Source organism: Halolamina pelagica (assembly GCF_900115675.1).
GTDB lineage: Archaea > Halobacteriota > Halobacteria > Halobacteriales > Haloferacaceae > Halolamina > Halolamina pelagica.
In genome coordinates this window covers 1-108,592 of sequence record NZ_FOXI01000004.1, presented here as the reverse complement: position 1 = coordinate 108,592, position 108,592 = coordinate 1, and the positions used below count along the sequence as shown (strand labels likewise).

The following is a 108,592-nucleotide window of genomic DNA, read 5'->3' as shown; positions in this document are numbered from 1 at the left end:
GCCGATCCCGGGGGCACCGGCGTCGTCTGGATGTTGCGGTGGACGTCGCTCCCGATGCCGCCCTGCGGGTGCACCTCGTCCCAGACCGAGCCGATGGGGTGGAGCGAACTGGAGAGGTTCGGCCCGCCGGAGACGTAGTAGACGCGGGCGCTCTCGCCGGTCTCGATCTGCATCTCGTTGTAGCCGTTGGGGCCGATGGCGTACTTCTCGCCGTTGATGAGGACGTACGTCGGCTCCTCGTCCTTCATCGCCTCGAAGTCGAAGTCGTGGTGGCCCTCCTCGCCGGCGTCGCCGGTCGTGTAGAGCTCGTGCTGGCCGAGGTAGAACTCGTGGTCGACCTCGGGCAGCCCCGCCTCTGGTTCGATCAGGATGGCGCCGAACATCCCGCTGGAGATGTGGTAGTCCAGGTTCGGGACGGCGCAGTGGTAGGTGAACAGGCCGGGGTAGGTCGCCTTGAACGTGAACGTCTTCGTCTCCCCGGGGGCGACCATCGACGCCTCGGCGCCGCCGCCCGGACCCCGCACTGCATGCAGGTCGATGTTGTGCGGCATCGAGTTCGACTCGTCGTTCGTGATCGTCATCTCGACGTGGTCGCCGACGCGGGCCCGGATCATCGGCCCGGGGATCCGGCCGTCGAAGCTCATGTACGTGTAGGTGACGCCGGGTTCGACCTCGGCGACCTGCTCGTGCGTGGTCATCTCCACGCTGACGGTCTTCGGGCTGTCGCGGTCGATCGGCTGCGGCACCGCGGTCGGGTTCCCGGCGATGCGCTGGGTGTCGAGCGAGGGAGATTCGTTCATGCTCGGGGGCTGCGGCGTGGATTCTGCTGCCTCCTCCTCAGCTGGCGGGGCGGAGATGCAGCCCGCGACTGCCGTCGCGCCGGCCGCACCCATGCTCTGCAACACGCGCCGTCGGGTCGTCGTGGGTACTGAGGTCATCACGTCTGGACCATGGCACCGAACGGGTATATGGGGGGATGCCGATTCTCAATTTCTTAGAAATTGCTACACAGAGGCGCTGTACCGCCCATCCGACTGATAAACTCCCCACGCTATACGGGGTCGGTAGTTCGGCGGTCGCGGATAGCCGACAGCCGTTCGACGAGGGTCACCGCGTGCGACATCCCTAAGTCCGGAGAGTGGCGAAGGCGATCGATGGGAGTCCACCGACGCGCGGCCGAACTCACGGACGCGGGCGAGACGGTCGCGATCGCCACGGTGACCGAGGTCGAGGGGAGCGCCCCGCGCGAGCCCGGGGCGACGATGCTCGTCCGGGAGAACGGCGACACCGAGGGCACCATCGGCGGCGGGACCGTCGAGGCGCTCACGCAGGAGGCGGCACTCGAGGCGATCGAGGAGCGCGAGCCCCGGACCGAGCGCTGGGAGCTCACGCGCGACGGGAACACGGGGATGGTCTGTGGCGGCGAGATGGCCGTGTTCATCAACGTGCTCGTCGGCGCGCCCGAACTCGTCGTCGCCGGCGCGGGCCACATCGCCGTCCCGCTCTCCCGGATGGCCGACGAGATGGGCTACGACGTGTTCGTCGTCGACGACCGCGAGGGGTACGCCGACCCCGAGCGCTTCCCCGAGGCCGAGGTGTACACCGGCGACTACGACGAGGGGATCGCCGAGTTCGGCGTCGGCTCGAACACCGCCGTCGCCGTCGCCAGCCGGTCCGGCACGTTCGACCGCATCGCCGCCGCGGCGGCGCTCCGGCGCGGCGCGTACTACGTGGGACTGGTCGCCTCGGAGACGAAGGCCGAACACGTCCGCGAGGGGCTCCGCGAGGAGGGCATCGACGACGAGGCGATGGAACGACTCCACGCGCCGGTGGGGATCGAGGTGGGCGGCGGCGCCCCCGAGGACGTGGCGCTCTCGATCCTCGCACAGCTCAACCGTGTCCGTCACGGGCTCCCCGAAACGGGACAGCACGGCGACGAGTAGCCCGAACTCAGGTGTATTTCTTGACTGCCTCCCAGTACGCCGCGGGCGTATCGACGTCGACGAAGATCCGCGCGTCGTCGACCGGTACCTCGCGGGTGTCAGTCTGGTCGGCGTAGACCACCGCCCGCGCGCCCTCCTCCTCGGTGGCGGGATCGTGCAACAGCGCGTCGAACGTCGACGCGGCGAACAGCGGCGGGTGCCCCCGCTCGCCGTCGGTCGTCGGCTGAATCACGTCGGCGGTCCGGTCGGCCGCGAACGCGCCGACCACCGTGCGGATCACGGCGGCAGGGATGACGGGGTAGTCAACCGGCGAGAGCAGTAGGCCGTCGGCGTCCAGCGCCTGCGCTTCGCGGACGCCCGCGCGCACGGAAGAGAGCATACCCTCCTCGTAGCGCTCGTTCTCGACGACCCTCGCCCCCGAGAGGTCGGCACGCGATCGCACCTCGTCGGCCTCGTAGCCGAGTACGACGACCACGTCGTCGACGCCGGCCTCGCGGTACTGCTCGATCAGTCGCTCAACGAACCGCTGGCGGTCGACGGTCAGCAGCGGCTTGGGGAACCCGCCCATCCGGGTGGACTTCCCCGCCGCAGTGATGAGGCCGAGCAGCGCGGGCTCGCTCATCGTCGCCGGCGGGCCCCATCTCCTTGGTCGCCCACCTGCGCCACTAGCGGTTCCATACTCCGTGGTGGGGAGGTACTGCGGTTAGTCCTCACGGTTCGACGGGCCGGGTCTGTCGTTAGGAAGCCTGTACGAAACGGGATCAGCGTGAACGAACGGACTCGTGTAGCCCAGCTAAGCACCGCTGTGAACCGTGGGTGAAAGGCCCATGGTACCAAACGACAGTTTTATCTGCTATATCTGATAACAGAAGTACCACATGTCTGACCCTCACGGACGACGTGGTGACGACAGCAACCCAGGAATCAACCGTCGTCGGTGGCTGCAGGCCATCGGCGTCGCCGGTGCAGCCGGGATGGCCGGCTGTACGGGCGGCGACGGCACCGACACGGCGACGGACTCACCGACCGACACCGAGGGCGACGCGATGGGCGAAGACACGCCCACGCCCGAGGGCGAGGTCGAGATCCCCGAGGTCGGCGGCACGTTCAACACCGTCACCTCCAGTCCGGTCGACACCCTCAACCCGCTCTACAACACCGAGGCCGGCGCCGGTACGCTGATCGGCTACGCCCTCGACATGGGGTACACGTTCGGTCCGGGTAACGAACAGATCCCGCAGCTCTACGAGCTGACCACCGACGACGGTGGGAAGGTGTGGACCGGGAAGGTTCGGGAGAACCTCCAGTTCGGCGGCGACTACGGACAGGTCACCGCCGAGGACTTCGTCTACCTGGTGCAGGAGGTCCACAAGTCCGACTGGGCAGCGACGTCGGCCTCCAGTTCCTGGCCCGAGACGACCACGATCACGCAGACGGGCGAGTTCGAGTTCCAGATCGAGCTCGAGAGCGCGAACCTGCTGTACCCGGCGACGTACGACCCGCTGATGTACCCGATCCCGAAGGATCTGCTTGAGCCCTACGTCGCCGAAGAGGACTCCCAGGGCCTCCAGGAGGACCAGGAACTGCTCGAACTCGAGTTCGCCGGGAACCTCGGCGCCTACACCCTCGATGAGTGGAACCGGTCCAGCGGCCAGACGTACAGCCGCAACGAGGACTACTACATGCAGGAGGCGACCGACATCAACCAGCTCTTCGAGAACGCGCCCTACTTCGAGACCCTCGAGAGTCGGGTCGTGCAGGAGCAGGCCTCCCGCCTCGGTGCGCTCGAGACCGGGGAGACCGACTACGCCTCGATCCCCCCCGAGCGCGTCGAAGAGTTCGACGGCCTGGACAACGTCAACGTGTACCTCCAGCCCCAGCCGTACAACGAGGTCTGCGTTTACAACATGCGTGAGAACGGATGGAACGCCGGCCCGGGCAACCTCTTCCGCGAGAAGAAGTTCCGCCAGGGGCTCGGCTGCGCCGTCGACAAGCAGACGCTCGTCGAGGGCGTGTTCCGTGGCTACGCCAACGTCGAGTACACGTGGCAGCCCCGCTGGTCCAAGTGGTACCCCAGCGACGCCGACGTGCCGGAGTACGGGACCGGCGACCTCTACGGCCAGGATGCCGCTCAGAGCCGGATCCAGGAGGCGATCGACAACGTCGAGTACGACTACAGCTACGACGGCCAGGGCCGCCTCCTGAACCCCGAGGGCGACCAGTGTACGATCACGCTCTACCACAGCGCCGGCCAGAACACCGAGCGCTCGATGGCGGAGTTCATCGCCCAGGAGTTCGAGCAGAACGCCGGGATCGTCGTCGAGGTCAACGCGATCCAGGGCTCGCAGTTCTCCAACCAGTACTGGCAGCAGGAGATCCCCGAGAACGCCGACGAGCTCGAGTGGTCCAACGGGTCCTACAACGCCGGTCCGCGTGACGTGGCCACGAGTAAGAACCCGTGGGACATGACCGTCGTCTACGGGCTCAACACCTACCCGCTCAACCCGCTCACGGCCGAGGTGTTCTTCGCCAAGGACTCCTTCTACAACCCGTACGGCTACTACCCGTCCTGGGACGCCCCGTCGCTGTGGGAGGAGGCCAACAGCGCCGAGTCCACCGAGGAACTGAACGAGACCCTCAGCGAGATCTTCGTCAAGATCGCCGAGGACCAGCCCATGGGGATGCTCGCGTTCCCGAGCAGCCGTGCCGGGTACGCGTCCGACATCGTCGGGCCGCAGGAGAACTTCTTCAGCGGCTGGGACTTCCCCGCCTGGTACCGAGAGGAGTAACGACACGGCGGGCCTTCGGCGTTTTTTGAGCGCCCGAGCGAGCTATCCATCGAAACACACATGTGGTAATCATGTCGTACCGGGACACACCGGTTCGACGGTTGCGACACGTACACACGCGGATGGGGATTATGGATATACAGCCGAAACGACGGTCGAAGCTTTCAGAGATACACACATGAGGTCGTTATAACCAATGGGAATGGAATGGTACATCGTCCGACGGGTCGCGTGGGCGGCCATCGTGACGTTCATCATCGTGACGATCACCTGGGGACTGATGACGGCGGCGCCGAACCCGCAGGTCCAGCAGGCTGTCACACAGGCAGCGATGGACGGGGAGAACCCCGCGGAGGCCGAGGAGCGAATGGAGGCACAGCTCCAGCTCGATCGCCCGCTCCACGTCCGGTTCATGGACTACGTCGTCGGCGTCTACACGCTCGAGTGGGGGTGGTCGAACACCCGCAACCAGCCGGTGACGGCCGCGCTGGTCAGCGCACTCTACTACACCGTCCAGTACTCGGTACCGTGGACGATACTGACCGTGTTGATCGGGCCGATCGTGGGGGTGTACTCCGCGGCTAACCAGTACAGCTGGCGGGACCACGCAGCGACCGGAGTGGCGTTCTTCGGTTACGCGATCCCGAACTTCTTCTTCGGGATCATACTGCTGTTGATATTCGGGGTCCAGTTGGAATGGATCCCCATCGTCTACCAGACGGGCGTCCCGGTGTTCAGCGTCCAGAACGTGATACAGCTCACGATACCGATATTCGTGCTCGTCACCGGCTCGATCGGCGCCATCATGCGCGTCTCGCGCAACGAGGCCGCGGAGTACGCGAACGCGGACTTCGTCAAGACGGCCAAGGCCAAGGGGGTCTCGACCTACCGGATCTACGCACGACACGTCATCCGGCCGACGATGGTCCCGCTGTCGACGACGATGGTGGGCTACCTCCTGGCCATCTTCACGGGCTCGTCGCTGCTGGTCGAGGTGGTGTTCGGCATCCCGGGACTGGGACGGACGCTCTACGACGCGGTGGTCGCACAGGACACGAACCTCGTGCTGGGTTCGACCCTGTTCTTCACCTTCGTGGCGACCATCGGGAACCTGCTCCAGGACCTGGTGTACACAGTGCTTGACCCGCGGATCAGCTTCGAGGACCGATAATGGCGACGGATAGACAATCCTTCGACGAGATCGACTGGGGCCAGATCGACGAGGAGTCCGAACGCGAGATTTCGCCGAACTTCATCATCGTCGCGATCGGAACGGCGCTGATGGGCGCGGTCTGGGCGTTCGACTACTTCTTCGTCACGGGAACGTGGGACGCCGCGATCGGGATGGACTTCGGGAACCAGTACACTCCGACGTTCGAGGTCATCGGCTGGGGGTACGACGTGACTCAGCTCGACTGGCTGTTCGCGTTCTCCCTCGTCCTGTTCGGGGCGTACATGATCCTCCCGCTCTACCAGAACCCGCGGATGACGAAGTACTACTGGCGGGACATGAAGCGCAACCGCCCGGCGATGGCGAGTCTCGGGTGGCTGCTGTTCATCTTCGTCATCGGCGTCATCGGCCCGGCGATCATCCAGGCGCCGACGGTCGACCTGATGACGAAGTACCAGCCCCCGATGTTCCTGGAGATCAACAACGTGTACCCGATCAACTGTGTCGGCGAGGTCGCCGGGGGCGACTGTCACGGGTCGCTCGAGCACCCGCTCGGGACGACCGGTGACGGGAAGGACATCTTCCGGATCATCGTCTACGGCATGCAGATCAGCATGAAGATCGGCTTCATCGCGACGCTGTTCGTCGTCACGATCGGGAGCATCGTCGGCACGGTCGCGGCGTACGCCGGCGGCCTCGTCGACGAGGTCCTGATGCGCTGGGTCGACATCCAGCAGTCGTTCCCGACGTTCATCCTCTACCTGCTGATCCTCTACATCTACGGGGCCAGCCTGTTCCTGTTCATCGTCCTCTTCTCGCTGTTCTCGTGGGAGGGGACCGCACGCTACGTGCGGAGCAACGCGCTGGCCAAAACGGAGGAGGAGTACATCAAGGCGGTCCAGCTCAGCGGCGCGAGCACGTATCGGGTGATCCGCTCGCACATCATGCCCAACAGCGCGAGCAGCATCGTCACCGACATCACGCTGCTGATCCCGTCGTTCATCCTCTTCGAGGCGCAGTTCGCGTTCCTCGGGCTGGGTGACTCGACGATCCCCTCCTGGGGTGTGCTGATCGCACAGGGGCGCTCGGACCTGGCGTTCGCGCCGTGGATCACGCTGATCCCCGGGCTGTTCCTGTTCTTCACCATCCTGGCGTTCAACTTCCTCGGGGACGCGCTCCTCGACGCACTGAACCCCGAAGCCGACGCGGAGGCAGAACAATGACTGACGAACCACTACTCTCGGTGGAAGGACTCACGACGGAGTTCGATACCGACAACGGCGTACTGACCGCGGTCGACGGCATCGACTTCGAGATACCCAGGGGCGAGACGGTCTGTCTCGTCGGCGAGTCCGGGTCGGGGAAGACCGTCGCCAGCGAGTCGATCACGCGGATCGTCCCCACGCCGCCCGGCGAGGTGACGGGCAGCGTCAGGTTCGACGGGCAGGAGATCACGTCCCTGAGCGAGTCCGAGCTCCGGGAGATCCGCGGGGGCCGGATCGCCCACGTGTTCCAGAACCCGCAGGACGCGCTCAACCACTGCTACACGGTGGGCTGGCAGATCGTCGAGGCGGTCCAGACCCACGAGCCGGACACGTCCGAGGAGGAGGCCCGCGAGCGGGCGATCGAACTCCTCAACGACGTGGGTGTCGCCAACGCCGCCGCGCGGCTGGACGACTACCCCCACGAGTTCTCCGGCGGGCAGAAACAGCGCGTCATGATCGCGATGGCGCTGGTCACCAACCCGGACCTCCTGATCGCCGACGAGCCCACGACGGCGCTGGACGTGACGGTGCAGGCCCAGATCCTGAACCTGCTCGAGGAGCTCCAGGAGGAGTACAGCATGAGCATCCTCTTCGTCACCCACGACCTCGGGGTCGTCGCCCAGATCGCCGACCACGTGGTCGTGATGTACGCCGGGAAGGTGATGGAGCGGGGCACCGTCGAGGAGATCTTCGACGACCCCTCCCACCCCTACACCCGCGCGCTGCTCGAGTGTCTGCCCGGACAGGCGCGCTCGGCCGAGGGGATCCCGGGAACGCTCCCGTCGCCGATCGACCCGCCGGACGGCTGCCGGTTCGCGCCGCGGTGTGACTACGCGGTCGAGGAGTGCACCGCCGGCGACCAGCCGCCCGAGGAGCCGCTGACGGACACCCACGCCGTCTCGTGTGTCCACTACCAGCAGGGGTACGACCCGTCCACGGTGAAAACCGAGTTCACGCAGGAGGACGGCACGGTAACCGGAGGTGTTTCCGGTGACTGAGGACCCCATCCTCTCGGTCCGGAACCTCAAGAAGCACTACCCGATCACCGAGGGGATCCTCTCCCGGCAGGTCGGCGCCGCAAAGGCCGTCGACGGCATCAGCTTCGACATCGCCGAGGGGGAGACGCTCGGCCTGGTCGGCGAGTCCGGCTGCGGGAAGTCAACCGCCGCCTCGTCGATCATCCGGCTCGAGGAGGCCACCGACGGCGAGGTCATCTTCAACGGCGGCGGCCGGGGCGGCCGTACCCGCAACGAGGACGGCACCCACCCCAACGACGTTACCAAGTTCGACGACGGGGAGCTGAAGGCGTTCCGGCGGGACGCCCAGATGATCTTCCAGGACCCCTCCTCCAGCCTGGACCCGCGGATGACCGTCGGGAGTTCGGTCGCCGAACTCCTGCTGGTCCACGGGATGACCGACAAGGAGCGCCGCCGCGAGATCGTCGAGGACCTGCTCGAACGGGTGGGGCTGGAGGCGGACTACTACGACCGCTACCCCCACGAGTTCTCCGGCGGGCAGAAACAGCGGATCGCGCTGGCCCGCGCGCTCGTGCTCAACCCCGAGTTCATCGTCGCCGACGAGCCGGTCTCCGCGCTCGACGTGTCGATCCGCGCGGAGATCCTCTCGCTGCTGAACGACATCCAGGAGGAGTTCGGCCTCTCGATGCTGTTCATCAGCCACGACATGAGCGTGGTTCGGGAGGTCTGTGACCGGGTCGCGGTGATGTACCTGGGCGAGATCGTCGAGATCGGCGACACCGACGAGGTGTTCCGGAACCCGCAGCACCCCTACACGGAGGCGCTGCTGTCGGCGATCCCCCGTCCCGACCCGTCGGCACAGCGGGAGAACATCGAGCTCAAGGGGACCGTTCCGAGCCCCACTAACCCCCCGTCGGGCTGCCGGTTCCACACGCGATGTCACATGGTGATCCAGTCCGACGAGTACGACCTCGAACAGGAGCGCTGGCGCGCAGTGCTGACGTTCCGTGACAGGGTCCGGAGCGGCGAGATCGACCCCGAGAGCGTCCGCGAGGCGCTCGCGTTCGATGCCGACGACCTGTCGAACGTCGACAACCAGACGGTCAAAGACGAGCTCAGAACGGAGTTCGACCTCGCCGAGGAGCTCTCCGACCCCGAGGCGGAGTCGGTCCTCCAGGACGCGCTCGACGCGCTCGCCGAGGGCCGGATCGAGGACGCGAACGACCGCCTCTCGGCGTTCACGACCCCCTGCGAGGAGGAGGAGCCACAGGAGACCGACCACGGCAACGGCCACCTCTCGGCCTGTCTGCGGAACAAGCCCGAGACCGAACACGGCGCGCCGCTGGCCGACGACTGAGCGTTTACGAGAGAGCGACGCTCTCTCGTTCGCCAACCAGAAATCTCCGATTTCTGGTGACGGCACGCTGTCAGCCGCGCAGTTCGACGACTGAGCCGCCCGCTCAGTCCTCGATCGCCGTTCGAACCCGTTCTGCGGTAACCGGCATGTCGAGGTGATCGACGCCGGGAACCGCGTCGACGACCGCGTTCACCAGCGCCGGCGGCGCCGCGACCGTGCCGCCCTCGCCGATCCCTTTCACGCCGAGTTCGTTGTCCGGGCTGGGCGTCTCCTGGGCCCGCGTCTCGATGTCCGGCAAGTCACTCGCCCGCGGCAGCGCGTAGTCGAGCATCGTCGACGCCGCCAGCGCGCCGTCAGCGCCGTAGGTCGCGCGCTCGGAGCGAGCCTGTCCGAGTCCCTGGGCGACGCCGCCGTGGACCTGCCCCTCGACGATCCGGGGGTTGACCCGGACCCCACAGTCGTCGACGGCGACGTAGCGCTCGACCTCGTACTCCCCGGTCTCGGGATCGACGGCCACCGCGACCGCGTGGGTACCGAACGTGTAGGCGGTGTTGTCGAGTTCGTAGAACGTCGTCGCCTCGAGCCCCGGCGAGAGCCCCTCAGGGAGCCCCCGGCCGTACGCCCGGTCCGCCACCTCGGCGAACGAGACACGCTGATCCCCCGCGTCGCTGCCCTCGCCCGCGCCGTCGGCGACCCGGAACCCCGAGTCGGTCGTCTCGACCGCGCCGGGGTCGGCGTCGAGTTCGTGGGCCGCGATCTCTCGAGCTTTCCCGAACACTTCCTGTGCACTTTCGGCGACGGCGTTGCCGCCGACGACGGTGCTCCGGGAGCCGAACGTCCCCGTCCCCGTGGGGATCTTGTCGGTGTCACCCTCCACGACCTCGATCTCCTCGGGGGCGACCGGGTGTTCGTCGGCGACGATCTGGGCGTAGATGGTCCCGTGACCCTGCCCGTGGTCGTGGGTGCCCGCCGAGACCGTCACGCCGCCGTCGGGATGGACCCGGACGACGCCGCTCTCGAAGCCGCCGCCGGTGCTCTCGACGTAGCTGGCGATCCCCACGCCGCGCAGGCGGCCGTCGTCGTCGCGCTCGCCGCCTCGCGGGAGCCCCGAGACGGCGTCGACGGCCGACTCGAGCGTGGGTTCGTAGTTCCCGCTGTCGTAGGTCGCGCCCACCGCCGTCTCGTGGGGGAACCCGTCCGGGTCGAGGAAGTTCCGCCGCCGGAGTTCCACCGGGTCGGCGCCGAGTTCCTCGGCGGCCACGTCGACCAGTCGCTCGGTGACGTAGATCGCCTCCGGCCGGCCCGCGCCGCGGTAGGAGTGGACCGGCGCCGTCGTGGTGAACACGCACCGCGAGCGGCAGTAGATCGCCGGGATCTCGTACTGGCTGGCGAGCAGGCGGCCGTACCAGCCGGGCATCGCGCCGCCGCCCCCGAGCGCGTAGCCGCCGATGCCGGCGTGCGTGTCGACCCGGAGGCCGCGGAACCGGCCGTCGGCGTCGAGTGCCAACTCGGCGGTCGTCCGGTGGTCCCGGCCGTGGGCGCCTTCCCGGTAGTTGGCCGAGCGCGTCGCGGTCCACTTCACCGACTCGCCCAGCTCACGGGCGGCCCACGCCGCCATCGCCTCGCCGGGGTGGTGGTGGCCCTTGTGTCCGAACCCGCCGCCGACGTCCGGCGAGATCACGCGGATCTGTCGCTCCGGCACGCCGAGGGTGTGCGAGAGCTTCCGTCGGTGGCCGTGGGGCGACTGGCTGGTCATCGTGACCGTGAACCCCTCCGTGCGGTCGTGCTCCGCAAGCGCCGCCCGGGGTTCGAGCGCGCTGGGGATCAGGCGGTTGTTCTCCAGTTCGACGCTGACGACCTCCTCGGCCGCCGCGAACGCGCGATCGGTCGCCTCCCGGTCGCCGAGCTCGCCCACGGCGGCGACGTTGTCCGGCGCGTCCTCGAACAGCGTCGGCGCGTCCTCGCTCGCGGCGGCCTCGGGGTCGGTCTCGACCGGGAGTGGGTCGTACTCGACTTCGACGGCCTCGACGCCGTCCGCGGCGACGTAGCGGTCCTTCGCGACCACCGCCGCGACCGGCTGGCCGTCGTAGCGCACGCGATCGGCGGCGAGCACGGGGTGGCCCGGCACCTCGCAGTCGAGCGGGCCCGTCCGGACCGGGAGCCGCATCGGTGCATCGCTCTCGGCCAGATCCCCCCACGTGTAGACGGCGACGACGCCGTCGATCGCTTCGGCGGCCTCGGTGTCGATGCCCGCTACCTCGGCGTGGGCGTGCGGGCTCCGGACGAACGCCAGCGCGGCGGCCTCCTGCCCGAAGTCGTCGGTGTAGGTTGTCTCGCCCCGGAGCGCGCGTGCGTCCTCGCGGCGGAGCGGGCTGTCGCCGACCGATTCGCCGCCCGCGGCCGCCCCCTCGTCGGCGGTCGTCGGCACCGCGCCCTCGGCCTCGATGACGCTCTCCTCGCCGCTCATGCGACCACCCCCTCGCGCCCGACGGCGCGAGCCAACGCCGCGGAGACTGCCCGCTCGGTGTACTCGGGCAGGACGGCGCAGCGCTGGCCGGCGGAGACGACGTGGTCCTCCCGGACGGCGCCGTCGATCCCCTCGGTCGCGCGCTCGGCCGCGCCAGCGACCGCGTCCACCGGCGAACCGGCGTCCACGCCCACGAGTGCGCCCTCGACCGCGGGCAGGCGCGTGGGAACGTCGAGCAGGCCGACCGCCGCGACCCGCGGGTCGGCGACTGCGCCGTCGACGACCCGCAGCCGCGCGGCGACGCCGACCGCGGCGTAGCCCGTGGAGGGGTGGGTCTTGCGCGCGTACGCGCCGCCGGCGTCAGGATCGAGCGGAACAGAGACGCGCGTCACCAGTTCGTCGTCGGTACAGACCGTCTCGTGATCGCCGGTCGCGAACTCGCCGGCCGGCACCGTCCGGTCGCCGTCGGGGCCGACGAGGTGGAGCGTCGCGCCGGCCGCGAGCGTCGCCGCCGGGATGTCGCTCGCGGGATGAGCGGCCGCGAGATTGCCGCCGACCGTGCCCCGGTTCCGTATCTGTGCGTCGCCGACCTCGCTCGTCGCGTCGAGCAGGGCGTCGACGCCCGCCGGGTCGGCGTCGAGGAGGGCGGCGTCGGTCGTGAGCGCGCCGATCGAGAGCCGTTCGGTCCCGTCCGCGACCACGCGCTCGACACCGCGGAGTGCCGCGAGCCCGCCGAGGTCGACCACCGTCCCGGGGGTCCGCTCGCGGGCTTTGAGCATCGGGACGAGGTCGTGCCCGCCCGCGAGCGGCACGGCGTCCTCGTCCGCGAGCGCGTCGAGCGCCGCGTCGAGGGAGTCCGGGCGCTCGTAGTCGAACTGCGGCGGGAACATCAGTCCGCACCCCCGTCGGCGGCGTCGACTGCGTCCTCCGGCGCGCCGCCGTCGGTCTCGATCGGTTCGAGCTTCCTCGCCGCGGCCTCGACGGCGTCGACGACGTTCTCGTACCCCGTGCAGCGACAGACGTTCCCCTTCAGCCCCTCCCGGATTTCCTCGCGGGAGGGGTCGGGGTTGGCCGCGAGCAGGTCCCGGCTCCGGAGGATCATCCCGGGCGTGCAGTAGCCACACTGGAGCCCGTGCTCCTCGTGGAAGCTGCGCTGGACCGGGCCGAACCCGTCGTCGTCGGCCGCGGCGACGTCGTCGCCGCCGACCTCGGCGAGCCCGTCGGGCGCGCCCTCGATCCCGCCCACGGTCGTGATCTCGCTCCCGTCGGCCTGCACCGCGAGCACGCAGCAGGACTTGACGACCTCGCCGTCCATCTCGACGGTGCAGGCGCCACACTTGCCGGACTCGCAGCCGACGGTGGGCTGGGTGTAGCCCCAGTTCTCCCGGAGCGCGTGGACCAGCAGCCGTCTGGCCTCGACCGTCGCCGTCTCGGTCGCGCCGTCGACGGTCGCCGCGATCTCGTGTTCGGACATACGTACCGGCTCGCGCCGTGGCCCCATATTGGTTGGTGCGGGCGACGACGATTGCCGGCGCCCGTTTCGCCCCGAGGCGACCGCATCGAGAGGCGTATCCTCCTCGAGTGCCAAGCGTCGATAATGAGCGGATTCGCGACCGGGAGCCTGCTCGCGGCCGGGGTCCACGGGGAGGATCCGGCGGTTTTCGTCCTGTTGAGTCTCGCAGCGATACTGACTGCCGTCGTCGCCGGCATCGCCGTCGCGGCGTTCGTCCGACGGCGCTCACGGCGCTACCTGCTGGTGGCGCTGGCGCTGTCGACGCTACTCGCCCGGAGCGCCGTCGGGCTGGCGGCCTACCTCGGCGCTGTCGGACCGGGGATCCACCACACGCTCGAGCACGGCCTCGACGTGGCGATGGCGGCGCTGGTGATCGCCGCCGTCTACCTGGTCGGCAGGCCGGCCGCCGGGGCGGCCCGAGCCGACGGCGGCGACTTCGACGACGGAGCGGAGTCCCGGGGTGATCGGGAGCGATGAGCGACACCCGTGAGCGCCTGCTGGCGCACGTCCGCGACCACCCCGGCCGCCACGCCAGCGCGCTCGGCCGGGAACTGGACCTCGCGACCGGCCAGCTCCAGTACCACCTGCGGCGGCTTCGCCGGGCGGGCCGGGTCGTCGCCGACGACCGGTACGGCCGCACCCACTACTTCCCGCCGGGCTACGACGAACACGAACGGGAGCGGATCGCGCTCGCGCGCCGGGAGACGGCCCGCGCCGTCCTCGTGGCGCTGCTGGGGGGCGAGACCTCGGCGGCCGACCTCGCCGACCGACTCGACGTGGCCCGGAGCACCCTCTCCTACCACGTCGACCGGCTCGTCGACGCCGGCCTCGTCGACGAGCGCCGGGACGACCGGGGCCGGGTCCACCTCTCGCTGTCGGACCCCGAGGCGACCCGGTCGCTCCTCTCGACGGTCGAACCCGAGATGGGCGACCGCCTCGTCGATCGGTTCACCCGACTGGTCGACGGGCTCCTCGAGGGGTAGCCCGTTTCGAGAGGCGCACCAGAACCCACTTTCCCGTCCCTGTGCTACCGCGCGTATGAGCGACCCCAACGGCATCGACCGCCGCGCGTTCGTGAAGTCCGCCGTCGCCATCGGCGGCGCGGCGGCGCTGTCGGCGTGCCTGAACCGCGGTGCCGATGTCGACGTGCCCCGTGGGCCCGAGACCCCGTCCGCCGAGTTTCCCGAGCGTCAACACGCCTGGAACGCCGCGCTCCCGACGACCGACGCCGGGAACAACCACCACCCGCGCCACCGCGTGCTGCTCGCGCTCGACTACGGCGACGGGACGCCGGCCGACGACGAGCGCGAGACCGTCGAGGCCGCCCTCGCGGGCGTCGAGCGCGCCTACGAGCGCTCGGCCGCGGGACTCCTACTGACAGTCAGCTACTCGCCGTCCTACTTCGACCGGTTCGACGACGACCTGCCCGGGAGCGTCGACCTGCCGGAACCGCGAGCGCTCTCCGCCTTCGAGGACCCCGACGCCGACGACGCCGACGCGATCGTCCACCTCGCCAGCGACCACGGCGAGGTGGTGATGGGCGCCGAGGAGGCGCTGAAGGGCGACCTCGACGAACTCAACGGCGTCGCCCAGCCCGACGCCGCGCTGACGGACGTGTTCTCGGTCCGCGAGCGCCGGACCGGCTTCATCGGCGACGGCCTCCCGGCCGAGAACCAGGACGTGTCGGGCGTGCCCGACGACGGCCCGGTGCCGGAGGACGCGCCGCTGTACATGGGCTTCGAGTCGGCGTTCAAAGGGAACCAGCCCACCGAGGACCGCGTGACGATCCGGGACGGGCCCTTCGCCGGCGGCACGACCCAGCAGCTCTCGACGCTGACGCTGAACCTGACCCAGTGGTACGAGCAGGACACCCGCGAGCAGCGCGTCTCCAAGATGTTCTGTCCCCACCACGCCGAGAACGAGCTCGTCGAGGACGCCGGCGAGAACCTCGGCACCGACCCGCGGATGGACGACTGCGGCGAGCCCATCGAGACCGCCCGCAACGAGGGCGTCGTCGGCCACAGCCAGAAGATGGTCGACGTGCGGGAAAACGACAAGCCGATCATCCTCCGGCGGGACTTCGACTCGACCGATGGGGACCGCGCCGGCGTCCACTTCCTGTCGCTCCAGCGGACGATCTCGGACTTCGTCACCACCCGGGAAGCGATGAACGGCGAGGAGATCGACAGCGACTCCGCGGTCGGCCAGCGCACGAACAACGGGATCCTGCAGTACATCAACACCGTCCGGCGGGGGAACTTCCTCGTGCCGCCGCGCTCGCTGCGGGCGCTCCCCCCCGCCAATCCCGACGCGGACGTCGCCGAAGTCGCCGAGAACGCGGAGGTGGTCGATGCGTAACCCCTCCCGTCGGGCGTTCCTCGCGGGCGTCGGCGCCACCGGCGTCGGCGGCCTCGCGGACTGTCTCGGCTTCGAACTCGAGTCGGGCAGCCGGGAGCCGCCGCTGGTGGCGAACCGCCCCGACGCCGTCTACCGCCCCACGCACACCGAGGGGATGGCGATGGCGGGGATGGTCAGCGACGGCGGCTACAGCTGTGCGCTGACGTACAGCTACCCCCATCGGTTCTGGACGGTCACCGGCGACGACACCACGCAGGTCGAGGTCGGCGGGAACGACGCGCTCCACCTGATGCCGATCGTCTGGCACAGCGAGTCGGGAGTCGTGCCCTCGGACGTGAACCCCAGCGTCGACGTGACCCGGGACGGCGAGTCGGTCGTCGACGGGCTGAACCCGTGGCCGATGCTCGCCCAGCGGATGGGGTTTCACTTCGGCGACAACGTCGAACTCCCCGAGCAGGGCGAGTACACCGTGACCGTCTCGGTGGGCGCGGGCGGCGATCGCCGCACCGGCTCGCTGACCGAGACAGCGGCCGCCGAGTTCGAGTTCACGCTCGACTACCAGCGCTCGGAGCTGCGCGACCTCCCGTTCGAGGACATCGCCGAGGCCCGGCAGGGGACGCTGGGCGCCGTGGAACCGATGCGGATGGAGATGGTCCCGACCACGCAGGCGCCGCCGGTCGACGACCTCCCGGGGACGGCCCACGGCACGACCGGGAGCGGCGACGCGGTGTTCGCGGTGCGGAGCCTCGACGACGCGACGCCGTTCGGCGGCGACGCGGATCAGGCGTACCTCGCCGTCTCGGCGCGCACGCCGTACAACCGCTACCCGCTGCCGCTGATGTCGCTGTCGGGGACGCTGTCACGGGACGGCGAGACGGCCTTCGACGGCTACCTGAACGAGTGGCTCGATCCCGACCTCGGCATCCACTACGGCGCAGTCGTCGACGGCGTCGGGAGCGGCGACGAACTCACGATCGCCGTCGACTCGCCGCCGCAGGTCTCCAGACACGAGGGGTACGAGACCGCGTTCCGGAACATGCCCGAGGCGACGCTCACGCTCTGAGCAGTTCGTCAGCCGTCGGTTACTACTCCACGCGCCGGACCGAGCGCTGGCCCTCGTGGAGTTTGATTTCGTCGATCTCGTCGGCGGGCTCGAAGCCGAACGTCTCGCCGTAGAACGCGAGTTCCAGCTCCAGGGCCCGGCGAGTCGCGTCGGCGGTCCGGAAGCCGTGGCGCTCGGCGGGGAACAGCGCGTAGGCGTAGGGCGTCTCGGTCGCGACCAGCGCGTCGACCATGTCCTCGGCCTGCTCCTGGGGGACGACGCGGTCCTCGCCGCCCTGGAGCAGGAGCAGCGGGGCGTCGATGGCCTCGGCGTGGAACGCGGGCGACCGCTCCTCGTAGGTCTCCCGGGCCTCGGGCAGCGGGCCGACGAGGCCGTCGAGGTACCGGGACTCGAACTTGTGGGTGCCCGTCGCGAGCGCCTCCAGGTCGGCGACGCCGTAGTGGCTCGCGCCGGCGTCGAACGTGCCGTGGAACGCCAGCGCACAGAGCACCGCGTAGCCGCCGGCGCTCCCGCCGGTGATCGCGAGCCGGTCCGGGTCCGCACGGCCGATCTCCGCGAGGTACTCCGCGGTGTCCACGCAGTCGGCCGTGTCGAGCACGCCCCACTCGCCCTGTAGCGCGTCGCGGTAGTCGCGGCCGTAACCCGTCGAGCCACGGTAGTTCACGTCGGCGACGGCGAACCCGCGGGTGGTGAAGAACTGGACCGCGAGCTTCGCGACCGGGAGCGTCTGACTCGTCGGGCCGCCGTGGACCATCGTCACCAGTGGCGGGTCCTCGCCCTCGGGCGCGCGCTCGTCGGCGTTCGTCGGCGGGTAGTAGTACGCGTGGGTGGTCCCGCCGTCGCGGGTCGGCACGTCGACGTGTTCCGGCTCCGAGACCATCCCGTCGGGCAGGTCGAGCGAGAAGGACTGCCGGAGGTGGGTCGGCTCGCCGCCCTCGTCCGGCGTCCAGCGAGCGACGGTCTCCGGCGTGGTCGGCCCGCCGCCGACGAACGCGAGCGTCTCGCCGTCGGTCGCCAGCCGCGCGTGGGGGTACGCCGAGAACGGGAGGTCGGTCTCTGTGAGTTCGTCCGCGTCGTCGAGCAGGCAGAGCGACCACTCGCCGTCGCGGTTCCGCAGGACTGCCACGCGGCCGTCGTCGAGGAACGCGTAGGTCGCGAGCCCGAACGACCACTGCGGGACGCCGAACTCCGCGTCCTCCGGCGTTCGGTTCCGCGGCTCGTCGTCGCCGTCGGCGTCGACTTCGTAGAGGTTCCACCAGCCGGTCCGGTCCGACACCGCGTGGAGTTCGCCGTCCGGGCTCCAGCCGGGCTGGAACACCGACTCCTCGGGCCCGCCCATCACCACGCGCTCCGCGGCGAGCGTGCCGCCGTCGCCGACGTCGGCGACGTGGAGTTCGGTGCCGTCCCAGGGCATCCGCGGGTGGTCCCACGTCGTCCACGCGAGCCGGTCGCCGTCGGGCGAGAGCCGCGGGAACGCGTAGAAGTCGTGGCCCGCGGCGACGACAGCGGGCGGCTCGCTCCCGTCGGCCGGGAGGGTGACGAGTTCGTTGACCGCCTCGTCCTCCGCGTCCTCGCCCTCGTGGCGCTCGCGAACCGCGTAGAGGCGCTCACCGTCCGGCGAGACCTCCATATCGGCGTAGCGCAGGCCGTGTTCGGTCTCGGGTTCGGGCGTGATCGGCGTCGGTTCCGCGCCGCGACCGCCGTCGACGCGATAGAGCCGCTGGTCGTCGAAGTCGGCGTAGAACACGGTCCCCGCCTGAACCGCGAAGTCGCCGCCGCCGTACTCGTGGACCAGCGTGCGCACGTCGGCGTCTTCGGGGGTGACCTCGACCGGCTCGTCGGGGGCGGCCCCGTCGGCGCGGACGACGACGCCGCGGCCCTCCTCGTCGGGGCGCCGTTCCAGCCAGTAGACGCTCCCGTCGTCCGCTTCGACGGGGCCGAAGCGGAGCGTGTCGGCGGCCACGTCGGCCGCGGAGACGGGGGACTCCCACTCGCCGTAGGGGGTGGTAGACATAGCCACGGCTTGGGGAGGCGGCGGCTTGTCAGTTCGGGTGGACGACGGTGTCGCCGATTCGGCGGGCTCAGTCGCCGTCGGTCCGGAGGTGGTGGAACACGTACGTCTGGGCGTAGCCCGCGTAGGCGTCGGCGCCGCTCTCGCCGAACACCTCCTCGCGCTCCGGCAGGTCGGCGCCGAGTCGCTCCCGGATCGCCCGCGAGGTCTCGGCGTAGTTGCCGCCGTCGCAGTCCGGGAAGTAGTCGCCGATGGCCGTTTGGATCCACGTATCCAGCGGGATCGCCTGCAGGTAGCCGAGCGAGAACAGCAGGACGCAGTCGGCCACCTTGTCGCCGACGCCGACGAACTGGGTCGCCGCATCGCGGGCCTCCTCGTAGGGCAGGCCGCGGGCGTCCTCCGGGCGTGCTTCGCCGTCGGCGACCATCTCGGCGGTGCGCTGGACGTAGGGCGCGCGGTAGCCCAGGCTCAGCTCGCGGAGTTCGTCCTCGGTCCGGGCGGCCAGCGCCTCGGGCGTCGGATAGGCGTACAGCGTCCGGCCGTCGAGATCGACGGGCGTACCGTAGTGCTCCCGGAGCGCGTGCTGCATCCCGAAGATCCGACTCACCCGCATCTGCGCCGAGCAGATGAAGGAGATCAGGCAGGGGAACGGCGGGTCGCGGATCAGGCGCATCCCGCGGTAGCGGTCGAACGCCCGCGAGAGCAGCGACAGGTCGTCGAGCGCGTCGTAGATCGCCGCGAGGTCGTCGTCGAGTCGGAGCAGGTGCGTGAGGATCGCCTCGCCGTCGACGGGTTCGGTGGGTGCCGCGGGAGCGTCGGCGGCGCCCGCGTCGGCGGGGACCGCGCCGGCCTCCCACTCGATCGTGCCGTCGTCGACGTGATCGGACTGCGTCCGATCGGCAGACGAGCGTCGCTCGTCGACGCCGCCGCGTTGGCGGGCGCGGACGACCGTCGGCCGGTCGGTGAGCTCCGGCGTCGGCGGCAGCACGGTCTCGTACCACGCGTCGCCGCCGTACGCGGCCGAATCCACGTAGTCGTCGCCGTCGGCGCGCTCCCAGAGGTACGTCTGTCCGCTCTCGAGCGTCGACTGCAGGTCGAACGGTCCGTCGAGCGAGGAGACGTCGATGCGACCCGACTCCATTACGCGGGAGTGGGCCGGGGGCGGGTTTCCGGGTTTCGGTCCGTACCAGTCACGGCACACGAGCGGTCGCGACCTCCGTGTCGCGACCACCGAGTCCATGCCGTGACTGGGCGAAGTCCGAACCGCTCAGACCCGCTTCGGGAGCGTGTCCGCGGCGGCAGCGGCGTCGCCGGCGGTGGCCGCCATCGCCTCGGCCATCTGTACGAACGCGGCAGTGTCGCGGGTGGAGGAGTTCATGCGACGTACTGACACGACCGACCCTTGAGTATCTTCGGGAGGTGTCACAACGGCTATGGGCGGCCCGACCGGAACGGAACCCATGACCACGAGCGACTGGGGCGACTGGCTCCCGCGGGCGATCGAGGCGGCCGACCCCGACGGCGTGGCGGTGTGGTACCTCGGCTGCAACGGGTTCGTACTGAAGGGCAGCGAGGGGACGACGCTGTTCGTCGACCCCTACCTCGGCACGGGCGACCCCCCTCGAACCGTCCGGATGATCCCGGTCCCCTTCGACCCGACCGACGTCGGCGACGCCGACGCGGTGTTCGCGACCCACGAGCACAGCGACCACGTCCACGGCGAGTCCCAGGCGCCGATCCTCGAGCGCACTGGCGCGCCGTTCGTCGCGCCCGACGCGTCGATGGCGGCCGCCCGCGAGGACCAGTCCTGGGAGGACCGCTGGGACCTGACCGACGATCAGTTCCAGGAGGTCGTCGAGGGCGACGTGGTGGAGGTCGGCGAGTTCACCGTCCACGTCGTCGAGGTGAACGACCCCGACGCCGAGCACCCCGTCGGCTACGTGTTCGAGCACGACGCCGGGACGGTGTTCCACCCCGGCGACTCCCGGCCGGCCGAGTGGTTCGTTGCGCTCGGGGAGGAGTTCGACATCGACCTCGGCATCGTCGCCTTCGGCACCGCGGGGATGATCCCGGACAAGCAGACGCGGGAGCCGACGTACACCAAGTGGTACAACGACGAGGGCGAGGCCGTCGAGGCCGCGAGCGCGCTGCAGGCCGACCGGCTGCTGCCGAGCCACTGGGACATGTGGAAGGGGCTCACCGCCGATCCGACCGCGCTCCAGGACCACGTCGACTCCTTCGAGCATCCGCGCCGGCTGGAGCTGGTCGAGATCGGCGACCGCGTCGACCTCTGAGTCCGGCCGGACGGTCGGCGGTTCTTCCGCCGATCAGTACGTCCAGCGACGCTGGACCCGCGAGTCGATCCCGGGGTGGGTCGCCCGCAGTCGGTCGGGATCGATCTCGCCGTCGACGTTGATCACGTGCACCTCGCCGCGCTTCCCGTCGTAGGCGTCCTGGAAGTCGTAGACGGCGCCGACGACCTGCACCGACTCGGGTACGTCGTCGCTGTCGAGGAGGAACTCGACCTGCCGGTCGACGTTGTACTCCACGAGATGGTTCACGGCGTCCTCGCGGGCCAGTCCGTCAGGCAGCAGCTCGACGCCCGGTTCCAGTCCCGGCGCGAGCAGGTCGAGGCAGTGTTCGATGCCCGGCGGCTCCGCGCTGCCGTCCGTGAGCTTGTCGTACGTCGCGGTGACGGCGCCACAGCCCGTGTGGCCGACGACGACGGCCACGTCGGTGTCGGTGTGGGCCAGCGGGTAGAGCACGTCGCCGGAGACGCGCGGGCCGGCGTCGGTGCGCTGGACGACGCGGTTGCCGATGTTGCCACAGGAGAACAGGTGGCCGGGCTCGTCGTTCCCCCAGATGTGGTCCTGTAGCACTCGGGAGTCCGAACAGCAGACCGTGACCGCGTCCGGGTGTTGTTCGTGCTGGAGCCCGTCGAACCGCGCGTCGAACGTCTCGGCGTGGTCGTCGTTCCGGTCCAGCATGTCGAGGAACGTCTCGTCCATGCCCGAGCACCCGTCCGGTCGGGCCATAGCTCCGACGATCCTGCGCGACGAAACAGTTAGGTCGTTGACCGGACAACTGGATAACGTGTTCCGGAGCGGACGGCTGCCGGCGCGGATCGGGGTCGCGCTCGCTGGGGCGACCGTGATCGTGGTCGCCGAGCTCCTCGCGCTCTCGCTCTCGGTCCGGCTCACGGCGGCCGGCGTCGACGGCGCCGTGCCGGCGTCGTCCCTCCCCGTCGTGGCCGTCAGCGTTGCCGCGACGGGGCTGGCAGTCGCCGTGTGGCGGCGAACGGAGGGCGGCGCCACGTTCGCGGTCTCGGGAGTGGCGCTGATCGTCGCCGCGCCGATCACCGCGTTCGGCGGCGGCTGCGGCGTCAGGACGGGGAACCCCGGGGTGTTTCGGAGCGGTGTCCGCATCGGGATCGCCGCCGACGGCTGTGTGACGTTCATCAACGGGGCGCTGCTGGTGCTCGGCTACGCGCTGCTTTCGGCCGGGCTGTGGCTCGTGGCCGACGAGTTATCCGTTTCGGGCCCGCGCCGCTTGCCGGGCTCCGGGCGCTCCGACTAGCCCCACTCGATGCGGAAAACCTCGACCTCGATGGTCCCCCGCTCGCGCTCGTGGTGGTCGTAGAGCCGCGGCACGTCGAACTCCGCGGCGAACGCGTGGGTGACCGTCCCGCCCTCGTCTGCGGCGAAGGACTCGACGAACTCCCGGCTGCCGGCGTTGTGGATCGAGTAGGAGACGCCGGCGACCGACACCGCCGTCGTCAGGAACGCGCGGTCGGCGCCCTCGTTGCCGGACTGCGCACCGAACGGCGGGTTCATAACCACCGTCTCGACCGAGTTCGGCGCCAGCGGCGCGCGCGTCGCGTCGCCGCGGATCCAGTCGACCGGCGTTTCCGGGACGACCGTCCGCTCGTTCTCGCGCGCGACTGTGAGTGCGTCGGCGTCGCGTTCGAGGCCGAGCACGCGGGCGGGGTCGCGACAGGCGGCCGCGAGCGCGAGCACGCCCGTGCCGGTGCCGAGGTCGAGGACTCGCTTGTCGGCGATGTCGCCCTGAAGATCGGCGAGGTGGAGAACGTGTGCCGCGAGATCCGGCGGTGTCAGGTACTGTTCGAGGCGGAGGTCCGGGTCCGGAAACCCAGCGAGCCCGTGGAGACGTTCGGCCAGCGCCCGTTTGCCCATTCAGGCCGTCACGTCGAGGCCGTCGACCGAAAGGGTGACGCCTTCGCGGCGGGCGCGTTCCTCGAGCGCTTCGAGCGCCGGTCGGACCTTCTCGGGGTCGCTGACGGCGTCGATCTCGACGCGGACGACGCCGACGCCCAGGAATGCGCCCGCGCGGACCACGTCCCGGAGGCGGTCGGCCTCCTGCTGGGTCGCGAGCGAACAGTCCTCCGAGAAGCTGGCGGCCACCGTGAGCTCGGCGGGCTGGTAGCCCTCGGCCGCGAGTTCGGCTTTCAGCTCCCGCAGGTACTCCGGCGCAGTCGTCGACAGCGACGACGCCGAGAGCTCGACCGGTTCGACGTTCGACGGGCGACAGGACGACACCGCGGACTCGATGCGCGTGGGGCTCGTGCTCATACACACGCATAGCTGCTGGTTATGCAAAAGTCTTTCTTAATTCGCAATAGTAATCACACGCCGACGACAACGGGGCGGCGCGGCCGTTGGTGGGATCTGACAGGAACCCCAGCGCCAAGACTCAGTCGGGCGATTAGTTCTGTGTCCCGACCGAGGACGGAAAAAGCCTTATCTGTCGGGGTCACCAGAAACCTTTTAATGGAACGTCCGAGCCGGGAGCGACAGCGGGAGTCCGAGGACGAGGACGAGTCGGCGGATGAAGTCCTCACCTGCCCGGAGTGTGGGTCAGACGAAGTCGTCACCGACGACGACCAGGGCGAACTCGTCTGTGACGACTGCGGACTGGTGCTCGACGAGCGCCAGATCGACCGCGGCCCGGAGTGGCGGGCGTTCAACCACTCCGAGCGCCAGAGCAAGTCTCGGGTCGGCGCGCCGATCACCGAGACGATGCACGATCGCGGGCTGACGACGACGATCGACTGGAAGGACAAGGACGCCTACGGTCGATCACTCTCCTCGGAGAAGCGCAGCCAGATGCACCGCCTGCGCAAGTGGCAGGAGCGCATCCGGACGAAGGACGCCGGCGAGCGGAACCTCCAGTTCGCGCTCTCGGAGGTCGACCGGATGGCCTCCGCGCTGGGCGTGCCGCGCTCGGTGCGCGAGGTCGCGTCGGTGATCTACCGGCGCGCGCTCAACGAGGACCTCATCCGCGGGCGCTCGATCGAGGGGGTCGCGACCGCCGCGCTCTACGCCGCCTGCCGACAGGAGGGGATCCCCCGGAGCCTCGACGAGGTCGCCGAGGTCTCACGCGTGCCCCAGAAGGAGATCGGTCGCACCTATCGGTACATCTCCCAGGAGCTCGGCCTCGAACTCAAGCCGGTCGACCCCAAGCAGTTCGTGCCGCGCTTCGCCTCCGAACTCGGCCTGAGCGAGGAGGTCCAGTCGAAGGCGACCGAGATCATCGACGTCTCCGCCGAGCAGGGCCTGCTCTCGGGGAAGTCGCCGACGGGCTTCGCGGCCGCCGCGATCTACGCGGCGTCGCTGCTCTGTAACGAGAAGAAGACCCAGCGCGAGGTCGCCGACGTGGCCCAGGTCACCGAGGTCACCATCCGGAACCGGTACCAGGAACAGATCGAAGCGATGGGCTTCCGGTAGTCCAGCGCCCGCGACCGACCCGCTTCCGTTCTCAGGACGCCACGAACACCACCAGCCGCCGGTTCGTCAGGCCCTGTTCGACCTCGTAGCGTTCGTAGCCCGACAGTCGGTCGCCCACCGCGCGTCTGTGTTCCGGCGTCGTAACGACGACTGACGGCGGCGACTCGCCCACCGCACTCGGTGCGTCGACGCTCGCGGTCTCGGCCCCGGTGCGCTCGACGTACCACGCGAGCGGCAACCGCGCCGAGAACGCGTCCCGCGCGGACTCGGGGACCGGCGGACGGTCGAGCGCCGACTCGTCCGCGACCGCGAGGTCGGCGCCGACGTAGAGCACGTCGATGCCCTCGCCGTCCGTGACTGCGCGTTCGATCGCCGCCACGGGCGCCCGGAACTCCGAGCCGGGCTGGGCGTACCCCGGCAGCGCGTCGCCGGCCTCGGGCGCGTCGTACACCTCCCCGGCGACGACCGCACCGGTGTGGACCCCAGCGGCCGAGAGCAGCAACAGCGCCGCGGCGAGTCGGGCGGCCCGGTCGTCGGCGAGACTCTCACGCGCGGCGTTCCAGAGCGCCCCGAGGCCGACGGCCGCGGGCACGGTCGCCGGCGCGAGCACGTGCACGGCGACCCACGGCTGGTTCACCTCCGTCGCCATCGGGAAGAGGAGCAGTCCGGCGCCGGCCCAGTAGGCGGCGAAGTTCACCAGCGGTCGCGACCGGCCGGCGTAGCGCGCCCGGAAGAACCCCCAGACGGCGAGGCCGACGACCGGGAGCGCCGCCGCCAGCAGCACGTCCGTGGTCCCGGCGACGAAGGGGAGCAGCGCGTGGTCGTTCGTGTACGTCGGCGGCGCGTGCCGGCCGAGCACGCGCACCGCGAGGAACCGCCGGCCGGCGCCGGTCGTGCCGGCTTCGAGGGCTGCCAACAGCGACGCGGGCTCGGCCAGGTCGACCCGCCCGCGCGGGAGGTAGAACGCGATCGCGACGGCGACGGTGACGACGACCGCGCGGAGCAGGGCGACGGACCGGTCGGCGACGGCGTCGAGGCCCGCGCGGACCCGCGCCCGGATGGCCGTCGGGTCCGCACCCCGAACGCGTCCCTCGTCAATGGTGAGGAGGCCGGCGACGAGCCAGCAGCCGACCACGGCGGGCGCGAACCCCGATGTGGCGAGCGCGAGGCCGAACGCGGCGGCGCCGGCGTACAGCGCGCGACGGCGCTCCCGGCGGCGTGCGCGCCACGCGAACCCGACGGCGACGAGCGAGAACGCGGCCAGCGGGAGGTCGCCGCGCAGCACCCGCGAGTAGTACAGCAGCGGCGGCGCGAGCGCGAGTAGGAGCGCGAGCGCGACGGTTTCGGTGTCCGAGAGCCCCGAACGGGACGCGCGGTCCCGGACTCGCCGGAACAGCAGCGCCGCTAGGGGGAGCAGCCCGCCGATCAGCGCGACGGGGAGACGCGCGGCGGCGTCGCCGGTCAGCCCGAGCGCGAACAGCCGGCGCCCGACGACGTAGAGGAACGGCCCGCCCGCGACCGGGCGGTACTCGTAGGCGCCGGTCTCGAGCGAGCGCAGCGTCCAGTAGCCGACGCGGGCCTCGTCCCAGTGGAACGGGCGCGCGCCGAGGCCGACAAGCCGGACCACGAGTGCGATCGCCGTGACTGCGACGACGGCTCGCTCGACCCGGTCGAGTCGGCGCATGGGCGTCCCTGTCGCGCCCTGTAGCAAGAAGGTTCGGAAGCGGCATCGCCGCGAGGGAACGTTCGGAAGCGCCTTTGGCGCGGCCGGCCGACCCCCGGCGTATGAGCGTACTCGACTCCCTCCCGGACCGCCCGATAACCGACGCCGAACTGGCCTCGTTCAACCGGTCGGACGCGATCGAGATCGCCGTCGAAGTCGACGAGTTCGACGACGGCGTCGGCGGCGTGATCATCGCCACCGAGGACTGGGTGAAGGGGCTGGCCCACGAGGACGCGGGATGGCGCGTCGTGGCGACGGTGTCCCTGGGCGACGGCGAGAACGAGCGCTACGAGGGTATGCGGGCGTGTGAGTCGGCCGTGCGGGAGGCGCTGGACTGAACCGGGGTTTCTAATCCCTGCCGGCCCACCTTACGGAACGAGATGTACGACGACATACTCGTACCCACCGACGGGAGCCCCGCTGCGACCGACGCCATCGAGCACGCTGTCTCGCTCGCCGATACCTACGACGCCACCGTGCACGCGCTGTACGTCGTCGACGCCAGCGCGTTCTCCTCGATCGAATCCGGCTCGGAGCTCGTGATCGACGCGCTCGAGGAGGAGGGCCAGCGCGCGGTCAGGGAGGTCGTCGACGCCGCCGAGGCCGCGGGCGTCGAGGTCGACACCCACGTCGTCTCCGGGACGGCCTACCGCCGCATCCTCGACTACGTCGACAGCGAGGGCATCGACCTCGTCGTGATGGGCACCCACGGCCGCAGCGGCGTCGAGCGGTTCCTGCTCGGGAGCGTCACCGAGCGCGTCGTCCGGACCGCCGACGTTCCCGTCCTCACGATCCGACACAAGGGCGAGGACGAGGAAGAGGAAGAGTAGGCCGTATCAGGAAACGCTTTTCTCGGCGCCCCACCCAGCCCCGGAGTATGACCGAGCACACCGTGGAGTTCGTCGGCACCGGCGAGACCATCGAGGTCCCGGAGACCCGCCCCATCCTGCAGGTCTGCATGGAGGAGGGGATCGCCCAGGAGTACTCCTGCCGCGTGGGGATGTGCCTGGCCTGTTCCGCGGAGATCGTCGAGGGCGAGGTCGAACAGACCGTCGTCGAGCAGCGCGCGCTCACCGAGGAGGAGGCCGAGAACTACGCGCTGACCTGTATGGCCCGCCCGAAGTCCGACCTCAAACTCGATCGCGGGAGCTACCCGCCGAGCATCGAGGACGCCGAGGCCGACGCCGCCGGCGCCGCGGCCGACGACGACTGAGCCGGCGGGGGGATGGACGGCGCCGCCTTCCGCGAGCGGGTGACCGAAGCGAAGCGGACGGAGCTGGCCCGGCTCGGCTCGGGCCCGCTCCTGCTCGCGCTGACCCACGGCGAACCCACGGCGCGGCGCGTGCTCGAAGCGGCCGCCGACTCCGAACACGCCGCGCACACGACGTTCTCCCGCTGGGCCGACGACGAGGACGACCAGCGCGCCCGCCGGGCGTTCGCGGCCGTGGCCGACCGGGAACGGGAGCACCGCGAGCGCGTGCTGGCGGCGCTGCCGGCAGCCGACGAAGCGTACGAGCCGAACGACGGCGGCCTGCTCCACGAGTACCTTCGCGGCCGCGTCGGGGCGATCCGTCGCGCCGCCGCGGGGATGGTCGGCCGAGGGCTCGTCGTCGACCGCACGCATTCGCAGGTGATCTCGTTTTTCGTCGACGAGGGGGCCGCCGCGCGGGTCGAGCTGTTCCGGGACCTGCGCGAGGAGACCGAGGCGGGAACCGAGCGCGGTCTCGACCTGCTGGAGACGCTCTGTGCGAACGAGGACGACTGGGCGGACGCCCGTGCCGTCGCCGAGTACACGGTTCAGATCGCCTACGACGACTACGCCGACGGGTTGCGGGGGCTGGAGATGGATCCGGCATCGGTCTGTTGACGCCCCTTCGATCGAGCCTGAACGGCTGATCGGTGGTGGTCGTCCGCGCCGGTGTCGCTACCCTGATCCACACCCGGCCCCTACGGTCGACGATGAGCCTCGACCTCTCGATCGACAGCGACTGGACCGACCTCTACATCGACGGCGAGTGGCGCCCCGCAGCGGGCGGTGACACGATCGCCGTCCAGGACCCCTCGACCCGCGAGTCGGTCGCCGGCGTGCCCGCCGCGACCGAGGACGACGTCGACGACGCGTACGAGGTCGCGGCGGCCGCCCAGGCCGAGTGGGCCGAGCAGCCGCCCGCCCGACGAACCGAACTGCTGCAGGAGGTCGCACGCCTGCTCGACGACCACGAGGCGGAGATCGTCGACCTGCTGGCCGCGGAGGCCGGCGGGACGACGGTGATGGGCCACACCTCCGTCGCGATCACCGCCGACCACCTGCGCGAGGCGGCGACGCTGCCCAACCGGATGGCCGGCGAGCACAAGCAGTCGAACGTCCCGGGGAAGGAGAACGTCGTCAAGCGCGAACCCGTCGGCGTCGTCACCGCCATCACGCCGTGGAACTTCCCGGTCAACCTGGCGATGCGGGCGGTCGCGCCCGCCATCGCGCTCGGGAACGCGGTCGTGCTGAAGCCCGCGAGCAACACCCCCATCGCGGGCGGCCTGCTGCTGGCGAAGCTGTTCGAGGCCGCCGGCGCACCCGACGGGCTGCTGAACGTCGTCACCGGCAACGGGAGCGACATCGGCGACGCCGTCGCCGGCCACGACGAGAGCGACGCGGTGACGTTCACCGGCTCCACGCCGGTGGGCCGGCAGGTCGCCGCGACGGCCGCCGAGAACCTCTCGGTGCAGGCGATGGAACTCGGCGGGAACAACGCCCACGTCGTCACGGCCGACGCGGACCTCGACGCCGCCCTCGACGCGGCGACGTTCGGGAGCTTCGTCCACCAGGGACAGGTCTGTATCTCCATCAACCGCCACGTCGTCCACGAGAGCGTCTACGACGAGTACGTCGAGCGACTCGCCGAGCGGGCCGCCGACCTGCCGACCGGGAGCGCACACGACCCCGAGACCGTCGTCGGCCCGATCATCGAGGACTCCCAGCGCGAGGAGATGCTGGGCTACGTCGACGAGAGCGTCGACGCCGGCGCGACGATCGAGACCGGCGGCGGGACGGTCGCCGTCGACGGTGTCGACGAGGGAGACTCGCTGGTCGTCGAACCGACGGTGCTCTCGGGCGTGGAGAACTGGATGCCCGTCGCCGCCAACGAGCACTTCGGGCCCGTCGCGCCGGTGATCCCGTTCTCGGACGTCGGGGAGGCGGTCGAGATCGCCAACGACACCGAGTACGGGCTCTCGGGCTCGGTCCACGCCGGCGACCTCGACACGGCGATGGACATCGCCGACGCGATGGACACGGGCCACGTCCACATCAACGATCAGCCGATCAACGACGAGGCCCACGTCCCCTTCAGCGGGACCAACGCCTCCGGGATGGGCGGCTACAACAGCGACACCATCCTGCAGGAGCTCACCGAGACCAAGTGGGTCTCGATCCAGCGCGAGGACCGGGAGTACCCGTTCTAAGCGCCGGGAACCGGCCCAACTGTCAACTACCCCACCTAAGCGCCTCCGGCGCTTTGAGGGTGGGGCTTGTCCGTGGACTCAGCCTCTGACCCTTCCGGATAGGCGGTGAATCCGTCATTTGGCGTCACGACCCCAGACTTGAGGGCAAGTTGAAGCGGATCGCGGGGCAACCCCGCGGGAGAGCCAATGAGCGTTGGGCTCCTAGGTTCCATCGCGGACGCGATCTCCGGCGGGTCCGACGGCGACGACGACGTGTTCACCTACGAGTGCGCGTCGTGTGGCACCGAGTTCGACCGCCCGAAGACGCGGATGATCGGCGTGCGCTGTCCGAACTGTCGCTCGATGGACGTACGGGACGCGTCCGACGCCTGAGACCGAGTCACCGGTCGGGCGGTGCGGTCGGCCGGCCGTCTCCCAGTGTTTTCGGACCGAACAGCGGCAGGAACGGGGACCGGACCGCGTACTCAGTTGTCGCTCGAGTCGTACCCCAGCGCGGCGGCCACGTCGAGGAGGCCGCTGCCGGACTCGTTGCTCCCGAGGCCGATGTCCTCGGCCGTGTTGTTCAGCGTGTCGCGGACCTCGGTGTTGGTCGCGCCGTTGGCCATCAGCTGCCCCGCGGCGCCGGCGACGTGTGGACACGCCATCGACGTGCCCGAGAACTCGCTGTAGCCGCCGGGGACGGTGGAGTTGATGGTGTCGCCCGGCGCCGCGATCTCGACCTCCGGTCCGGTCGAGGAGAAGTCGGCGAGGCTGTCGTCGGAACTGGTCGCGGAGACGGCCATCACGGTGTCGTAGGCCGCGGGGTAGCCGACACAGTCGGTACAGGGGCCGGAGTTGCCCGCGGCGGCGACCAGGAACACGCCCTTGTCGTGGGCGTACTGGCAGGCGTCCCGGAGCGCCGAGGAGCTGCTGGAGCCGCCGAGGCTCATGGAGCCCACGTCCCAGCCCTGGTCGGCGACGTACTCGACGCCGGCGGCGATGTCGGAGAAGGACCCGGAGCCGCACTTGTCGAGCACCTTCACCGCGTGGAGCGTCGCCGTCGTCGACGTGCCGACGACCCCCTGACTGTTGTCGACGGCGTCGGCGATACCGGCGCAGTGGGAGCCGTGGTCGTTGTCGTCGTCCCACGAGTTGTAGCAGGTGTTGTCCGCGGGCTTGACGCCGTACCGGCAGCCACCTTTGGTCTCACAGGAGACGAACGCCTTCCCGGCACCGACGTTGGCGGTCAAGTCCGGGTGGTCGGAGTCGATCCCCGTGTCCAGGACGGCGATGTCGGCGCCGTCACCGGTGTCGCCGTTCGCGTGGGCCACCTCGCTGTCGACGCGGTCCTGGCCCCACGGGAGCGACTGGGCCAGCGCCTCCATCGTGCCGTTCTCCTCGACGTAGCGGACGTCGGGGTTCTTTTCTAGCCCCTCGATCGCGTTCCGGGAGACGCGCATCGTGAGCGCGTCGAAGTTGAACTCCCGGACCACCTCGCTCGCCGCCTCGACGGCGGCGCCGCGGCCGCGGTCGTTCTCGTAGCCGACGTTGACTTCGACCGTCGCATCACCCGCCGATGCGAGTCCGGAGAACGCCCCGGCCCCGACGGCCCCGCTGGTCGCTTTCAGTACGGTTCGCCGCTTCGTTCCCGAGTCATCCTCTGGCATGGCAGTCAGGAACTAACAGAGAGGTGTGAAAAATCTATTGGCTACTGCCTGTAACTAACGCGCTTCGGACATAGTCTCTCCCCGTACGCAAAGAAATATTCCCGTCGCTAGCCGGGCGGACCGACGACCGATCGCCGGGATGGACAGCCATATGCGGGCCGGCGTCCAAGCCAGCGTGTGCAGTTCGTGGGGTACGACGCCGGCGATGGCGGCCTGTTGCTCGCCCGGGACGGCGACGTGGAGTACGTCGACCTGCCCCCCGGCACCGAGATCGCCTACCAGTTGGGCGAGCGCCACTGCGCCGGCGTCGTCGAGGAGGACGGCCACGCCGCCTGCGACGCCGACGCGGCGCCGTACTGCGACGCCCACAGCCAGGTCTGGGTCTGTGCCAAGTGCACGGGGAAGTGCCTGAAAGACGAGATGGACTGCTTCGAGGACCACGCGGTGTACCTCGCGGCGTTCGCCCCGGACACGTTCAAGGTCGGCGTCACCCGCGAGTGGCGCCTCGAGACGCGACTGCTGGAGCAGGGCGCCGACCGCGCGGCCCACGTCCGGACCGTCGACGACGGCCGCGCCGCCCGGCGCATCGAGGCCGGCATCGCCGAGCGCATCCCGGACCGGATCCGGGTGCCGACGAAGATCGACGGCCTCGGTCGCTCGGTCGACGACGACGCGTGGGCCGCCCTCCTGTCCGACTTCGACCCGATCGAGACCTTCGACTTCGACTACCGCCTGGACCTCGACGGCCGACCGGTGACCGAGACGATGGCCACGGGGACGGTTCGGGGGGTGAAGGGCCGGATCCTGTTGCTCGACCGGGCCGGGAGCACCTACGCCGTCGACATGCGGAAACTGGTGGGGTACGAGGTCCGCGAGGGGACGAGCGAGCGCGAGATGCAGTCGAGCCTCGGCGCCTTCGGCTGACCGGAGGGCGACGGTTTATGGTCCCGGCCGTGGAACCCTGAAGCATGATTCCGCTTGACGATGCCGTCACCGCGCGGCTCGAGTCCCACGGCGAGCGCTTCGAGGTGCTCATCGACCCCGACGCCGCCCTGGAGATGAAACGCGGCGAGTTCGAGGGCGACCTCGAGGACGTGATCGCCGCCGAGGACGTGTTCGAGAACGCCTCGCGAGGGGATCGGCCCGCGGAGAGCGCGCTGGAGGAAGTGTTCGGCACGACCGACCCGCTGGAGATCATCCCGGAGGTCGTCGAGCGCGGGGAGATCCAGATCACCGCGGAGCAGCGCAAGGAGATGGAGGAGCAGAAGCACAACGCGCTGATCAACAAGATCGCCCGGAACGCGGTCAACCCCCAGATGGACAACGCGCCCCACCCGCCCGAGCGCATCGAGCGGGCGCTCGAGGAGGCTGGCTTCTCCATCGACCCGATGGAACCCGTGGAGGCTCAGGTCGACGACGCGCTGGAGGCGCTCCGGCCGGTGATCCCGATCCGGTTCGACGAGGTCACCGTCGCGGTCAACGTGCCCGCGGACTACGCGGGCAGCGCACAGGCGAAGATCCGGCAGTACGGCGACCTCGAACGCGAGGAGTGGCAGGCCGACGGCTCGTGGATCGGCGTCGTCACGTTCCCGGCGGGGATGCAGAACGACTTCTACGACCTGGTCAACGAGGAGACCAGCGGCGAGGCCGAGACGAGCATCGTCAAGGAGAAAGACGACCTCAAGACGCGCTGAGGCGCTGGCGACGCTTCTCGAAACGATCGTTACGCGCGCCGCCAGCCGACGTAGAAGCCGCCGGTGAAGCCGGCCGAGACCGAGACCGTCGAGAGGATCGTGTCCAGCCACGACGGCGGCGTCCCGCTGGCGGCGTCCTGACTGGCGCCCATCATCCCCGACGTCAGCTTGTCCCAGTCGACGGTGATGATCTCGCGGGACTCGAGGAACTTGAACAGCGCCAGTTCGATGCCGACCAGCACGGCGATGATCTTGGCGACTTTCTTCGCGGCGAAGCCGATCAGGGCGCCGATGAGGGCGCCGGAGCCGGCCTCGACGCCGAGCTGCCGGAAATCGATGTCCAACTGTAGCGCGACGGGATCCATGGCCTCCACTGCGTCGCTCTCGGTTAAGTCGTTTGTGGGAGCCTACTGCCGGCGGTGTCAGCGGTTTTGGTGGATGCCGGTTTGTGGGTCGTCTCCGTCGCCACCGTACAGTGTGTCCGCGCGCCGCCGTTTCGTTACACACGACCACGGCTTAGTCTCTCCCGCCGTGGCACGGAGGCCACGGCAGTGGGGGGCCGTGGTCTCGTTACGTCACAAGACTCATACCTCACGACGGCGCACCGACACCCATGAAGCAGTGGGTCCGAGAGCAGGTCGCGCGGGCCTACGAGCGGCTGCTCCGTCGCGAGGGCGACGGCGGTCCCTCCCACGTCGCGATCATCCAGGACGGCAACCGGCGCTACGCCCGGGAACAGGGCGACGACGCCTCCGAGGGCCACCGCGCCGGCGCCGAGACCACCGAGCAGGTGCTCGAGTGGTGCCAGGACCTCGGAGTGAAGGAGCTCACTCTCTACGCGTTCTCGACCGAGAACTTCAAGCGTCCGCCCGAGGAGCGCGAGCACCTCTACGACCTGCTCGAGGAGAAGCTCACCTCGATCGCCGACCACGACCGGATCCACGAGAACGAGGTGGCGATCCGCGCCATCGGCGAGACCGACCGCCTGCCCGAGCGCGTCCAGGAGTCGATCCGGTACGCCGAGGAGCGGACCGCCGACTACGGCTCCTTCCGGCTCAACGTCGCACTCGCCTACGGCGGCCGGAACGAACTCCTCCGGGCCGCCCGCGACGTGCTGGAGGACGTGGACGGCGACGATCTCGACCCCGCGGAGATCGACATCGACCTCGTCGACGACCGCCTCTACGGCCGCCAGGTCCGGGACGTGGACCTGATCATCCGTACCGGCGGCGACGAGCGGACCTCGAACTTCCTGCCGTGGCACGCCAACGGCAACGAGGCCGCGGCCTACTTCTGTGCGCCCTACTGGCCGGAGTTCTCGAAGATCGACTTCCTGCGGGGGATCCGGACCTACCAGTCCCGCGAGCGGTCCTGGCAGCGCACCCGCCGCGAGCGCGCGGCGGCGATCGTGCGTGCCGTCGCGGAGACCGAACTCGCGGAGGCCCGCACGGTCGCCGGCCGGCTGCGCGAGAAACTCCCCGGTACAGCGGTCCCGGAGATCGACGCCGAACTCGACGCGAACGCCGGGTCGGCGGACTGAGCGACTCGGCACGCGGGCAGCCGGTCAGTGGATCAACTACTCCCCGAACCGACGCTGTCGATCCTCGAACTCCCGAACCGCCCGGAGGTAGTCCCGCTTCCGGAAGTCGCGCCAGTTCACGTCGGTGAAGTAGAGCTCCGAGTAGGTCGACTGCCAGATCAGGAAGTCGGAGAGCCGCTCGGCACCGGTCTTGACGAGCAGATCCGGCTCCTCCGGGAACACGAGGTGGTCGGTCACCGTCTCCTCGTCGACGTCCGCGGGATCGAGATCGCCGGCCGCCACGTCCTCGGCCATCTCCCGGACAGCGCGGGCGAACTCCCCGCGGCCGCCGAGGCCGACGTTGATCCGGATCGGCGCGTCCGCGCGCTCGGCGTCGTCGGGGCCGCGGACCGCCACCTCGCGCGGTGCCTCGATCCCCCGAAGCTCCCGGACGAGCGTCGGGACGACCGCCTCGTCGAGCACCGACACCGAGACCGTGACGCGCTCGGCGCCGTAGTCGAACGCCCAGCGCAGCGTCGCTTCGAGCGTCCCGTAAGCTCCCTGCTCCAGCAGGTCGCGCTCGGTGAGCACCAGCGCGACGTGGTCGGGGCCGTCGGCGTCGGCGAGGCGGTGACGGAGGGCGAGATAGGCGTCGTAGGCTCCCACATCGCCGAGTAGCGGTCGCGTGCTCGAAAACCCTTCGTCGGCGCCCGGTACGGGCGACCGTCCGGGGACGGCGTGGTGTCGGGACCGTTAAGTAGGCGTCGCAGGTAGCCGACGACGTGAACCGGAGGCTCAGGCGCGACGCCGGCTTCGCCGCGGTCTCCCTGCTCGCACTCGCGGCGCCGCTTCTGGGGCGGGCGACGGCGCTGCCGTTTCTCGCCGTCGCCGGCGCCGCGGCGTTACTCGTCGACGACGGCCCGCTGTTCGAGCTGTTCGCCCGGCCGCGCGACCGACAGGCCGGCCGACTCTACGGGCTCGCCTCGTTCGCGCTCGCGGCCGCCGTCCTCGCCTTCCTCGCGGCGCCACCCGTAGCCGCGACCTACACGATGCCGCTCCCGGCGTTCGCCGCGAGCGTCGTCACCGTCGGCGTCGGGAACCTCGGCGCGACAGCCGTCCGCGACCGCCTCGACGAGCAGTTCCTCGTCGTCGCGGCGTTCGCGACCGCCGCGTTCGTCGCCGCGCTGCTGGCCCAACTGATCGTCGTCGCGCTGGGGTCGACGCCGTTCGCCGCGGCCGGCGTCGACGTCGGGTTCGCGGCCGCGCCGACGTTCACGTTCCACGCCGCGATGGCGGCGCTGGTCGGCGCGCTCACGCGCTCGATGCTCTCGCCGGGGGACACCGCCGCCGTAACGTTCGCGGTGGGCGCGTCGATGCTCGTCGTGGGGGCGCTCGTCCCCGCGGTCCACGTGCTCGACGTGGCGCTCGCGCTGGGCGTCGCCCTCTTCCTCGGCGGCTTCACCTACGCCACCGGCACCGCCTCCGGCGAGGGGATGCTGGCGGGCGTGGTGTTCAGCCTCGTCACCATCGGCTTCGGCGGCCCCGGGTGGTTCATCCTCCTGCTCACCTTCTTCGGCGTCGGCTCGCTCACGACCAAGTACCGGTACGAGGAGAAGGCCGAACGCGGCGTCGCCGAGGAGAACGAGGGCGCCCGCGGGCTCGGGAACGTCCTCGGCAACGCCGGGATCGCGCTCGTCGCCGTCGTCGGCTTCGCGGCCGTCGGCGCGGGGGAGTTCCCGATCGACCCGGACCTGTTCCGGCTCGCCTTCGCCGGCTCGCTCGCGACGGCGACGGGTGATACGCTCTCCAGCGAGATCGGCGGGCTGTTCGACACCCCGCGGCTGGTGACGACCGGCGAGCGCGTCCCGCCGGGCACCGACGGCGCCGTCACCTGGCAGGGCGAACTCGCCGGCCTCGTCGGCGCCGCGCTGGTCGGCGTGCTGGCGGTCGTCCTGCTCAGCATCAGCCGGGGGTCGACGACCGTCGTCGCGCTCGTCACCGTCGGCGGGTTCGCCGGGATGACGGCCGACAGCGTGCTCGGCGCCACCGTCGAGGGCGACCGGCTCGAGAACGAGACGGTGAACCTGCTCGCGACGCTCGCCGGGGCGCTCGCGAGCGTGCTGCTCGCGTTCGCGGTGTGATCCGCGAGGGTCGCCCCGCGGACCGCCCCGCGGTCCGCAACCTCCAGCAGTTCCTCCCCGAACCGGCCCCCGAACTGCTCGCCCCCGTCGCCGGCGGGGAGCTGTTCGTCTCGACCGAGTCGGGAGCGGTCGTCGGCTACCTCCTCTGGTTTCCGGGCGACCCCGTCCACGCCGCCGAGCTGGTCGTCCACCCCGACCACCGCCGGGAGGGCCGCGGCCGGGCGCTGTTCCGGGCGCTGTTCGACCGACTCGATCCCGGGACGGCCGTCGTCCTCCGGGTCGCCGCCGGGAACGAGGGTGCCCGTGAGCTCTACCGGGAGCTCGGTTTCGAGCGCCTCGCGGTCGAACCCGACGCCTACGACGACGGCGCCGGCTACCTGCTGCGGGCGGTCGCCGGCGATGGGTGACCTGCCGATACGCATACAGTTCTGGAGCGCACAGTGGTGTGTGAGACCATGCCGAAGAAGCCAGCCGACTCCCGAGCGGTGCGCTACCTCGCGGAGCACGGCCCGTCCCCCCGCGACGACCTCCCGGTGCAGAACCTCGCGAAGAACGTGCGGGCGCTGATCGGGACGCTCAACATCTCCGGCGGCCCGGGTGGCGGGGGGTCGACGGCCGGCGTCGCGGGCGGCCTGACGGGGATCGCGTACCTCCGCGAGGAGCACGTGCTGTCGGAGGTCGTCGAAGCCTGGCTCGCGGAGAACGAGACACGGATCGAGGAGATCTCCCCGGACTCGGTCCGGCGACGCCTGCGCGCGTCGGTACCCCACGAGAAACGCGACGTGGTCAGCGAAGTGCTCTCCGCGAAGGGGTACGAGGTGGACTACACCGACCGCGGCGGCCGACAGACCGAACCCTTCGAGTGTAGCCTCTGTGGGGAGTCGGTGCCGGACATCGCCTCACACCTGCGGGAGTGTCCCGAGCGGTAGCGATCAGGTGAGGAACCCGTCGACCGGCCGCACGTGCGGGGTCGCGGGCTGTTTGACGAACTCGCCGGTCGTCCGGGCGACGGCGTGCTGGAGGTCCCGGTCGGCCGCGGCGTCGAGCGTGCGCTGGTCGAGTTCGCCGTCGAGCACCAGCGCGTGGGCGCTCTCGGCGCCGTCGACGGTCTCGTAGGCGTCGGTGGCAGGCGCCTCGGTCAGCGGCTCCCAGTCGTCGTCGAGCAGCCGGACCGTACCGGCGTTCTCGCCAACGACCTCTCGGACGTGGTCGCGCAGCGTCGCCGACGCCTCGGCGCTCTCGTCCGGGGAGTCGGTCGTGTCGGCGTCTTCGACCTGGTCGACGAGCGACGGTTGGGCTATCGCCGCCGAGCTGCGGTCTGCCGTCGACGCGGCTGCCTCGTCACCGGGACGACCGTCCGACTCGGCCCCCCCACCGGAGTCGGGCGATCGGTTCGCGGGCGCCGAGCGCCCGTCGTCACGTAGCGGCGGCGCCTCGCCGTCGACGACGGGCGCGGTCTCGGCCGTCTCGCCGCTCGATCCGCCGGTCGCGACCTCGCGGGCGGAGTCGGGGTCGCCGGCCTGCCGGGCGCGCTCGTACACCTCGTAGGGCGTCTTCTCCCGGAGCGCGGCGAGCAGCTCGCCGCGGGGGAGCTCCTCGACGGATCGCCCCTCGGGCGCGAACGCGACGAAGTCGACGTCGCCGACCTGCCCGAGTTCGCGCAGGATGAGTTGGCCGCCGCGGTCGCCGTCGAGGAAGGCGGTGGTCGTTCGCTCCTCCGTGAGTTCGGCGACCGCGTCGGGGACGTTCGTCCCCTCGACGGCGACGGCGTTTTTCACGCCGAACTCGAGCAGGCGGGCCACGTCCGCTCGCCCCTCGACGACGACGATGGCGTCGCCGTCTTCGACGTTGGGGCCGGCCGGGAGCCCCTCGTACTGGTTCATCTCGCCGGCGCGGACCGACTCGCGGACCTCCTCGTGGAGTTCGTCACTGGTGAGGACGGTCTCCTCGAAGGAGTTCGCGAGCAGTTCCTTGGCGCGCTGGACGACGATGCGGCGCTTGGCGGCGCGCACGTCCTCGATGTTCGTGACTTCGATCCGGGCCTGGCAGGGGCCGACCCGGGAGATGGTCTCCAGCGACGCCGCGAGGATCGCGGTCTCGACCTTGTCGAGCGAGGAGGCGATGGTCACGTCGCCGAAGGACTGCCCCCCCTCGGTCTCGACGCTCACGTCGATGCGGCCGACCTTCGAGGAGTCCTGCAGGTCCCGCAGGTCCATCTCGTCGCCGAGCAGACCCTCGGTCTGGCCGAACACCGCGCCGACGACGTCGCTCCGCTCGATCACTCCGTCCGCCGATAGCTTCGCGTGAATGAGGTACTTGGCTGTGTCTTGCATGGTGGGTGCCCGATCCGGGCTGAATGGTGATGTGTGGCGGTCGCTCCGCTCGTTCGAAACGAGGCGATACGGTGGGTTATACCTGTCGTCGGGCGGGTTCCCGCGGCGATTTCTTCCTCCGAACTGCGACCGCGATCCGCCGGCGGCCGTCGACTACGGCGCCACCGTCGCCTCGCCGAACAGCGGGATCGAGAACAGGTACAGCAGCACCGCGGCGACGCCGGCGACGACGGCCCGCCGCCGCCCGTCCCCGTCTCCGCGGCGGACGACGGCCGCAGCGAGTACCAGCAGCGCCACCTGCAGGAGGCTCTCGACGTGGCTGAGGGTGAGTCCGAACGTCCCGCGCAGGACGCCGACGGTGAGCACGAACGAGGCGAGCGTCAGCGCCGCGCCAACGAGCACGGCGACAGGGGAGTCCGACGCCTCACCCATCGACGCCGTCAGCGCGACGTTACGGAGCGTCCGGAGGGCGACCAGCGCGGCGAGAAGTCCCGGCGCGGTCCAGCCGGGGAACAGCCGGTCGAACACGAGTCCACGCTCACTCGCCGGTCAGCGCCTGACTCGCCGGCGAGAAGTCGATCGTCTCGCCCAGTCCCGCCTCGACGGCTTTCTCGTAGAGCAGGTACGCGCCGGCGACCGTCTCGATCCCGGTACCGCCGGAGTCGAACACCGTGATCTCCCCCTCGTCGGTTCGGCCCTCCGCCTCGCCGGCGACCACCTCGCCGAGCTCGGCGTGGACGTGGTCCTCGTCGACGACGCCCGCCTCCAGTGCGTGGAGGAACGAGCCGGCGTCCTGCGTCGCGCGGGCCCGGAGGTCCGGGACGTACGTGGCGCGCTCGATGGTGGTCGCGTCGAGTTCGCGCTTGTCAGGGTCGTACTGCCCCATCGCGGTGACGTGCGTGCCGGGCGCGAGGTCGTCGCCGTCGAACACCGGCTCGGAGGCGGTGGTCGCGGTGATCACCACGTCGGCGTCCTCGATCGCGGCGGCGGGGGAGGCCACGGCGGCGACGGAGGCGTCGAGGCGTTCGTTCATCCCCCCGGCGAACTCCTCGCGGGACTCCTTGGTCGGGGAGTAAACCCAGACCGTCTCCAGGTCGCGGACCTCGGCCGTACAGCGGAGTTGGCCCCGGGCCTGGGAACCCGAACCGATGACGGCGACGCTACTGGCGTCCGCACGGGCGAGCGCGTCGACGCCGACGGCGCCCGTCGCGCCGGTCTTGAACGGGTTCATCGACGCGCCGTCGAGCAGCGCCAGCGGCTCGCCGGACTCGGCGTCGAACAGCGGCGTCGCGAACCACGCGTCGCGCTCGGCGAAGCCGGCGCTGTACATGTAGCCACCCATGGCCCCCGTATCGGGCAATACCGCACCGTAGGTGGTCAGCATCCCCGGGGGCTCCTCGCTGCCGAGTTTGGTGCGGGGTTCGGCGGCGGCGCCCTCGCCGCGCTGGCGGTACCCCTCGCGGACGGCGTCGACGAACTCCGCCGGCGTCGCGAGGCCGTCGAGTTCGTCACTGCGCAGGAACAGCGTCTCGGTCATACCCGAACCGTGGGCGGCGACCGTCTAAAGCGTACTTGCCGACCCCGGTCGAGAAACAGCGTCCGCGTCGATCAGTCCGCGTTCGACGCCGGCGGCTCCGAGCGGGCCGGCGCGTCGGGCGTCCGGCGCTCGTCGGCCACCGGGGTCCGCACGAACAGCGCGTGGCCGACTACGACCGTCGACGCCCCCGCCCCGAGGAACAGGGCCCCACGCAAGGGGATCCCGAGGAGCGAGAGCGCTGCCGTCACTCCGATCAACACCGCCGGAATCAGGGCCAGTACGTAGTCGTAGTAGCCAGTCATACTCCGGTGAAACCTTTGGCAGCGTCGGTATTAATTGTTACTCCGGTAGTCGAGGTAACCCGAATCGTGGCCACAGGTGACCTTTTCGGGACCTCTGCCGAACCGCCTTAATGAATTCTTGTAACTTATGTCCGGCTGGTCGCGGCGCGTCGACCGGCGGAGTGCCACTGACGAACCAGCCGGGGAACGGCGTCGCCGGCTACCGGAGCTTGAACGCGACCCAGCGCCAGCCGCCCAGCGCGACGCCGCCGGTGACCAGCATCACGGCGAGGAAGACCAGCAGCCCCTGATCGAGGTCGGTCTGCAGCAGTCCGCGCAGGAACACACCGACGACCGCTGCCGGCACCCACGAGCGGAGCGCCAGCGGCACCGCGGCCTTGGCCGACTCGGCGGCGCCGGCGGAGTAGGCGCCGATCGGGACGCTCGCCACGGCCCAGCCGACGAGGAAGGGCGCGGCGGTCTCGGCCAGCGCGATCGGTCCGGTGAGGGTGTTGTGCCCGAACTCCATACCTATCGCGATCACCGCGACGATCGCGATCACGTCGCCGACCAGAAGCGGCGCGGCCGACCGGTCGACCCGTTTCGAGAGGAACGACTCGCTCATGGGCCCGGCTTTCCCCTCCTCCGTACTGACTCCTTCGCTCCAGTTCCGATCAGTCCGCCCGGGGGACGCGGCCCACGGCCGTGTAGACGGTGCCGCGGTCGAGCACGCGAGCCTGTAGTCCGGCCCGCGTGAGGGCCTGCGCCGCGGCGTCGGCGGCCACGAACTCCGAGTCCATCCCGAACAGCGCCTCGCTCGCCGCGATCCCCCGGCCCGGGAGCGTGGTGGGGTCGAAGTCCCGGATCACCACGACGCCACCCGGCGCGACGACCCGTGCGGCCTCCCGGATCGCGGCCGCGCGGTCGGGGAGGTGGTGGTAGGCGTCGACGACGACCGCGGCGTCGACGGCGTCGTCACGGAGCGGGAGGCGGCCCGCGTCCGCGCGGACGGTCGGAAGCCCGCGGTCGTGTGCTCGAGTGAGCATCCCCGCGGATACGTCGGCGACCACGGGGTCGTAGTCGTGAGCGAGCGCCGCCGAGACCCGACCGGTGCCGCCCGCGAGATCCAGCACGCGCTCGACCGGCCGATCCGCGAAGTCGAACGCCGCGGTCGCCCAGTCGGTCCCCGAGGGCGGCATGAACACGTCGTAGAGCCGTGCGACACGGTCGAAGAACTGCACGTCGCCCCGCCCCAGCCAGCCAGTCATTGCGGGGGCTTGGTGCCCCGACGGAATCAACCCTCGGACGAGCGAACGCTCATAAGGATCCAGCCGTTTCGGTCGGACATGGAGTTCGCGCTGCTGGGCTGGCCGGAGACGGGGCCGACGCTCCGGCTCGACTTCCGGGAGTTCAGCTACGCGGGGAAGTTCGTCATGTCCAACACGGGGAAAGCCGTCGCCCGCGACCCGGGGGGGCCACGCGCAGCGCCGCCGCGCGTCGACGCTGACGTGGAGCGCCCCGAACCGGGGAGCGAGGACGACCCCTTCGAGCGCGACGTGGTCGCCGCCGCCGCGTTCAACGAGGACCGTACCGACCCGGGCGTGCTGTGGATCCGGTACATCACCACCCGCCACGACCGCCGTGGGGAGGGGATCGGCGCCCGGCTCGCCGCGTTCGTCGCCGAGCGCGCCGCGGACCGGGGGTACCGGCGCTGCCGGATCGCGGTCAACAACCCCTTCGCCTACCACGCGCTCTACAAGGCCGGGTTCGTGTTCACCGGCCGGGAGACCGGGCTCGCGGAGCTGGTGCTCGAACGCCCCGGCCAGCGCGACGCCGCGACCTACCAGTGCGGGCTGGACACGTTCCGCACCGACGAGGACCGCGACCTGAGCGACGACGAGCGCGCGTTCCTCGACCGCCACGAGGGCGACGGGGCGCCGGAACTCGTGGGGGTACCGAGCCGCGACGACGGCGCCGCCGACCTCCCGGAGGCCTGACCGCCGAACCTCCACCTTCAAGCCCGCTCGTCGGCTACGCGGCCCATGGGCAACGCGGATCTCCGCGACGTGGCCGCGATCGAGGAGGTCTCCTTCGACTCGCTCGCCGGCAGCGTCGTCGCCGTCGACGCGCACAACTGGCTCTATCGCTACCTCACGACGACGGTGAAGTTCACCGCCGACTCGGTGTACACCACCGGATCGGGCGAGGAGGTCGCGAACCTCGTCGGCGTCGTACAGGGGCTGCCGAAGTTCTTCGAACACGACGTGACGCCGGTGCTCGTCTTCGACGGCGGCGTCACCGACCTCAAGAGCGACGAGGTGGAGCGCCGGCGCGAACAGCGCGAGAAGGCGGAGGAACGCCGGAAGGAAGCCGCGGCGGCCGGCGACGGCGTCGAGGCCGCACGGCTGGACGCCCGGACCCAGCGCCTGACCGACACCATCCACGAGACCACGCGCGGGCTGTTGGACCGATTGGACGTGCCGTACATCGAGGCGCCGGCGGAGGGTGAGGCCCAGTGTGCCCACATGGCCGCCCGGGGCGACGTGGACTACGCCGGCAGCGAGGACTACGACACGATGGTTTTCGGCGCACCGCGGACGCTGCGCCAACTCACCTCGAAGGGAGACCCGGAGCTGATGGACCTGCAGGCGACCCTCGACGAGCACGGGATCACCTACGAACAGCTCGTCGACGTGGCGCTGCTGATGGGCACCGACTTCAACGAGGGCGTCAGCGGCTACGGCCCCAAGACCGCCGTGAAAGCGGTGAAGGAGCACGGCGACATCTGGGGCGTGATGGAGGCCGACGACGTGTACGTCGAGAACGCCGACCGGATCCGGGAGCTGTTCTTCGACCCGCCGGTCACCGACGAGTACGATGTGGATCTGGACGTTGACCCCGACATCGACGCCGCCCGCGCGTACGTCGTCGACGAGTGGGAGGTCGACGCCGACGAGGTCGAGCGCGGCTTCGAGCGAATCGAGGAGTCGCTGGTCCAGACCGGGCTGGACGACTGGACGTAGGCTGGGGCCCCTACTCCGGCGCCACGAACGAGACCGACAGCGCCGCGTCCGGCGACGCCGCCCGGTGGGCGTACGCGACGGGGGCGTCGACGCCGTCGGGCTGTCGGACGATCTCGAAACAGTCGATTCTGACGACGAGCCGGCCGTCGTCGACTGTCCCGCGCAGCACCGGGCCCGTGGTGGTGAGCACGACGTACGGCGGCGCGGGCACCGGCGTCGCTGGCAGCGCGTACCCCGCGGCGTCGACGGCCGACACGAGCGTCTCGGGGAGCGTCTCGAGCACGCCACCGTCGGCGAGTTCCGAACGCAGCCCGTCGACCAGTTGGTCGCGCTCGGCGGTCGCCGGCCGGCCGTCGTCGAGAGGGTTCCAGTCCGCCGCCACCGTGTCGGCGGCGGCGAGCACGGCGTCGAGGGTGTCAGCGTGCGTATCGAGCAGGTGCGCTCGCGCGGCGGCTGCGGGGTCGGCGGCGGACACGGACACGGGTGGACGGGCCGCCGGCTTGAGTGTGACCCTCCGTGCCCCCGCCGGTCTGCATCCACCGACCGGCTTTTCCCCGTTGCACCCCGGGAGTGGAGTATGGAGACCGACGAACTCGAAGCCATCATCGAGGCCGAGATCCCCGACGCGGAGGCGACGGTCGACCTCCCCCGGGCGCACCACGACCGGAACCACCAGGACGCCCACTTCGCCGCGGTCGTCGTCTCGCCGGCGTTCGAGGGCGAGACGCTGGTCGCACAACACCAGATGGTGTACGACGCCGTGGGCGAGGAGATGACCGACAGCGTCCACGCACTTGAGATCGAGACGTACACGCCCGAGGAGTACGCGGAGCGGAACACCGACGAGGAGTAAGGCATCGGTCGCCGCCGACCGGAGGGTTTTACGCTGCACCGGCCGATCCAACGCGCATGAGCGAGGACTACCGAACTGAGGAGGACAGCCTCGGCGAAGTGCAGGTGCCCGCGGACGCCTACTGGGGCGCCCAGACCCAGCGCGCGGTCGAGAACTTCCCGATCTCGGACGCCGTGTTCGGGCGGCGCTTCGTCCGCGCACTCGGCGTGGTGAAGAAGGCCGCCGCGCAGGCCAACCGCGAGCTGGGCCACCTCGACGCCGAGACCGCCGACGCCATCGTCGCCGCCGCCGACGAGGTCATCGCCGGCGAGCACGACGACCAGTTCCCGGTCGACGTGTTCCAGACCGGCTCGGGCACCTCCTCGAACATGAACGCAAACGAGGTCATCGCCAACCGCGCCGCCGAGATCGCGGGCGCCGAGGTGGGCGATCGCGTCGTCCACCCCAACGACGACGTGAACTTCGGCCAGTCCTCCAACGACGTGATCCCGACGGCGATGCACGTCGCCGCGCTGGAGGCCGTCGAGAAGGACCTCGTCCCCGCGCTGGAGACGCTTCGGGACGAACTCGCGGCGAAGGAGGGCGAGTTCGACGGCGTCGTCAAGACCGGCCGCACGCACCTGCAGGACGCCACGCCCGTCCGCCTCGGCCAGGAGTTCGGCGGCTACCGCACGCAGGTCGAGAAGGGGATCGACCGACTGGAGAGCGTCCGTCCGCGCCTCGCGGAACTGGCGCTGGGTGGCACTGCGGTCGGGACGGGGCTCAACACCGACCCCGAGTTCCCCGAACTTGCCGCCGAGTACATGAGCGAGGAGACCGGCCTCGAGTTCCGCGAAGCGGACGACCACTTCGAGGCGCAGGCGGCCCACGACGCGATGAGCGAGGCCCACGGCGCGCTGCGCGTGATCGCCGGGAGCCTGAACAAGGTCGCCAACGACCTCCGCCTGCTGGCGTCGGGGCCGCGGAACGGCCTGGGCGAGATCGAGCAGCCCGAGAACCAGCCCGGGAGTTCCATCATGCCCGGCAAGATCAACCCCGTCGTCGCCGAGGCGGTGAACCAGGTCCACAAGCAGGTCGTCGGCAACGACGCCGCCGTCTCCGCGGGCGCCGCGGAGGGACAGATCGACCTGAACCTCTACAAGCCCGTCATCGCGCACAACTTCCTCGAGTCTGCGGACCTGCTGAGCAACAGCGCGACGACGTTCGCCGAGAAGTTCGTCGCGAAACTGGAGGCCAACGAGGAGCACTGCGAGGCCCAGGTCGAGCGCTCGATGGCGCTGGCGACGGCGCTCAACCCCGCGATCGGCTACGACAAGGCGTCGAAAGTGGCCAAGAAGGCGCTGGCCGAGGGCAAGTCGGTGAAGGAAGTGGCTGTGGCTGAAGGCTACCTGACCGAGGAGGAGGCCGCGGACGTGCTCGATCCGGAGAAGATGACCCACCGCGGGATCCTCGGCGACGAGGACTGAGGTACCGAAACTCGCTTCGCCGGCGCTCTTTCGGACAGAAAGCACTTAGGGCGACCGAGAGTCCGCGGACAGTGTGAAAACGCACTGGTCCCTGCTGCTCGTCGCCGTCGGCGTCGTCCTCGCTACCGTCGGCGGCTACTTCCTCTGGGATGCGTACGTCTGTAGCTCGACGGAGATGGTGTCGGTCGAGCCTGCTGACACCGAGTACGAACCTGTCGCGTTCGACTCCCTCTCCGAGCGCCAGCAAGATGCGTTCCTGCGAGCGCTCGAAACCGACGGCCACCTCACCGTCGACGACGACCTCGATCTCCCCTACACAGTCAGCTACGAGAACGAGACGTACAGAGCCCTCACGGCTCACGGGGACGGCTGCTGGATAACCGGCATCCCCGCTGCGCCCATCACGCTGCTCGGCCTCGTCCTCGTCGGCTTCGGTGCCCGCCGATTCCGCGCCGAGTAGCCCGGCCCACGCCCAACTGACACCCTTTTTACCCCCGCCGGCCCCCAAACCACGTATGAGCGACGACGCCCGCGACTACGAGGAACTCGGCCTCGTGGCCGGCCTCGAGATCCACCAACAGCTGGACACCGAGACGAAGCTGTTCTGCGAGTCGCCCACCGAACTCCGCGAGCCGGAGGAGGCGACCCACACGATCACCCGGGAGCTCCACCCGACCCGGAGCGAACTCGGCGAACTCGACGAGGCGGCGATGGAGGAGAGCCGCGTCGACCGCACGTTCGAGTACCTCGCCTACGACACCACCTGCCTGGTCGAGGAGGACGACGAGCCCCCCGCCCGCATCGACGAGGAAGCCCTCGAGGTCGCGATGAGCATCGCCGACCTGCTCGACGCCGACGTGGTCGATCAGGCCCACGTGATGCGGAAGCTGGTCATCGACGGCTCGAACACCTCCGGCTTCCAGCGCTCGATGCTGCTGGCTCAGAACGGCGAGATCGAGACCAGCGAGGGCTCGGTCGGCATCGTCGACGTGATGCTCGAGGAGGAGTCGGCCCAGCGCGTCGAGGAGACCGAGGAGGGGGTGCGCTACTCGCTGGACCGGCTCGGGATCCCGCTGGTCGAGATCGGCACCGCCCCGGACATCAGTACGCCCGAGCAGGCCTACGAGGCCGCCGAGCACATCGGGATGCTCCTCAGATCGACGGGGTCGGTCAAGCGCGGACTGGGCACGATCCGGCAGGACGTGAACGTCTCGATCGCCGAGGGCGCCCGGGTCGAGATCAAGGGCGTGCAGGCGCTGGGCGACATCCGCGACATCGTCGCCAACGAGGTCGACCGGCAGGTCGAACTGCTCGAGATCCGCGACGAACTCGACGCCCGCGGCGCCGCCGTCGGCGAGGTCAGCGACGTGAGCGAGGCGTTCGCCGACACCGACTCCGGCGTGATCCGCGGCGCGCTCGATTCGGGCGGCAAAGTCACCGCCGTCCCGCTCTACGGCTTCGACGGCCTCGTCGGCCGGGAGATCCAGCCCGACCGTCGGCTCGGCACCGAGCTCTCCGACCACGCCAAGCGCGCCGGCGCGGGCGGCATCTTCCACACCGACGAACTGCCGGCCTACGGCGTGACCGAAGACGAAGTCGAATCGCTCCGCGAGGCCGTCGACGCCGGCGAGGACGACGCGGTCGCCATCGTCGCCGCGGGCGCCGACGTGGCCGACCAGGCCATCGAAGCCGCCGCCGACCGCGCCCGGAGCGCGATCGAGGGCGTGCCCGAGGAGACCCGCGGCGCCAACGACGACGGGACGACGCGCTACCTCCGGCCGCTGCCCGGCGCGGCGCGGATGTACCCCGAGACCGACGTGCCGCCCGTGGAACCGGACCCCAGCGAGGTCGAGACGCCCGAACTCCTCACGGAGCGCGTCGAGCGCTACGCCGACGAACTCGGGCTGGACGAGGGGCTCGCCGAGCAGGTCGCCTTCGGGCGCCGGATGGTGCTGTTCGAGGAGGCCGTCGAGGCGGGCGTCGACCCCACGTTCGCCGCCTCGACGCTGGAGTCGACGCTGACGGAACTCAGCCGCGAGGGCGTCGACGTGGCGTCGATCCGGGAGGACGCGCTCCTGAACACGCTGCTGCTCGTCGAGGACGGCGACCTCCCGAAGGAGGGCGTCAACCCCGTGCTGACGGCGCTCGCCGAGGACCCCGACCTCACGCCCGAGGACGCGATGGAGGAGGCGGGCGTCGGCGGCGTGGGCGAGGACGAGGTGCGCGAAGCGGTACAGGAGGTCGTCGAGCGGAACGCCGAGCAGGTCGAGGAGGAGGGGATGGGCGCCTTCTCCGGGCTCATGGGCGAGTGCATGGGCGCGCTGCGGGGGCAGGCCGGCGGCGACCTCGTGAGCGAGGTGCTGCGCGAGGAGATCCAGAAGCGGGCCTGATTCGGCCCGCGCAGGCTCGGTTTTCTACTCGTCCGCGAGCATCCCGACCAGCGAATCCAGCGAGTAGCTCTCGAGCGGTCGTTGGCCGTCCCGCAGCGACTTGATCACGAACGTCGAGTCGGTGCGGTCGACCTCCTCGATGTCCTCGAACGCCCGGATGAGCCGCTCCACGTCGTCGCTGTCGGGCAGTCGGGCGACGACGACGAAGTCCGTCTCGCCCATCGTGAAGTACGCCTCCGTCACGCCCTCGACGGCGAGCAGGCGCTCGCTGAGCTGTTCGTGGGAGCCGCTGTAGTCCGCGAGCACCTCGATCACCACGGTCACGCCGAGCCCCAGTTCGTCGAGGTCGAGGTCGTAGAGGTCGTTCTCGATCACGCCGTCCTCCCGGAGGTTGTTCAACCGGTAGTGGATCGTCGAGACCGGGATGTCGGTCTCCTCGTGCAGTCGCTCGGGGCTCCCGGTGCCGAGATCCGAGATCGCCTTCAGCAGGCGCACGTCGCGCTCGTCCATACCGGTCGTTCGGGACCTCGGACCAAAGGGATTGCGGTAAACTGAGTGATTCGCCTAACTGAGACCTTGTTTTCCGAACTGCTTCCGAACTATCGACGTACCGGGGAAGACAAGCATAAGTACGCCCCTCAATTCGTTCTGAATACGAAATGAGTACGATTCGCTGGAGTCGCGGCCAACTTCTGGCCGCAGTGTTGTTCGTTTCCCTCGCGTGGATCTGGGGCGGCTCGTTCGTCGCCATCGAGATGGGGCTGGGGTCGGTGCCGCCGCTGTGGTTCGCCGGCCTGCGCTACCTGCTGGCCGGCGCGGTCATCTCGGCGGTCGCCGCGGCGACCGGGCGGTTCCGACCACGGGACCGCGCCGAGTGGCTCGCGATCGGCGTCGTCGGCACCTTCGTCGTCGCCGGCTACCACGGGTTGCTGTACCTCGGCACGGCCTCGATCTCGGGGTCGATCTCCTCGGTGATCGTCAGCCTCTCGCCGGTGTTGACGACCGTCGCTGCCGGCGTTTTGCTGGCCGACGAGTCGCCCGACGTGGTCGACGGGCTCGGCCTGCTGTTCGGGCTCGCCGGCGTCGTCGTCATCGCGGATCCGGGCGGCGGCGACGTGCCGTTGTCGGGCGTCGCGCTGGTGTTCGTCGGGGTCGCGCTGTTCGCGAGCGGCTCGGTCGGCCTGCGCGCGCTGGACTCGGGGCTGCCGCCGGCGGCGATGCAGGGCTGGGCGATGCTGCTCGGGTCGATACTGCTCGTCGGCGCCGCCGTAGTCCGTGGGGAGTCGTTCCCCGCCGGCGTCGCGAGCGGTTCGTCCGCCCTCCCGTTCCTCTACCTCGTGTTCGGCGCCGCCGTGGTGGGCTACCTGCTCTACTTCGAACTGCTCTCCCGGGTCGGGCCGGTCCGGGTGAACCTCGTGGCCTACCTCGAACCGGTCACGGCGGCGATGGCGGCGTGGGCCGTCCTCGGCCGCGCGCCGACGGCCACGACCGCGGCCGGCTTCCTGCTCGTGGCCTGCGGGTTCGCGTTAGCGACCGTCGACGACCCGCTGGCGGCGTTGGGGCTCGGCGACACGGCAGAAGTCGTCCACAGCGATCTCTCGGAGAACGGAAGCGTCGAGGTCCACTACGCGGACTGAGCGGGATCGAGAGTCAGCGCCGCAGTTCGTCTTCCTCGCCCAGTTCGTCGAGGAGTTCCTTCCGCTCCTCGAGTTGATCGGTCGCGCGCCGGAGCACGCCGAGCAGCGTCGTGACCTCGCGGTCGGTCGGGTCAGCCCGGCCGACGAGCCGGCGGAACATCCGCTCGGTCTTCTCGTGTTTGTGCTCGCGGTGCCCCATCGCGGTCAGGAACTCGTCCCAGTAGTCGTGGAACCGCTCGACCGTCTCGGGGTCGGCGCGGTGGGGCTCGGTGTCGGGCAGTTGGGTGTCCTCGACCGTGAGCGTCCGGAGTTCGTACAGCGTCACGGTCGCCGCCTGCCCGAGGTTCATCACGGGGTAGTCGGGATCGGCGGGGATCGAGGCGACCTGATCCAGCCGGCTCAGCTCCTCGTTCGAGAGCCCCTTGTCTTCGCGTCCGAACACGAGCGCGACGGGCGCGTCGACGCCCCGGAGCTCCTCGACGAGGTCCGCGGGCGTGCTGTAGGGGAACCGGACGTGCTTGCGGCTGTCCTCGCCCGTGATCGCGGTGAAGCCGACGGTGTGGTAGTTCGCACGGAGCTCGTCGAAGGAGATCTCCTCGGCGCCGGGGAGCACGTCCTCGCGGGCGTGACCCGCGAACCCGTAGGCCTCGCCGTCGGGTTCGATCTCCGGCGGGTCGATCAACAGCAGGTCCTCGACGCCGAAGTTCTTCATCGCTCGGGCGATGGTGCCGACGTTGCCCGGGGTCTGGGGGTCGACGATGCAGACCGAGATATCGGGGGTGGCGTCGTCGACGGTGCTGTCGGAAGCGGCGTCGTCGGCGTCGACGGTGCCGTCAGTGTTGGCGGCCCCGTCGGCGTCGCTCGCCGCCGTCGCACCGGCGTCGGCGGGTCGGTCCTCGCTCATCCGCTGGGGTACTCTGTGTCGAGATCGAGATCGGCCACGTCGAGGTCGTCCCCCTCCTCGTCGTCGCCCTCGGCCGCGCGGAGGTCGTAGCGCTTCTCCTCGAAGTCGACGGCCTGCTCGAGGCGGCGCTGGGCCTCCTCGGGCGTCGGGAGGTTCGGCATGTCGCCCGGCGCCTCCTCGACGTGCTCGTCGGGGCCGTACCCCTCCGGCGCGCGGTTGCCGGCGACGAACCACTCGTGGAACTCGTCGCGGAACCGTTCCTCGCCGGCGAGCTCGCTGCCGCCCTCCTCGCGGAACCAGTAGAGGAAGTCGGCCTCGTGGTCGTCACAGAGCAACACCTCGTCGCCGGGTTCGCCGTAGACGATGGCCGCGGGGTTGGCGCGTCGCTTCTCCTCCTCACCGTACTCGAGGTAGCAGGCGTCGCAGGGCTGGTCCATCAGCAGGCCCAGCCGCAACAGCCGGTTCCGGGCGTCGTCGGGCATCTCGTCCAGCGGCGCCCACTCCCCGTCCTCGGTGAACACCTCGTCCTCGTCGAACCGCCAGCCGCGAAGGCCGACGCTCACTTTCGCCATTACCGGCGGTTCCCGCTACGCGGCCAAAAAGGACGCGTTCCCGGGGCGTCACCATCGCTCCCGGCGACGGCCATCACTTGTCCACTCGGTCCCGGAGGTCGTCGAGTTCGGCCTGCAGGTTATCTATCGCCTCGACGCTGTCCTGGCGGGCCTCCTCCCCCATCCGTTCGACCCGCTCCCGGAGCGTCGCGACCCCGTCTTCGAGGTCGTCGATGGCGTCGTTCGCCTCCCGGCGGACCTCCTCGCTCGTCTCCTGCGAGTCGTCGACGGCGGCGTCGAGTTGCTTCTTGGTCTGGTCCCGCAGCGTCTCCAGTCGGTCGTCGAGGTCGTCCAGCGACTCCTCGACGGTCGTACGGAGTTCCTCGCTGGTCTCCTGTGAGGCGTCGATGCCCTCGTTGATTTCCTCGCGAACACGGTCGAGTCCCCGGTCGAGTCGTTCGAACACGTCGTCGGTGCTCATAACGCCTGAACAGTCGCTCAGACAGGACATTAACGTTGTGCAACATATCACCGACTGGGAACGGAGGGTGGTTCGTGCCCGGACCGGGGCGGAAGGGGTTTGAACCACGGTCGCGCGTGCTCGCTGGGAGAAATCCCTCCGCGGCGTTTCCACTGCTCACTTCGTTCGCCGGAAAACGGGCCGGAAGGGATTGTGAACTACCGGAACGTCGCTCCCGCTGGTCGCTCGTTCCGTCGTTCAAATCCTTCCGCGACGCTCTCGGTTTCCCACGTTCGTTCGAAACACGAGAAGCGGGCCGGAAGGGATTTGAACCCTCGACCGACGGATTAAGAGTCCGTCGCTCTCCCTAACTGAGCTACCGGCCCTCACAACCACATCCCGGCGGCGCGATAAAGAGGGTTTCCTTTTCGCGCCGAACCGAACGGTGGGCCTTAAGTGTCGTCCCGCGGAAAATCCGATAACTCATGAGCACCGGGGTCAGCATCTCCTCGATGTCGTCGTACGCCATTCTCGGCTGCGGGAGCGTGGGCCACGCCGTCGCCGAGTCGCTCGACGCGGAGGGGAAGGACGTCCTCATCCTCGACAAGGACGAGGACCGCGTCGAGGCACTGCGGGACCAGGACCTCAACGCGGTCGTGCAGGACATCGCCACCCCCGGTGTCGTCGACGCCGTCGCCGACCGGGACGTGCTGTTGATCCTCGCCTCCGACGTGGAGGCGAACAAGGCCGCCGTCGAGTCGATCCGGGAACGGGACGAGGACCAGTTCATCGTCGTTCGCGCCTCCGACCCCGTCAGCGGCGACGAGCTCCGGGAACTCGGCGCCGACGTGGTGATCAACCCCTCCGAGGTCATCGCCGACTCCGCGCTGCGGACCCTGGAGTCCGGCGAGATGGAGTACAAGGCGCGCCAGCTGGCGGAGATCCTGCGCAACGCCGACGGCGACCTCGCGATCCTGACCCACCACAGCCCGGACCCGGACTCGATCGCCAGCGCGGTCGCGCTGCGGGCGATCGCCGAGAGCTACGACGTCGACGCCGACATCCTCTACGACGGCGACATCGGCCACCAGGAGAACCGCGCGTTCGTCAACCTGCTCGGGATCGAACTCACCGAGCGCGACGAGGCGCCCGCGCTCTCCTCCTACGGCGCGCTGGCGCTGGTCGACCACATGAAGAGCGGCGAACTGGACATCGACGTCCCCATCGACGTGTTCATCGACCACTACGAACCCGACGAGGACGTCGACGCTTCCTTCGTGGACGTGCGGCCGAACGTCTCCTCCACGTCGACGATCCTGACGAAGTACATGCAGGAGTTCGACATCTCCCCCAGCGAGGAGGTGGCGACCGCGCTCCTCTACGGGATCCGGGCGGAGACGCTCGACTTCAAGCGGGACACCACGCCCGCCGACCTCACCGCCGCCGCCTACCTCTACCCGTTCGCCGACCACGAGACGCTCGAGCAGGTCGAGTCGCCGTCGATGTCCCCGGAGACGCTCGACGTGCTCGCCGAAGCGATCCAGAACCGCGACGTGCAGGGCAGCCACCTCGTCTCCAACGCGGGGTTCATCCGCGACCGCGACGCGCTCACGCAGGCGGCCTCCCACCTGCTGAACCTGGAAGGCATCACCACCACCGCGGTGTTCGGCATCGCCGAGGACACCATCTACCTCTCGGCGCGCTCGAAGGACATCCGGCTCAACATCGGGAAGGTGCTGCAGGACGCCTTCGGCGACATCGGCGAGGCCGCGGGCCACTCGACGCAGGCGAGCGTCGAGATTCCCCTCGGCGTCTTCGGCGGCATCGAGACGAGCGAGGAGAACCGTGATACGCTGCTCAGCCTCGCCGAGGAGGCGGTTCGCCGGAAGCTGTTCGAGGCGATGGGTGTGGAAGGCGAGGCGGGAAACGGCTCGTGAAACGACTACGCGGCGACGAACGGCCGCGAAGGTGAACCCACCTCGCGGCGTCGACGAGTCGACAGGAGAACTACGCCAGCGGCTCTTCGGCCTCTTCGGGCCCCTTGAGTCGCTCGACGATGTCGTTGATCAGGATCACGTCGCCGACCGCGCGGACCCAGCGGTACGGGATCATCACGCCCTTCCCGCGTTCGATGTTGCCCTGGAACAGTTCGGTGTTCAGATCCGCGAGCGCCAGTCCCGTGACCTGCTCGGCGCCGAGGTCGAGCCGGACGTCCTCGACCTCGCCGACGAAGACCCCGTTGTTGGAGTAGACCTCCCGACCCACGAGCGCGGTGATCTCTTGGGAATCCACGTTCATATCCCGGCCGACGAACCGGCGCACAATAATACTTCGCTGTCCCCGTCGCCACAACGCACTTCCATGAGGCAGCCGACAGTTATGCCATGGTCGAAATCCGCGTGACCGACGACTCGGTCGACCCGACGGGTGCGACGCTGATCGAGGGGATGCCGGGCGTCGGCCTGGTCGGGAAGATCGCGACCGACCACGTGATCGACAGTCGGGAGATGACGGAGTTCGCCAGCGTCAGCGGGGAGGGCATCCCACCGGTGACGGTGTTCGACGGGTCCGAGCGGGACGTGAACTCGCCCATCCGGCTCTACGTCGACGACGACGAGGAGCTGATCGCGCTCCGCAGCGACGTACCGGTCCACGTGATGGACGCGCCGCTGTTCACCGAGCGCCTCACCGAGTGGATCGTCGAACACGACGTGCTGCCCATCTACCTCGGCGGCCTCCCGGCCGAACGGGGCGCCGACGAGGTCCCCTCGATCGAGGGGATCGGCGTCGGCGAGGGCCAGGACCGCCTCGACGAGGCTTCGGTCTCGCCGCCCGACGACAGCGGGATGATCTCCGGCCCGCCCGGTGCGCTGCTCTCGGAGGCCGCCGACGAGGGCGTCGACGCCGTGGGGCTGATGGTCGACACCGACCCGCGGTTCCCGGACCCACAGGGCGCCCACGCGCTGATCACCCAGGGAATCAACCCCGTCGCCGGGGTCGAGGTCGAGACGGAGCGACTGCTCGAGGAGGCGGAGCAGATCATGGAGCGCCGCAAGGAACTGGCCAAGCAGATGCAGCAGGCCGACCAGCACAAGTCCTCGCAGGTGTCCCGAACCGGGATGTATCAGTAGGTCAGCGAACCGCCTCGTACGCCTCCTCCATGATCGACAGCGCCTCCTCCAGTTCCTCGGTCGCCGTCGCGTAGGAGAGCCGGGCGTACCCCTCGCCGGCGTCGCCGAACGCCTCGCCCGGCACGATGACGACGCCACGGTCGATGCACTCGTCGACGAACCCCTCGGGCACTTCCGGCATCACGTAGAACGCTCCCTCCGGCGTGGGCACGTCGAGGCCGATATCTCGGAGCCCGTCGACGACCAGATCCCGGCGCTCCTCGAACGTGTCGACCATCCCCGTCACCACGGCCTGTGGCCCGGAGAGTGCGGCCTCGGCAGCGTACTGGGCCGGCGCCGACGCGCAGGCCTGCACGTACTGGTGGACGCGCAGCATGCGCTCGACGCGCTCGGGTGCGGCCGCGACCCAGCCCAGCCGCCAGCCCGTCATCGAGTACGTCTTCGAGCAGGCGTCGACGACGACGGTCTGCTCGGGCGCGAACTCCGCGGGCGAGCGATGGTCGCCGTCGAAGACGATGCGGCCGTACACCTCGTCGGAGACACAGAGCAGGTCGTGTTCCTCGGCGATCCGGGCGAACGCCTTCACGTCCGAGAGCGGCGAGACCGCGCCGGTCGGGTTGCCGGGGCTGTTGACGACGAAGGCCGCGGTGTCCTCGGTGATCGCGTCCTCGATGGCCGCGGGGTCGATCGTGAGGTCGTCGCGAACCGGGACCGGCACCGGCTCCGCACCGGTCAGCTTCGTCAGCGCGTCGTAGGCGACGAAGCCCGGGTCGGGGATGATCACCTCGTCGCCCGGGCCGACGTGGGCCTCCAGCGCGATGTGGAGCGCCTCGCTCCCGCCGGCGGTGGCGATGACCTGCTCGGGGTCGTAGTCGAGGCCGAGGTCCCGTTCGTGCTTCCGGACGATCGCCTCCCGGAGCTCCGGGATCCCCTTGTTGCCGGTGTAGGCGTCCGCCTTCCCGGCCTCGACGGCGTCGACGGCGCCCTGGCGGGCGTGCTCCGGCGTCGGGAAATCCGGCTGGCCGAGGCCGAGGTTGATGGCGTCCTCGCCGGCGGCCTCGAACACTTCCCGGATCCCGGAGATGCTGATACGCTCCACGCGGTCGGAGAACTGGGGCATACCCACGGCGTCGGCGGCGAGCGCGTTAATGGTTCCTCTCCGGCGGGCAGCGGTATCGGCATCACTGTCCGGTTTCCACGACGGCAGGATTCCGCAGTGATCGGCGCGAGGGCCACTGCAGGCGAGACTACGAGGGCGTACAGCCGAACGGGTCCGTCGTCGACGCGGCGAGGTTCTCGCCGAGGGCGGCGGGGAGTTAACCCGAGCGCGACAACCGGGCGTAATGAGCGATCGATACCGCAGTTTCTCGCGGCGCGACGCGCTGAAAGCGACCGGTGCGGCGGCGACGTTCGGGCTGGCCGGCTGTCTCGGCGGCAGCGGCGGGGGCACCGACGACCTGACCGTGGCGTACATGCCGATCTACCCCGACATGCAGTACTTCGTGATGGAGGAGGAGGGGTACCTCGACGAACTGCCGGTCCCCGTCGACGCCAAGGAGTTCTCGAGCGGCCCCGACATCGTGCAGGCGTACGCCTCCGGCGAGATCGACGTGGCGATGTTCGGCATCGTGCCCGCGATGATCGTGATCGACCGCGGGATCGCCGCGCAGGTCGTCGCCGCCAACATCCAGGAGCCGATGGGGATCCTCGGCCACGAGGAGTTCGCGGCGATGTGGGACCCCGAGAGCCCCGCGGACTCCTTCGCGCAGTGGGCCGACGAGAAGGGCCGCCCCTTCGAGTTCGGCACGTTCCCCGAGGGCTCGGTGCCGGACATCCTGCTGCGCTACTGGCTCTCCGACGAACTCGGGATCGACCCAGCTAGCAACGATCACGTCGAAATCACGGGACTCGGAGGTGCGAACGCGGTGTTCCAGGGTCTGGCGAACGACGAGGTCGACGGCACGTCGATCATGGAGCCGGTACCGACGAAGATCCGGAACGATGGACTCCCCTACGAGTTCGTCGCCACCTCCGGCGAGTTCATGCCCGGCCAGCCCGCGGCGGTGACGCTGATGAGCGACGACGTTCGGGACGGCGACGCCGGGGCGGCGTTCGTCCGCGAGCACCAGCGGGCGACCGAGTTCGTCCGGTCGAACCGCGACACCGCAGCCGAGCACGCGAGCAGCGTCATCGGCGAGTCCTCGCTCGCGCCCGCCGCCGCGAAGCAGGCGATGGAGTCGCCGCTGTCGAACTTCGTCACCGATCCCCACGTCATCGAGGACGGGACCGAGGTGTTCGCGTCGTACGCCGCCGATCTCGGCAAGACGGACGCGGAGCTGGGAATCGACCAGATCTTCGACTACTCGCTCTACGACGGGCTGGAATGAGCACGAGCCTCGAAACCGACTTCGGGACCGACGTCGGCGGCGGCGTCGACCGTCGACGCCTCCTGCTGGGCGCGCTGGGCGTCCTCGGCTTCCTCCTGCTCTGGGAGGTCGCGTCGCGGTTCAACCCGCCGTACGTCCTCCCCTCGCCGCGGGCCGTCGCCGATGTGTTCGTCGTCGAACTCCGGTCGGGCGCGATGGGGACGGCCCTCGTCGCGAGTGTCACCCACTGGCTCCCGGGAACCGTCGTCGGCACCACCCTGGGGATCGCCCTCGGCGTGACGATGGCCTACAGCGACCTCGCCGACGACCTCGCGACACCCCTCGTCCGTGTGCTCCGGCCGGTGCCGCCGCTGGCGCTGATCGGGTTCGCGATCGCCTGGATCGGACTGAACCACGCCGGCGCCGCCTTCATCATCGCCGCGGGCGCGTTCTGGATCAACTACTACGCGGCCTACGGCGGCGTCGACGGCGTCTCCGAGGAGTTCCTCGACGTGGCGAAGTCGCTGGGCGTCGACACCGACCTCGGCCTGATCCGGAAGGTCGTACTCCCGGCGGCGCTGCCGGAGATCATCACGGGGATCCGGACCGGGATCGGCCGGTGCTGGATGCTCATCATCGCGGCCGAGCTCATGGGCGTCCCCGGCGTCGGCCGGGAGCTCTACACCGCCTCCCAGAACCTCTCGGTCGACGCCGTGCTGGCGTACATCCTGCTGATGAGCCTCGTGTACCTCGTGCTCGACACCGGCGTCGGCGCGGTCCAGAACCGGGTGTTGGCGTGGCAATGAGTGAGGACGATCGGCGCGTCGTCGTCGACGGCGTCTCGAAGCTGTACGACCGCGACGACGGCGGGGTACAGGCGCTCGAGGACGTGGAGTTCGCGGTCGACGACGGCGAGTTCGTCTGCGTCGTCGGCCCCTCCGGCTGTGGGAAGACCACGCTGTTCCGGATCATCGGCGGGCTGGAGTCAGCCACCAGCGGCCAGGTCCGCCTGTCCGGCGCGCCGGTGACCGAACCGTCGCCGGACCTCGGCATCGTCTTCCAGGAGTACCACCTGTTCCCGTGGCGGACCGTCCGCGGGAACGTCGCGTTCGGGCTCGAGCAACAGGCCATCGACGCCGAGGCGCGCGAGGAGCGCGTCGACGCGATGCTCGACCTCGTGGGGCTCGAGGCGTTCGACGAGGCCTACCCCACGGAGCTCTCGGGCGGGATGAAACAGCGCGTCGGCATCGCCCGGGCGCTCGCGGTCGACCCCGAGATCCTGCTGATGGACGAGCCCTTCGGCAGCGTGGACGCACAGACGCGCTCGATGCTCCACGAGGAACTGCTGTCGGTCTGGGAGGAGACGGGGAAGACCGTGCTGTTCGTCACCCACGACGTCGACGAGGCGGTGACGCTGGCCGACCGGATCGTCGTGATGGGCGCCGGCCCCGGGCACGTCCAGGAGATCGTCGACGTTGACCTCGACCGCCCGCGGGATCGGACCGACGGGGCGTTCGCGGAGAACGTGGAGTACGTACGCGGCCTGATCAGCGAGTAGCGCTACTCCTCGACTGACTCGCGCAACGTCTCGATCCGCGTCTCCAACTGCGAGAGCGCCACGTCGGCGTTCATGTAGCCCTGTTCGTACTCGCCGTAGACGGTGTCGGCGGCGTCGAGGAACGCCTCGACCGCCCGCTCGGGATCGTCGCTCATACCCGGCGTACCGGTGCCGAGCGGGTAAACCGTTCGAAGCGACCCCGAAATCCACAAGCGCCACGGCGGCCAACGCCGGGTGTGACGCTCACGCTCCGGTTCGATGACGGGACGGTCAGGATCGTGAGCGACGGCGACGAGGGCGCCTCGACGCTCGCCGAACTCGCCGCCGACTGCGAGTCCCTCGAACGTGACGAGCGAAGCGGCGGGTACCGCGCCCCCGCGTACCGCTACGCCGACCTCCGGGCGGCGCTCGACGACCGCGGCGTCGCGTACCGCGACCGCGTGCTCGACACCGAACCGCTCTCGCTGTCGACGCGGTACCAACTCCGGGAGTACCAGCAGGACGCACTGACCGCGTGGCACGACGCCGGCGACCGCGGCGTCGTCGAACTCCCCACCGGCGCGGGAAAGACCGTGCTCGCCATCGCCGCGATGGCGGAACTCGGCGTCCCGACGCTGGTGGTCGTGCCGACGATCGACCTGCTGGAACAGTGGCGCCGCGAACTCGAGGCGGAGTTCGACGTGCCGATCGGGCAGTTCGGCGGCGGCAAGCAGCGCCGGGAGGCGATCACCGTCTCCACGTACGACTCGGCGTACCTGAAAGCCGACGACGTGGGCGGGGCGTTCGGCTTCGTCGTCTTCGACGAAGTCCACCACCTCGGCGGCGAGGGGTACCGCGGGATCGCGCGGCTGCTCGCGGCGCCCGCCCGCCTCGGCCTGACCGCGACGTTCGAGCGCCCCGACGGCGCCCACGAGGCGATCGTCGACCTCATCGGCCCGCGAGCCTACAGCCTCGACCCCGACGACCTCGCGGGCGACCACCTCGCCGAGTACGAGATCCGCCGGATCGAGGTCGATCTGACTTCCGGGGAACGCGAGGCCTACGAGGAAGCCCAGGAGACGTTCGTCGACTACCTCAAACGCTCCGGGATCTCGATGAACCGCGGGAGCGACTACCGGGAGCTCGTGAAGCGGTCGGGCCGCGATCCCGAAGCGCGCGAGGCGCTGCTGGCCAAGCAGCGCGCGCGGCGGATCGTCCGCGAGGCGGACCGGAAGGTCGACGAACTCGGCCGGCTGCTGGACCGCCACCGCGACGACCGGGTGATCGTCTTTACTGCGAGCACGGACCTGGTGTACCGGCTCTCCGAGCGCTATCTCCTCCCGGCGATCACCAACGAGACCGGCGCCGCCGAGCGCCGGGAGGTCCTCGACCGCTTCCGCTCCGGTGAGTACTCCCGCGTCGTCACCGCGAACGTGCTCGACGAGGGCGTCGACGTGCCGGACGCGAACGTCGCGGTCCTCCTCGCCGGCTCGGGGAGCGAGCGGGAGTTCACCCAGCGCCTGGGGCGGATCCTCCGACCGACCGAGGACGGGCCAGGGGCGCTGCTCTACGAGGTCGTCAGCGAGGAGACGGCCGAGGAGCGCGTCGCCGAGCGCCGCCGCTAGAGCTGGCCCTCCCAGCCGTAGGAGAGCCCGCCGCCGCCCGCCCACGCCTCGTAGGCAACGTCGAAGACGAGTTCGACCTCGGCCTCGCTGCCGGCGTCGAGGGAGACCTTCCGGCTGGTCTCGTACTCGGCGCTCCCGTCGTCGGTCTCGACGGTCGCTCTCGCGACGAGCGTATCGCTGCGCGTGCCCTCGGCGGTGTTCTCGACGGTGATCGCGAGCACGAGCGCCCCGTCCTCGCCCTCGCGCGGCACCCCGTCGACGATCCGGAGGCTGCGCGTGTCCTCGATCGGCCCGCCACCCTCGGGCGTCGTCGGCGGGTTCCGCGGCCCGGAGCCGTCGCTGGCGCTCACACAGCCGGCGAGCCCGACCGCGCCCAGCGCGAGGAACTGGCGTCGCTGCACGGGCAGACCTGTGGCGGGGGAGACAATCAGCGTTCCCCTAAGCCACTGTCGGCCGTGTTCGTGCGAACAGGCGGCGATGTCGCTCCGCGGGGGGTTCGCCGTCGTTCGAAAATCGAAGATTTTCGTGATGACGAGAGACGCTTTGCGTCTCTCGAACCACGCTCCCGCCTCGGCCGCCCCGCGGCCATACTCAGCGGACGATGGGGTTGGTCCCGTCCTCGTACTTGAACGCCGGGACGAATCGCTCCGGCGGCGTTTTAGGCCCGCGACGCCAACTCCGCCCGTGCTGCGGAAGGACCACCTCCGGGTGTCGCGAGCGGGTGGGGGCTACTACCCCCAGTTCACCGACGCGGGCGACCGCGCGCTGGCAGCGAGCCTGCTCGGAACGTTCCAGGGCCACGTCGGCGAACGCCGAGCGCGGCTCCGGGAGGCACTCGAGGCGGCCGAACGCGGGGCCGACTCGTTCAAACTGGTCCGCGGGCTGGCGGCGCTGCTGGAGCGCGACGCGACGTTCGAGACCCGCGCCGAGGTCCCCCCACGTCGAACCCGCCGGGTCGCCTTCGAGAGCGCCGAGTCGGTCGGCGTCGCCAGCGAGCCCGAGCGCGCCGAAGCGCTCTCGGCGGCCGCCGATCGACTGGGCGTCGACGCCGCCACCGTCGAGCAGTCGCTGTACGCCGACCGCGAGGAGAACCGGATCCTCGCGTCGTTCGAGCCGCGCTGGGACCCCGAGACGCTGCTCGAGCAGTACGACCTCTCGCTGGCCCAGACCGCGCTGTTCGACGCGACCGAGGTCCGGGTCCGCTCCTCGGAGCCCGCCGACCTCGTGCGCGCGGTCAAACGGCTCGGACTGATGTACGAGGTCCGGCAGACCGACGAGGGGCGGGAGTTGGTTGTCACCGGGCCGGACTCGCTGTTCCGCGCCACCCGGCGCTACGGCACCGCCTTCGCCCGGCTGCTGCGCTCGGTCGCGAAGACCGACGACTGGCGGCTCTCGGCCACCATCGACGACCGCGGCCGCGAGCGGACGATGACGCTGACCGACGCCGACGTGTCGGTGCCGGGCGTCGAACCGGTCGCGGAGCCGACCTACGACTCCGCGGTGGAGGCGGAGTTCGCGGCCACCTTCGAGAGTCTCGACACGGATTGGGATCTCGTGCGCGAGCCCGAGCCGCTTGAGACGGGGCCCCGCGTGATGATCCCGGACTTCGCGTTCGACTACGCGCCCGCCGGCGCCGAGGCGGAACCAGTCGCCGACCGCTTCCGCGTCTACTTCGAGATCATGGGGTTCTGGACCCCCGAGTACGTCGAGAAGAAGCTCTCGCAGCTGGAGACGGTCGAGGACGTGGAGCTCCTGGTCGCCGTCGACGAGTCCCTGGCCGCCAGCGAGGCGATCGAGGCCCACGACCACCGTGCGATCCCCTACTCGGGCTCGGTCCGGGTGAAGGACGTGGTGGACGCCCTCCGGGAGTTCGAGGACGAGCTGGTGGCCGACGCCGCGGACTCCCTCCCGGGGGCGATCGTCCCGGACGCCGACGCTGTTGGGTTGGGAGAACTGGCCGCGGAGTACGGCGTGAGCGTCGACGCCGTCGAGGGGAAGTCGTTCCCGGAGCACCGCCTGGTCGGGCGGACGCTCGTCCGGCCCGCAGTCCTCGAGGAGGCGAGCGAGGGGATCGACGCCGGGATGGCTCTGGCCGAGGCGGAGGAGGCGTTGGCGACGTACGGCCTCACCGACGCCTCCACGGCGCTGTCGGCGATGGGCTACCGCGTCGAGTGGGAGGGGCTCAGCGGTGGAACCGTACGGGAGAAGTAGCTACTCCAGGACTGCGAGGTCTTCCTGGTAGCCCTTCGGCACCCGCGATCGGAGTTCGCCGTGGAGGTAGAGCCCGACGCCGATCGGCTCGCGCTCGCCCGCGAGTTCGTGGGCGGCGATCAGGTAGCCCCAGTCGCCGTCCCAGCGGTCGAGCTGCTGGTCGTGGCCCGTCGCGAACGCCGCGGCCTCGCCGGGTTCGAGGTCGATCACGTTCTCGGTCGCGTCGCGGCCGAAGCGCTTCACGCCGGTCGTGGTGGGTTTCCAGTGCTCCTGGCGAGTCCGGAGGAGGGTGATCCCCAGCCCCTCGACTCGCACGGGGGAGGGGAGGTCGGCGCTGAACGCCCAGATCTTCCCCGACCCTTTCTCCCAGAACGTCACGTCCTCGAAGGTTTCCGGCGGGACAGCGAAGCGGTCCTGCCACCAGTCGACGACCTCCTCGCGGGAGGCACGGCCCTCGACCTCGCGGTCGGCGGGGGTCGCGGGCAGGCGGTCGAACCGCTGGCCGTCGTTCTGGGCGAGATCGTTCTCGCTCATTCGCCCACCTCCGTCGCGGCGTCGGCGCCGCCGACCCGGAGTTTCGCGACGAAGAAGCCGCCGGTGTCGTTCTGGTGGGGGTAGACGCGGTGAGCCTTCGCCAGCGACTCGTCGAACTGCTGGTCCTCCCACTCGGTGATCCCCGGCGACGTGTCGAGCGGCGCGTCCCACGCGACCATCTCGGCGTCGGTCCCGGCGAGCACGTGGTCGACGACCGCCTCGTTCTCCTCGGGCGCGAACGTGCAGGTGGAGTAGACCACCTCGCCGCCCGGCCGAGTGAGGTCGACCGCGCGGCGCAGGATCCCCTTCTGAATCCCGACGAGGCTCTCGACGTGCCCCATCGACCACTTCTCCAGCACGTCGGGGTTCTTCCGGCAGGTCCCCTCACACGAGCAGGGCACGTCGGCGACGGCCCCGTCGAGGGCGTCGATCCCCAGCGAGTCGAGCGAGAAGTTCCGGGCGTCCTCGTTGGTCACGACCAGGTTGCTCACGCCGAGTCGCTCGGCGTTGTGCCGGAGCGCCGAGAGCCGGCCGAGGTTGTTGTCGTTCCCGATCAGCACGCCGGAGTCCTCCATCAGATCCGCGAGGTGGCAGGTCTTGCTCCCCGGCGCGGCGCAGGCGTCCCAGACCCGGTCGCCCGGATCGGGGTCGAGCGCGAGCGCCGGCAGCGCGGAGACCTCCTCCTGGCCGTGGAGCCAGCCGTGGACGTAGGGCCACGTCGTGCCGGGTGAGCCGTCGGGGAGCCGGAGCAGCCGGTCGTTCCAGTCCACCGGCTCGTAGGTGACGCCCGCCTCGTCGAGCGCGCGACGGGTGCGCTCGGGCGTGGCCCGGAGTTCGTTCACCCGAACCACCGAGGGGAGCCGTCGGTCGCAGGCGTCGCGGAACGCCCCGGCGTCGTCGACGAGGCGCTCGTAGCGGTCGAGCGGGTTCATACCGGGGATGGTCGGCCGCGGCGCTTGTCGGTTTCGGAGCGGCCTAGCCGTCCACGGCGCCGTCGAGGACCGGTTCGCCCTGCACGAGCCGCCAGAGTGCCGTCCCGACGGCGAGCACCGCGGTGAGAACGACCCCGACGGCCGACCCGGCGACGGCAGCGAACCAGAGGAAGGCGTGCGTCCCGCTGACGACCCGCGGGACAGATTCGGGGAGCACCCACCCGAACGCCGTCACTAGGGCGACTGCGGTGACGAACAGCGCCGTCGCCGCGGCCGCACGAACGACCGCCGGGCTGTCGGCGAGCGGGCCGAACCGGAACCGACCGGTCCCGGCCGGGAGCGCGTAGCCGACCTGTGCGAGGAGTGCGCCGGCGGACTGGACGAGCAGGACGTAGATGACGGCGAACCCCGTCGGGACGCCGTCGCTGTTCGGCGGCGGTTCGGGCAGCGTCGCGCCGAAGTAGACGCCGTAGCAGAGGATCAGGACGCCGACGACCGACAGGACGGCCCGGAGGGGACCGAGGTAGCGTTTCGGGGACACGTTCGCAGGTTACCTGCCGCCGGGATAGGCTTTCTGTCAGTTCCCGGTGTCGTACTTGTAGGTCGCCTCGTCGGCGTCGATGCCGAAGTCCTCCGCGGTCTCCTCGGGTTCGGTGCTCCCGGTCCCCCCCTTCTCGGCCTCCTTGAACCGCTGGCGGAGCGCCGCGGGCATCTCGAAGGCGTCGGTGTCGACGGCGACGACGACCACGTCCTCGCCGACGGTCCTGCGTTTCTGTTCGAGTCGGTCCGCGATCACCGGCGGCCGCTCGTCGGGATCGACCGACTCGAAGCCGAACTGCCGGAGGTAGTCGTCGCTGTCGGTGATGGAGTACACCGTCTCGAACTCCTCGTCGGCCGCGAGGTCGATCAGTCGCTCGACCACATGGGCGCCGACGCCCTGGCCGCGCCAGCCGTCGACGACGCCGATCCCCGTGAGTTCGCAGACCTCGCCCTCGTCGGTCTTGTGGATGCGGTAGCGGCCGAAGCCGGCGCGCTCATTCGTGCTCTCGTCGACCGCGATCACGTAGTCCCGCGAGCGGAAGGCCACGCTGTCGAGCCCCATCTCCTCGATCCGGTCGAGTAACCACGCCTCGTCCCGGTTCCGAGCGTCGCGGACGTACATGGACGACCGTACGGCCCCGGGGGGCAAAGGGCTGTCGCGCTCCCCGGTTACGCGTCGTCGGGGTCGATGCCCAGCGTCCCCGGCGTGATCGTGTCGGGGATCAGTTCGCCGAGCGTGTACTCGTTGTACTCGCCGTCGCCGGTGTCGCAGTACACCGGCACGTCGTCGTCGCCGAACTCCGCGAGCGTCTGCCGGCACATGCCGCAGGGCGTGACGCCGTCGCGTTCGCCGGAGGTGACAGCGACCGCCGCGATCGAACGGTGGCCCGCCCGGACCGCGCTCCCGACGGCGACCTCCTCGGCGTGGAGCGCGTTGCTGTAGTTGGCGTTCTCGACGTTGCAGCCGGTGAACACCTCGCTGTCGGCGGTCAGCACGGCGGCGCCGACGCGGTACTCCGAGTAGGGGACGTAGGCGGCGTCGAGGGCCTCGCGGGCCCGTTCGATCAAGGCCGCTGCATCGGTGGGCTCCATACGCGTTGCTCCGGGTGCACCGACTTGAAACGACTGGAACACCTCGTCGAGCAGCCGCGACCCGTCGTGACTCGCAGGAGGGCATCGACGTCGCCTCGGCGGCGCCGACGGTGACGGGGGGTCGTGTCGCCGAATTTAGCAATTCCCGCGATTTCGGCGAATCCAGGCGTTCTGTAGCCATTCCTTGTTAACAATACACAAAGTAACCCTATAACCCTCCAGCCGGTAGTTGTGCACGGACATGAAGAAGCAGGAGCTCATTCACCTCCACGGCCTTCTCTCGGAAGTCCGAGCCGAGTACGAGGACGCGGAGACGCCGGAACTCGACCTAACCGACTACCGGGAGTTCGGGGTGCAGCCGACCTCGATCCACCGCTCGAAAACCGACCACAAACGCGCCGTCTTCGAACTCGTTAACGGCCTGACCGACTCCATCGACACCGAGGAGCCGGTCACGCCGACAGCCGACTGATCTGCAGACGCGTCCCGCCTCGACCGACCAGTTCCCGAGCGACGGCTTCGCTCACACGACCGCGGCATCACGCACCGGCGTCGCGGCACGGAGGCCGCGACGGGGGACTCGCCACGATACGGTTACACACGACCGCGGCATCACGCACCGGCGTCGCGGCACGGGGGCCGCGACGGGGTGCGCGCCACGATACGGTTACACACGACCGCGGCATCACGCACCGGCGTCGCGGCACGGAGGCCGCGACGGGGTGCGCGCCGCGGTCGGTTACTCCCGATGCCGTTCGACCATCTCCTCGAACTCCGGCAGCAGTGTCGCCTCGTCGTCGGCGTCATCGCCATCCTCGTCAGCCGCCGGCTCTGGCTCCGCGGACTCCCCCTCGTCGTCATCGACGGGCGTACAGGAGACGCGTTCCAGCGGGATCCCCTCCAGCCGGTGGCCGATCTCCGAGCGCGCGATCGTGACGGCGTGGTCGGCCCCCTCGACGTCGTACACCGTCATCGCGAGCTCGAGCGCGACCAGCCCCTCGCCCGCGGCGACGGTCGCCGGCGGGAGCTCGGCGCCGCGGGGCGATCGGCGGCTCCGCGGCTCGATGTCGACGTGGGAGAGTTCCGGGTTGAGCGAGCTTCCGACCTTCGAGATCGCCGCGCCGACGGCCGCCTCCGGCGTCGCCACGTCGTAGACGGGGACCGCAGCCTCCAGAACGACTCGACAGTCCATCGTCGGGGGTTGGCGGGCCGGCGGCATGAACGTTCGGCCCCGCGACAGCTATTTGCCGGTTCGAACGAATCCACCCAGTATGAGTCACGTCGCCGAACTCACAGGAATCGCGACGGGTGACACGCCGTCGGGCGAGGAGGTGCCGGCCGCACTCCTGCGCGCCAGGGGCGAGTACCTCCCGGTCTTCGTCACCGACGACCAGGCCGACGCGATCCGGCGGGGCCTGAACGGCGATTCGTTCGATCGACCGCTGACCCACGACCTGTTCGTCCGGATGGTGGCGGAGTTCGGCGGCGCCTTCGACCGCGTGCGTATCGACGACCTGCGGGAGGGGACGTTCTACGCCAAGATCGACGCCCAGCGCTACGAGGCGGGCGAGCCGGAACCCCTCACCTTCGACGCCCGGCCCAGCGACGCCGTCGCCATCGCGGTCCGGACGGACTGCCCGATCGAGGTGGCCGACGACGTCCTCGACGCCGCGGGCCGGAGCGCCGAGGAACTCGGCGTCGACGGCGTCGAGGACGGCGACTAGCGCGCGGCCACGGCCAGGGTCCTCGTCCGGGACCCGACCGGCGGCTTTGAGTGGTCACCCGTCCGAGCGTGTCGTATGACCGAGACGGGAACGCTCGCGGAGTCCTACACCGAGATGACCGAGCTCCTCCTGCCGAACGACACCAACAACCTCGGGCGGGCGTTGGGAGGCGCCGTCCTCCACTGGATGGACATCGCCGGCGCCATCGCGGGGATGCGCTTCTCGAACACGCAGGTGGTGACGGCGTCGATGGACCACGTCGACTTCATCTCGCCCATCGACCTCGGCGAGGTCGCGGTGGTGCAGGCGTACGTGTTCAACACCGGCCGCACGAGCGTCGACGTGAAGGTCGACGTGCGCGCCGAGGACCCCCGCGAGGGCGAGGAGCGCAAGACGACGGCCTCCTTCTTCACCTTCGTCGCGCTCGACGAGGAGGGGACGCCGACGGAAGTACCCGACCTCGAGTGCCCGACCGAGGAGGAGGCGGCGCTGCGCGAGGAGGCGGTCGAGGGGCGGAGACGGCAGTTCGAGGACCTCGTCGACCGGATGGAGGAGTGAGCGGCTACCGGGGGTCGGGGCGTGTTCCCAGGGTCACGTCGACGGTCCGGCGCTCGCCGTCCCGGATCACCGTCACCGAAACGGTGTCGCCGGGGCTGGTCTCGAGTGCGAGATACGTGCCGAGCTGACCGGTAGTGTCGACCCGCCGGCCGTCGAGTGCGACGATCACGTCGCCGCCCGTGGGCTGGGGCGAGCCCTCGACGGTCACCGACTCGGTGCCGCCCTGCAGCACGCCGTCAGCGGGGCTGCCGGTCGGAACCGCCGCGACGTAGACGCCGCGTGCCGACTCGAGACCGTTCGCTTCCGCGAGCAGCGGTGTCACCGGGAGGATGCGCACGCCGAGGTAGGAGTGCTCGAACGTCCCCGTCTCGACCAGAGCCGGGATCACGCGCTCGGTCAGCGCGGGGCTGATCGCGAAGCCGATGTTCTCGGCGCCGGCCTGCGTGATCACCCCCGCCACCTCGCCGTCGAGCGTGAGCAGCGGGCCGCCGCTGTTGCCGGGATTGACCGCGGCGTCGGTCTGGACCGCGCCGGAGATGGTGAAGTTCCGGACCGAGGAGATGGTACGGTTCACCCCCGAAACGACCCCGGAGGTGAGCGATCCCTCCAGCCCCAGCGGCGCGCCGACGGCGGCGACGCGGGTACCGACCGCCGGCTGTTCGTCGAGCAGCGGGAGCCCGGCGGCGCCGTTCGGCGGGTCGACCGACAGCGCCGCGAGATCGCTGTAGGGGTCGCTCCCCAGCACCTCGGCACGCACCCAGTCGCCGTTGGCGAACTGTGCGCGCACCGTCTCCGCGCCGGCGACGACGTGGTCGTTGGTGACCAACACGTCGTCATCGTAGAGCCATCCCGATCCCTCCGCGAGGACGCCGAGGGAGTCGTACACGCGCAGCCGGACGACCGCGGGCGAGACCGACTCGTAGAGGTCGACGAACGGCTCCCCGCCGGACGCGGGACCGTTCCGGGGCGCGGTACAGCCAGCGAGCGACGCGATTCCGGCCCCGGCCGCGGCCAGGAACCGGCGCCGAGATTCGTCCATGTCCGGCGTTGGGTTCTCTCTCGAATAAATGACTGGGTGGTACCTAACAGCATAGGCTGTTAGTTGAGGTGGCTAGCCTGGCTACGGGAGTATGGAGGTACCAACCTCCGAGCGACAACGTGCTACCGTGACCGGTTCTCCCGGAGCGACCACCGCTCGGTCGTGGCCTGCCCAGCCGCGACCGGTACCGGCCTCGCCGGGGTCGAGCGGTCCGGCACGAACTGACCGCTACCGTGGAAGGGGCCCCGGCGGGGACGTTCGTCCGTATCGGCGAGAACGTTTTTACAGAGTACGCTGTATTGGCGAGTATGTCGCTGCGACCGTCCAAACCTGACTCCGGGCCGGTCGTCGAACTCGAGTTCGGGTTCGACGACCCCGAGTATCCGTTCGTCGGGGCCTCCGCTACCGCCTCTTGCAGGGTCGAACTGGAGGAGATGGTCCCACGCGGGGACGGGACGTACGCGGAGTTCTACAGCGTTTCCGGCGCCTCGCCGTCGGCGATAGAGGCGATGGCACACGATCACCCGTCGGTCTCGGCGACGGTGATCGAGCGCTACGACGACGGGGCGCTGATGGAGTTCCTCGTCGGCGGCGACTGCCCCGCCGTCGGACTGGCGGAGTTGGGCGCGCTCCCCCGGTCGGTCGTCGGCGACGACGGCGACGGCCAGATCGTCGCGGAGCTCCCGGCGTCGTACGACGCGGGCGAAGTCGTCTCGGCGTTCCAGTCGGAGTACGGGGGCGAACTGCTCGCGAAACGGGAACGCGAGGCGGTCACCCCGCTTTTCAGCCAGCGCGAACTCGAGCAGGCGCTCGACGAGCAGCTGACCGACCGCCAGCGCGAGGTGCTCGAAGCCGCCTTCGAGGCGGGCTACTACGACTGGCCCCGGGAGACCGACGGCGCGGCGTTGGCCGACGAGCTGGGGATCAGTCAGCCGACGCTCTCGGAGCACCTGACGACCGCCGAGCGCAAGCTGCTCTCGCTGGTGTTCGAGCGGTAGCCCGTCCCGCGACCGCCCGTACCGGTCGCGGCCGGGACCGTCTATGCGCCGCGGCAGCACGCGACTGACGGAAACGCCGGGATTATCCGTCCCGACCGGGTAGCAACGGTAATGAGTCAGGACGCCGGCGGCGACGCCACGACCGAGGGGGACCTTCGGAACACGGGGATGTCCCTGAAACACGACCGGGAGTGGGACTACGAACTGGATCGCATCATCGAGGAGATCGAGGAGAAGGACGCCAAGAAGGTGGGCCTGCAGTTCCCCGAGGGGCTCAAGCGCCGCGGCCCCGCGGTCGCCGACGACCTCCGGGAGCTGGCGCCCGACGACGTGACGTTCATGCTGTCGGGCCAGCCCTGCTACGGCGCCTGTGACCTCGACACGTTCCTGATGCGCCGGACGGACGTGTTCGTCCACTTCGGCCACTCGCCGATGAAGAACTCCGAGAAGATCATCTACGTCCCGCTGTTCTCCAACGTCGACGTGTTCCCGATGATGGAGGAGGCCCTGGAGGAACTGCCCGAGGACGACGTCGGGCTGGTCACCACGGCCCAGCACATGAACCGCTTCCCGGAGATGAAGGAGTGGCTCCAGGAGCAGGGCTACGAGGTCCACACTCGGAGGGGCGACGACCGCCTGACCCACGAGGGGCAGGTGCTCGGCTGCAACTACGCCTCCGCGGACATCGACGCCGATCAGGTGCTGTACGTCGGCGGCGGGAAGTTCCACCCCCTCGGCCTCGCGATGGAACACCCCGACAAGAAGGTCGTCATCGCCGACCCGGTGAACAACGTCGTCACCGTCGCCGACACGGAGAAGTTCATGAAGCAGCGCTACGGCGCCGTCCACCGCGCGATGGACGCCGAGAAGTGGGGCGTCATCTTCTGTACCAAGATCGGGCAGGGGCGCTGGGAGACGGCCGAGAGGATCGTCGACGAGAACGAGAACGCCTACCTCATCACGATGGACGAGGTCACCCCGGACCGCCTCCGGAACTTCGACATGGACGCGTTCGTCAACACCGGCTGTCCCCGGATCACGACCGACGACGGCCCGCAGTTCCACAAGCCGATGCTGACGCCGGGCGAGTACGAGATCGCGATCGGCAACAAGCCGCTCGACGAGCTCTCGTTCGACACGTTCCACGGCACCTGGTGAGCGGGCGGGCTGACACGCCACGAGACTGACCGCGACGACAACGCCTTTGCCCTCGCCGGCCGCCGTTCCGGCCATGGACATCGACACCAGTTCGCTCGACGAGTACCTCGACGACGAGGGGCTCGACGGCTACGCGGTGTACGCCGACGGCGACGATTCCACGCAGCGCTACCTCTCCGGCTTCGACGCGCCCGATCCCTTCTTCACCGTCTACACGCCAGAGGAGACCGCGCTCCTGACCTCCGGGCTGGAGTACGGCCGCGCCTCGAGGGAGGCTCGCGGCGGCGTCGACCGCACCTCGGACTACGACTACCAGTCGCTCCGCGAGGAGTACGAGTCCGGGGTCGCCCGGGCGAAACTGCAGGCCGCGTTCCTCGACGCCCACGGCGTCGACGCGGTCGCGGTTCCCGAGACGTTCCCCGTCGGCGCCGCCGACGGCCTGCGCGAGGAGGGCGTCGCGATCGCGGTCGATTCCGACGGCGTCGTCGACGACATCCGCGCGGTGAAGACCGACGCGGAGATCGAGCACGTCCGGGAGGCCACCGTCGCGAACGAGGCGTCGATGCGGGCCTGTGAGGACCTGCTCGACGCCGCGGAGGTGCGCAACGGCACCCTCCACTACGAGGACGAGCCGCTCACGAGCGAGCGCGTCGCGACCGAGATCGAGGTCACGCTGCTGGAACACGGCTGCGCGCTGGACGAGACCATCGTCGCCTGCGGCGTCGACGCCGCCGACCCCCACGATCGGGGGAGTGGCCCCCTCGAAGCGGGCCAGCCCATCATCGTCGACATCTTCCCGCGGAGCAAGGCGACGGGCTACCACTCCGACATGACCCGGACGTTCGTCAAGGGCGAGGCCAGCGAGACGGTTCGGGAGTGGTACGAGCTCAGCCAGGAGGCCAAGGAGGCGGCCTTCGACGCGCTCGAACCGGGCGCCACCGGCGCCGACGTACACGCCGCCGCCTGCGAGGTGTACGAGGACGCCGGCTACCCGACGCTCCGGGAGGATCCCTCGACAGAGACGGGGTTCATCCACAGCACGGGCCACGGCATCGGCCTCGACGTGCACGAGGCGCCGTCGCTCTCGCCCCGGGGGGAGGAGCTGGAAGCCGGCCAGATCGTGACGATCGAGCCCGGGCTCTACGACCCGGACCACGGCGGCGTCCGGATCGAGGACATCGCGGTCGTGACCGAGGACGGCTACGAGAACTTCACCGACTACCCCGAGCGGCTCGAACTGTAGCGAGAACCGGCCCCTTTTCACCCGACGACGCCCTCGATCCGGTAATGACGCTCTGTATCGTCGGCGTCGGCGCGATGGGCCGCTGGCTGGCCGAGACGCTCGCCGACGCCCCGTCGGCGTTCGACCTCGCCTTCGCCGACACCGACGCCGCAGTCGCCGCGGACGCCGCCGCCGCGTTCGACGACGCCGAGGCCGTCCCGATCGACGACGGCGGTCCCGAAGGAGATCGCTCGTTCGAGACCGTCTGTCTCGCGGTCCCGATCCCGGCCGTCGAGGACGCCGTGGCCAACTGGGCGCCCCACGCCGGGTCGGCGATGCTCGACCTCTCGGGCGTGATGGCCGGCCCTGTCGACGCCATGGGCGAGCACCTGCCCGACCGCGAGCGCGCGAGCCTCCACCCGCTGTTCGCCCCCGAGCGGGCGCCGGGCAACGTCGCCGTCGTCGAGGACGCCGTCGGACCGACGCTCGAACCGCTGCTGGACGCGCTTCGGGACGCCGGCAACGACCTGTTCGAGACCACGCCCGAGGAGCACGACGACGCCATGACCACCGTCCAGGCCAAGAGCCACGCCGCCGTGCTCGCGTGGGCCCTGGCGGGCGAGGAGGTCCGCGAGGAGTTCCACACGCCCGTCTCCGCGGGGCTGGCCGACATCGCGGCGACCGTCACCGGGGGGGACGCGCGGGTGTACGCCGACATCCAGGACGCCTTCGGCGGCGCCGACGCCGTCGCCGACGCCGCGCGGACGGTCGCCGACGCCGATGGCGAAGCGTTCGCCGACCTCTACGCCGAGGCCGGCGCGACCGCCGACGGGCTCGAACCGGAGGGGGAGCGATGAGCGTCGACCGCGACCGCCTCCGGGACACCGTGAACTACCTCCGGGAGGTCCGGCCGATCGACCCCGGCGAGATCCAGGAGTACTTCGACGACGCCCCCCATCCCGCGGTCGTCAGGCAGGAACTCCGCGCGGCGGCGTTCGACCTCGACCTCGTCGAGCAGGCCGACGGCACGTTCGTCCCCGCGAGCGGCGCCCCCGTCGATCCGCCGGGCTGGTCGCCCGACTCGCTCCCCGATCGCTACGAGCGCGTCGTCGTCGACCGGCTCGTCGAGCGGTTCGGGCTCGACTGGGCCGACGGCGACTCCGGCGACGAACTCCGGGCGGCGATCCGGCGGCTGAAGGCCGACTACTACCACGGCAACCCCGTCGAGTACGACGAGACCGCGGCGCTGGGGTACGCGATCTACCACCTGCCGGACTACTACGCCGCGATGGGGTACGTGCTCGACGACCTCGCGGAGAACCGCGACCTCCCGCGCACGCTGCGGGTGCTCGACGTGGGCGCGGGCGTCGGCGGCCCCGCGCTGGCGCTGATCGACTACCTCCACGACGCCGCCGACGACGAGGAGCCACCGCTGATCGAGTACCACGCGCTGGAGCCCTCGCCCGCCGCGGACCTACTGGAGGACCTGCTCGCGGAGACACCGCGGAACGTCCACGCGACGGTCCACCGCGAGAGGGCCGAGGCGTTCGACCCCGCGTCGATCGGCGAGGTCGACCTCCTCTCGTTCTGTAACGTGCTCTCGGAGCTCGCAGATCCGGTCGTAACTACGGAGCGCTACCTCGATTCGGTCGCCGACGACGGCACGATGCTCGCGCTGGCACCCGCGGATCTGGAGACGGCGACCGGGCTGCGCGAGGTCGAGCGCGCGCTCGCCCGCCCGGAGGCGGGCCCGTCGGTCTACTCGCCGACGCTCCGGCTCTGGCCCGACGAGACGCCCTCGGATCGGGGCTGGTCGTTCGACGTACGCCCCGACGTCGAGGCACCACGGATGCAGCGCCAGTTGGACGAGGGCGAGCGCGGGACCCACGGCGGTGACGAGGGGGACGACCCCGGCACCTTCCTGAAAACGTCGGTGCAGTTCGCGTACGCGCTGCTGCGGCCCGACGGGAAGCGCCGCGTCGACGTGCAGGCGTCGCCGGAGCGGCACGCGAAGGCCGCGGAGATGGAGCGCCACGTCAGCAACCGGATCGACCTGCTGACGGTGAAGCTCAGCCCCGACCTGAGCCGCCAGGGCGAACGGCAGCGGGAGTACGGCAGCGACCCCAACCCCGTCTTCAAGATCGGCGACGGCACCGAGCAGGTGGAGCAGTACGCGGTGCTCACACAGTACACGGAGCTGAATCGCGCGCTGGGGGAGGCGCCCTACGGCGCCGTGCTCTCGATGGAGAACGCGCTCGCGCTCTGGAACGACGACGAGGAGGCGTACAACCTCGTCGTCGACGGCGAGACCGTCGTCGACTTAGTCGTTCCCTAGGTCGGGTGTCTTCTCGCCGGCCGGCACGACGACCTCCAGCCAGTTCTCCTCGGGCGGCAGCGGGCAGGCGAACGTCTCGCTGAACGCACAGAACGGCGAGTACGCGAGGTTGAAGTCGAGCGTGACGGTGTCGCCGTCTTCGAGTTCGCCCTCGGGCTCGAACTCCATGTACCGACCCCCGGCGTAGCTCTGCTGGCCCGTGGTCTTGTCCCGGAACGGGACGAACAGCGGGTCGTCCTCGCCGGTCTCCTGTCGGTAGGCGTGGAGCTCGCAGTCCTCCCCCCGGAGTTCGAACGCGAACGTCGCGACCCGGAGGTACCGCGCCGGCGGGCCGTTGGTGGTCTCCATCTCGATCGGTTCGGGGTCGTCGTGGACGGTCACCTCGGCCTCGACACGGAACTCGGGGTTCGGGTCGAAGTAGTCGAGGCCGTCGAAGTCGTCGCGGTGCTCCGGCGGGATCGGCGACTGCGGGTGTTCGGCGAAGAAGTCGTCTTTCTCCTCGCGGTTCCGCCTGAGTTCGGCCTCCCACTCCGCAGGCTCTGGTTCGCTCATGTGCACGATTGGGGGCGGGACGGCATGAGTCCGGCGCTCTCCCCAGCCGACGTCGTCGCGGAGGCCATCGCTCGCGGTGGCCCGCCGCCGCCGACGAGGGGCACGCGTACACCTCCGACTCGTGTGCCCCCGCTCGACTGCCGGGAAGCGAACCCCTATCACACGCCACTCGCTAGCACGACTCGATGAAGGTAATCGACTGCGGCACGCTCGTCGACGGCACCGGCAAGGCCCCGATCACCGACGCCCGAATCCTGGTGGAGGACGGTCGCGTTACCGAGGTCGGGCCCGCGGAGTCGGTCGACGCGCCGGACGGGGCCGAACACGTCGACCACTCCGGCGAGACCGTGATCCCGGGGCTCATCGACGCCCACCTCCACCTGAAGGGGACGCGCTCGATGGACCCGTTCGACTGGGTCCGGGAGTCGAGCGAACTCAACACCGCCCGCGCGACCGCCGACGCGCGGACGCTGCTCGAGTCGGGCTTTACCGCCATCCGGGACGTGGGCAGCGACGCGGGGATCCCGGTCCGGGACGCCATCGACGACGGCACGATCCCCGGCCCGCGGGTGTTCACCAGCGGGCGAAGCTTCTCCCAGACGGCGGGCCACGGCGACGCCCACTACCTGCCCTACGAGTGGGCGACCAGCCGGGACGCCGGCGGCGACGGCATCGTCGACGGCGCCGACGAGTGCCGGAAGGGCGCACGGAAGCGGATCCGGGAGGGCGCGGACCTCATCAAGATCATGACCACCGGCGGCGTGCTGAGCGAGAAGGACGCCCCCAGCCAGAGCCAGTTCACCGACGCCGAGATCCGGGCGTTCACGGAGGAGGCCCACCGCGTCGGCATCCCGGTCGCCTCCCACGCCCAGGGCGCGCCGGGAATCAAGTCCGCGCTGCGGAACGGCGTCGACACAATCGAGCACGGCTTCTACATCGACCAGGAGTGTCTGGACCTGTTCGAGGAGACCGGCGCCGTCTTCGTCCCGACGCTGGCCATCATGCACCGACTGATCGAGGAGGGCGCCGACTACGGCGTGCCGGAGTACGGGCTGGAGAAGGCCCGGAACGCCAGCGAGGCCCACTTCGACGCCACCCGCCGCGCCTACGAGGCGGGCGTCCCCATCGCGCTCGGGACGGACTTCCTCGGCCCGGAGCCGATGGCCCACGGCGAGAACGCGCTGGAGGCCGAGCTGTTCGTCGACGAGGTCGGCATGAGCGAACACGAGGCCATCGTCGCCGGCACCGGCACGGCCGCGGAGACGGTCCCCGTCGACGACATCGGGACGCTCACGGTCGGCAACCACGCCGACATCGTCGCCTTCGAGGAGTCGCCGCTCGACGACATCACGAACCTCTACGAGCCGACGACGGTGTACAAGGGCGGCGAGCGCGCCTGAGGGCGGCGAGAGCTACCCGAGGACGCCTGTGCGTTCCAGTTCGTGGCCGATCTCCCGCCGTTTCAACAGCGAGAACCCCACGAGGATCAACAGGAAGCCCGCGACCGTCTCGACGGTCACCACCTCGCCGAGCACCAACCAGCCCGACAGCGCCGCGAACACCGGCGCGACGTAGGAGACGAGGTTGATCTCGATGGCCCCCAGCCGGTCCAGCAGGTCGAAGTAGATCAGGAAGCCGAGCGCGCTGGCGAGGATCGAGAGATACCCCAGGCTCGCGACGGTGGTGGGGTTCCACGCCACGGCGGCGAACGCCTCGCCCAGTCCGAGGCTGACGACGTGCATCAGCAGGCCGCCGAGCAGCATCGACCAGGCCTCCATCCCCTCGATGGAGAGGTCGCTGTCGATCCACCGCGTGAGCACGCTCCCCAGCGCGAACGCCGTCGCGGCGGCGACGATGAGCAGTTTCGCGCCCATCCCGCCCGCGAGCAGGTTCGACGGGTCCGGGTTCGCGATCACGACGGCGCCGACGAGGCCGAGGAACAGTCCCGCGAGTCCGATCGGTTCGAGGCGCTCCCGGGGGACGAACACCCGGGCGAACCCGGTCGTCAGGATCGGGCTCAGGCTGACCAGCACCGACGCCGAGGCGCTGGTGACGGCGTCGTCGGCCTCGCCGACGAACAGGAACGCGTGGTAGGCCGCGATCATCAACACCGCGCCGACCGCGACTTCGGCCCACTGCGTTCGCCCGCGCGGGATCGGGTCGTCGAGAACCCACCACGCGTAGCCGAGCATCAGGACGCCGGCGATCTCGTAGCGCACCGCGGCGAACAGCACCGGCGGGAAGCCCGCGTCGAGGCCGGCCTTGATCGCCATGAACGCCGAGCCCCAGACCGCAGCGAGAACGAGAAAGAGCGCGAGGTTCCGGTAGCGAGTCACACTGCCGACTCAGCGGAGGCGCCCGCTTAGGCCCGTCGTTCGACGTGTGGGCTGCCGGCGTTCAGGCCGCCGCCCGCACTCCCGGCTCAGGCCGCGCCCGCGGCGCCGCGCTCCCGCTTCAGCCCGCGCAGCAGGTCCTGCCGGGTGATGATCCCGACCAGTTTCCCCCCGTCGAGCACCGGCAGGCGGTTGATGTCCTGCTCGGGGTTGGCCAGCAGGTCGAGCAGCTCGTCGACCGTCGCGTCGGCGTCGACGGTCACCGGGTCCGGCGTCATCACCGAACTGATCGGGTCGTCGGCGTGGGCGGCGATGTCCACGTCGTCGCCCGGGAGGTCGAACGCGTAGGTCAGCGTATCGACGATCGGCGGGATGCCGATCGGGATCCAGAGCACGCGGTCGTCGACCTCGAACAGGTTGACGAGGTCGCCCTCGGTGACGACGCCGACGACGCGGTCGTCCTCGTCGACGACCGGGAAGCCGCTGAAGTTCACGTCCGCGAGGCGGGCCAGCACCTCGCCCACCTCGTCGTCCGGCGCCACGGTCTCCACGTCGGCGGTCATCACGTCGGATGCGTTCATACTCTAACCGTGGGGCGGGGGCTACGTCAACGTTGTTGCCCGCCGTGAAAGGCGGCGACCGACAGCCGCCGGCCTGTAACTGAAAGGCGGCGACCGACAGCCGCCGGACTGTACCCGAAAATGAACCCGGGTCAGTCGTGGAGGTGGCAGGCAACGACCTCGCCGTCCGCGTCGGGCGCGTCGTCCGGCGGCGTGGTCTCACACACCGTCTCGAAGCGGTCCCGCAGCGTCTCCGCGGCGGTCTCGAAGTCACCGTCGGCGACGGCTTCGAGCGCCTCGTCGACGACGCCGGCGTTCTCGCCGGCGATCCCCGGAACCGCCTCCTTCCGGTAGGCCGCGGGCTCCGTCTCCCGGACCTCGTCGGGGTCGAGGTTCCCGGCCTCGACCTCCTCGCGAAGGTTCATCACCTCGCGGAACGCGTCCTGGTCGATCTCCACGTCCTCGGGCGGGATCACCTTCGGACAGCGCGTCCGGAACCGACAGCCCGAGGGCGGGTTCCGCGGCGACGGCACGTCGCCGGCAAGCGTCGACACGCGGCGACCCTGCTCCCCCACCTCCGCACGCGGGACGCTCTCCAGCAGCGCCTCGGTGTAGGGGTGGTCGGGGTTCTCGAAGATCTGGTCGGTCGGCCCAAGCTCGGCGACCTTCCCGAGGTACATCACCGCGACGCGGTCGCAGATGTGCCGGACGACCGAGAGGTCGTGGGCGATGAACAGGTAGGTCAGCCCGAAATCGTCCTGCAGGTCGTCGAGCAGGTTCAGCACCTGCGCCTGGACGCTCACGTCGAGCGCGGAGACGGGCTCGTCGAGCACGATGAACTCGGGGTCGAGCGCGAGCGCCCGGGCGATGCCCACGCGCTGGCGCTGTCCGCCCGAGTACTCGTGGGGGTAGCGGTCGACCTGATCGGCCGAGAGCCCCACGCGTTCGAGCAGGTCGCCCGCTCGCTTCTTCCGGATCGCGCCGTCGCTCCCGGTCACGGTGACCTCGACGTGGAGGTCGGCCTCGCGCTCCTCGACGGTGGCGTCGAGGAGGTCCGCGTGGCTGTCGACGGTGGCTTCGTACCCCCCCTCTTCGTCCGCCTCGCGCTTCCGGACGCTCACTGGTACGCGAGCGACGCCCTCCTCGGCCTCGACCACGCGGTCGAGGTCGTCGGCGACCGAGACCTCGACGGTCCGGTCCACCCCGTCCTCGACGGTGAGTTCCGCGGCCGTCGCGACCGTCGGGTCCGACTTCGGCAGCCCGTGGATCCGCATCCCCTCGGCGACGATGGCGCCGACGGTCATCCGCGGATCGAGGCTGGAGAAGGGGTCCTGGAACACGATCTGGGCGCGGCGGCGGAACGAGGACATCGACTCGTCGTCGAGGTCGAACACGTTCTCGCCGTCGAACGCGACCGTGCCGTCGGTCGCCTCCCGCAGGCGGAGCAGCGTCTCGCCGGTCGTGGACTTGCCACAGCCGGACTCGCCGACGAGCCCGAGGGTCTCGCCCTCGCGCACGTCGAAGCTGACGCCGTCGACGGCTTTCACGCTGGTCGCCTCCCGACCGAGCACGCGGTCGAGCAGGCCGCCGCCGTCGTCGTAGTACTTCCGGAGGTTCCGCACCTCCACGAGCGCGTCGTCGCCGGTCGACTCGCGCTCCGGTGCGGCCTCAGTCATCCGAGATCACCTCCTGTTTCGCCGCACTGCCGAGCGCTTCGGACTCGTCGTACTCGCGGTCGGCGAGGATACACCGAACCAGGTGGTCGGTGTCGTCTGTCGCCGCCGGTGCCTCGTGTTCCTCGATGTCGGTGAGACAGGACTCCATCGCCTTGGGGCAGCGGTCCGCGAAGTAGCACTCGTCGCCCATCTCCGCGTCGAGCAGGCTGGGGACGTTCCCCTCGATGGGCGAGAGCCGCGGCGCCGGATCCTCGACGTCCGGAATCGAGCCCAGCAGCCCCTCGGTGTAGGGGTGGACCGGGTTCTCGAACACGTCCTCGAGCGAGCCGCGCTCGACGACCTCGCCCGCGTACATCACGCCGACGCGCTGGCACATCCGCGCGATGACGCCGAGGTTGTGCGTGATCAGGACGACGCTCATGTCCTCCTCCTCCTGCAGTTCGGTCAGCAGGTTCAGGATCTGGGCCTGGATCGTCACGTCCAGCGCCGTCGTCGGCTCGTCGGCGATCAGCACGTCGGGTTCGCCGGCGAGCGCCTGTGCGACCATCGCGCGCTGGAGCATGCCGCCGGAGAACTCGTGGGGGTACTCGTCGGCGCGCTGCTCGGGGTCGGGGATCCCGACCCGTTCGAGCAGTTCGACCGCGCGCTCCTGGCTCTCGTCGGAGACGTAGCCCTGTGAGGGGAGCACGGAGTCGACGAGCAGCCGCCCCAGGCCGTACCCCTGCGTCCGCGAGCGAGTGCGCCGCGGGTTCGCGCGGGCGCGGCGCTGGACCTCGACGGCCTCCGCGATCTGCTCGCCGACCGTGATCGAGGGGTTGAGGCTGCTCATCGGGTCCTGGAAGATGGTCGCGAACGCGGGCCCGCGGAGCCACCGGCGGGTGGCTTCCGGGAGCTGGCGCACGTCGACGTAGTCGCCGTCGACGGCGTCGGGGTGGGAGTCGCGGTGTTCCTCGGCGAGGTCGGCGTCGCGGTACCACACTTCCCCCTCGACGATGCGACCCGGGGTCTCCACCAGGTCGATCAGCGAGAGCGCGGTGACGGACTTCCCGGAACCGGACTCGCCGACGATGCCGAACACCTCGCCGTCGCGCACGTCGAAGTCGACGTGCTCGACCGCGTTGACCTGCCCCTCCTCCGTGAAGAAGCGGGTCGTGAGGTCGCGTACTTTGAGGATCTCGTCGCTCATCTCAGACACCCCCCTCCCCCTCGATGCCGGGGTCCAAGGCGTCCCTGAGCCAGTCGCCGACGAGGTTGACGCCGATCACCGCGAGCACGATCGCGATCCCGGGGATGGTGGCGATCCACCACGCCGTCGAGAGGTAGCCCCGCCCCTGCGAGATGTCGAAGCCCCACGACAGCGTCGTCCCCGAGAACCCGAGGAACGACAGCGAGGACTCGAGCAGGATGATCGCGGCGACCTGGATCGTCGCGAGCACGAGGATCGGCGTCGTCGCGTTGGGGAGCACGTGACGCCCGATGATCCGGGCGTCGCTGGCGCCCAGCGCGCGGGCGGCCTTGACGTACTCCTCCTCGCGGATCGACAGCGCCTCGCCGCGGGCGATCCGGGCGAACCAGACCCAGTTGACGAGCCCGACGACGACGATGACCGTCCCCGGGAGCACGAAGGAGTCGGGCATCCCGGTCGGTAAGCCGAGCGCCGATCTCACCGGGTCGACGAGCCCGAACACGACGAACGGGTCGGGCACGTCGACGGCCGCCCGGCCCCACAGCCCGATCAGTGCGATGGCCAACACGAGCGAGGGGAACGCCAGCGACACGTCCGCAAAGCGCATCAGCGCGTCGTCGATGCGGCCGCGGTAGAAGCCCGCGACGAGGCCGACGCTCACCCCCAAGATGGCGGCGAGTACCGTGCCCAACACGCCGACCATCATCGACGTGCGGGCGCCATACACCGCGCGGGAGTAGACGTCCTGGCCGAGGGAGTTCGTCCCCAGCGGGTGGCTCGCAGTGGCGTTGACGTACACGGTCTCGTTGGTGAGTTGGAGCGAGCCGTTGACCATCTCCGAGGTCGTCTCCTCGGTGGTCCGGCTGAACCCCATCGGCGGGAGGGTGTTCTCGTCGAGGTCCTGGTTGGTCGGGTTGTGCAGCGCGATGAAGGGCGCGAAGGCCGCGACCAGGATCATCGCGAGCACGAGCACGATACCTATCTTCGCCAGCGCGCTGGAACGGAGTTCCTTCCGGAGGTTTCGGAGCGTACGTGGAGAGATCATTCAGCGACCACCTGTGGGTCGAGATACGCGTAGATGGCGTCGACGACCAGATTCACGATGACGAACCCGGTGCCGATCACGACGAGCGTCGCCTGCAGGATCGGCCAGTCACGGGCGTTGATGGCGTTGATCAGTGTGGTCCCCAGTCCCGGCCACGAGAACACCGACTCGGTGATGACCGCGCCGCCGATCAGCGTCCCCAACTGCAGGCCGAGGACGGTGATCACCGGGATCAGGGTGTTCCGCAGCGCGTGCTTGTAGCGGACCAGTGACTCGGGCAGCCCCTTCGCGCGGGTCGCCCGCACGTAGGACTGCCCCAACTCCTCGAGCATCCCCGAACGGGTGAGTCGGGTGATCAGCGCCGTGAAGTACGTCCCGAGCGTCACTGCGGGGAGGGTGATGAACCGGAGCCACTGGTAGAACGCGTCGGCGCCGGCACCGAGCCCCTGGTTCGCGGTGATCCGGAACGCCTGAACGAAGCCGAACGCCCGCCCGCTGGTGGGGAAGATCCCGAACTGCACCGAGAGCAGCAGGATCAGCATGATCCCCAGCCAGAAGTTCGGGGTGGAGATCCCCACGAGCGAGAACGTCGTCGCCGCGTAGTCCGCGGGCTCGTGGCGCCGAGTCGCACTGATCACGCCCAGCGGGATCGACAGCCCGATGGCGATGATGCTGCTGGCGACGGCGAGTTCGACCGTCGCCGGGAGCTTCGAGAACACCATCGAACTCGCCTCGATCCCGGAGATGTAGGAGTACCCCATGTCGCCGTTGAGCAGTTCCCAGAGGTAGTCCAGGTACTGGACGTACAGCGGCTGGTCGAGGCCCAGCTCCTCCGCGATGCGTTCGCGAAGCTCGGGGCTCGCGTCCAACGGGGCGACAGCGTCGACGGCGTTCCCCGGCGTGATGAACCGGAGCATGAACACGATGGTGACCACGCCCCAGACCACCACGATTCCTTGAAGCCCCCGCTTCAGCAGGAATCGTCCGTACGACATCTACTGTTCGCTTGGCATGCTCTGTGCTTCCTCCACCACGCGATCGAACTCCTCGTTCGACCAGCTGGTGAGGACCCCGTCGCTGGTGAGCAGCGGGATGAGCGTCTGACTCGCGTCGAAGGTCGTGTTACCCCAGCCGAGCAGGTACCAGTGGGGGTTCGTCTCGATGTCCCCGTCGGTGACCTCGCTGGCGAGCGCCTGGAAGTCACGCTGGTTGACGCTCGCAGTGACGTTCTCGAGGTCGTCGAGGTAGCCCGCGACCGCCTGGGCGATCTGGACGTCGTTGAGGTAGCGACCGACCGGGGTGTGGAGTTCGACCTCCACGCCCGCGTAGCCGGACTCCTCGACCAGCGCCTCGGCCTCCTCGGGGTCGTACGGGTACGGGTCGAGGTCCTCGTTGAAGCCGAAGTAGCCGTCGAGGGTCGGCTGGGCGGTCTGATCCCCGAACGTGCTCAGCACGTTCTGGACGATGCTCTCGAGGTCGATCGCGTAGTTGACGGCCTGGCGGAACTCGGGGGAATCGAACGGCTCCACGTCGTAGCGCATCGCGCTGAAGATGACGCGCGTCGACGGTGCCGCCGCGATGCTCGACCCGTCGTTCTCCTCGACGCGACTGACCTCTTGGGGCGGCACGTTGACGATGATGTCCGACTCGTCGGAGAGCAGGGAGTTGACGCGCGTGCTCGACTCGCTGGCGGACTCGATGGTGAGGCTGCTGATCTCCGCGGCCTCCTTCCAGTAGTTGTCGTTGCGGTTGAACACCACTTGGACGCCCTGCTCGTACGTCTCCAGCACGAACGGCCCGGTGCCGTCCATGTGCTGGTTGACGTAGGAGTTCTCGTTGGACTGGATCCACGACTTGTTCACGATGGGGCCGTAGCTCGCGAACAGCGAGAACACGATGGGGTTGAGCCCGTCGCTCATCACGTCGACGGCGCGCTCGCCGTCGACCACTTCGGCGCCGGTCACGCCCGCGAGCTGGTCCTGCTGGGGGCTGGCGATGCCCGTGTCGGGGTCGACGATGCGGTTGATCGAGTACGCCACGTCCTCGGGGGTGAGGTTGTCCCCGGAGTGGAAGGAGACCCCGTCGCGGATCTGGAACCGCACCAAGCCCTCCTCCTGCCGGCTGTAGTCCTCGGCCAACGAGTCGACGATGCCGCCCTCCCGGTCGCGGTCGAGCAGCTTTTCGTAGGCCTGCATCACGATGTTGTCCGTCGGCGTCGCGCGGTGGTCCTGCGGGTCGAGCCCGCTGTCCATCTGGGACTGGTTGATCACCACGTCGTCGCCGCTGTCGGTCGCCGGCGAGATGGCGTAGGCGTCGATGAACTCGTCGGCGCGGGCCTGCCACTCGATGTCGTCGCTCTTGCCGTAGACGGAGTACTGGCGGTTGAGGAACACCCACGGCGCCTGCTCGTGGGCGATGCGGTTCGCGCGCTGGAGGTAGCCGTCGCGAGTTTCGGGCTCCGGTCGCTCCGTCGGCGTCCCGTCGCTCGGCGTGTCCGTGGGCTCGTCGGTGCCGTCGCCGCCGGGCTCGTCGGTGTCGGTGTCCGTGCCACCGTTGCCGCCACAGCCGGCGACGGCCGTCGCCGTCGCGGCGCCCGCGAAGCCGAGGAACTTCCGTCGACTCACGTCCGGACTGTCTTTGTGAGACATAGACAGTCGGTCGTGGCGGATCGACTTATACCCTGCGCCACGTCCGCATACCACTTTCCGGTCGCTGTCGGGGAGATACGTCAAAGAAGGAATGCGAAACCGACGGTGAACAACGTCGTAATTCGACGTAAATGGTGGGTCAGTGGCCGGGATTGCCGGTTTCCCGGGACCCCGACTTACTCGCCCTGGGCGTCGACGGCCGCGACGCCGGCGAGGTTGACGATGTCCTTGACCTCGTCGCCGCGCTGCATCACGTGGACGGGCTTGTCCATCCCCACGAGCATCGGGCCGATTGCCTCGGCGCCGCCGAGCCGCTGGAGCAGCTTGTACGCGATGTTGCCGGCCTCGAGGTTCGGGAAGACCAGCACGTTCGCGGGCTCGTCCAGCTCCGAGAACTCGTAGGTGTCGGTCAGGATGTCCTCCACGACCGCGGTGTCGGCCTGCATCTCCCCGTCGACGGGGAAGTCGGCGTCGGGGTCCGCGCGCAGGCTGGCGGCGGCGTCGCGGGGTTTGGCGGTCCCCTCGTTCTCCACCGAGCCGAAGTTGGAGTACGACAGCAGCGCCGCACGCGGCTCGACGTTGAAGCTCCGGGCGAGTTCCGCGGTGTGCTTGGTGATCTCCTCCAGCACCTCCTCGCTCGGGTCCTGATTCACCGTCGCGTCGGCGACGAACACCACGCGGTTCTTGAACGTCAGCATGTAGACGCCCGCGGCGTAGTCGGCGTCCTCGGCGGTCCCGATCACCTCCAGCGGCGGCCGGAGCGCCGACGGGTAGTGGTGGGTCAGCCCCGTCAGCAGCGCGTCGGCGTCGCCGGTCTCGACCATCGCGCTCCCGAGGTAGTTGGTGTCACGCTTGACGAGTTCGGTGGCCTCGCTCCGGGTGACGCCCTTGCGCTGGCGGAGTTCGTACAGTCGGTCCGCGTACGCCTCGGTGTCGTCGACGCGCGGGTCGACGATCTCCGGGGTGAAGTCGAGACCCAGGTCCGCGGCGATCCCCTCGATCTCGTCGCTGTTGCCCAGCAGCACGGGGTCGCCGATCCCCTGCTCCTGGATCTGGGCCGCCGCGCGGACCATCTTCTCGTCGGTCCCCTCCGCCAGCGCGATGCGCTGGTCGGTGTTCTTCGCCTTGTTGAGCACGACCCGCATCATCTCGCGGGACTTGCCCAGCCGCGCCTCGAGCTTCTCGGAGTAGGCGTCGGTGTCGATCTCGGTGCGGGCGACGCCCTCCTCCATCGCCGCCTCGGCCACGGCGGGCGCGACCTCGAACAGCACGCGCGGGTCGACCGGCTTCGGGATGACGTACTCCGGGCCGTACTGGAGCGGCTGGTCGCCGTAGGCCTTCACCACGGCGTCGGGCACGTCCTTCCGGGCGAGTTCGGCCAGCGCCTCCGCCGCGGCCATCTTCATGTTCTCGGTGATGCTCGTCGCGCGCACGTCGAGCGCCCCGCGGAACAGGAACGGGAACCCGAGCACGTTGTTCACCTGGTTGGGGTAGTCCGAGCGGCCGGTGGCCATGACCACCGTGTCGTCCCGGGCCGCGCGGGCCTCCTCGTAGCCGATCTCGGGTTCGGGGTTGGCCATCGCGAAGACGATGGGGTCCTCCGCCATCGACGCCACCATGTCCGAGGAGACGATGCCGCCGACGGAGAGGCCGACGAACATGTCGGCGCCGTCCATCGCGTCCGCGAGGTCGCCCTCGGGCAGGTCGCGGGCGAACTCCTTCTTGTACTCGTTCACGTCGTCGTTCGCGGCTCGCTGCTCGGTGATGATCCCCGAGGAGTCACACATCGTGATGTTGTCGGGGTCGGCGCCGAGTTCGACGTAGAACTTCGCGGTCGCGATCGCCGACGCGCCGGCGCCGGAGAAGGTGATCTCCATCTCGGAGATGTCCTTGTCGAGGACGTCGACCGCGTTCAGCAGGCCCGCGCCGCTGATGATCGCGGTCCCGTGCTGGTCGTCGTGGAACACGGGGATGTCCATCGACTCCCGGAGGCGCTGCTCGATCTCGAAACACTCCGGCCCGGCGATGTCCTCGAGGTTGATCCCGCCGAAGGTGGGCTCCATCGCCTCGACGGACTGGCAGAACGCGTCCACGTCGGTCTCGTCGAGTTCGATGTCGAACACGTCGATGTCGGCGAAGCGCTTGAACAGCACGCCCTTCCCCTCCATCACGGGTTTCGAGGCCTGCGCGCCGATGTCGCCGAGGCCGAGGACCGCCGTCCCGTTGGAGACGACGCCCACCATGTTCCCCTTCGCGGTGTACTCGTAGGCGCGCCCCTCGTCGGCGTCGATGTCGCGACACGGCGCCGCGACGCCGGGGGAGTACGCCAGCGAGAGGTCACGCTGGGTGTTCGTCGGCTTCGTCGTCGATATCTCGATCTTGCCGGGGGGGTCGGATCGGTGATACTCCCGGGCGTCGTCGTCGAGTCCCATACGCTCGGGGTCACTCGGGGCCGTCAAAAATCTATCCACCTGCGTCGTAACGCCGTTCGACACTTGTCGAACTACCCGCAGGCCGGTCCCGGACGGCGTCGACGCCACACGACGGGCGGGTCCGACGAACGAGCGGCAGTGCGGCCCGCTGGGGAAGGCCGCCTCAGGGCGCGTACGGCGCGTGTCGCTCGAGCGTCAGGTCGTGGCCGACGGCGTCCACGTCGAACGTCGGCCAGTTCGGCGTCGCAGTCAGACACTCGAACGCGTCCTCGCCGTCCTCGACGAGGTAGGTGTCCTCGCTGCGCGCGCCGCCGACGACGGGGTTGTACGCGTAGCCCATCGGCGCCCGCACCTCCATGGCGGCGTCCGGCGCCGCCAGCCACTCCCGGCGGGCGAACCCTGCAGCACCACCCTGCTCGCCCGCCTCCCACGCGTCGGGGAAGCCGACCTCGTCGTACGCCGCCCGGATCGCATCGAACACGTCGCCCGCGTCGCCATCGGACTCGGCGGCCTCGCGGGTCGCCGCCAGCGCGGTCGCCTCGACCCGCGCGGCCGCCCGGAACTGCGCCTCGAAGCGCTCGGGCGGGTCGAACGCGACGGTCCGGCTGAGCGAGGCGTGGAGCCCCCGGCGCTCCGTCGTGACGGTGATCACCGCGTAGTCGCCGAGTTCGTCGGCGCCGGCGGGCGGGGAGTGGTACGCCTCGGCGCGCTCGCTCCCGGCGACCCGGACGACCGGCGCCGACATCTCGCCGGAGGAGAGCGCGATCCGCAGCGCCGAGGCGGCCTCGTACTCGGCGTCCTCGGAATCGAGTTCGCGGGCGACGCGCTCGACGGCCGCGGCCGTCTCCTCGGCGAGCGCGCGGTAGCGCTCCACGTCGTCCGCGGCGAGTGGCTGCCGGAGGGGGCCGGCGTCGACGCGGTCCAGCCCGGGGGCGTCGAAGTCGGCGACGCCGGACCCGACCGTCTCGGCGGCGACGGCATCGCCCAGCGGTTCGTGCCACGGGACGGTCTCGACGGTGAACGCCTCGGGGAGCTCCTCGGCGGCGATACGGTCGGCTTCCCCCGCGAGTGCGACGGCGCAGAACGAGGGCGTGCGTTCGGGCGCGTAGCCCGCCGCGGCGACGCCGACGGCGTCGCTCGCGCTGGCGGCGTTGTCGCCACCGGTGAGCCACGCGAACGCGTTCGGTCGGGCGAACCAGACGGCGTCGGCGCCCGTCGCCGCCAGATACGCGTCGAGGCGGTCGGCGCGGGCATCGAGGTCGACCATACCCGCGCTGGCGGCGCCGCCGACTTCAACGCGCCGCTCCGTGCCTCGCGCGCGAGCGCGCCTGTAACGGAACGTCCAAGTGGATTCGTGCCGGAGTTCCGGCCAATGAAGCGCCCCAGCTACCGGCGGTTCGCCCTGTTCACCACGGCCCTGACCGGCATCCTCGTCGCGCTCGGCGTGTACACCGCGGCGACGGGGTCCGGGCTGGCCTGCTCCCAGCAGTGGCCGCTGTGTGACGGCGGCGTGTTGCCACAGACGGTCCCGAGCTTCATCGAGTGGTTCCACCGCCTCGTGGCGATGATCACCGGGTTCGCGATCGTCGGCGTCGTCGCCGCCGCCTGGCGCGGCGAGCAGGACCGCAAGACCGCGCTGTTCGCCACGGCGGCGCTCGTCCTGCTCCCGTTCCAGATCTCCGTCGGCGCGATCACGGTGACGCTCAACGGCGCGATCCCGTGGGGGTACTCGGTGCCGACCCACGCCGCCCACCTGCTGTTCGCGCTCTCGATCTTCACCGCGCTGACGCTGTCGACGATCTCGGCGATGAACGGCCACTACCGGCGTTCGGCCCACGAACGGAGTCGGCTGGCCGTCGGCGCGGCGCTGGTGCTGATCGTCGCGAACTTCCTCGTCAGCCGTGTGAGTCCGGTGATCGACTACGGCCCGGCCGCACAGGGCGCGTTCGCGCTAACCGCCCTCGCCGCCTTCGCCGCGCTGGTCGCCGCCGCGGTCTGGCTGCCCGGCACTGGGCTGGCGCGCTACCGTCCCGGCGTGTTCGTCGCCGGCGCCGCCGTGTTCCTCGTGACCCTGCTCGGCCGGGATCTGGTGGTGTACACCGACGAGGCCCGCCTCGTCAACGGGCTGCTCTACCTCGTCGGCTTCGCCGCCGCGGCCGTCGTCGCCTACGCGGCCCGCGGCGGGTCGAACGAGGGGCGGCCCTCGCTGGCGTAGCGCCCCCCGTCCCAACGCTCTTTTCCTCGCCCCCGTAGCTACCGGCCATGCACTGGTCCCGCCGCGCCGTACTCGCCAGCCTCCCGGTCGCGCTCGCGGGGTGTGGGCGGTCGTTCCGCGAGAACACCGTCCCCGGCGGGCTCCACCTCCGAAACCGCCGGGCCGAATCGGTCACCGTCTCGGTCCGGGCCGCCGTCGTGCCCGACCACGAAACCGGGGACGCCACCGCCTCGCCGGCCACGCCGAAAGACCGGACGCTCGACGATCCAGAGGTTACCGAGGAGTACCGTGTCCAGGCCCGTGGCGAGCGAGCAGTCGCCGACTTCTTCCCGTCGCCAGGTCGCTGGGCGTTCGAGGCCGTCGTCGACGCCGACGGCGATCGCAGCCGGATCGAACTCCACGCCGCGCTCCCCGGCCCCACGGGTGCCGACACGATGCTCGTCACCGTGCGAGAACGGGGTGTGACCGCACGGGCGACGACCGCCGACGACTGAGACGCTCGCGTGACCGCGGTCAGACGAAGTCCGAGAGCCCCGCCTGCGAGTCGTCGGCTTCCTCCTCCTCGGGGTCTGCGGGCTCGTCGGCGTCGGTGTCCCCGTCGGCGTCCGCCGCCGAGTCTGTTGCTTCGGAGGCGGGCTCGCCGCTCGCTGGCGCGTCGTCGCGCTCGGGCGGGTCGCCGGCGAAGGCGCCGCCGGCGTGCTCCTCGAGTTCCGCCTCCCGGAGTTCCTGGGCGTCCTCGACGATCCCCTGCACCTTGTTGGTGGACTCGCCGCTGCCCGAGACGGCCGCGAGGTCTTCCTCGTCGAACTCGAAGTGCGCCGTCACGGCCACGGTGAGGTCCCGCGGTTTGCAGTGGTGAATCATCGCCGAGAGGAACGGGAGCACCTCGCGGCGCGCGGTCTCGATGCTCAGCCCGCCGGAGACGGCGATCTTCCGGCAGATCTCGTCGATCGTGGCGTCCGAGGAGGGCCACATCTGCGGGCGGCCCCCGTACTGCGTCCAGCCGCCGTAGGTGCCGTCCCGCGAGGCGGCGACGCCGGCGGCGATATTGTCGGTGACGTAGCGCCAGTAGGAGTACTCCTGTGTGGCCTGCACGCGGCCGAGCCAGCGGTCGGCGTTGGCGATGAACTCGTAGGCCCGGACGGTCTCCTCGGGGCCGTACACCTTCATCACCTTGTCCTCGACCCACGCGGTGAGGTCGTCGGGCGTCTCGTCGGCGTCGTAGGCGACGTGGAGCGCGTCCTGGGCGCTCTCCTCCTCCTTGAGGATCGCGTCGAGGACGGTGAAGATGCCCGCCGTGGTGTCGCGGTCGCCGGTGACCACGTCCTCGACGGTGAGGTGGTCTTTCCCCTCCGCCGTCGCCTGCAGGTCCTTGACCGCCCCCCGGAGGTCGCCGCTGTTGGCGTCGGCGATGCGCTGGAGCGCGTCGGAGTCGAACTCGATCCCCTCCTTCCGGCAGATGTCCCGCAGGACGGGGACGATCGAGCGCGCGGAGACGTCCCGGAACTCGATGTCCCGACACGCGTTCCGGAGCCCGCGGCTCATGTCGTAGAACTCGTTGGCGATGAGGACGATCGGCTGGTTCGCCTCCTTCACCAGTTCGGTGATCGCCTGCGCGCCGCCGCGGTCGTAGTTGCCGTGGATGTTGTCGGCCTCGTCGACGATGACGAGCTGGCGGCCGCCCTCGTCGGTGGCGTCGCCGCCGAGGGTCTCGTTCCGCGCCGCGCGGCCGGCGAAGCGCTCGATCGCGTCGGCGGTGCGCTGGTCGGACGCGTTGAGTTCGACCGTCTCCCAGCCCATGTCCGACGCGAGCGCGTGGGCCGCGGAAGTCTTGCCGACGCCGGGGCTGCCATAGAGGATCACCGCCTCCCGGTGGTCGTCCCACGTCCGCCCCCAGTCCTCGAAGGCGTCGCGGGCCTTGTCGTTCCCCCGGACCGCCGAGAGCGTGTCGGGCCGGTAGGACTCGGTCCAGTCAGCCATTACCGGAGACAGGGCGCTTTCGCGTTTAGTGGTTCCGGAGCGGACGAGTCCAGTCGCTCACGCACCGTCCACGTTCCGCGTCAGCGCGTAGAGCACGAACGAGGAGAGCCAGTGCGAACCGGCGTAGTCTTCGGTGAACGCGCCCTCGAGGCCGGTGGCGAGGTGGCGCTCGGCGCTCGCCTCCAGCAGGTGGGCCGTATCGCCGTCGACGGCGTCGGCCACCTCCGCCAGCCCCCACGCCTTCGCGAGGTTCAGCCCGACGAGGTGGAGCGCGACACCGCCCTCGCCGTCGGCGCCCGCATCGACGGGATCGAGGAACGCCTCGTTTCGGGGGTCGGTCAGGTCCGGGAGGAACTCGTCGAGCCACTCCGCGTACTCCCCCTCCTCCAGCACGCGCTGCATGAGGTTGGCCTCGGTCAGCGTCGGCGAGAGGAAGTCCCACCCCAGCGGCTCGTACGCGACCGGCGCGTCCACGTCGTCGAGGTAGAACTGGCGCGCGGTCTCGGCGGCGTCGCTAGCGAGGCCGTCGTCGGCGACCGTGTTCGCGTAGTCCAGCACCGCGGAGAGCGCGAACGCGCTGTTGCCGTGCGTGCCGACCCGGAACGGTCGGGACTGGGTGAGGAAGTCCGCGGCCGTTCGGTCGCGGATGTCCTCCGCCAGCGGCGCGAGCGCGTCGCCCCAGCGCGCGGCCCGCGGGTCGTCCCAGCGCTGGAGTTCCGCGGCGAGGCGCAGTAGCCACGCCCAGCCGTACGGCTGCTCGAAGGACTCGTGCTCCTCGAAGTACGCGACCTCGCCCTCGACGTTCCCGGGGGTGAGTCGCGCGTCGATGCGCTCAACGATGGCGTCCGCCTCGGGGTGGTCGTCGAACAGCCGGAGCTGGCGGATCAGCGCCCAGTGGCTGTGGACCGCGGAGTGCCAGTCGTAGCAGCCGAAGAAGACGGGGTGGTCCTCGCACGGGCGGATTGTCTCGTCCGGGCCGTCGACGGCGCGGGCGTGGTGGGGGTACTCCTGCTCGATGGCGTCGAGGGGGTGGTGGGCGAGCCGTTCGAGCGCGTCGGGGTCGAGGCTGGTGACGGTTCCGTCGAGTGCTTCGGCGCGGTCGACACCGTCGAGTCCGTTCATCGCCGAGTGGTTCGGGGGGCGGGCCATCAATCGTTCGGTGGCTCGTCGTGTGAAACCAGTTCACGCACCCGAGGCAGGCTTTTTCAGTTGTCGCGTAATGTTCCGGCCGTGTTCCCCGCGACCATCGAGACGGAGCGACTCAGACTGGAGCCCAGAACGCCCGAGTACGTCGACCCCTTCGAGGTGTACGAACACTGCAAGCAGGGGGCCCCCCACATCGACGAGATCACCGAGTACCTGCCCTGGGACCCCCACGCCACGCCGAACGAGACGGCCGAGTTCCTCGAACGCGGCGCGGAGGCCCGCGAAGAGCGCGAGGGCATCGACTACGTGATCCGACCGCGCGAGGGCGAGGCGGGAGCCGGCGAGATCGCGGGCTTCGGCGGCCTCACTCTCGACTGGGACACCGACAGCGCCGAACTCGGGACCTGGCTGCGTAAGCCGTTCTGGGGGCGGGGCTACTCAGGTGAGCGTGCGCTGGCGCTGGCCGAACTCGCCTTCGAACACCTCGATTTCGAGGTCGTGACGGTGACCCACGACGCCGACAACGAGCAGTCGGGACGGGCGATCGAGAAGTACGTCGACCGCATGGGTGGCCGCCGGGAGGGGACCTTGCGGAACTACCACGCCGGCGACCCGCCCGTCGACGCCGTCCGGTACAGCGTCACCCAGTCGGAGTACCGCGATGCCAGCCCCGAGTTCGAGGTGGCGTTCTACGGTGACGAGGGGGAGGCGTGGCCGTGAGCGTCGGGCTGTTTCCCGACGGTGTGGTAACCGACCGGCTGCGGCTGGAACGCGTCGACATCGACGATGCCGGCACGCTCGACCTCTACGAGCACTGGCGGGCCGACGCGCCGAACGTCGACGAGACGACCGAGTACGTCTCGTGGGAGCCCTACGCCACCCCCCACGGCGTCGCCGAGACACGCGAACGGGCTGTCGAGCGCACTGACGATCGCGAGGGCGCGATGTTCCTTATCCGGCCCCGCGACGGGGAGCGTGGCGCCGGTGAATTCGCCGGCACCGCAGGGCTGTTCGTTGGCTGGGACTGCCAGTTGGCGGTGTTTGGGACGTGGCTGCGAAAGCCGTTCTGGGGACGGGGGTACTCGGGTGAGCGCGCCGACGCCATGTTCGAACTGGCGTTCGACCGACTGGACCTCGAACTCGTTCGCGTCTCGCACCTCCCGGAGAACGAGAACTCCGAGCGCGCGATCACGAAGTACGTCCAGCGTCACGGCGGCCGCCGTACGGGACGGTTCCGGAACCGGGTCGCGTTCGACGACGGTTCAGTCCACGACACCGTCGAGTACTCGGTGAGTCAGCACGAGTGGCGCCAAGCAGACGGCGCCGAGACCGCTGTCTCGTTCCAGGGGTAAGCCGCGTTCAGAGCTCCCGGGCGACCATCTCGCCCCAGTGCTCGAAGCCGTAGCGGTCGTAGAACGCCTTCGCTCGGTCGTTTTCACGATCCACGTCGAGCACGAGCCGGTCGAGCGGCAGGTCCTGGTCACGCGCGAAGTTGACGGCGGCAGCCATCAGGTCGTCGGCGACGCCCGTGCCGCGGTGGTCGGGCGCGACGTAGAGTTCGTTCAGCACGGCCGCGTCCCAGATGAACCGATGGCGCTCGGGCAGGACGAACACGTAGCCGACGACCTCGCCGCCCGCATCGTCGTCGCTCGTATCGTCGACGGCGACAGTGACACAGCGCGGGTCGGCGTCGACGCAGCGGTCGACCCAGTCGAACCACGCCTCGCGGTACTGGTCGTCGAGTTTGCCCTCGTACTTCGCTTCCTTCTCCTCGCCGCCGGTTCCGCTGCCGAGGCCGAGTTCGAACCCGCGCTTGCAGTCCCACAGCCCGTCTGCGTCCCGAGGTTCGTACGGACGGATCTCCATGGGTCGAGTGAACCCCGACCGCTGTTGAGGCTGTCGCTCCCTCCGGGTCCCGTCGACTCAGCGCCCCCGGGTCTGCCACGAGCGGACGCTCACGGTCGCCGCCGAGAGCCCGACGAGCATGAGCTGCCAGCCGGCGGTCACGACCGGGAAGACGCGCTCGACGGGGCCATCACGGTCCTTCCACGGGGTCGGATCCGCGCCCGTGCTGTACCGCGTGTTGTCGGTCGTCGACGGCCCGGAGGTCTCCTCGGGGGAGAGGTCAACGAACGTCTGGACGAGCCCCTCCGTGGTCGAGAGCTTGAGTTCGCCGTCGACCGTGTAGAACTGGTCGTGCAGCGGCCAGAACGCGTTCACGCCGTTGGTGACCAGGTCGGGGAGGATCCCGCCCGCGAGCAGGGCCGCGACGGCGACGCCGGCGACGTACGGCGCGTCCGGTCCCCAGCGCTCGCCGAGGCGCGAGCGGTCGAGCACGCGGGCGTCGACGTACACCAGCAACCCGACCAGCGCCGGCAGGAGCAGCGTGTGCAGGGCCGAGCGGTGCGCGCCGGCGACCACCGGCGCGAGGAAGGAGTCCAGGTCCGGAACGGCGGCGGCGACGAGCACGACCGCGATCGCTCTCGGCGTGAACCGGTCGCCCAGCAGCGCGGCGCCGACGAGGCCGCCGACGGCGACGTGAACCAACGTCGAGGGCACGCGTGGGGGTGAGCCACACACAAGTATAGCGTTTGTGCCGGGCGAAACAGCCTCGGCACCGTCAGTCGGGGCGACAGGACAGCGTTCAAGGGCGACTCGCTCCCCACTCCGGACATGGACGAACTCGAGACGCCGGTGCTGGACAACCACCTCCACCTCGATCCCGAGCACGGCCAGGGGATGGACGCCGTCCGTGACTTCGTGCGCCTCGGCGGCACCCACCTGCTCGTCGTGAACAAGCCCTCGTGGCATCTGGGGCCCGTACCGAGCGAGCGGGCCGACTTCCGGACCGCGTTCGAGGCGACCGTCGAGGCCGTCGCCGACGCGAACGAGATCCTGCCCGGGAGGGCGTGGCCCGTGCTCGGCGTGCATCCCGGCCTGATCAGCCACCTCGTGGATGAGGGGTACGAGCCGGCCGAGGCGCGGGACCTGATGCAGTCCGGCCTGGATCTCGCTGCGGAGTACGTCGCAAACGGGCGGGCGCTGGCGCTCAAGACCGGGCGTCCGCACTACGAGGTCAGCGACGCGGTCTGGGACGCCTCGAACGCGGTGCTGCAACACGGGCTCGAGCTCGGCGCCGAGTACGACTGCGCGGTCCAACTCCACACCGAGGGCACCGACGACCTGACCGAGGTCGCCGAGTGGGCCGAGGAGCGCGGGCTGGCGGCCGAGAAGGTCGTGAAGCACTACGCCGGCGGCGAACTCGCCGGGCCGACGCCGAGCGTGATGAGCGAGAAGGATCGCCTCCGCGTCGCCGCCGAGGCGGGCGAGCCGTTCCTGATGGAGACGGATTTCGTCGACGACCCCGACCGGCCGGGCGCGGTGCTCGGCCCGAAGACCGTCCCGCGGCGCGTGCGGTGGCTGCTGGAGGCGGGGCACGACGACGCCGTCGATCGCGCGCACGTCGAGACCCCGGAATCGGTGTACGGGATCGACACCGTCGGGACGCTCGATCCGCGCGAATAGCTCGCTCGGACGCTGTATCGGCCGAATCGGCCACAGGGACGGATAGGAAAACCCTTTGCGTCGTCGGGGAGGACATAGGGGCATGACCGACGACGAGCCCGTTGAAACGTTCTACACGGAAGACCGCTGGCAGAACTGGATCGACCGCCTGCGCGAGGAGGATCTGGACCTCGAGGACGAGGACTCGGCGCGGCTGCTGATGAACCTCCAGGAGGACACCGCCATCGCGGTGGCGAAGGTGATCGAGTCCTACGAGGACGGGACCATCGACGAGGAGCGCGCCCACCAGGAGCTCTCGGAGATACAGGAGATCGTGCTCGCGGAGGCACCCCTCGAGAACGAGGAGAAGGCGATGCTGATCGAGAGCGTCCAGATGAGCCTCGAGGTCGTGTTCTACGCGGCCCAGGAGTTCGTCGCCGCCGGCGCCGCCGAGGAGGCGAGCGTCGAGGAGTACATCGACGCGGCCGCCGACGCCGAGGCCGAGGACGACATCGACACCGCGGTCGGCTACATCGTACAGGCCGGGACGCTCGTGATCGACGGCGAGGAGATCGACCCGGCGCTGGTCGAGGAGATGGAGTACGGGCTCGTCGCGGAGTGGGTCAACGGGCTGGAGTCGCTGCAGAACGCGCTGGCCTCCCCCGAGACCGTCGAGGAAGAGGACTGACGGAGCAGCTTTTTCCCCACCGGGCCTGTGGGAGGGAGTATGAAGTTCTGGGGTGACGACCGGGGGCAGTCGATCCAAGTGGGGGCGATACTGCTGTTCGGCATCCTCATCATCCTGCTGGCGACGTTCCAAGCCACCGTCATCCCGGAACAGAACGCCGCGATCGAGTTCGACCACAGTCGGGCGGCTCAGTCCGACATGCAGGACCTCCGAAACGGCCTGTTACAGGCCAGCGGGGGCGACGCCGTCCCGACGCGAGTGAACCTCGGGACCACGTATCCGAACCGGCTGTTCTTCATCAATCCACCACCAGCGGCTGGGCGGCTTCGAACGGTCGGCGATGAAGACCCGACGCTCAACGTGACGTTGGCGAATAGTTCGGGCGCTGTCACCGTCGGCTCGGACTACGAGAACGCTCGGAAGTACTGGGCGAGCGCCGGCAGGGCCGGCGTGTTCAACACGAGCCACATCGTCTACACGCCGGACTATGCGCAGTACGACAGCCCGCCGACGACCGTCTACGAGAACAGCCTGCTCTACAACCGCTTCAGCAACGGTGCGAACCGAACACTGAGCGGCCAGCAGTTGGTCCAGGGGACCACCGTGAACCTCGTCGCGCTGCAGGGGGACCTGCAAGCCTCTGGCACCGGGGCGAAAACCGTCGAGATGACGACGATCAGCGCCGCCACGCGAACCGTGACCGTCCGCAGCGAGATCGGCGACCCGCTCAACATCACCATCACGTCCGCCCTCCCAGCCTCGCGGTGGAACGACGACGACCTGCTCGGGGCACAGCCCAGAGCGACCGCGTTCGACGACGGCGACGTCACCGTCGACGGCGAAACGTACCACCGGGTGGCGATCAAACTCGAGGAAGGCGAGACGTACGAACTCCGCACGAGCGCCGTCGGCGTCGGGGCAGTTCCCAACGACGAACTCGTCCCCGATCCCGCGTATCTCGTCGTGACGGAAGAGTTCCAGCCCGTCGCGAACGGAAGCACCGATCGGATGACCGTCGAGGTGCGCGATCGGTACAACAACCCCGTGACGGGGGCGCAGGTGAACGTCAGCGTCGACGGCCAGTACCTGAACCTCTCGAACCGGACGGCGACGGGTGACAGCGTCACGTTCGAGACGAACTCGGAGGGACGGGCCGAGATTACCTACACGGGGACGAACAGCACCGGATCAGATAGCGCGTGGCTCAACGCCAGTATCGGCGGCGAGGGCTACGAGTACCGGAACGTGACCGGGATCGAGGTGCCGAAGGTCATCATCGGCGGCGGCGGTGGTGACGGTGGCGGCGACGGAGTGAATCCCGCTGCTACCGGTGATCTGATACTGGACTCCGAGAGCGTGACTGGCGGGAACAGCGTCGAACTAGTGTTCAACAACACGCTGGACAGCCAAGTGAACGTCAGCGCGGCCCGTTTGAACTTCTACTACTGCTCGAAGAAGAACAAGTGTCCGTCGGCGGCCGACGTGACTGTCGGCACCGACACGAGGGCAAGCAACGTTCAGATCGGTGGCAACTACGAGACGATCAGTCCCAAGATCGAGGTGGGTCCGAACGACACAGGAACGACGTTCACGCTTGAGTTCGACGAAGACCCGGCAGACAGCGGAACGAATCGGGACTTCTTCGTCCTGACCCTGGTGTTCGAAACGAACGGCGGGACACAGCAGGCAACGTACTTCGTGGGGCTCTGACCGCATGACCGACCGTGCCCAGTCCGAGGCGATCGGCATCATCCTCCTGACCGGCGTGATCGTCATCAGCGTCGGGACCGCCGGCGCCTTCGTGCTCTCGGGTTCGGGCGTCGCCAGCGGGGAGCGAATAACCGCCGACGTATCGATCGAGATCGCCGACGACGGCGTCGGACTCACGCACGAGGGCGGCGATTCGGTCCCGTTCGACGAACTCCGGGTCGTCGTGCGCCACGGGAACGAGACGTGGCGACCCCCAGTGAACGCGAGCGGGGTTCGGAACGGTGACGGCGATGACCAGTTCGATCCGACCGAGCAATGGGTCGGCAATCGGACGCTCGATACGGACGTCGTGACCAAGGTACAGATCTTCCACGTCGAGAGCGGGACGCTGTTGGCCGAGGCGCGTCGCTACCCGAGCCAAGAGTCCCTGACTGCCGCGCCGTCGGCCGCGGTATCGGACACCACCGACCCGTCGGTGAGCGTCACGTCGCCCAGCGGTGGGGAAGAAGTGCGCGGTGGGACGGACGTGACCGTGGAGTGGAACGCCTCGGACGCGAACACCTCCGTCGAGACGATCGACATTCAGTACTCCAACGGCGGGGGTAGCTGGCAGACGCTCGTCACGAATACGGCCGACGACGGGGCCGAGTCGGTCCAGCTGCCGGTCGACAACACCGACGACGCGCGGATTCGGGTACGGGCGGTCGACGACGCCGGAAACACCGCGTTCGCCGAGAGTCCAACATTCACTGTCGATAGCGACCAGCCATCGATTAGCAGTATCTCCCCGAACGCGAGCTCACAGGCCGAGGTCGACGCAGTCGGCGACGGCTGGGAGAACGTCACCGTCTCGTGGACCGCGAGCGACGCGACGACGAGTGTCGGTGACGTGACGGTCAGTATCCAGAACACCAGTGAAACGGTGGCGACCGTGAACGCCTCCGGGCCGTCGGGGACCGTCGACGTGTCGCTCCCGAACGACACCGCCGAGGACGTGTACGACGTCGAAGTGGAAGTAGTGGACAGCGTCGGGAACGGGCAGCAGCGCGCGGCGGCGGACGCAGTCGTCGTGGGTGACGGCGGGAACGACACGACGCCGCCGACGATCTCCCCGTTCGAGCTGACGAACCCAAGCGGAAAGCAGCTGAACGTGACGTTCGAGTCCAGCGAGCCGCTGTCGGCGATCAACGTGACGATCACCCGGAACGGCAAGCGGGATGCGACGCTGACCGAGAGCGACTTCAGCCGCACCGGCAGCGGGCAATACTCGGCAACCTACTATGCCGGGAAGAACGGCGATTACACGGCGACACTGAATGTCGCGGCTGACGACGCTGGGAACGACGGAGCGTTGGGGCAGACCAGCACGGTGAGCCTCACCGGGCCACCCGGCGCCGGCGATCCGGTTATTCAGAACTTCAGCGGCTTCACGGCCTCGTCGGATCGTGACCTGGTGACCGTCGGAAACGTCACTGCCGAACAGTTCGCCAACGGCGAAGATATGGACTCGGTAGTGGTCGAGGTCCGAGATACCGGGGGATCGAGGGTGGGTAGTACCAGCCTCGATGTCGGGAAGAACGCAGATCGTGTCTCCGTCGAGGACGTGGAGATCGACGCCGCGATCGACGCGGGGACGACCTACAACGTGACCGTCGTCGCTACCTCTACCAGTGGCGCGAGCGCGAGCCAGTCCGAAACCGTGGCCGGTGATCAGACGCAAGCAGGAGGCCCGTTCATCGACGAGTTCGGTAGCGTGACGGCTGACCACCAAGATGATCAAGTGCGAATCGACGTTTTGAGCGTCAGTGACGACACGCAGGTCAAGAACGTCACGATTATCGTGGAGGAGGAGGCGAACGGGAATAACGCAGAGTTCAACGAGATCAAGACGAAAGTGTTCGAGATAGAGAACCAGTCTGAAACTCTATCACCGGTTATTGACCTCGACGACGTGAAGAACAAGGATCAATACAGGATCACGGTAACCGTCTACGACGAGGACGGCAACAGCGTAACACGAGAGAAGACGGTCACCGGCACGAAGTGAATTTCGACACACGACGTAACCCTTATCGACAAACCCAAATAGCCAACCGACCCATTCGGCACCATGACCACGGTGGGCATCGACGCTGTCGAGATCTGGGCGGGCAAGACCAAACTCGATCTCCCGGGCACGTTCGCCCCGGAGAAGGACGAAGACCCGGACAAGTACCGGAAGGGGCTGGGCCTGGTGAACTCCTCGTTCCCGGACGCGTACGAGGACATCGTCACGATGGGCGCCAACGCGGCCAAGCGCCTGATGGACCGCGAGGGGCTGGAGCCCGAGGACATCGGGCGCATCGACGTGGCCACCGAGTCCGCGTTCGACAACTCCAAGCCCGTCTCGACGTACATCGCGGGCTGTCTCGAGGACGTGTACGACGGCGACTTCCACCACGCCAACAAGGGCGAGCGGAAGTTCGCCTGCATCTCCGGCACGCAGTCGATCGACGACGCGTACAACTGGATCAAGGCCGGCCGGAACCGCGGGCGGTCCGCGCTCGTGATCGCCACCGACACCGCGCTGTACGCCCGGGGCTCCAGCGGCGAGGCGACCCAGGGCGCCGGCGCGGTCGCGATGCTGATCACCGAGGACCCGAGCCTCGTGGAGCTCTCGACCGAGCAGGGCTACGGCAGCGCCGACGAGACGGACTTCCTCAAGCCGAACCAGCAGTTCCCGAGCGTCGACGGCAAGCGCTCGATGCAGGTGTACCTCGCGCGGATGCGCGAGGCCGTCGAGGACTTCGAGTCCGTCGCGTGGGACATGCACCCCGACGACTTCGCGTACATCCCGTTCCACACGCCGTTCCCGGGGATGGTCCGGAAGGCGGGTCTGCTGGGCTACCGGCACATGATCCGCGACACGGAGATCGAGGACGAGCTCGCCGGCGAGATCGGCCGCCAGCCCCGCGAGGGAGAGTACGAGGACTGGGACGCCTACGAGGAGGCGATCCAGGAGTACATGGACAAGCTCAAACGCACTGACAAGTACCAGTCGTGGTACGCCGACACCATCGAGCCGACGCTGTCGATCGCCCGGGAGGTCGGGAACTGGTACACCGGCTCGGTCCACGTCGCCCGCGCGAGCACGCTGAAGGCCGCCGCCGAGGAGGGTCGGGACCTCGCCGGGGAGAAGCTCCTCGTCGGCTCCTACGGCTCCGGCGCACAGGCCGAGATCCACGCCGAGACCGTCGCCGACGACTGGCGCGAGGAGATCGACCAGCTGAACATCGACGAACAGCTCGAACAGCGCTACGACCTCGACTTCGAGGAGTACGAGCAGATCCACGACGCCCACAACCACGACATGACCGTCGACGTCGAGGAGTTCACGACCCCCGAAAACGAGTTCGTGTTCGCGGGCCGCGGCCGGATGAACGAGCGACTCTACGAGTACGTGGAGTAACACCAGTCACGGCGCGTGACCTGCTGCGACCTCCGTGTCGCAGCAGCCGAACCCATGCCGTGACTGTGTAGAACCAATCACGGCGAGCGACCGCGACCGACCACCGTGTCGGTCGCCCGGATCCGTTGCCGTGACTGTGGAGAACCGAAACACGGCGAGCGACCGGTAACCGAACAACCGCGCCGGTCGCTCACTCGGGCAGGCTGATTTCGTCGCCGTCCGCGTACACCGTCGGCGACCGAAGGATCCCGTCGAGGTGGATCGGCGCCTCGGTGTCGCCGCCGATCGAGGCGTTGTCGCCGATCGCGATGTGGACGGTGCCCGCGGCCTTCTCGTCGAGCAGGACCGAGCCGACCAGTTCCGTGACGCCGACGTTGGTGCCGATGCCGAGTTCCGCGAGGTTGGTGGCGGCGTCGCCGACCTCGGCGCGGGCCGCCTCCACGTCCTCGCGCACGGAGTCGTCCGAGATGTCGGTGACGTGGCCGTCCTCGACCTCGAAGCTGAGTTCCTGCTCCTCGGTCAGCAGCCCGTGGGGCATCATCGTCCCGTCGACGACGAACGTCCCGTTCGCGTCCGCGGGCGCGACGAACACCTCGCCCGCCGGAAGGTTCGAGAAGCTCCCCGGATCCCGGATCATCCCGGTGTCCTCGTGCCACTCGCGGTCGTCGACGGCGAAGGTGATGTCGGTGCCGGCGGGGCTGGTGACCCGAACCTGGTCGGCGTCCCGGACCTGTTCGAGCACGTCCTCGCAGTGGCTCGCGATGGTTTCGTAGTCGGCGTCGAGGCCGGCGACCATCACCTGCTCGGTGATGCCCGGCAGCGTCGCGCCGCGGGCGCCCGCCTCGCAGGCGGCCGAGCGGGCGCGGGTGTGCGAGAGGCTGCGCGTCGTCGGCGCGAGGAAGGCGTCGGCGCTCTCCATCGCCGCCGCGACCGGCTTCGGGGGCTCCTGCCCGTGCTGGTCGCCGGGCGGGTACTGGACGAACGTCGCGTCGGCGGTCGTCTCGGCGGCTACCTCGTAGAGCGCCTCCGCGATGGCGCGGCGCTCGTCGTCGGTGACGATCGCGATCGACTCCTCGGCTCCGAGGTCGAGACACTGGTGGATCGCCGTCGCCGCGGCAGTTCTGAGATCGGCCATGGCCCGGGATTCACCGGAGATCCGAATAGGTCTTGCGACGACGCGCCGCGGACCCGGGTGTCCCGTGAGAGCGCGTTCCACGGAGGATTCATAAGCCACGAGGTATTGGTATTGTATATAATGAGCAATACTGTGATCGGCGCCGAATCGGTTCGCGAGCGCGCCGGCGACGACCTGTACGTCCTCGACATCCGCCCGACCTACAGCTACGAGGAGTCCCACATCGAGGGGAGCCACAGCCTCCCGATCTACGATCAGCTCAAGGGGGAGAACTTCATCGGCCTCGATGTCTCGGCCGACGATCTCCCCGAAGACCGGGAGATCGCCGTCGTCTGTTTCAGCGGGTCGACCGCCGCTGTCGCCGCCGAACGCCTCCGAGAACTCGGGTTCGACGCGAAGGCGATGCGCGGCGGGATCGAGAACTGGGACGCTGCGACGGCGGGAACGGTCGCGACGGCGTAAGCGGGAATCGTCGCCGAAGGAGCCGTTTCTACCGGAGAGTATTGGTCGATAGCTACAAAACACCTATGTCGGTCGAGCCCGAACTGGTGGGTATGGCGGACGACATCGAAGCGATCCGCGAGCAGAAACTCGAAGAGCTCCAGGAACGAGCCCAAAAGGAAGCAGCCGAGAGCCCCGAGGAGCCGATCCCGGTCGCCGGCGTCGACGACCTCCAGTCGACGACCGACGAGCACGGCGTCGTCCTGGTCGACTTCTACGCGGACTGGTGTGGGCCGTGCCAGATGCTCGAGCCGGTCGTCGAGACGATCGCCGCGGAGACCGATGCCGCGGTCGCGAAGGTCGACGTCGACGCCAACCAGCAGCTGGCCGGCGAGTACGGCGTCCCCGGGGTGCCGACGATGGTGCTGTTCGCCGACGGCGAGCCCGTCGAACGGCTGGTCGGGATGCAGGAGGAGTCACGGATCCGGCAGCTGATCGACTCACACACGGGCGCGTAGCCGGGCCGGAGCCGCGAGTGAACCGCCGCCTACTTATCGGTGAGCGCCCCCATCTACGGGCATGACCCAGGTCGGAGTAGTCGGCTACGGCACGATCGGGAAACGCGTCGCCGACGCGGTCGTCGCACAGCGGGACATGGATGTCGTCGGGGTCGCCAAGACCTCGCCCAACTTCGAGGCCGAGACCGCCGTGGCGAAGGGGTACGACCTCTACGCGGCCGTCGACGAGCGCCGCGACCTGTTCGACGAGGCCGGCATCCCCGTCGCGGGCGACCTCGACGACCTCGTCGAGACCGCGGACGTGATCGTCGACGCCACGCCCAGCGGCATCGGCGCCCAGAACCGCGAGGTGTACGAGGCCCACGACACCCCCGCGATCTACCAGGGCGGCGAGGACGCCGACGTGGCCGACACGTCGTTCAACGCCCGCGCGAACTTCGAGGACGCAGTCGGCGCCGACCACGTCCGCGTGGTCTCCTGCAACACGACCGGGCTCTCCCGCCTGATGGCGCCGCTCCAGGAGGAGTACGGCGTCGAGAAGGCCCGCGTGACGCTGGTGCGCCGCGGCGGCGACCCCGGTCAAACCGGCCGCGGTCCCATCGACGACATCCTCCCGGACCCCGTCTCGCTGCCGAGCCACCACGGGCCGGACGTGAAGACCATCTTCCCCGACCTCGCGATCGACACGCTCGGGCTGAAGGTGCCGGCGACGCTGATGCACATGCACTCGGTCAACGTCACGCTCGAGAGCGACGTGGACGCCGACGAGGTTCGCGACCTGCTGGCCGAGGAGTCCCGGCTGTTCCTGATCCCCGAGTCGGCGGGGATCGACGGCGCCGGGAAGCTCAAACAGTTCGCGCTCGACGCCGGGCGGTCCCGCGGCGACGTCTGGGAGAACTGCATCTGGGACGAGTCGATCGCGATGCGGGGCAACGACCTCTACCTGTTCCAGGCGATCCATCAGGAGTCCGACGTGGTGGCCGAGAACGTCGACGCGATCCGCGCGATCACGGACTCGGCGAGCAAGGCCGAGAGCATCGCGACGACCAACGAGACCCTCGGGATGGGGCTCGGCCGCGACCTGTAACGCCGCCGGCTACGCTTCCGTTTTCGGGCGACAGTTCGCCAGCGTCTCGACGGCGACCAGCGGCTCGCCCGTGAGCGCGCGGATGTACGCGCCGCCGGCGATGGAGACGTGCGAGAAGTCGGCCTCGTCCAGCCCGTACATCCCGATCGCCCGCGAGGTGTCGCCGCCGCCGACGACCGAGAAGCAGTCGGTCTCGGCGATCTCCTCGAGCACCCCGACGGTGCCGTCGGCGAAGCGCTCGTCCTCGAACACGCCCAGCGCGCCCTTCACGAACACCGCCTCGCTGTCGGCGACGATGTCGCGGTAGGCGTCGACAGTCTCGCCGCCCACGTCGAGGAACGGCGTGGACTTCTCGTCGATCTCCCAGAGCGTGATCTCGGCGCGTTGGTCGTACTCGTCCTCGTAGGCCAGATCCAGCGGCAGGTGGATCTGGTCGCCCCGGGCGTCGAGCACGTCCCGGATCGTCGCCTCGTTGCGCTCCCACTGCTCGTCGAAGCGGTCGCCCTCGCCCACGTCGTGGCCGACTGGGTGGCCCGCCGCCCGGAGGAACAGCTCGCCCGCGATGCCGCCCAGACAGAACGCGTCGACCTTGTCGCCGATGGCGTCCATCACCTGGATCACGTCGGTGGCTTTCGTCCCGCCGACGACCATCGTCACCTGCCCGTCGAACTCCCGGGTGGCGATCGCGGAGTTGGCCTCGTACTCCGTCTCCATCACCCGGCCGGCGTAGGCGGGGAGAACGTACGGGAAACCGACCAGCGAGGCGTGGCCGCGGTGGGCCGCCGAGTAGGCGTCGTTCACGTACGCGTCGGCGGCGTCAGCGAGCCGCTGAACCAGCTCGGAGTCGGCGTGCTCCGCCGGCTCCCGATCGGCGAGTTCGTCGTCGTGCATGCGGACGTTGTCGAGCAGCAGCACCTCGCCGGGGGCGGCGTCGCCGATCGCGTCGATCGCGGTCTCGCCGCGGATGTCGTCGACGTACTGGACCTCGCGGTCGAGGTGGTCGCTCAGTACCCCGGCGTGCTGGTCGAGGTGGGTGAAGTCGTCGCGGCCGGGGCGACCCTGGTGGGCCAGACAGATCACCCGGTGGCCGGCGGCGGCCAGCTCCGAGACGGTGCGGGCGTGGCGCTCGAACCGGCGGTTGTCCTGGACGGTTCCGTCCTCGATCGGCGAGTTGAGGTCGAGACGGACGAGCACCCGAGCCTCCGAGAACCGCTCGGCGAACGCATCGAGCGTCGCGAAAGAAGCCATCGTCGCGCGGTTTGGGCCAGTCACACTTCAAACCGACCGGTTCCGTCGGCGACCGACGAGATCCCGGCACGGGAACGAGATAGCCACCGACAGAAGGCTTTTGAGCGGTGCTAGCCTATCCCGTCCCATGCGTAGGGATGACCGCGAAGACCCGTTCGGCGACATCTTCGACGAGATCGAGCGGATGATGGGGGGCAGTCGGGAGGGGAGCGACGGCGACGCCCACGTCGACGCCTTCGACGAGGGCGACGAACTCCGCCTCGTCGCGGACCTTCCCGGCGCGAGCAAGGAGGAGATCTCGCTGCAGTGCGACGGCGAGACGCTGACCGTCGAGGCCGGCGAGTACCGCGAGCGGGTGCGACTCCCGACCCGCGTCGACGAGCACAGCGCCGAGGCGACGTTCAACAACGGCGTGCTGGAGGTCAGTTTCGAGAAGCTCGACGACGCCGCCGACATCGACCTCTCCTAGCGGGCTTCACGCCTCCGCAGTCTGCCGGATCAGCGACGCCAGCCGGTCGTAGAACCCCGGCTCGTACTTCGTGGCGTCGTCGACCGTCGGGCGCGCGTTAGTTTCGTTCACCACCAGCCGATCCTCCGTCTCCAGCAGATCGACGCCGAGGTAGTCGATCCCCAGCACCGCGGCCGCCCGTTCGGCGAGGTCGCGGGCCTCCGTGGGGAGCGAGATCCCCTCAGCGACCGCGCCGCGGTGGACGTTGTGCTTCCACTTGCCCGCGTCCGTCTCCGCCTCGGGGAGCCGGCGCTCGACGGCGCCGGCGTACTCGCCGTCGACGATCATCGCGCGGTAGTCCCGCGCGTCGGGGAGGTACTCCTGCAACAGGTACGAGCGGTCGCCGGTGGCCCGGAAGTCGTGGACGAGGTCGAGGTAGTCGGTCACGCCCAGTAACGAGTCCGGGTCGTCGGCGCGGGCGACGCCGACGCCGCGGGTGGTGGAGTTCGGCTTGACGACGAGCGAGTCGACCGCGGCGCGAGCCTGCAGGTCCTCGGCCGCGGCGGCGACGGCGTCGTCGTCGACGGGGTTGGAGACGAGCGTGGTCTCGGGGACGGGGATGTTGGCCGCGGAGAGGGCGGCGAGGACCTCCGCCTTGTTGCGGGAGGTGAGGATCGCCTCGCGGTCGTTCACCCAGGGAACGTCGAGCGCGGCGGCGACGGCGCCGCCCTCCATCAGGCGGGAGGGGAAAACGAGGCCGGCGTCGACGCTCGGGAGGTCGGAATCGGAGAGCGAGAGCGTCCGTTCGCTGGCCCGGACGGGGACGACCTCGATTCCGCGGTCCGCGAGTGGGTCGCGGATGCGTTCGAACGTCTCCTGTTGGGTGGCGACGGCGAGACGGAGCATACCCGTTGCTACGGGCGGGCGGAGTTATAGCCGGGCGGTTCCGGAAAACGGGCGGCGCGGTCAGTTCGAGTAGTAGTACTCGCCTGCCCGCTTCTGCTCGCGGTCCTTCTGGCTGTCCGGCTTGTTGATCCGCGGGCGACCCGTTCGCTCGTCGCGGCGGAACGTGATCTCCAGATCCGCGAGGAAGTCGTTCATCCCGGCGCGCATCTCCTGGGCGGGCCGGGCCGTCCCGTGCTGGGCGGGTTCGCCGTCGAACACCATCAGGCGGTCCGACAGCAGGTCGATCATGTAGATGTCGTGGTCGATGACCATCGCCGTCGCGTCGTGGTTCTCGGTGTAGCGTCGGATGGCCGAGGTGGCCTGCACGCGCTGCTCCACGTCGAGGTGGGCGGAGGGCTCGTCGAGCAGGTAG

113 protein-coding genes, 1 tRNA gene and 2 pseudogenes (1 of these 116 cut by a window edge) are annotated in these 108,592 nt (G+C 69.7%); 61 read left to right on the top strand and 55 right to left on the bottom strand.

The features are described 5' to 3' along the window. Positions 1 to 938: pseudogene (gene nirK, locus BMZ83_RS07075) on the bottom strand (copper-containing nitrite reductase) (its annotated part extends 136 nt beyond the left edge of the window); the annotation flags it as partial. 216 nt (positions 939 to 1,154) lie between these two features. Here nirK and BMZ83_RS07070 point away from each other — a divergent pair. Continuing rightward, the gene (locus tag BMZ83_RS07070) at positions 1,155 to 1,943 is read left to right on the top strand and encodes an XdhC family protein (RefSeq protein WP_074877079.1); all 789 of its coding nucleotides are present in this window, start codon (positions 1,155 to 1,157) and stop codon (positions 1,941 to 1,943) included. Between the two features lie 7 nt (positions 1,944 to 1,950). Here BMZ83_RS07070 and BMZ83_RS07065 read toward each other — a convergent pair whose 3' ends face one another. Next, positions 1,951 to 2,565 carry a nucleotidyltransferase family protein gene (locus tag BMZ83_RS07065; RefSeq protein ID WP_074877077.1) on the bottom strand — a complete coding sequence of 205 codons (615 nt, stop codon included), beginning with the start codon at positions 2,563 to 2,565 and terminating at the stop codon, positions 1,951 to 1,953. 256 nt (positions 2,566 to 2,821) lie between these two features. Here BMZ83_RS07065 and BMZ83_RS07060 point away from each other — a divergent pair, with 256 nt between their 5' ends. The 5 genes from BMZ83_RS07060 to BMZ83_RS07040 all read left to right on the top strand — a co-directional run bounded on the left by BMZ83_RS07060 (position 2,822) and on the right by BMZ83_RS07040 (position 9,502). Next, positions 2,822 to 4,732 (top strand): ABC transporter substrate-binding protein, encoded by a 1,911-nt coding sequence (locus BMZ83_RS07060; RefSeq protein ID WP_074877075.1) that lies wholly within the window; start codon positions 2,822 to 2,824, stop codon positions 4,730 to 4,732. A 196-nt stretch (positions 4,733 to 4,928) separates the two neighbouring features. Then, the gene (locus BMZ83_RS07055) at positions 4,929 to 5,903 is read left to right on the top strand and encodes an ABC transporter permease (RefSeq protein ID WP_074877073.1); all 975 of its coding nucleotides are present in this window, start codon (positions 4,929 to 4,931) and stop codon (positions 5,901 to 5,903) included. Beyond that, positions 5,903 to 7,126, top strand: coding sequence for an ABC transporter permease (locus BMZ83_RS07050; RefSeq protein WP_074877071.1), 1,224 nt, complete (start codon positions 5,903 to 5,905; stop codon positions 7,124 to 7,126). Before BMZ83_RS07055 ends, BMZ83_RS07050 begins: the two co-directional genes overlap by 1 nt. Continuing rightward, entirely contained in the window at positions 7,123 to 8,166 is a 1,044-nt protein-coding gene (locus BMZ83_RS07045; protein ID WP_074877069.1) for an ABC transporter ATP-binding protein, read from the top strand. Before BMZ83_RS07050 ends, BMZ83_RS07045 begins: the two co-directional genes overlap by 4 nt. Next, the gene (locus BMZ83_RS07040; RefSeq protein WP_074877067.1) at positions 8,159 to 9,502 is read left to right on the top strand and encodes an ABC transporter ATP-binding protein; all 1,344 of its coding nucleotides are present in this window, start codon (positions 8,159 to 8,161) and stop codon (positions 9,500 to 9,502) included. Before BMZ83_RS07045 ends, BMZ83_RS07040 begins: the two co-directional genes overlap by 8 nt. A 103-nt stretch (positions 9,503 to 9,605) precedes the next feature. Here the strand turns inward: BMZ83_RS07040 and BMZ83_RS07035 are convergent, their stop codons facing one another. The 3 genes from BMZ83_RS07035 to BMZ83_RS07025 are packed head-to-tail and all read right to left on the bottom strand — an operon-like array spanning position 9,606 to position 13,443. After that, positions 9,606 to 11,969, bottom strand: a complete 2,364-nt coding sequence (locus BMZ83_RS07035) for a xanthine dehydrogenase family protein molybdopterin-binding subunit (RefSeq protein WP_074877065.1) — start codon at positions 11,967 to 11,969, stop codon at positions 9,606 to 9,608. Further along, entirely contained in the window at positions 11,966 to 12,859 is an 894-nt protein-coding gene (locus BMZ83_RS07030) for an FAD binding domain-containing protein (RefSeq protein WP_074877064.1), read from the bottom strand. The genes BMZ83_RS07035 and BMZ83_RS07030 overlap by 4 nt, the downstream gene beginning before the upstream one ends. After that, positions 12,859 to 13,443, bottom strand: a complete 585-nt coding sequence (locus tag BMZ83_RS07025) for a (2Fe-2S)-binding protein (protein WP_074877062.1) — start codon at positions 13,441 to 13,443, stop codon at positions 12,859 to 12,861. Before BMZ83_RS07025 ends, BMZ83_RS07030 begins: the two co-directional genes overlap by 1 nt. A gap of 123 nt (positions 13,444 to 13,566) precedes the next feature. Here BMZ83_RS07025 and BMZ83_RS07020 point away from each other — a divergent pair, with 123 nt between their 5' ends. Genes BMZ83_RS07020 through BMZ83_RS07005 form a run of 4 tightly spaced genes read left to right on the top strand, consistent with a single transcriptional unit; the run spans position 13,567 to position 16,903 of the window. Beyond that, entirely contained in the window at positions 13,567 to 13,959 is a 393-nt protein-coding gene (locus tag BMZ83_RS07020; RefSeq protein WP_074877061.1) for a DUF7471 family protein, read from the top strand. After that, positions 13,956 to 14,465, top strand: a complete 510-nt coding sequence (locus BMZ83_RS07015) for a winged helix-turn-helix transcriptional regulator (RefSeq protein ID WP_074877059.1) — start codon at positions 13,956 to 13,958, stop codon at positions 14,463 to 14,465. Before BMZ83_RS07020 ends, BMZ83_RS07015 begins: the two co-directional genes overlap by 4 nt. A 55-nt stretch (positions 14,466 to 14,520) precedes the next feature. Continuing rightward, a complete protein-coding gene (locus BMZ83_RS07010; RefSeq protein WP_074877057.1) occupies positions 14,521 to 15,840 on the top strand; it encodes a DUF7405 family protein in 1,320 nt (439 codons plus the stop codon). Further along, positions 15,833 to 16,903: a DUF7350 domain-containing protein gene (locus BMZ83_RS07005; protein WP_074877055.1), complete on the top strand. Its 1,071-nt coding sequence runs from the start codon at positions 15,833 to 15,835 to the stop codon at positions 16,901 to 16,903. The genes BMZ83_RS07010 and BMZ83_RS07005 overlap by 8 nt, the downstream gene beginning before the upstream one ends. 22 nt (positions 16,904 to 16,925) lie before the next feature. Here the strand turns inward: BMZ83_RS07005 and BMZ83_RS07000 are convergent, their stop codons facing one another. Together BMZ83_RS07000 and BMZ83_RS06995 are read right to left on the bottom strand one after the other, a co-directional pair. Next, positions 16,926 to 18,917 carry a S9 family peptidase gene (locus BMZ83_RS07000; RefSeq protein WP_074877053.1) on the bottom strand — a complete coding sequence of 664 codons (1,992 nt, stop codon included), beginning with the start codon at positions 18,915 to 18,917 and terminating at the stop codon, positions 16,926 to 16,928. A 67-nt stretch (positions 18,918 to 18,984) separates the two neighbouring features. Next, positions 18,985 to 20,055 carry a DNA-3-methyladenine glycosylase family protein gene (locus BMZ83_RS06995; RefSeq protein WP_074877052.1) on the bottom strand — a complete coding sequence of 357 codons (1,071 nt, stop codon included), beginning with the start codon at positions 20,053 to 20,055 and terminating at the stop codon, positions 18,985 to 18,987. A gap of 319 nt (positions 20,056 to 20,374) precedes the next feature. Here BMZ83_RS06995 and BMZ83_RS06990 point away from each other — a divergent pair, with 319 nt between their 5' ends. Continuing rightward, positions 20,375 to 21,208 (top strand): MBL fold metallo-hydrolase, encoded by an 834-nt coding sequence (locus BMZ83_RS06990; RefSeq protein ID WP_074877050.1) that lies wholly within the window; start codon positions 20,375 to 20,377, stop codon positions 21,206 to 21,208. A 33-nt stretch (positions 21,209 to 21,241) separates the two neighbouring features. Here BMZ83_RS06990 and BMZ83_RS06985 read toward each other — a convergent pair whose 3' ends face one another. Continuing rightward, a complete protein-coding gene (locus BMZ83_RS06985) occupies positions 21,242 to 21,922 on the bottom strand; it encodes a carbonic anhydrase (protein ID WP_074877049.1) in 681 nt (226 codons plus the stop codon). Between the two features lie 85 nt (positions 21,923 to 22,007). On the opposite strand from BMZ83_RS06985, the gene BMZ83_RS06980 reads away from it, so the two are divergent. Continuing rightward, the gene (locus BMZ83_RS06980) at positions 22,008 to 22,490 is read left to right on the top strand and encodes a hypothetical protein (RefSeq protein ID WP_074877047.1); all 483 of its coding nucleotides are present in this window, start codon (positions 22,008 to 22,010) and stop codon (positions 22,488 to 22,490) included. Here the strand turns inward: BMZ83_RS06980 and BMZ83_RS06975 are convergent. Together BMZ83_RS06975 and BMZ83_RS06970 are read right to left on the bottom strand one after the other, a co-directional pair. Beyond that, the gene (locus tag BMZ83_RS06975; RefSeq protein WP_074877044.1) at positions 22,487 to 23,107 is read right to left on the bottom strand and encodes an METTL5 family protein; all 621 of its coding nucleotides are present in this window, start codon (positions 23,105 to 23,107) and stop codon (positions 22,487 to 22,489) included. The genes BMZ83_RS06980 and BMZ83_RS06975 overlap by 4 nt on opposite strands. Next, positions 23,108 to 23,503, bottom strand: a complete 396-nt coding sequence (locus BMZ83_RS06970) for a hypothetical protein (RefSeq protein WP_074877041.1) — start codon at positions 23,501 to 23,503, stop codon at positions 23,108 to 23,110. A 198-nt stretch (positions 23,504 to 23,701) separates the two neighbouring features. On the opposite strand from BMZ83_RS06970, the gene BMZ83_RS06965 reads away from it, so the two are divergent. After that, on the top strand, positions 23,702 to 24,658 hold the full coding sequence (locus BMZ83_RS06965; RefSeq protein ID WP_074877039.1) for a transcription initiation factor IIB: 957 nt from the start codon (positions 23,702 to 23,704) through the stop codon (positions 24,656 to 24,658). Between the two features lie 31 nt (positions 24,659 to 24,689). On the opposite strand, the gene BMZ83_RS06960 is transcribed toward BMZ83_RS06965, so the two are convergent. After that, a complete protein-coding gene (locus BMZ83_RS06960; protein ID WP_074877038.1) occupies positions 24,690 to 26,342 on the bottom strand; it encodes a flippase activity-associated protein Agl23 in 1,653 nt (550 codons plus the stop codon). Between the two features lie 101 nt (positions 26,343 to 26,443). On the opposite strand from BMZ83_RS06960, the gene BMZ83_RS06955 reads away from it, so the two are divergent. The 6 genes from BMZ83_RS06955 to BMZ83_RS16270 all read left to right on the top strand — a co-directional run bounded on the left by BMZ83_RS06955 (position 26,444) and on the right by BMZ83_RS16270 (position 30,209). After that, the gene (locus BMZ83_RS06955; protein WP_074877037.1) at positions 26,444 to 26,719 is read left to right on the top strand and encodes a hypothetical protein; all 276 of its coding nucleotides are present in this window, start codon (positions 26,444 to 26,446) and stop codon (positions 26,717 to 26,719) included. Positions 26,720 to 26,761: 42 nt separating this feature from the next. After that, on the top strand, positions 26,762 to 27,211 hold the full coding sequence (locus BMZ83_RS06950; RefSeq protein WP_074877035.1) for a universal stress protein: 450 nt from the start codon (positions 26,762 to 26,764) through the stop codon (positions 27,209 to 27,211). Positions 27,212 to 27,258: 47 nt separating this feature from the next. Further along, positions 27,259 to 27,594, top strand: coding sequence for a 2Fe-2S iron-sulfur cluster-binding protein (locus BMZ83_RS06945; protein ID WP_074877034.1), 336 nt, complete (start codon positions 27,259 to 27,261; stop codon positions 27,592 to 27,594). Between the two features lie 12 nt (positions 27,595 to 27,606). Continuing rightward, a complete protein-coding gene (locus BMZ83_RS06940; RefSeq protein WP_074877033.1) occupies positions 27,607 to 28,248 on the top strand; it encodes a rubrerythrin family protein in 642 nt (213 codons plus the stop codon). Between the two features lie 92 nt (positions 28,249 to 28,340). Further along, on the top strand, positions 28,341 to 29,837 hold the full coding sequence (locus BMZ83_RS06935) for an aldehyde dehydrogenase family protein (protein ID WP_074877030.1): 1,497 nt from the start codon (positions 28,341 to 28,343) through the stop codon (positions 29,835 to 29,837). Positions 29,838 to 30,023: 186 nt separating this feature from the next. Next, the gene (locus BMZ83_RS16270) at positions 30,024 to 30,209 is read left to right on the top strand and encodes an Rpo12/RPC10 RNA polymerase subunit family protein (RefSeq protein ID WP_143076909.1); all 186 of its coding nucleotides are present in this window, start codon (positions 30,024 to 30,026) and stop codon (positions 30,207 to 30,209) included. 92 nt (positions 30,210 to 30,301) lie between these two features. Here BMZ83_RS16270 and BMZ83_RS06930 read toward each other — a convergent pair whose 3' ends face one another. Continuing rightward, positions 30,302 to 31,483, bottom strand: a complete 1,182-nt coding sequence (locus tag BMZ83_RS06930) for a S8 family peptidase (protein ID WP_074877028.1) — start codon at positions 31,481 to 31,483, stop codon at positions 30,302 to 30,304. A 177-nt stretch (positions 31,484 to 31,660) separates the two neighbouring features. Here BMZ83_RS06930 and BMZ83_RS06925 point away from each other — a divergent pair, with 177 nt between their 5' ends. Further along, the gene (locus BMZ83_RS06925) at positions 31,661 to 32,407 is read left to right on the top strand and encodes a DUF2797 domain-containing protein (RefSeq protein ID WP_074877025.1); all 747 of its coding nucleotides are present in this window, start codon (positions 31,661 to 31,663) and stop codon (positions 32,405 to 32,407) included. A gap of 44 nt (positions 32,408 to 32,451) precedes the next feature. Continuing rightward, positions 32,452 to 33,177, top strand: coding sequence for a ribosome assembly factor SBDS (locus BMZ83_RS06920; RefSeq protein ID WP_074877023.1), 726 nt, complete (start codon positions 32,452 to 32,454; stop codon positions 33,175 to 33,177). A 29-nt stretch (positions 33,178 to 33,206) separates the two neighbouring features. On the opposite strand, the gene BMZ83_RS06915 is transcribed toward BMZ83_RS06920, so the two are convergent. Next, entirely contained in the window at positions 33,207 to 33,542 is a 336-nt protein-coding gene (locus BMZ83_RS06915) for an FUN14 domain-containing protein (RefSeq protein WP_074877020.1), read from the bottom strand. Positions 33,543 to 33,790: 248 nt separating this feature from the next. Between BMZ83_RS06915 and uppS the strand changes: the two genes are divergently transcribed. Next, on the top strand, positions 33,791 to 34,717 hold the full coding sequence (gene uppS, locus BMZ83_RS06910; RefSeq protein ID WP_074877018.1) for a polyprenyl diphosphate synthase: 927 nt from the start codon (positions 33,791 to 33,793) through the stop codon (positions 34,715 to 34,717). A gap of 36 nt (positions 34,718 to 34,753) precedes the next feature. Here the strand turns inward: uppS and BMZ83_RS06905 are convergent, their stop codons facing one another. Further along, a complete protein-coding gene (locus tag BMZ83_RS06905; protein ID WP_074877016.1) occupies positions 34,754 to 35,362 on the bottom strand; it encodes an undecaprenyl diphosphate synthase family protein in 609 nt (202 codons plus the stop codon). 116 nt (positions 35,363 to 35,478) lie between these two features. On the opposite strand from BMZ83_RS06905, the gene BMZ83_RS06900 reads away from it, so the two are divergent. From BMZ83_RS06900 to BMZ83_RS06890, 3 genes are read left to right on the top strand one after another with little or no spacing between them, the layout of a single operon-like run. After that, on the top strand, positions 35,479 to 36,837 hold the full coding sequence (locus BMZ83_RS06900; RefSeq protein WP_074877014.1) for a DUF92 domain-containing protein: 1,359 nt from the start codon (positions 35,479 to 35,481) through the stop codon (positions 36,835 to 36,837). Continuing rightward, positions 36,834 to 37,244 (top strand): GNAT family N-acetyltransferase, encoded by a 411-nt coding sequence (locus BMZ83_RS06895; RefSeq protein ID WP_074877012.1) that lies wholly within the window; start codon positions 36,834 to 36,836, stop codon positions 37,242 to 37,244. Before BMZ83_RS06900 ends, BMZ83_RS06895 begins: the two co-directional genes overlap by 4 nt. 48 nt (positions 37,245 to 37,292) lie before the next feature. After that, the gene (locus BMZ83_RS06890) at positions 37,293 to 37,766 is read left to right on the top strand and encodes a hypothetical protein (RefSeq protein WP_074877010.1); all 474 of its coding nucleotides are present in this window, start codon (positions 37,293 to 37,295) and stop codon (positions 37,764 to 37,766) included. 3 nt (positions 37,767 to 37,769) lie between these two features. Here the strand turns inward: BMZ83_RS06890 and dnaG are convergent, their stop codons facing one another. The 6 genes from dnaG to BMZ83_RS06860 form a co-directional block, all read right to left on the bottom strand. Beyond that, positions 37,770 to 39,170, bottom strand: coding sequence for a DNA primase DnaG (gene dnaG / locus BMZ83_RS06885; RefSeq protein WP_074877009.1), 1,401 nt, complete (start codon positions 39,168 to 39,170; stop codon positions 37,770 to 37,772). A 153-nt stretch (positions 39,171 to 39,323) separates the two neighbouring features. Beyond that, a complete protein-coding gene (locus BMZ83_RS06880) occupies positions 39,324 to 39,698 on the bottom strand; it encodes a hypothetical protein (protein WP_074877008.1) in 375 nt (124 codons plus the stop codon). 10 nt (positions 39,699 to 39,708) lie between these two features. Beyond that, positions 39,709 to 40,707, bottom strand: coding sequence for an ornithine cyclodeaminase family protein (locus BMZ83_RS06875; protein WP_074877007.1), 999 nt, complete (start codon positions 40,705 to 40,707; stop codon positions 39,709 to 39,711). 71 nt (positions 40,708 to 40,778) lie between these two features. After that, complete coding sequence (locus BMZ83_RS06870) at positions 40,779 to 41,009, bottom strand: hypothetical protein (RefSeq protein ID WP_074877004.1); 231 nt, start codon at positions 41,007 to 41,009, stop codon at positions 40,779 to 40,781. Between the two features lie 199 nt (positions 41,010 to 41,208). Beyond that, the gene (locus BMZ83_RS06865; protein WP_074877002.1) at positions 41,209 to 41,613 is read right to left on the bottom strand and encodes a DUF3054 domain-containing protein; all 405 of its coding nucleotides are present in this window, start codon (positions 41,611 to 41,613) and stop codon (positions 41,209 to 41,211) included. Between the two features lie 49 nt (positions 41,614 to 41,662). After that, the gene (locus tag BMZ83_RS06860) at positions 41,663 to 42,256 is read right to left on the bottom strand and encodes a class I SAM-dependent methyltransferase (protein ID WP_074877000.1); all 594 of its coding nucleotides are present in this window, start codon (positions 42,254 to 42,256) and stop codon (positions 41,663 to 41,665) included. A gap of 78 nt (positions 42,257 to 42,334) precedes the next feature. Here BMZ83_RS06860 and BMZ83_RS06855 point away from each other — a divergent pair, with 78 nt between their 5' ends. Further along, the gene (locus BMZ83_RS06855) at positions 42,335 to 42,985 is read left to right on the top strand and encodes a GNAT family N-acetyltransferase (RefSeq protein WP_074876998.1); all 651 of its coding nucleotides are present in this window, start codon (positions 42,335 to 42,337) and stop codon (positions 42,983 to 42,985) included. Positions 42,986 to 43,030: 45 nt separating this feature from the next. Beyond that, positions 43,031 to 44,011: a flap endonuclease-1 gene (gene fen, locus BMZ83_RS06850; protein ID WP_074876995.1), complete on the top strand. Its 981-nt coding sequence runs from the start codon at positions 43,031 to 43,033 to the stop codon at positions 44,009 to 44,011. A 10-nt stretch (positions 44,012 to 44,021) separates the two neighbouring features. Here fen and BMZ83_RS06845 read toward each other — a convergent pair whose 3' ends face one another. After that, positions 44,022 to 44,486, bottom strand: a complete 465-nt coding sequence (locus BMZ83_RS06845) for a hypothetical protein (RefSeq protein ID WP_074876994.1) — start codon at positions 44,484 to 44,486, stop codon at positions 44,022 to 44,024. A 102-nt stretch (positions 44,487 to 44,588) separates the two neighbouring features. Here BMZ83_RS06845 and BMZ83_RS06840 point away from each other — a divergent pair, with 102 nt between their 5' ends. The 4 genes from BMZ83_RS06840 to gatE all read left to right on the top strand — a co-directional run bounded on the left by BMZ83_RS06840 (position 44,589) and on the right by gatE (position 48,720). Beyond that, positions 44,589 to 44,864 carry a BolA family protein gene (locus tag BMZ83_RS06840; RefSeq protein WP_074876993.1) on the top strand — a complete coding sequence of 92 codons (276 nt, stop codon included), beginning with the start codon at positions 44,589 to 44,591 and terminating at the stop codon, positions 44,862 to 44,864. A gap of 56 nt (positions 44,865 to 44,920) precedes the next feature. Next, entirely contained in the window at positions 44,921 to 46,330 is a 1,410-nt protein-coding gene (locus BMZ83_RS06835) for a class II fumarate hydratase (protein WP_074876992.1), read from the top strand. 73 nt (positions 46,331 to 46,403) lie between these two features. Beyond that, entirely contained in the window at positions 46,404 to 46,790 is a 387-nt protein-coding gene (locus tag BMZ83_RS06830; RefSeq protein ID WP_074876991.1) for a hypothetical protein, read from the top strand. Between the two features lie 55 nt (positions 46,791 to 46,845). Next, a complete protein-coding gene (gene gatE, locus BMZ83_RS06825) occupies positions 46,846 to 48,720 on the top strand; it encodes a Glu-tRNA(Gln) amidotransferase subunit GatE (RefSeq protein ID WP_074876990.1) in 1,875 nt (624 codons plus the stop codon). A gap of 24 nt (positions 48,721 to 48,744) precedes the next feature. On the opposite strand, the gene BMZ83_RS06820 is transcribed toward gatE, so the two are convergent. Continuing rightward, entirely contained in the window at positions 48,745 to 49,230 is a 486-nt protein-coding gene (locus BMZ83_RS06820; RefSeq protein WP_074876988.1) for an Lrp/AsnC family transcriptional regulator, read from the bottom strand. Positions 49,231 to 49,379: 149 nt separating this feature from the next. On the opposite strand from BMZ83_RS06820, the gene BMZ83_RS06815 reads away from it, so the two are divergent. After that, positions 49,380 to 50,357 (top strand): DMT family transporter, encoded by a 978-nt coding sequence (locus BMZ83_RS06815; protein WP_074876986.1) that lies wholly within the window; start codon positions 49,380 to 49,382, stop codon positions 50,355 to 50,357. Between the two features lie 13 nt (positions 50,358 to 50,370). Here the strand turns inward: BMZ83_RS06815 and BMZ83_RS06810 are convergent, their stop codons facing one another. The 4 genes from BMZ83_RS06810 to BMZ83_RS06795 form a co-directional block, all read right to left on the bottom strand. Beyond that, positions 50,371 to 51,261 (bottom strand): RNA methyltransferase, encoded by an 891-nt coding sequence (locus BMZ83_RS06810; RefSeq protein WP_074876983.1) that lies wholly within the window; start codon positions 51,259 to 51,261, stop codon positions 50,371 to 50,373. Next, complete coding sequence (locus BMZ83_RS06805) at positions 51,258 to 51,833, bottom strand: hypothetical protein (RefSeq protein WP_074876981.1); 576 nt, start codon at positions 51,831 to 51,833, stop codon at positions 51,258 to 51,260. The genes BMZ83_RS06810 and BMZ83_RS06805 overlap by 4 nt, the downstream gene beginning before the upstream one ends. Positions 51,834 to 51,906: 73 nt before the next feature. Then, entirely contained in the window at positions 51,907 to 52,293 is a 387-nt protein-coding gene (locus BMZ83_RS06800; protein ID WP_074876979.1) for a hypothetical protein, read from the bottom strand. Between the two features lie 291 nt (positions 52,294 to 52,584). Further along, positions 52,585 to 52,658, bottom strand: a tRNA-Lys gene (locus tag BMZ83_RS06795). 99 nt (positions 52,659 to 52,757) lie between these two features. Here BMZ83_RS06795 and BMZ83_RS06790 point away from each other — a divergent pair. Then, positions 52,758 to 54,209 carry a DHH family phosphoesterase gene (locus tag BMZ83_RS06790; RefSeq protein ID WP_074876977.1) on the top strand — a complete coding sequence of 484 codons (1,452 nt, stop codon included), beginning with the start codon at positions 52,758 to 52,760 and terminating at the stop codon, positions 54,207 to 54,209. Between the two features lie 70 nt (positions 54,210 to 54,279). Here the strand turns inward: BMZ83_RS06790 and BMZ83_RS06785 are convergent, their stop codons facing one another. Next, positions 54,280 to 54,570: a PRC-barrel domain-containing protein gene (locus BMZ83_RS06785; RefSeq protein WP_074876975.1), complete on the bottom strand. Its 291-nt coding sequence runs from the start codon at positions 54,568 to 54,570 to the stop codon at positions 54,280 to 54,282. A gap of 86 nt (positions 54,571 to 54,656) precedes the next feature. Here BMZ83_RS06785 and BMZ83_RS06780 point away from each other — a divergent pair, with 86 nt between their 5' ends. After that, on the top strand, positions 54,657 to 55,403 hold the full coding sequence (locus tag BMZ83_RS06780) for a proteasome assembly chaperone family protein (protein WP_074876973.1): 747 nt from the start codon (positions 54,657 to 54,659) through the stop codon (positions 55,401 to 55,403). Between the two features lies 1 nt (position 55,404). Here BMZ83_RS06780 and BMZ83_RS06775 read toward each other — a convergent pair whose 3' ends face one another. After that, entirely contained in the window at positions 55,405 to 56,523 is a 1,119-nt protein-coding gene (locus BMZ83_RS06775; protein WP_074876971.1) for a pyridoxal phosphate-dependent aminotransferase, read from the bottom strand. 223 nt (positions 56,524 to 56,746) lie between these two features. Here BMZ83_RS06775 and BMZ83_RS06770 point away from each other — a divergent pair, with 223 nt between their 5' ends. The 3 genes from BMZ83_RS06770 to BMZ83_RS06760 are packed head-to-tail and all read left to right on the top strand — an operon-like array spanning position 56,747 to position 59,327. Beyond that, positions 56,747 to 57,790, top strand: a complete 1,044-nt coding sequence (locus BMZ83_RS06770; protein WP_074876969.1) for an ABC transporter substrate-binding protein — start codon at positions 56,747 to 56,749, stop codon at positions 57,788 to 57,790. Next, positions 57,787 to 58,575 carry an ABC transporter permease gene (locus BMZ83_RS06765; protein ID WP_074876966.1) on the top strand — a complete coding sequence of 263 codons (789 nt, stop codon included), beginning with the start codon at positions 57,787 to 57,789 and terminating at the stop codon, positions 58,573 to 58,575. The genes BMZ83_RS06770 and BMZ83_RS06765 overlap by 4 nt, the downstream gene beginning before the upstream one ends. Continuing rightward, a complete protein-coding gene (locus BMZ83_RS06760; protein ID WP_074876964.1) occupies positions 58,572 to 59,327 on the top strand; it encodes an ABC transporter ATP-binding protein in 756 nt (251 codons plus the stop codon). Before BMZ83_RS06765 ends, BMZ83_RS06760 begins: the two co-directional genes overlap by 4 nt. 2 nt (positions 59,328 to 59,329) lie before the next feature. Here BMZ83_RS06760 and BMZ83_RS16800 read toward each other — a convergent pair whose 3' ends face one another. Beyond that, entirely contained in the window at positions 59,330 to 59,482 is a 153-nt protein-coding gene (locus BMZ83_RS16800; RefSeq protein WP_166623219.1) for a hypothetical protein, read from the bottom strand. An 81-nt stretch (positions 59,483 to 59,563) separates the two neighbouring features. On the opposite strand from BMZ83_RS16800, the gene BMZ83_RS06755 reads away from it, so the two are divergent. Then, the gene (locus BMZ83_RS06755) at positions 59,564 to 60,931 is read left to right on the top strand and encodes a DEAD/DEAH box helicase family protein (RefSeq protein ID WP_074876962.1); all 1,368 of its coding nucleotides are present in this window, start codon (positions 59,564 to 59,566) and stop codon (positions 60,929 to 60,931) included. Here BMZ83_RS06755 and BMZ83_RS06750 read toward each other — a convergent pair. Continuing rightward, a complete protein-coding gene (locus BMZ83_RS06750; RefSeq protein WP_074876960.1) occupies positions 60,928 to 61,332 on the bottom strand; it encodes a hypothetical protein in 405 nt (134 codons plus the stop codon). The two genes, BMZ83_RS06755 and BMZ83_RS06750, sit on opposite strands and share 4 nt — an antisense overlap. A gap of 283 nt (positions 61,333 to 61,615) precedes the next feature. Here BMZ83_RS06750 and BMZ83_RS06745 point away from each other — a divergent pair, with 283 nt between their 5' ends. Continuing rightward, positions 61,616 to 63,142, top strand: coding sequence for a DUF790 family protein (locus BMZ83_RS06745; RefSeq protein WP_074876959.1), 1,527 nt, complete (start codon positions 61,616 to 61,618; stop codon positions 63,140 to 63,142). Here BMZ83_RS06745 and BMZ83_RS06740 read toward each other — a convergent pair whose 3' ends face one another. From BMZ83_RS06740 to cdd, 5 genes are read right to left on the bottom strand one after another with little or no spacing between them, the layout of a single operon-like run. Next, positions 63,143 to 63,676, bottom strand: a complete 534-nt coding sequence (locus BMZ83_RS06740) for a DUF7122 family protein (protein WP_074876957.1) — start codon at positions 63,674 to 63,676, stop codon at positions 63,143 to 63,145. After that, a complete protein-coding gene (locus BMZ83_RS06735) occupies positions 63,673 to 64,608 on the bottom strand; it encodes an RsmB/NOP family class I SAM-dependent RNA methyltransferase (protein ID WP_074876956.1) in 936 nt (311 codons plus the stop codon). The genes BMZ83_RS06740 and BMZ83_RS06735 overlap by 4 nt, the downstream gene beginning before the upstream one ends. A 43-nt stretch (positions 64,609 to 64,651) precedes the next feature. Beyond that, on the bottom strand, positions 64,652 to 65,149 hold the full coding sequence (locus BMZ83_RS06730; RefSeq protein ID WP_074876954.1) for a hypothetical protein: 498 nt from the start codon (positions 65,147 to 65,149) through the stop codon (positions 64,652 to 64,654). 36 nt (positions 65,150 to 65,185) lie between these two features. Then, positions 65,186 to 65,770, bottom strand: a complete 585-nt coding sequence (locus BMZ83_RS06725) for a GNAT family N-acetyltransferase (protein ID WP_074876952.1) — start codon at positions 65,768 to 65,770, stop codon at positions 65,186 to 65,188. Positions 65,771 to 65,817: 47 nt separating this feature from the next. Then, complete coding sequence (gene cdd / locus BMZ83_RS06720) at positions 65,818 to 66,294, bottom strand: cytidine deaminase (protein WP_174955610.1); 477 nt, start codon at positions 66,292 to 66,294, stop codon at positions 65,818 to 65,820. Between the two features lie 187 nt (positions 66,295 to 66,481). Here cdd and BMZ83_RS06715 point away from each other — a divergent pair, with 187 nt between their 5' ends. Beyond that, positions 66,482 to 66,712, top strand: coding sequence for a UPF0058 family protein (locus BMZ83_RS06715; RefSeq protein WP_074876947.1), 231 nt, complete (start codon positions 66,482 to 66,484; stop codon positions 66,710 to 66,712). Positions 66,713 to 66,979: 267 nt separating this feature from the next. Here the strand turns inward: BMZ83_RS06715 and BMZ83_RS06710 are convergent, their stop codons facing one another. Next, positions 66,980 to 67,432: a DUF555 domain-containing protein gene (locus tag BMZ83_RS06710; RefSeq protein ID WP_074876945.1), complete on the bottom strand. Its 453-nt coding sequence runs from the start codon at positions 67,430 to 67,432 to the stop codon at positions 66,980 to 66,982. A gap of 79 nt (positions 67,433 to 67,511) precedes the next feature. On the opposite strand from BMZ83_RS06710, the gene BMZ83_RS06705 reads away from it, so the two are divergent. Beyond that, positions 67,512 to 67,964: a bifunctional nuclease family protein gene (locus BMZ83_RS06705; protein ID WP_074876942.1), complete on the top strand. Its 453-nt coding sequence runs from the start codon at positions 67,512 to 67,514 to the stop codon at positions 67,962 to 67,964. Positions 67,965 to 68,039: 75 nt separating this feature from the next. Continuing rightward, entirely contained in the window at positions 68,040 to 68,522 is a 483-nt protein-coding gene (locus BMZ83_RS06700; RefSeq protein ID WP_074876940.1) for an acyl-CoA thioesterase, read from the top strand. Positions 68,523 to 68,526: 4 nt separating this feature from the next. On the opposite strand, the gene BMZ83_RS06695 is transcribed toward BMZ83_RS06700, so the two are convergent. Continuing rightward, positions 68,527 to 69,561, bottom strand: a complete 1,035-nt coding sequence (locus BMZ83_RS06695; RefSeq protein WP_074876937.1) for a S1C family serine protease — start codon at positions 69,559 to 69,561, stop codon at positions 68,527 to 68,529. Between the two features lie 308 nt (positions 69,562 to 69,869). On the opposite strand from BMZ83_RS06695, the gene BMZ83_RS06690 reads away from it, so the two are divergent. The 5 genes from BMZ83_RS06690 to BMZ83_RS06670 all read left to right on the top strand — a co-directional run bounded on the left by BMZ83_RS06690 (position 69,870) and on the right by BMZ83_RS06670 (position 75,274). Beyond that, positions 69,870 to 70,559 (top strand): helix-turn-helix domain-containing protein, encoded by a 690-nt coding sequence (locus tag BMZ83_RS06690; protein WP_074876934.1) that lies wholly within the window; start codon positions 69,870 to 69,872, stop codon positions 70,557 to 70,559. A gap of 111 nt (positions 70,560 to 70,670) precedes the next feature. Continuing rightward, the gene (gene dph2, locus BMZ83_RS06685; protein WP_074876932.1) at positions 70,671 to 71,717 is read left to right on the top strand and encodes a diphthamide biosynthesis enzyme Dph2; all 1,047 of its coding nucleotides are present in this window, start codon (positions 70,671 to 70,673) and stop codon (positions 71,715 to 71,717) included. A gap of 73 nt (positions 71,718 to 71,790) precedes the next feature. Beyond that, positions 71,791 to 72,960: a M24 family metallopeptidase gene (locus tag BMZ83_RS06680; RefSeq protein WP_074876929.1), complete on the top strand. Its 1,170-nt coding sequence runs from the start codon at positions 71,791 to 71,793 to the stop codon at positions 72,958 to 72,960. A gap of 44 nt (positions 72,961 to 73,004) precedes the next feature. Further along, entirely contained in the window at positions 73,005 to 73,796 is a 792-nt protein-coding gene (locus BMZ83_RS16265; RefSeq protein WP_074876926.1) for a prephenate dehydrogenase/arogenate dehydrogenase family protein, read from the top strand. Then, complete coding sequence (locus BMZ83_RS06670) at positions 73,793 to 75,274, top strand: small ribosomal subunit Rsm22 family protein (RefSeq protein WP_074876924.1); 1,482 nt, start codon at positions 73,793 to 73,795, stop codon at positions 75,272 to 75,274. Before BMZ83_RS16265 ends, BMZ83_RS06670 begins: the two co-directional genes overlap by 4 nt. On the opposite strand, the gene BMZ83_RS06665 is transcribed toward BMZ83_RS06670, so the two are convergent. Then, positions 75,260 to 75,826, bottom strand: coding sequence for a DUF1684 domain-containing protein (locus BMZ83_RS06665; RefSeq protein ID WP_074876922.1), 567 nt, complete (start codon positions 75,824 to 75,826; stop codon positions 75,260 to 75,262). The two genes, BMZ83_RS06670 and BMZ83_RS06665, sit on opposite strands and share 15 nt — an antisense overlap. Before the next feature lie 185 nt (positions 75,827 to 76,011). Between BMZ83_RS06665 and BMZ83_RS06660 the strand changes: the two genes are divergently transcribed. Next, positions 76,012 to 77,226 carry a metal-dependent hydrolase family protein gene (locus BMZ83_RS06660; protein WP_074876920.1) on the top strand — a complete coding sequence of 405 codons (1,215 nt, stop codon included), beginning with the start codon at positions 76,012 to 76,014 and terminating at the stop codon, positions 77,224 to 77,226. Between the two features lie 12 nt (positions 77,227 to 77,238). Here the strand turns inward: BMZ83_RS06660 and BMZ83_RS06655 are convergent, their stop codons facing one another. The 9 genes from BMZ83_RS06655 to BMZ83_RS06615 form a co-directional block, all read right to left on the bottom strand. Beyond that, positions 77,239 to 78,162, bottom strand: coding sequence for a DMT family transporter (locus BMZ83_RS06655; protein WP_074876918.1), 924 nt, complete (start codon positions 78,160 to 78,162; stop codon positions 77,239 to 77,241). Positions 78,163 to 78,248: 86 nt separating this feature from the next. Continuing rightward, entirely contained in the window at positions 78,249 to 78,740 is a 492-nt protein-coding gene (locus BMZ83_RS06650; protein WP_074876916.1) for a CBS domain-containing protein, read from the bottom strand. Positions 78,741 to 78,871: 131 nt separating this feature from the next. Beyond that, positions 78,872 to 80,395, bottom strand: a complete 1,524-nt coding sequence (locus BMZ83_RS06645; RefSeq protein WP_074876915.1) for an ABC transporter ATP-binding protein — start codon at positions 80,393 to 80,395, stop codon at positions 78,872 to 78,874. After that, positions 80,388 to 81,581 (bottom strand): ABC transporter ATP-binding protein, encoded by a 1,194-nt coding sequence (locus BMZ83_RS06640; RefSeq protein WP_074876913.1) that lies wholly within the window; start codon positions 81,579 to 81,581, stop codon positions 80,388 to 80,390. Before BMZ83_RS06640 ends, BMZ83_RS06645 begins: the two co-directional genes overlap by 8 nt. A gap of 1 nt (position 81,582) precedes the next feature. Next, positions 81,583 to 82,626, bottom strand: coding sequence for an ABC transporter permease (locus BMZ83_RS06635; RefSeq protein WP_074876911.1), 1,044 nt, complete (start codon positions 82,624 to 82,626; stop codon positions 81,583 to 81,585). After that, positions 82,623 to 83,621 carry an ABC transporter permease gene (locus tag BMZ83_RS06630; protein WP_074876908.1) on the bottom strand — a complete coding sequence of 333 codons (999 nt, stop codon included), beginning with the start codon at positions 83,619 to 83,621 and terminating at the stop codon, positions 82,623 to 82,625. The genes BMZ83_RS06635 and BMZ83_RS06630 overlap by 4 nt, the downstream gene beginning before the upstream one ends. Continuing rightward, a complete protein-coding gene (locus tag BMZ83_RS06625; RefSeq protein WP_074876906.1) occupies positions 83,622 to 85,274 on the bottom strand; it encodes an ABC transporter substrate-binding protein in 1,653 nt (550 codons plus the stop codon). It lies immediately after the preceding gene. 176 nt (positions 85,275 to 85,450) lie between these two features. Then, complete coding sequence (locus tag BMZ83_RS06620) at positions 85,451 to 87,706, bottom strand: NADP-dependent malic enzyme (RefSeq protein WP_074876903.1); 2,256 nt, start codon at positions 87,704 to 87,706, stop codon at positions 85,451 to 85,453. Between the two features lie 163 nt (positions 87,707 to 87,869). Further along, positions 87,870 to 88,973 carry a M24 family metallopeptidase gene (locus BMZ83_RS06615; RefSeq protein ID WP_074876901.1) on the bottom strand — a complete coding sequence of 368 codons (1,104 nt, stop codon included), beginning with the start codon at positions 88,971 to 88,973 and terminating at the stop codon, positions 87,870 to 87,872. A 105-nt stretch (positions 88,974 to 89,078) separates the two neighbouring features. On the opposite strand from BMZ83_RS06615, the gene BMZ83_RS06610 reads away from it, so the two are divergent. Both BMZ83_RS06610 and BMZ83_RS06605 read left to right on the top strand, forming a co-directional pair. Next, positions 89,079 to 89,921 carry a COX15/CtaA family protein gene (locus BMZ83_RS06610; RefSeq protein WP_074876900.1) on the top strand — a complete coding sequence of 281 codons (843 nt, stop codon included), beginning with the start codon at positions 89,079 to 89,081 and terminating at the stop codon, positions 89,919 to 89,921. A gap of 47 nt (positions 89,922 to 89,968) precedes the next feature. Next, positions 89,969 to 90,415 (top strand): hypothetical protein, encoded by a 447-nt coding sequence (locus BMZ83_RS06605; RefSeq protein ID WP_074876898.1) that lies wholly within the window; start codon positions 89,969 to 89,971, stop codon positions 90,413 to 90,415. Between the two features lie 19 nt (positions 90,416 to 90,434). Here the strand turns inward: BMZ83_RS06605 and BMZ83_RS06600 are convergent, their stop codons facing one another. Further along, a complete protein-coding gene (locus tag BMZ83_RS06600) occupies positions 90,435 to 91,901 on the bottom strand; it encodes a replication factor C large subunit (RefSeq protein WP_074876895.1) in 1,467 nt (488 codons plus the stop codon). A 57-nt stretch (positions 91,902 to 91,958) separates the two neighbouring features. Beyond that, entirely contained in the window at positions 91,959 to 93,023 is a 1,065-nt protein-coding gene (locus BMZ83_RS06595) for a DUF2891 domain-containing protein (RefSeq protein WP_074876893.1), read from the bottom strand. A 108-nt stretch (positions 93,024 to 93,131) separates the two neighbouring features. Here BMZ83_RS06595 and BMZ83_RS06590 point away from each other — a divergent pair, with 108 nt between their 5' ends. Continuing rightward, complete coding sequence (locus BMZ83_RS06590; protein ID WP_074876891.1) at positions 93,132 to 93,767, top strand: GNAT family N-acetyltransferase; 636 nt, start codon at positions 93,132 to 93,134, stop codon at positions 93,765 to 93,767. After that, positions 93,764 to 94,399: a GNAT family N-acetyltransferase gene (locus tag BMZ83_RS06585; RefSeq protein ID WP_394327189.1), complete on the top strand. Its 636-nt coding sequence runs from the start codon at positions 93,764 to 93,766 to the stop codon at positions 94,397 to 94,399. The genes BMZ83_RS06590 and BMZ83_RS06585 overlap by 4 nt, the downstream gene beginning before the upstream one ends. 7 nt (positions 94,400 to 94,406) lie before the next feature. Here the strand turns inward: BMZ83_RS06585 and BMZ83_RS06580 are convergent, their stop codons facing one another. Both BMZ83_RS06580 and BMZ83_RS06575 read right to left on the bottom strand, forming a co-directional pair. Next, a complete protein-coding gene (locus BMZ83_RS06580; RefSeq protein WP_074876889.1) occupies positions 94,407 to 94,913 on the bottom strand; it encodes a GNAT family N-acetyltransferase in 507 nt (168 codons plus the stop codon). Between the two features lie 57 nt (positions 94,914 to 94,970). After that, on the bottom strand, positions 94,971 to 95,606 hold the full coding sequence (locus tag BMZ83_RS06575) for a metal-dependent hydrolase (protein ID WP_074876887.1): 636 nt from the start codon (positions 95,604 to 95,606) through the stop codon (positions 94,971 to 94,973). Positions 95,607 to 95,720: 114 nt separating this feature from the next. Between BMZ83_RS06575 and BMZ83_RS06570 the strand changes: the two genes are divergently transcribed. The 5 genes from BMZ83_RS06570 (at position 95,721) to hmgB (ending at position 102,397) form a co-directional block, all read left to right on the top strand. Beyond that, entirely contained in the window at positions 95,721 to 96,572 is an 852-nt protein-coding gene (locus tag BMZ83_RS06570) for a TatD family hydrolase (protein ID WP_074876885.1), read from the top strand. A gap of 82 nt (positions 96,573 to 96,654) precedes the next feature. Beyond that, entirely contained in the window at positions 96,655 to 97,239 is a 585-nt protein-coding gene (locus tag BMZ83_RS06565; RefSeq protein WP_074876883.1) for a DUF2150 family protein, read from the top strand. A gap of 39 nt (positions 97,240 to 97,278) precedes the next feature. After that, positions 97,279 to 98,949: an Ig-like domain-containing protein gene (locus tag BMZ83_RS06560; protein ID WP_074876880.1), complete on the top strand. Its 1,671-nt coding sequence runs from the start codon at positions 97,279 to 97,281 to the stop codon at positions 98,947 to 98,949. A 4-nt stretch (positions 98,950 to 98,953) separates the two neighbouring features. Continuing rightward, positions 98,954 to 100,996, top strand: a complete 2,043-nt coding sequence (locus BMZ83_RS06555) for a type IV pilin (protein WP_074876878.1) — start codon at positions 98,954 to 98,956, stop codon at positions 100,994 to 100,996. Positions 100,997 to 101,059: 63 nt separating this feature from the next. Next, entirely contained in the window at positions 101,060 to 102,397 is a 1,338-nt protein-coding gene (gene hmgB, locus BMZ83_RS06550; protein WP_074876876.1) for a hydroxymethylglutaryl-CoA synthase, read from the top strand. Positions 102,398 to 102,587: 190 nt separating this feature from the next. Here the strand turns inward: hmgB and BMZ83_RS06545 are convergent, their stop codons facing one another. Then, complete coding sequence (locus BMZ83_RS06545) at positions 102,588 to 103,532, bottom strand: aminopeptidase (protein ID WP_074876873.1); 945 nt, start codon at positions 103,530 to 103,532, stop codon at positions 102,588 to 102,590. A gap of 120 nt (positions 103,533 to 103,652) precedes the next feature. On the opposite strand from BMZ83_RS06545, the gene BMZ83_RS06540 reads away from it, so the two are divergent. The 3 genes from BMZ83_RS06540 to BMZ83_RS06530 all read left to right on the top strand — a co-directional run bounded on the left by BMZ83_RS06540 (position 103,653) and on the right by BMZ83_RS06530 (position 105,578). Further along, a complete protein-coding gene (locus BMZ83_RS06540; RefSeq protein WP_079990130.1) occupies positions 103,653 to 103,994 on the top strand; it encodes a rhodanese-like domain-containing protein in 342 nt (113 codons plus the stop codon). A gap of 92 nt (positions 103,995 to 104,086) precedes the next feature. Further along, positions 104,087 to 104,491, top strand: a complete 405-nt coding sequence (gene trxA, locus BMZ83_RS06535; protein ID WP_074877456.1) for a thioredoxin — start codon at positions 104,087 to 104,089, stop codon at positions 104,489 to 104,491. A 61-nt stretch (positions 104,492 to 104,552) separates the two neighbouring features. After that, positions 104,553 to 105,578, top strand: a complete 1,026-nt coding sequence (locus BMZ83_RS06530) for a type II glyceraldehyde-3-phosphate dehydrogenase (RefSeq protein ID WP_074876869.1) — start codon at positions 104,553 to 104,555, stop codon at positions 105,576 to 105,578. A gap of 9 nt (positions 105,579 to 105,587) precedes the next feature. On the opposite strand, the gene BMZ83_RS06525 is transcribed toward BMZ83_RS06530, so the two are convergent. Next, positions 105,588 to 106,826 carry a phosphoglycerate kinase gene (locus BMZ83_RS06525; protein WP_074876867.1) on the bottom strand — a complete coding sequence of 413 codons (1,239 nt, stop codon included), beginning with the start codon at positions 106,824 to 106,826 and terminating at the stop codon, positions 105,588 to 105,590. Between the two features lie 127 nt (positions 106,827 to 106,953). On the opposite strand from BMZ83_RS06525, the gene BMZ83_RS06520 reads away from it, so the two are divergent. Continuing rightward, positions 106,954 to 107,295: an Hsp20/alpha crystallin family protein gene (locus BMZ83_RS06520; RefSeq protein ID WP_074876865.1), complete on the top strand. Its 342-nt coding sequence runs from the start codon at positions 106,954 to 106,956 to the stop codon at positions 107,293 to 107,295. A 6-nt stretch (positions 107,296 to 107,301) separates the two neighbouring features. Here BMZ83_RS06520 and BMZ83_RS06515 read toward each other — a convergent pair whose 3' ends face one another. Next, complete coding sequence (locus BMZ83_RS06515) at positions 107,302 to 108,180, bottom strand: ATP-grasp domain-containing protein (RefSeq protein ID WP_074876863.1); 879 nt, start codon at positions 108,178 to 108,180, stop codon at positions 107,302 to 107,304. A 60-nt stretch (positions 108,181 to 108,240) separates the two neighbouring features. Beyond that, positions 108,241 to 108,592, bottom strand: a pseudogene (locus BMZ83_RS06510) (ribosome biogenesis/translation initiation ATPase RLI); the annotation flags it as partial.

Excerpts from the sequence above, each read along its gene's own strand:
- BMZ83_RS07070 (WP_074877079.1), top strand. The coding sequence starts at position 1,155 with ATGGGAGTCCACCGACGCGCGGCCGAACTCACGGACGCGGGCGAGACG.
- BMZ83_RS07065 (WP_074877077.1), bottom strand. The coding sequence starts at position 2,565 with ATGAGCGAGCCCGCGCTGCTCGGCCTCATCACTGCGGCGGGGAAGTCC.
- BMZ83_RS07060 (WP_074877075.1), top strand. The coding sequence starts at position 2,822 with ATGTCTGACCCTCACGGACGACGTGGTGACGACAGCAACCCAGGAATC.
- BMZ83_RS07055 (WP_074877073.1), top strand. The coding sequence starts at position 4,929 with ATGGGAATGGAATGGTACATCGTCCGACGGGTCGCGTGGGCGGCCATC.
- BMZ83_RS07050 (WP_074877071.1), top strand. The coding sequence starts at position 5,903 with ATGGCGACGGATAGACAATCCTTCGACGAGATCGACTGGGGCCAGATC.
- BMZ83_RS07045 (WP_074877069.1), top strand. The coding sequence starts at position 7,123 with ATGACTGACGAACCACTACTCTCGGTGGAAGGACTCACGACGGAGTTC.
- BMZ83_RS07035 (WP_074877065.1), bottom strand. The coding sequence starts at position 11,969 with ATGAGCGGCGAGGAGAGCGTCATCGAGGCCGAGGGCGCGGTGCCGACG.
- BMZ83_RS07030 (WP_074877064.1), bottom strand. The coding sequence starts at position 12,859 with ATGTTCCCGCCGCAGTTCGACTACGAGCGCCCGGACTCCCTCGACGCG.
- BMZ83_RS07025 (WP_074877062.1), bottom strand. The coding sequence starts at position 13,443 with ATGTCCGAACACGAGATCGCGGCGACCGTCGACGGCGCGACCGAGACG.
- BMZ83_RS07020 (WP_074877061.1), top strand. The coding sequence starts at position 13,567 with ATGAGCGGATTCGCGACCGGGAGCCTGCTCGCGGCCGGGGTCCACGGG.
- BMZ83_RS07015 (WP_074877059.1), top strand. The coding sequence starts at position 13,956 with ATGAGCGACACCCGTGAGCGCCTGCTGGCGCACGTCCGCGACCACCCC.
- BMZ83_RS07010 (WP_074877057.1), top strand. The coding sequence starts at position 14,521 with ATGAGCGACCCCAACGGCATCGACCGCCGCGCGTTCGTGAAGTCCGCC.
- BMZ83_RS07005 (WP_074877055.1), top strand. The coding sequence starts at position 15,833 with ATGCGTAACCCCTCCCGTCGGGCGTTCCTCGCGGGCGTCGGCGCCACC.
- BMZ83_RS07000 (WP_074877053.1), bottom strand. The coding sequence starts at position 18,917 with ATGTCTACCACCCCCTACGGCGAGTGGGAGTCCCCCGTCTCCGCGGCC.
- BMZ83_RS06995 (WP_074877052.1), bottom strand. The coding sequence starts at position 20,055 with ATGGAGTCGGGTCGCATCGACGTCTCCTCGCTCGACGGACCGTTCGAC.
- BMZ83_RS06990 (WP_074877050.1), top strand. The coding sequence starts at position 20,375 with ATGACCACGAGCGACTGGGGCGACTGGCTCCCGCGGGCGATCGAGGCG.
- BMZ83_RS06985 (WP_074877049.1), bottom strand. The coding sequence starts at position 21,922 with ATGGACGAGACGTTCCTCGACATGCTGGACCGGAACGACGACCACGCC.
- BMZ83_RS06975 (WP_074877044.1), bottom strand. The coding sequence starts at position 23,107 with ATGGGCAAACGGGCGCTGGCCGAACGTCTCCACGGGCTCGCTGGGTTT.
- BMZ83_RS06970 (WP_074877041.1), bottom strand. The coding sequence starts at position 23,503 with ATGAGCACGAGCCCCACGCGCATCGAGTCCGCGGTGTCGTCCTGTCGC.
- BMZ83_RS06965 (WP_074877039.1), top strand. The coding sequence starts at position 23,702 with ATGGAACGTCCGAGCCGGGAGCGACAGCGGGAGTCCGAGGACGAGGAC.
- BMZ83_RS06960 (WP_074877038.1), bottom strand. The coding sequence starts at position 26,342 with ATGCGCCGACTCGACCGGGTCGAGCGAGCCGTCGTCGCAGTCACGGCG.
- BMZ83_RS06955 (WP_074877037.1), top strand. The coding sequence starts at position 26,444 with ATGAGCGTACTCGACTCCCTCCCGGACCGCCCGATAACCGACGCCGAA.
- BMZ83_RS06950 (WP_074877035.1), top strand. The coding sequence starts at position 26,762 with ATGTACGACGACATACTCGTACCCACCGACGGGAGCCCCGCTGCGACC.
- BMZ83_RS06945 (WP_074877034.1), top strand. The coding sequence starts at position 27,259 with ATGACCGAGCACACCGTGGAGTTCGTCGGCACCGGCGAGACCATCGAG.
- BMZ83_RS06940 (WP_074877033.1), top strand. The coding sequence starts at position 27,607 with ATGGACGGCGCCGCCTTCCGCGAGCGGGTGACCGAAGCGAAGCGGACG.
- BMZ83_RS06935 (WP_074877030.1), top strand. The coding sequence starts at position 28,341 with ATGAGCCTCGACCTCTCGATCGACAGCGACTGGACCGACCTCTACATC.
- BMZ83_RS16270 (WP_143076909.1), top strand. The coding sequence starts at position 30,024 with ATGAGCGTTGGGCTCCTAGGTTCCATCGCGGACGCGATCTCCGGCGGG.
- BMZ83_RS06930 (WP_074877028.1), bottom strand. The coding sequence starts at position 31,483 with ATGCCAGAGGATGACTCGGGAACGAAGCGGCGAACCGTACTGAAAGCG.
- BMZ83_RS06920 (WP_074877023.1), top strand. The coding sequence starts at position 32,452 with ATGATTCCGCTTGACGATGCCGTCACCGCGCGGCTCGAGTCCCACGGC.
- BMZ83_RS06915 (WP_074877020.1), bottom strand. The coding sequence starts at position 33,542 with ATGGATCCCGTCGCGCTACAGTTGGACATCGATTTCCGGCAGCTCGGC.
- uppS (WP_074877018.1), top strand. The coding sequence starts at position 33,791 with ATGAAGCAGTGGGTCCGAGAGCAGGTCGCGCGGGCCTACGAGCGGCTG.
- BMZ83_RS06890 (WP_074877010.1), top strand. The coding sequence starts at position 37,293 with ATGCCGAAGAAGCCAGCCGACTCCCGAGCGGTGCGCTACCTCGCGGAG.
- dnaG (WP_074877009.1), bottom strand. The coding sequence starts at position 39,170 with ATGCAAGACACAGCCAAGTACCTCATTCACGCGAAGCTATCGGCGGAC.
- BMZ83_RS06875 (WP_074877007.1), bottom strand. The coding sequence starts at position 40,707 with ATGACCGAGACGCTGTTCCTGCGCAGTGACGAACTCGACGGCCTCGCG.
- BMZ83_RS06870 (WP_074877004.1), bottom strand. The coding sequence starts at position 41,009 with ATGACTGGCTACTACGACTACGTACTGGCCCTGATTCCGGCGGTGTTG.
- BMZ83_RS06865 (WP_074877002.1), bottom strand. The coding sequence starts at position 41,613 with ATGAGCGAGTCGTTCCTCTCGAAACGGGTCGACCGGTCGGCCGCGCCG.
- BMZ83_RS06860 (WP_074877000.1), bottom strand. The coding sequence starts at position 42,256 with ATGACTGGCTGGCTGGGGCGGGGCGACGTGCAGTTCTTCGACCGTGTC.
- BMZ83_RS06855 (WP_074876998.1), top strand. The coding sequence starts at position 42,335 with ATGGAGTTCGCGCTGCTGGGCTGGCCGGAGACGGGGCCGACGCTCCGG.
- fen (WP_074876995.1), top strand. The coding sequence starts at position 43,031 with ATGGGCAACGCGGATCTCCGCGACGTGGCCGCGATCGAGGAGGTCTCC.
- BMZ83_RS06840 (WP_074876993.1), top strand. The coding sequence starts at position 44,589 with ATGGAGACCGACGAACTCGAAGCCATCATCGAGGCCGAGATCCCCGAC.
- BMZ83_RS06835 (WP_074876992.1), top strand. The coding sequence starts at position 44,921 with ATGAGCGAGGACTACCGAACTGAGGAGGACAGCCTCGGCGAAGTGCAG.
- gatE (WP_074876990.1), top strand. The coding sequence starts at position 46,846 with ATGAGCGACGACGCCCGCGACTACGAGGAACTCGGCCTCGTGGCCGGC.
- BMZ83_RS06820 (WP_074876988.1), bottom strand. The coding sequence starts at position 49,230 with ATGGACGAGCGCGACGTGCGCCTGCTGAAGGCGATCTCGGATCTCGGC.
- BMZ83_RS06815 (WP_074876986.1), top strand. The coding sequence starts at position 49,380 with ATGAGTACGATTCGCTGGAGTCGCGGCCAACTTCTGGCCGCAGTGTTG.
- BMZ83_RS06810 (WP_074876983.1), bottom strand. The coding sequence starts at position 51,261 with ATGAGCGAGGACCGACCCGCCGACGCCGGTGCGACGGCGGCGAGCGAC.
- BMZ83_RS06805 (WP_074876981.1), bottom strand. The coding sequence starts at position 51,833 with ATGGCGAAAGTGAGCGTCGGCCTTCGCGGCTGGCGGTTCGACGAGGAC.
- BMZ83_RS06800 (WP_074876979.1), bottom strand. The coding sequence starts at position 52,293 with ATGAGCACCGACGACGTGTTCGAACGACTCGACCGGGGACTCGACCGT.
- BMZ83_RS06790 (WP_074876977.1), top strand. The coding sequence starts at position 52,758 with ATGAGCACCGGGGTCAGCATCTCCTCGATGTCGTCGTACGCCATTCTC.
- BMZ83_RS06785 (WP_074876975.1), bottom strand. The coding sequence starts at position 54,570 with ATGAACGTGGATTCCCAAGAGATCACCGCGCTCGTGGGTCGGGAGGTC.
- BMZ83_RS06780 (WP_074876973.1), top strand. The coding sequence starts at position 54,657 with ATGGTCGAAATCCGCGTGACCGACGACTCGGTCGACCCGACGGGTGCG.
- BMZ83_RS06775 (WP_074876971.1), bottom strand. The coding sequence starts at position 56,523 with ATGCCCCAGTTCTCCGACCGCGTGGAGCGTATCAGCATCTCCGGGATC.
- BMZ83_RS06770 (WP_074876969.1), top strand. The coding sequence starts at position 56,747 with ATGAGCGATCGATACCGCAGTTTCTCGCGGCGCGACGCGCTGAAAGCG.
- BMZ83_RS06765 (WP_074876966.1), top strand. The coding sequence starts at position 57,787 with ATGAGCACGAGCCTCGAAACCGACTTCGGGACCGACGTCGGCGGCGGC.
- BMZ83_RS06760 (WP_074876964.1), top strand. The coding sequence starts at position 58,572 with ATGAGTGAGGACGATCGGCGCGTCGTCGTCGACGGCGTCTCGAAGCTG.
- BMZ83_RS16800 (WP_166623219.1), bottom strand. The coding sequence starts at position 59,482 with ATGAGCGACGATCCCGAGCGGGCGGTCGAGGCGTTCCTCGACGCCGCC.
- BMZ83_RS06740 (WP_074876957.1), bottom strand. The coding sequence starts at position 63,676 with ATGAGCGAGAACGATCTCGCCCAGAACGACGGCCAGCGGTTCGACCGC.
- BMZ83_RS06735 (WP_074876956.1), bottom strand. The coding sequence starts at position 64,608 with ATGAACCCGCTCGACCGCTACGAGCGCCTCGTCGACGACGCCGGGGCG.
- BMZ83_RS06725 (WP_074876952.1), bottom strand. The coding sequence starts at position 65,770 with ATGTACGTCCGCGACGCTCGGAACCGGGACGAGGCGTGGTTACTCGAC.
- BMZ83_RS06715 (WP_074876947.1), top strand. The coding sequence starts at position 66,482 with ATGAAGAAGCAGGAGCTCATTCACCTCCACGGCCTTCTCTCGGAAGTC.
- BMZ83_RS06710 (WP_074876945.1), bottom strand. The coding sequence starts at position 67,432 with ATGGACTGTCGAGTCGTTCTGGAGGCTGCGGTCCCCGTCTACGACGTG.
- BMZ83_RS06705 (WP_074876942.1), top strand. The coding sequence starts at position 67,512 with ATGAGTCACGTCGCCGAACTCACAGGAATCGCGACGGGTGACACGCCG.
- BMZ83_RS06700 (WP_074876940.1), top strand. The coding sequence starts at position 68,040 with ATGACCGAGACGGGAACGCTCGCGGAGTCCTACACCGAGATGACCGAG.
- BMZ83_RS06695 (WP_074876937.1), bottom strand. The coding sequence starts at position 69,561 with ATGGACGAATCTCGGCGCCGGTTCCTGGCCGCGGCCGGGGCCGGAATC.
- BMZ83_RS06690 (WP_074876934.1), top strand. The coding sequence starts at position 69,870 with ATGTCGCTGCGACCGTCCAAACCTGACTCCGGGCCGGTCGTCGAACTC.
- dph2 (WP_074876932.1), top strand. The coding sequence starts at position 70,671 with ATGAGTCAGGACGCCGGCGGCGACGCCACGACCGAGGGGGACCTTCGG.
- BMZ83_RS06680 (WP_074876929.1), top strand. The coding sequence starts at position 71,791 with ATGGACATCGACACCAGTTCGCTCGACGAGTACCTCGACGACGAGGGG.
- BMZ83_RS16265 (WP_074876926.1), top strand. The coding sequence starts at position 73,005 with ATGACGCTCTGTATCGTCGGCGTCGGCGCGATGGGCCGCTGGCTGGCC.
- BMZ83_RS06670 (WP_074876924.1), top strand. The coding sequence starts at position 73,793 with ATGAGCGTCGACCGCGACCGCCTCCGGGACACCGTGAACTACCTCCGG.
- BMZ83_RS06665 (WP_074876922.1), bottom strand. The coding sequence starts at position 75,826 with ATGAGCGAACCAGAGCCTGCGGAGTGGGAGGCCGAACTCAGGCGGAAC.
- BMZ83_RS06660 (WP_074876920.1), top strand. The coding sequence starts at position 76,012 with ATGAAGGTAATCGACTGCGGCACGCTCGTCGACGGCACCGGCAAGGCC.
- BMZ83_RS06650 (WP_074876916.1), bottom strand. The coding sequence starts at position 78,740 with ATGAACGCATCCGACGTGATGACCGCCGACGTGGAGACCGTGGCGCCG.
- BMZ83_RS06645 (WP_074876915.1), bottom strand. The coding sequence starts at position 80,395 with ATGACTGAGGCCGCACCGGAGCGCGAGTCGACCGGCGACGACGCGCTC.
- BMZ83_RS06640 (WP_074876913.1), bottom strand. The coding sequence starts at position 81,581 with ATGAGCGACGAGATCCTCAAAGTACGCGACCTCACGACCCGCTTCTTC.
- BMZ83_RS06635 (WP_074876911.1), bottom strand. The coding sequence starts at position 82,626 with ATGATCTCTCCACGTACGCTCCGAAACCTCCGGAAGGAACTCCGTTCC.
- BMZ83_RS06630 (WP_074876908.1), bottom strand. The coding sequence starts at position 83,621 with ATGTCGTACGGACGATTCCTGCTGAAGCGGGGGCTTCAAGGAATCGTG.
- BMZ83_RS06625 (WP_074876906.1), bottom strand. The coding sequence starts at position 85,274 with ATGTCTCACAAAGACAGTCCGGACGTGAGTCGACGGAAGTTCCTCGGC.
- BMZ83_RS06620 (WP_074876903.1), bottom strand. The coding sequence starts at position 87,706 with ATGGGACTCGACGACGACGCCCGGGAGTATCACCGATCCGACCCCCCC.
- BMZ83_RS06615 (WP_074876901.1), bottom strand. The coding sequence starts at position 88,973 with ATGGTCGACCTCGATGCCCGCGCCGACCGCCTCGACGCGTATCTGGCG.
- BMZ83_RS06610 (WP_074876900.1), top strand. The coding sequence starts at position 89,079 with ATGAAGCGCCCCAGCTACCGGCGGTTCGCCCTGTTCACCACGGCCCTG.
- BMZ83_RS06605 (WP_074876898.1), top strand. The coding sequence starts at position 89,969 with ATGCACTGGTCCCGCCGCGCCGTACTCGCCAGCCTCCCGGTCGCGCTC.
- BMZ83_RS06600 (WP_074876895.1), bottom strand. The coding sequence starts at position 91,901 with ATGGCTGACTGGACCGAGTCCTACCGGCCCGACACGCTCTCGGCGGTC.
- BMZ83_RS06595 (WP_074876893.1), bottom strand. The coding sequence starts at position 93,023 with ATGAACGGACTCGACGGTGTCGACCGCGCCGAAGCACTCGACGGAACC.
- BMZ83_RS06580 (WP_074876889.1), bottom strand. The coding sequence starts at position 94,913 with ATGGAGATCCGTCCGTACGAACCTCGGGACGCAGACGGGCTGTGGGAC.
- BMZ83_RS06570 (WP_074876885.1), top strand. The coding sequence starts at position 95,721 with ATGGACGAACTCGAGACGCCGGTGCTGGACAACCACCTCCACCTCGAT.
- BMZ83_RS06565 (WP_074876883.1), top strand. The coding sequence starts at position 96,655 with ATGACCGACGACGAGCCCGTTGAAACGTTCTACACGGAAGACCGCTGG.
- BMZ83_RS06560 (WP_074876880.1), top strand. The coding sequence starts at position 97,279 with ATGAAGTTCTGGGGTGACGACCGGGGGCAGTCGATCCAAGTGGGGGCG.
- BMZ83_RS06555 (WP_074876878.1), top strand. The coding sequence starts at position 98,954 with ATGACCGACCGTGCCCAGTCCGAGGCGATCGGCATCATCCTCCTGACC.
- hmgB (WP_074876876.1), top strand. The coding sequence starts at position 101,060 with ATGACCACGGTGGGCATCGACGCTGTCGAGATCTGGGCGGGCAAGACC.
- BMZ83_RS06545 (WP_074876873.1), bottom strand. The coding sequence starts at position 103,532 with ATGGCCGATCTCAGAACTGCCGCGGCGACGGCGATCCACCAGTGTCTC.
- BMZ83_RS06540 (WP_079990130.1), top strand. The coding sequence starts at position 103,653 with ATGAGCAATACTGTGATCGGCGCCGAATCGGTTCGCGAGCGCGCCGGC.
- trxA (WP_074877456.1), top strand. The coding sequence starts at position 104,087 with ATGGCGGACGACATCGAAGCGATCCGCGAGCAGAAACTCGAAGAGCTC.
- BMZ83_RS06530 (WP_074876869.1), top strand. The coding sequence starts at position 104,553 with ATGACCCAGGTCGGAGTAGTCGGCTACGGCACGATCGGGAAACGCGTC.
- BMZ83_RS06525 (WP_074876867.1), bottom strand. The coding sequence starts at position 106,826 with ATGGCTTCTTTCGCGACGCTCGATGCGTTCGCCGAGCGGTTCTCGGAG.
- BMZ83_RS06520 (WP_074876865.1), top strand. The coding sequence starts at position 106,954 with ATGCGTAGGGATGACCGCGAAGACCCGTTCGGCGACATCTTCGACGAG.
- BMZ83_RS06515 (WP_074876863.1), bottom strand. The coding sequence starts at position 108,180 with ATGCTCCGTCTCGCCGTCGCCACCCAACAGGAGACGTTCGAACGCATC.